96 protein-coding genes, 6 pseudogenes and 1 riboswitch (1 of these 103 only partly in view) are annotated in these 115,343 nt (G+C 60.5%); of the genes and pseudogenes, 54 read left to right on the top strand and 48 right to left on the bottom strand.

Annotated features, from left to right (window positions below):
• The 6 genes and pseudogenes from L0U84_RS38745 to L0U84_RS38720 all read left to right on the top strand — a co-directional run.
• Positions 1–154, top strand: the 3' portion of a protein-coding gene (locus tag L0U84_RS38745) for a hypothetical protein (protein WP_233858698.1). The gene continues 2 nt to the left of window position 1, outside the view; only the last 154 of its 156 coding nucleotides appear in the window; its start codon straddles the left edge of the window (only 1 of its three bases is visible, at position 1); it ends in the stop codon at positions 152–154.
• Positions 155–374: 220 nt separating this feature from the next.
• Entirely contained in the window at positions 375–1,118 is a 744-nt protein-coding gene (gene phbB / locus L0U84_RS38740) for an acetoacetyl-CoA reductase (RefSeq protein ID WP_233858696.1), read from the top strand.
• A gap of 94 nt (positions 1,119–1,212) precedes the next feature.
• Positions 1,213–1,371 (top strand): hypothetical protein, encoded by a 159-nt coding sequence (locus L0U84_RS38735; RefSeq protein ID WP_168991491.1) that lies wholly within the window; start codon positions 1,213–1,215, stop codon positions 1,369–1,371.
• Positions 1,372–1,421: 50 nt separating this feature from the next.
• The gene (locus L0U84_RS38730) at positions 1,422–1,688 is read left to right on the top strand and encodes a hypothetical protein (protein ID WP_233858694.1); all 267 of its coding nucleotides are present in this window, start codon (positions 1,422–1,424) and stop codon (positions 1,686–1,688) included.
• A gap of 186 nt (positions 1,689–1,874) precedes the next feature.
• The gene (locus tag L0U84_RS38725; protein WP_233858693.1) at positions 1,875–2,129 is read left to right on the top strand and encodes a hypothetical protein; all 255 of its coding nucleotides are present in this window, start codon (positions 1,875–1,877) and stop codon (positions 2,127–2,129) included.
• Between the two features lie 516 nt (positions 2,130–2,645).
• Positions 2,646–3,947, top strand: a pseudogene (locus L0U84_RS38720) (methyl-accepting chemotaxis protein); the annotation flags it as partial.
• A 96-nt stretch (positions 3,948–4,043) separates the two neighbouring features.
• Here the strand turns inward: L0U84_RS38720 and L0U84_RS38715 are convergent.
• A pseudogene (locus L0U84_RS38715) lies at positions 4,044–5,897 on the bottom strand (putative bifunctional diguanylate cyclase/phosphodiesterase); the annotation flags it as partial.
• Positions 5,898–7,184: 1,287 nt separating this feature from the next.
• On the opposite strand from L0U84_RS38715, the gene L0U84_RS38710 reads away from it, so the two are divergent.
• The 5 genes from L0U84_RS38710 to L0U84_RS38690 all read left to right on the top strand — a co-directional run bounded on the left by L0U84_RS38710 (position 7,185) and on the right by L0U84_RS38690 (position 11,788).
• A complete protein-coding gene (locus tag L0U84_RS38710; RefSeq protein WP_233858691.1) occupies positions 7,185–8,360 on the top strand; it encodes an ABC transporter substrate-binding protein in 1,176 nt (391 codons plus the stop codon).
• A gap of 96 nt (positions 8,361–8,456) precedes the next feature.
• Entirely contained in the window at positions 8,457–9,317 is an 861-nt protein-coding gene (locus L0U84_RS38705) for a branched-chain amino acid ABC transporter permease (RefSeq protein WP_233858689.1), read from the top strand.
• 20 nt (positions 9,318–9,337) lie between these two features.
• The gene (locus tag L0U84_RS38700; RefSeq protein WP_233859859.1) at positions 9,338–10,327 is read left to right on the top strand and encodes a branched-chain amino acid ABC transporter permease; all 990 of its coding nucleotides are present in this window, start codon (positions 9,338–9,340) and stop codon (positions 10,325–10,327) included.
• The gene (locus L0U84_RS38695) at positions 10,324–11,088 is read left to right on the top strand and encodes an ABC transporter ATP-binding protein (RefSeq protein ID WP_233858687.1); all 765 of its coding nucleotides are present in this window, start codon (positions 10,324–10,326) and stop codon (positions 11,086–11,088) included. Before L0U84_RS38700 ends, L0U84_RS38695 begins: the two co-directional genes overlap by 4 nt.
• Positions 11,081–11,788, top strand: coding sequence for an ABC transporter ATP-binding protein (locus L0U84_RS38690; RefSeq protein WP_233858684.1), 708 nt, complete (start codon positions 11,081–11,083; stop codon positions 11,786–11,788). Before L0U84_RS38695 ends, L0U84_RS38690 begins: the two co-directional genes overlap by 8 nt.
• Before the next feature lie 61 nt (positions 11,789–11,849).
• Here the strand turns inward: L0U84_RS38690 and L0U84_RS38685 are convergent, their stop codons facing one another.
• A complete protein-coding gene (locus tag L0U84_RS38685; protein ID WP_233858682.1) occupies positions 11,850–12,713 on the bottom strand; it encodes an alpha/beta fold hydrolase in 864 nt (287 codons plus the stop codon).
• Between the two features lie 108 nt (positions 12,714–12,821).
• Here L0U84_RS38685 and L0U84_RS38680 point away from each other — a divergent pair, with 108 nt between their 5' ends.
• Positions 12,822–13,673, top strand: a complete 852-nt coding sequence (locus L0U84_RS38680) for a LysR substrate-binding domain-containing protein (protein ID WP_211193431.1) — start codon at positions 12,822–12,824, stop codon at positions 13,671–13,673.
• A 44-nt stretch (positions 13,674–13,717) separates the two neighbouring features.
• On the opposite strand, the gene L0U84_RS38675 is transcribed toward L0U84_RS38680, so the two are convergent.
• Together L0U84_RS38675 and L0U84_RS38670 are read right to left on the bottom strand one after the other, a co-directional pair.
• Entirely contained in the window at positions 13,718–14,572 is an 855-nt protein-coding gene (locus L0U84_RS38675) for a class II glutamine amidotransferase (protein WP_233858681.1), read from the bottom strand.
• A gap of 297 nt (positions 14,573–14,869) precedes the next feature.
• Complete coding sequence (locus tag L0U84_RS38670) at positions 14,870–16,000, bottom strand: MBL fold metallo-hydrolase (protein ID WP_233858679.1); 1,131 nt, start codon at positions 15,998–16,000, stop codon at positions 14,870–14,872.
• Positions 16,001–16,084: 84 nt separating this feature from the next.
• Between L0U84_RS38670 and L0U84_RS38665 the strand changes: the two genes are divergently transcribed.
• Positions 16,085–16,705, top strand: coding sequence for a TetR/AcrR family transcriptional regulator (locus tag L0U84_RS38665; RefSeq protein ID WP_233858677.1), 621 nt, complete (start codon positions 16,085–16,087; stop codon positions 16,703–16,705).
• Between the two features lie 120 nt (positions 16,706–16,825).
• Here L0U84_RS38665 and L0U84_RS38660 read toward each other — a convergent pair whose 3' ends face one another.
• The 3 genes from L0U84_RS38660 to L0U84_RS38650 all read right to left on the bottom strand — a co-directional run bounded on the left by L0U84_RS38660 (position 16,826) and on the right by L0U84_RS38650 (position 19,373).
• Positions 16,826–17,809, bottom strand: a complete 984-nt coding sequence (locus L0U84_RS38660; RefSeq protein ID WP_233858675.1) for a hypothetical protein — start codon at positions 17,807–17,809, stop codon at positions 16,826–16,828.
• A gap of 240 nt (positions 17,810–18,049) precedes the next feature.
• Positions 18,050–18,406, bottom strand: a complete 357-nt coding sequence (locus L0U84_RS38655; protein WP_233859858.1) for an STAS/SEC14 domain-containing protein — start codon at positions 18,404–18,406, stop codon at positions 18,050–18,052.
• Positions 18,407–18,539: 133 nt separating this feature from the next.
• The gene (locus tag L0U84_RS38650) at positions 18,540–19,373 is read right to left on the bottom strand and encodes an oxidoreductase (protein ID WP_233858673.1); all 834 of its coding nucleotides are present in this window, start codon (positions 19,371–19,373) and stop codon (positions 18,540–18,542) included.
• Positions 19,374–19,467: 94 nt separating this feature from the next.
• On the opposite strand from L0U84_RS38650, the gene L0U84_RS38645 reads away from it, so the two are divergent.
• Positions 19,468–20,439, top strand: coding sequence for an AraC family transcriptional regulator (locus L0U84_RS38645; RefSeq protein ID WP_233858671.1), 972 nt, complete (start codon positions 19,468–19,470; stop codon positions 20,437–20,439).
• A gap of 53 nt (positions 20,440–20,492) precedes the next feature.
• On the opposite strand, the gene L0U84_RS38640 is transcribed toward L0U84_RS38645, so the two are convergent.
• A complete protein-coding gene (locus L0U84_RS38640) occupies positions 20,493–21,419 on the bottom strand; it encodes a LysR family transcriptional regulator (protein WP_233858669.1) in 927 nt (308 codons plus the stop codon).
• A 130-nt stretch (positions 21,420–21,549) separates the two neighbouring features.
• Between L0U84_RS38640 and L0U84_RS38635 the strand changes: the two genes are divergently transcribed.
• Both L0U84_RS38635 and L0U84_RS38630 read left to right on the top strand, forming a co-directional pair.
• Positions 21,550–22,482: a DMT family transporter gene (locus L0U84_RS38635; RefSeq protein ID WP_233858667.1), complete on the top strand. Its 933-nt coding sequence runs from the start codon at positions 21,550–21,552 to the stop codon at positions 22,480–22,482.
• A 97-nt stretch (positions 22,483–22,579) separates the two neighbouring features.
• Positions 22,580–22,663: riboswitch (ZMP/ZTP riboswitch) on the top strand.
• 20 nt (positions 22,664–22,683) lie between these two features.
• Positions 22,684–23,316, top strand: coding sequence for a LysE family translocator (locus L0U84_RS38630; RefSeq protein ID WP_233858665.1), 633 nt, complete (start codon positions 22,684–22,686; stop codon positions 23,314–23,316).
• A 38-nt stretch (positions 23,317–23,354) separates the two neighbouring features.
• On the opposite strand, the gene L0U84_RS38625 is transcribed toward L0U84_RS38630, so the two are convergent.
• The 3 genes from L0U84_RS38625 to L0U84_RS38615 form a co-directional block, all read right to left on the bottom strand.
• On the bottom strand, positions 23,355–24,623 hold the full coding sequence (locus tag L0U84_RS38625) for an RNA polymerase sigma factor (RefSeq protein ID WP_233858663.1): 1,269 nt from the start codon (positions 24,621–24,623) through the stop codon (positions 23,355–23,357).
• The gene (locus L0U84_RS38620; protein ID WP_062129075.1) at positions 24,620–24,988 is read right to left on the bottom strand and encodes a YciI family protein; all 369 of its coding nucleotides are present in this window, start codon (positions 24,986–24,988) and stop codon (positions 24,620–24,622) included. Before L0U84_RS38620 ends, L0U84_RS38625 begins: the two co-directional genes overlap by 4 nt.
• A gap of 284 nt (positions 24,989–25,272) precedes the next feature.
• Complete coding sequence (locus tag L0U84_RS38615) at positions 25,273–26,325, bottom strand: LysR family transcriptional regulator (RefSeq protein ID WP_233858661.1); 1,053 nt, start codon at positions 26,323–26,325, stop codon at positions 25,273–25,275.
• Between L0U84_RS38615 and L0U84_RS38610 the strand changes: the two genes are divergently transcribed.
• Positions 26,315–27,256, top strand: coding sequence for an alpha/beta hydrolase fold domain-containing protein (locus L0U84_RS38610; protein WP_233858659.1), 942 nt, complete (start codon positions 26,315–26,317; stop codon positions 27,254–27,256). The genes L0U84_RS38615 and L0U84_RS38610 overlap by 11 nt on opposite strands.
• Positions 27,257–27,357: 101 nt before the next feature.
• Here L0U84_RS38610 and acnB read toward each other — a convergent pair whose 3' ends face one another.
• Positions 27,358–29,943, bottom strand: coding sequence for a bifunctional aconitate hydratase 2/2-methylisocitrate dehydratase (acnB, locus tag L0U84_RS38605; RefSeq protein ID WP_233858657.1), 2,586 nt, complete (start codon positions 29,941–29,943; stop codon positions 27,358–27,360).
• A 314-nt stretch (positions 29,944–30,257) separates the two neighbouring features.
• On the opposite strand from acnB, the gene L0U84_RS38600 reads away from it, so the two are divergent.
• Both L0U84_RS38600 and L0U84_RS38595 read left to right on the top strand, forming a co-directional pair.
• Complete coding sequence (locus L0U84_RS38600; protein WP_233858647.1) at positions 30,258–30,860, top strand: DUF1326 domain-containing protein; 603 nt, start codon at positions 30,258–30,260, stop codon at positions 30,858–30,860.
• Positions 30,857–31,654, top strand: coding sequence for a DUF2182 domain-containing protein (locus L0U84_RS38595; RefSeq protein ID WP_442794109.1), 798 nt, complete (start codon positions 30,857–30,859; stop codon positions 31,652–31,654). The genes L0U84_RS38600 and L0U84_RS38595 overlap by 4 nt, the downstream gene beginning before the upstream one ends.
• Before the next feature lie 125 nt (positions 31,655–31,779).
• On the opposite strand, the gene L0U84_RS38590 is transcribed toward L0U84_RS38595, so the two are convergent.
• Both L0U84_RS38590 and L0U84_RS38585 read right to left on the bottom strand, forming a co-directional pair.
• Positions 31,780–32,337, bottom strand: coding sequence for a TetR/AcrR family transcriptional regulator (locus tag L0U84_RS38590; RefSeq protein ID WP_233858645.1), 558 nt, complete (start codon positions 32,335–32,337; stop codon positions 31,780–31,782).
• Positions 32,338–32,614: 277 nt separating this feature from the next.
• Positions 32,615–33,343, bottom strand: a complete 729-nt coding sequence (locus L0U84_RS38585) for an SDR family NAD(P)-dependent oxidoreductase (RefSeq protein ID WP_233858637.1) — start codon at positions 33,341–33,343, stop codon at positions 32,615–32,617.
• A gap of 195 nt (positions 33,344–33,538) precedes the next feature.
• Here L0U84_RS38585 and L0U84_RS38580 point away from each other — a divergent pair, with 195 nt between their 5' ends.
• The 3 genes from L0U84_RS38580 to L0U84_RS38570 all read left to right on the top strand — a co-directional run bounded on the left by L0U84_RS38580 (position 33,539) and on the right by L0U84_RS38570 (position 36,230).
• Positions 33,539–33,742, top strand: coding sequence for a winged helix-turn-helix transcriptional regulator (locus L0U84_RS38580; RefSeq protein ID WP_233858635.1), 204 nt, complete (start codon positions 33,539–33,541; stop codon positions 33,740–33,742).
• 432 nt (positions 33,743–34,174) lie between these two features.
• Positions 34,175–35,704, top strand: a complete 1,530-nt coding sequence (locus L0U84_RS38575) for a CYTH and CHAD domain-containing protein (protein ID WP_233858633.1) — start codon at positions 34,175–34,177, stop codon at positions 35,702–35,704.
• Between the two features lie 70 nt (positions 35,705–35,774).
• Complete coding sequence (locus L0U84_RS38570; protein WP_233858631.1) at positions 35,775–36,230, top strand: thioesterase family protein; 456 nt, start codon at positions 35,775–35,777, stop codon at positions 36,228–36,230.
• Between the two features lie 124 nt (positions 36,231–36,354).
• Here L0U84_RS38570 and L0U84_RS38565 read toward each other — a convergent pair whose 3' ends face one another.
• Both L0U84_RS38565 and L0U84_RS38560 read right to left on the bottom strand, forming a co-directional pair.
• The gene (locus L0U84_RS38565) at positions 36,355–37,371 is read right to left on the bottom strand and encodes an AraC family transcriptional regulator (RefSeq protein WP_233858629.1); all 1,017 of its coding nucleotides are present in this window, start codon (positions 37,369–37,371) and stop codon (positions 36,355–36,357) included.
• Positions 37,372–37,582: 211 nt separating this feature from the next.
• Positions 37,583–37,684: pseudogene (locus L0U84_RS38560) on the bottom strand (DUF1488 domain-containing protein); the annotation flags it as partial.
• A gap of 275 nt (positions 37,685–37,959) precedes the next feature.
• Here L0U84_RS38560 and L0U84_RS38555 point away from each other — a divergent pair.
• Entirely contained in the window at positions 37,960–38,688 is a 729-nt protein-coding gene (locus L0U84_RS38555; RefSeq protein ID WP_233858627.1) for a pentapeptide repeat-containing protein, read from the top strand.
• A 657-nt stretch (positions 38,689–39,345) separates the two neighbouring features.
• Here L0U84_RS38555 and L0U84_RS38550 read toward each other — a convergent pair.
• Both L0U84_RS38550 and L0U84_RS38545 read right to left on the bottom strand, forming a co-directional pair.
• Positions 39,346–40,761, bottom strand: a complete 1,416-nt coding sequence (locus tag L0U84_RS38550; protein WP_233858625.1) for a cation:dicarboxylate symporter family transporter — start codon at positions 40,759–40,761, stop codon at positions 39,346–39,348.
• Between the two features lie 55 nt (positions 40,762–40,816).
• Complete coding sequence (locus L0U84_RS38545; RefSeq protein ID WP_233858623.1) at positions 40,817–42,187, bottom strand: class-II fumarase/aspartase family protein; 1,371 nt, start codon at positions 42,185–42,187, stop codon at positions 40,817–40,819.
• A 166-nt stretch (positions 42,188–42,353) separates the two neighbouring features.
• On the opposite strand from L0U84_RS38545, the gene L0U84_RS38540 reads away from it, so the two are divergent.
• The 3 genes from L0U84_RS38540 (at position 42,354) to L0U84_RS38530 (ending at position 44,520) form a co-directional block, all read left to right on the top strand.
• On the top strand, positions 42,354–43,085 hold the full coding sequence (locus tag L0U84_RS38540; RefSeq protein WP_233858620.1) for a GntR family transcriptional regulator: 732 nt from the start codon (positions 42,354–42,356) through the stop codon (positions 43,083–43,085).
• Between the two features lie 305 nt (positions 43,086–43,390).
• Entirely contained in the window at positions 43,391–44,113 is a 723-nt protein-coding gene (locus L0U84_RS38535; RefSeq protein ID WP_233858618.1) for a helix-turn-helix transcriptional regulator, read from the top strand.
• Between the two features lie 32 nt (positions 44,114–44,145).
• Positions 44,146–44,520, top strand: coding sequence for a VOC family protein (locus tag L0U84_RS38530; RefSeq protein WP_233858616.1), 375 nt, complete (start codon positions 44,146–44,148; stop codon positions 44,518–44,520).
• 329 nt (positions 44,521–44,849) lie between these two features.
• Here L0U84_RS38530 and L0U84_RS38525 read toward each other — a convergent pair whose 3' ends face one another.
• Positions 44,850–45,074 (bottom strand): hypothetical protein, encoded by a 225-nt coding sequence (locus L0U84_RS38525; protein ID WP_233859854.1) that lies wholly within the window; start codon positions 45,072–45,074, stop codon positions 44,850–44,852.
• 275 nt (positions 45,075–45,349) lie between these two features.
• A complete protein-coding gene (locus tag L0U84_RS38520) occupies positions 45,350–45,553 on the bottom strand; it encodes a cold-shock protein (RefSeq protein WP_133186543.1) in 204 nt (67 codons plus the stop codon).
• Between the two features lie 457 nt (positions 45,554–46,010).
• Here L0U84_RS38520 and L0U84_RS38515 point away from each other — a divergent pair, with 457 nt between their 5' ends.
• From L0U84_RS38515 to L0U84_RS38500, 4 genes are all read left to right on the top strand, one after another.
• The gene (locus L0U84_RS38515) at positions 46,011–46,715 is read left to right on the top strand and encodes a hypothetical protein (RefSeq protein WP_233859852.1); all 705 of its coding nucleotides are present in this window, start codon (positions 46,011–46,013) and stop codon (positions 46,713–46,715) included.
• 230 nt (positions 46,716–46,945) lie between these two features.
• Entirely contained in the window at positions 46,946–47,362 is a 417-nt protein-coding gene (locus L0U84_RS38510; RefSeq protein WP_233858607.1) for a CopG family transcriptional regulator, read from the top strand.
• A 33-nt stretch (positions 47,363–47,395) separates the two neighbouring features.
• Positions 47,396–48,499, top strand: a complete 1,104-nt coding sequence (locus L0U84_RS38505) for an extracellular catalytic domain type 1 short-chain-length polyhydroxyalkanoate depolymerase (RefSeq protein WP_233858605.1) — start codon at positions 47,396–47,398, stop codon at positions 48,497–48,499.
• On the top strand, positions 48,496–48,774 hold the full coding sequence (locus L0U84_RS38500) for a hypothetical protein (protein ID WP_233858603.1): 279 nt from the start codon (positions 48,496–48,498) through the stop codon (positions 48,772–48,774). Before L0U84_RS38505 ends, L0U84_RS38500 begins: the two co-directional genes overlap by 4 nt.
• A 26-nt stretch (positions 48,775–48,800) precedes the next feature.
• Here L0U84_RS38500 and L0U84_RS38495 read toward each other — a convergent pair whose 3' ends face one another.
• Together L0U84_RS38495 and L0U84_RS38490 are read right to left on the bottom strand one after the other, a co-directional pair.
• Positions 48,801–50,411, bottom strand: a complete 1,611-nt coding sequence (locus L0U84_RS38495) for a GAF domain-containing sensor histidine kinase (protein WP_233858601.1) — start codon at positions 50,409–50,411, stop codon at positions 48,801–48,803.
• Positions 50,401–54,228, bottom strand: coding sequence for an ATP-binding protein (locus L0U84_RS38490; RefSeq protein WP_233858592.1), 3,828 nt, complete (start codon positions 54,226–54,228; stop codon positions 50,401–50,403). Before L0U84_RS38490 ends, L0U84_RS38495 begins: the two co-directional genes overlap by 11 nt.
• An 801-nt stretch (positions 54,229–55,029) precedes the next feature.
• Here L0U84_RS38490 and L0U84_RS38485 point away from each other — a divergent pair.
• Both L0U84_RS38485 and L0U84_RS44100 read left to right on the top strand, forming a co-directional pair.
• Positions 55,030–55,848 (top strand): ABC transporter substrate-binding protein, encoded by an 819-nt coding sequence (locus L0U84_RS38485; RefSeq protein ID WP_233858590.1) that lies wholly within the window; start codon positions 55,030–55,032, stop codon positions 55,846–55,848.
• A gap of 42 nt (positions 55,849–55,890) precedes the next feature.
• Positions 55,891–57,423, top strand: coding sequence for an amino acid ABC transporter permease/ATP-binding protein (locus tag L0U84_RS44100; RefSeq protein ID WP_326491238.1), 1,533 nt, complete (start codon positions 55,891–55,893; stop codon positions 57,421–57,423).
• 46 nt (positions 57,424–57,469) lie between these two features.
• Here L0U84_RS44100 and L0U84_RS38470 read toward each other — a convergent pair whose 3' ends face one another.
• Positions 57,470–58,360 carry a LysR family transcriptional regulator gene (locus L0U84_RS38470; RefSeq protein WP_233858588.1) on the bottom strand — a complete coding sequence of 297 codons (891 nt, stop codon included), beginning with the start codon at positions 58,358–58,360 and terminating at the stop codon, positions 57,470–57,472.
• Positions 58,361–58,613: 253 nt separating this feature from the next.
• On the opposite strand from L0U84_RS38470, the gene L0U84_RS38465 reads away from it, so the two are divergent.
• The 3 genes and pseudogenes from L0U84_RS38465 to L0U84_RS38455 all read left to right on the top strand — a co-directional run.
• Positions 58,614–59,399: a class II aldolase/adducin family protein gene (locus L0U84_RS38465; RefSeq protein WP_233859848.1), complete on the top strand. Its 786-nt coding sequence runs from the start codon at positions 58,614–58,616 to the stop codon at positions 59,397–59,399.
• A 114-nt stretch (positions 59,400–59,513) separates the two neighbouring features.
• Positions 59,514–59,695: pseudogene (locus L0U84_RS38460) on the top strand (porin); the annotation flags it as partial.
• An 87-nt stretch (positions 59,696–59,782) separates the two neighbouring features.
• A pseudogene (locus L0U84_RS38455) lies at positions 59,783–59,986 on the top strand (LysR family transcriptional regulator); the annotation flags it as partial.
• A 15-nt stretch (positions 59,987–60,001) separates the two neighbouring features.
• Here the strand turns inward: L0U84_RS38455 and L0U84_RS38450 are convergent.
• The 10 genes from L0U84_RS38450 to L0U84_RS38405 form a co-directional block, all read right to left on the bottom strand.
• Entirely contained in the window at positions 60,002–61,024 is a 1,023-nt protein-coding gene (locus tag L0U84_RS38450; protein WP_233858585.1) for an XdhC family protein, read from the bottom strand.
• Positions 61,025–61,095: 71 nt separating this feature from the next.
• Positions 61,096–62,454, bottom strand: a complete 1,359-nt coding sequence (locus tag L0U84_RS38445) for an MFS transporter (RefSeq protein WP_233858577.1) — start codon at positions 62,452–62,454, stop codon at positions 61,096–61,098.
• An 81-nt stretch (positions 62,455–62,535) separates the two neighbouring features.
• Complete coding sequence (locus L0U84_RS38440) at positions 62,536–64,110, bottom strand: AMP-binding protein (RefSeq protein WP_233858575.1); 1,575 nt, start codon at positions 64,108–64,110, stop codon at positions 62,536–62,538.
• A complete protein-coding gene (locus tag L0U84_RS38435; RefSeq protein ID WP_442794108.1) occupies positions 64,103–64,675 on the bottom strand; it encodes a (2Fe-2S)-binding protein in 573 nt (190 codons plus the stop codon). The genes L0U84_RS38440 and L0U84_RS38435 overlap by 8 nt, the downstream gene beginning before the upstream one ends.
• Positions 64,648–65,469 carry an FAD binding domain-containing protein gene (locus tag L0U84_RS38430; RefSeq protein WP_233858567.1) on the bottom strand — a complete coding sequence of 274 codons (822 nt, stop codon included), beginning with the start codon at positions 65,467–65,469 and terminating at the stop codon, positions 64,648–64,650. Before L0U84_RS38430 ends, L0U84_RS38435 begins: the two co-directional genes overlap by 28 nt.
• Positions 65,466–68,516, bottom strand: coding sequence for a xanthine dehydrogenase family protein molybdopterin-binding subunit (locus L0U84_RS38425; RefSeq protein ID WP_326491237.1), 3,051 nt, complete (start codon positions 68,514–68,516; stop codon positions 65,466–65,468). The genes L0U84_RS38430 and L0U84_RS38425 overlap by 4 nt, the downstream gene beginning before the upstream one ends.
• A gap of 425 nt (positions 68,517–68,941) precedes the next feature.
• Positions 68,942–69,811 carry a helix-turn-helix domain-containing protein gene (locus tag L0U84_RS38420; protein WP_233858565.1) on the bottom strand — a complete coding sequence of 290 codons (870 nt, stop codon included), beginning with the start codon at positions 69,809–69,811 and terminating at the stop codon, positions 68,942–68,944.
• Between the two features lie 202 nt (positions 69,812–70,013).
• Positions 70,014–70,820, bottom strand: coding sequence for an enoyl-CoA hydratase/isomerase family protein (locus tag L0U84_RS38415; RefSeq protein WP_233858563.1), 807 nt, complete (start codon positions 70,818–70,820; stop codon positions 70,014–70,016).
• Positions 70,821–71,018: 198 nt separating this feature from the next.
• Positions 71,019–71,207, bottom strand: a complete 189-nt coding sequence (locus L0U84_RS38410) for a hypothetical protein (RefSeq protein ID WP_233858561.1) — start codon at positions 71,205–71,207, stop codon at positions 71,019–71,021.
• 325 nt (positions 71,208–71,532) lie between these two features.
• The gene (locus L0U84_RS38405; RefSeq protein ID WP_233858558.1) at positions 71,533–72,450 is read right to left on the bottom strand and encodes a LysR family transcriptional regulator; all 918 of its coding nucleotides are present in this window, start codon (positions 72,448–72,450) and stop codon (positions 71,533–71,535) included.
• 165 nt (positions 72,451–72,615) lie between these two features.
• On the opposite strand from L0U84_RS38405, the gene L0U84_RS38400 reads away from it, so the two are divergent.
• From L0U84_RS38400 to L0U84_RS38380, 5 genes and pseudogenes are all read left to right on the top strand, one after another.
• Complete coding sequence (locus tag L0U84_RS38400) at positions 72,616–74,058, top strand: YfcC family protein (protein ID WP_233858556.1); 1,443 nt, start codon at positions 72,616–72,618, stop codon at positions 74,056–74,058.
• 21 nt (positions 74,059–74,079) lie between these two features.
• Positions 74,080–75,282, top strand: coding sequence for a M20 aminoacylase family protein (locus L0U84_RS38395; RefSeq protein WP_233858554.1), 1,203 nt, complete (start codon positions 74,080–74,082; stop codon positions 75,280–75,282).
• Between the two features lie 287 nt (positions 75,283–75,569).
• Positions 75,570–77,540 carry a lytic transglycosylase domain-containing protein gene (locus tag L0U84_RS38390; protein WP_233858536.1) on the top strand — a complete coding sequence of 657 codons (1,971 nt, stop codon included), beginning with the start codon at positions 75,570–75,572 and terminating at the stop codon, positions 77,538–77,540.
• Positions 77,541–78,010: 470 nt separating this feature from the next.
• Complete coding sequence (locus L0U84_RS38385; RefSeq protein ID WP_233859842.1) at positions 78,011–78,340, top strand: hypothetical protein; 330 nt, start codon at positions 78,011–78,013, stop codon at positions 78,338–78,340.
• 306 nt (positions 78,341–78,646) lie between these two features.
• Positions 78,647–78,950, top strand: a pseudogene (locus L0U84_RS38380) (SET domain-containing protein-lysine N-methyltransferase); the annotation flags it as partial.
• Between the two features lie 804 nt (positions 78,951–79,754).
• On the opposite strand, the gene L0U84_RS38375 reads toward L0U84_RS38380, so the two are convergent.
• The 3 genes from L0U84_RS38375 to L0U84_RS38365 form a co-directional block, all read right to left on the bottom strand.
• Positions 79,755–80,192, bottom strand: a complete 438-nt coding sequence (locus L0U84_RS38375; RefSeq protein ID WP_233858527.1) for a PPC domain-containing DNA-binding protein — start codon at positions 80,190–80,192, stop codon at positions 79,755–79,757.
• Positions 80,189–80,779, bottom strand: a complete 591-nt coding sequence (locus L0U84_RS38370) for a hypothetical protein (RefSeq protein WP_233858525.1) — start codon at positions 80,777–80,779, stop codon at positions 80,189–80,191. The genes L0U84_RS38375 and L0U84_RS38370 overlap by 4 nt, the downstream gene beginning before the upstream one ends.
• A 191-nt stretch (positions 80,780–80,970) precedes the next feature.
• Positions 80,971–81,870, bottom strand: coding sequence for a LysR substrate-binding domain-containing protein (locus tag L0U84_RS38365; RefSeq protein WP_233858523.1), 900 nt, complete (start codon positions 81,868–81,870; stop codon positions 80,971–80,973).
• A 173-nt stretch (positions 81,871–82,043) separates the two neighbouring features.
• On the opposite strand from L0U84_RS38365, the gene L0U84_RS38360 reads away from it, so the two are divergent.
• The 8 genes from L0U84_RS38360 (at position 82,044) to dld (ending at position 92,359) form a co-directional block, all read left to right on the top strand.
• Positions 82,044–83,114 carry a sigma-54-dependent Fis family transcriptional regulator gene (locus L0U84_RS38360; RefSeq protein ID WP_233858521.1) on the top strand — a complete coding sequence of 357 codons (1,071 nt, stop codon included), beginning with the start codon at positions 82,044–82,046 and terminating at the stop codon, positions 83,112–83,114.
• Positions 83,115–83,254: 140 nt separating this feature from the next.
• Complete coding sequence (locus tag L0U84_RS38355) at positions 83,255–84,274, top strand: TRAP transporter substrate-binding protein (RefSeq protein ID WP_233858512.1); 1,020 nt, start codon at positions 83,255–83,257, stop codon at positions 84,272–84,274.
• Positions 84,275–84,278: 4 nt separating this feature from the next.
• A complete protein-coding gene (locus L0U84_RS38350; RefSeq protein WP_233859840.1) occupies positions 84,279–86,174 on the top strand; it encodes a TRAP transporter large permease in 1,896 nt (631 codons plus the stop codon).
• A 22-nt stretch (positions 86,175–86,196) separates the two neighbouring features.
• Complete coding sequence (locus tag L0U84_RS38345; RefSeq protein WP_233858510.1) at positions 86,197–87,000, top strand: SDR family NAD(P)-dependent oxidoreductase; 804 nt, start codon at positions 86,197–86,199, stop codon at positions 86,998–87,000.
• A gap of 25 nt (positions 87,001–87,025) precedes the next feature.
• Positions 87,026–88,198 (top strand): acetyl-CoA acetyltransferase, encoded by a 1,173-nt coding sequence (locus tag L0U84_RS38340; protein WP_233859838.1) that lies wholly within the window; start codon positions 87,026–87,028, stop codon positions 88,196–88,198.
• Positions 88,199–88,244: 46 nt separating this feature from the next.
• On the top strand, positions 88,245–89,837 hold the full coding sequence (locus L0U84_RS38335) for an acyl-CoA synthetase (RefSeq protein ID WP_233858508.1): 1,593 nt from the start codon (positions 88,245–88,247) through the stop codon (positions 89,835–89,837).
• 1 nt (position 89,838) lies between these two features.
• Positions 89,839–90,363 (top strand): gamma carbonic anhydrase family protein, encoded by a 525-nt coding sequence (locus tag L0U84_RS38330; RefSeq protein WP_233858506.1) that lies wholly within the window; start codon positions 89,839–89,841, stop codon positions 90,361–90,363.
• 268 nt (positions 90,364–90,631) lie between these two features.
• Positions 90,632–92,359, top strand: coding sequence for a D-lactate dehydrogenase (gene dld, locus L0U84_RS38325; RefSeq protein WP_233858504.1), 1,728 nt, complete (start codon positions 90,632–90,634; stop codon positions 92,357–92,359).
• Between the two features lie 311 nt (positions 92,360–92,670).
• Here dld and L0U84_RS38320 read toward each other — a convergent pair whose 3' ends face one another.
• Positions 92,671–92,967: a hypothetical protein gene (locus tag L0U84_RS38320; protein ID WP_233858502.1), complete on the bottom strand. Its 297-nt coding sequence runs from the start codon at positions 92,965–92,967 to the stop codon at positions 92,671–92,673.
• A gap of 640 nt (positions 92,968–93,607) precedes the next feature.
• On the opposite strand from L0U84_RS38320, the gene L0U84_RS38315 reads away from it, so the two are divergent.
• Positions 93,608–95,074, top strand: a complete 1,467-nt coding sequence (locus L0U84_RS38315; RefSeq protein WP_233858500.1) for a metal-dependent hydrolase family protein — start codon at positions 93,608–93,610, stop codon at positions 95,072–95,074.
• Positions 95,075–95,657: 583 nt separating this feature from the next.
• On the opposite strand, the gene L0U84_RS38310 is transcribed toward L0U84_RS38315, so the two are convergent.
• The 9 genes from L0U84_RS38310 to L0U84_RS38270 form a co-directional block, all read right to left on the bottom strand.
• Entirely contained in the window at positions 95,658–95,861 is a 204-nt protein-coding gene (locus L0U84_RS38310) for a hypothetical protein (protein ID WP_233858498.1), read from the bottom strand.
• A gap of 643 nt (positions 95,862–96,504) precedes the next feature.
• Positions 96,505–97,467 carry a dihydrodipicolinate synthase family protein gene (locus L0U84_RS38305; RefSeq protein WP_233858490.1) on the bottom strand — a complete coding sequence of 321 codons (963 nt, stop codon included), beginning with the start codon at positions 97,465–97,467 and terminating at the stop codon, positions 96,505–96,507.
• 80 nt (positions 97,468–97,547) lie between these two features.
• Positions 97,548–98,318: a 3-ketoacyl-ACP reductase gene (locus L0U84_RS38300; protein ID WP_233858488.1), complete on the bottom strand. Its 771-nt coding sequence runs from the start codon at positions 98,316–98,318 to the stop codon at positions 97,548–97,550.
• A gap of 52 nt (positions 98,319–98,370) precedes the next feature.
• On the bottom strand, positions 98,371–99,321 hold the full coding sequence (locus tag L0U84_RS38295) for a sugar kinase (RefSeq protein WP_233858486.1): 951 nt from the start codon (positions 99,319–99,321) through the stop codon (positions 98,371–98,373).
• Between the two features lie 248 nt (positions 99,322–99,569).
• Positions 99,570–100,544, bottom strand: coding sequence for a substrate-binding domain-containing protein (locus L0U84_RS38290; RefSeq protein WP_233858484.1), 975 nt, complete (start codon positions 100,542–100,544; stop codon positions 99,570–99,572).
• A gap of 28 nt (positions 100,545–100,572) precedes the next feature.
• Complete coding sequence (locus tag L0U84_RS38285; protein ID WP_233858469.1) at positions 100,573–101,547, bottom strand: ABC transporter permease; 975 nt, start codon at positions 101,545–101,547, stop codon at positions 100,573–100,575.
• 20 nt (positions 101,548–101,567) lie between these two features.
• Positions 101,568–102,410 carry a Cof-type HAD-IIB family hydrolase gene (locus tag L0U84_RS38280; protein WP_233858460.1) on the bottom strand — a complete coding sequence of 281 codons (843 nt, stop codon included), beginning with the start codon at positions 102,408–102,410 and terminating at the stop codon, positions 101,568–101,570.
• Positions 102,407–103,876 carry an aldehyde dehydrogenase family protein gene (locus L0U84_RS38275; RefSeq protein ID WP_233858458.1) on the bottom strand — a complete coding sequence of 490 codons (1,470 nt, stop codon included), beginning with the start codon at positions 103,874–103,876 and terminating at the stop codon, positions 102,407–102,409. The genes L0U84_RS38280 and L0U84_RS38275 overlap by 4 nt, the downstream gene beginning before the upstream one ends.
• A gap of 34 nt (positions 103,877–103,910) precedes the next feature.
• Entirely contained in the window at positions 103,911–105,467 is a 1,557-nt protein-coding gene (locus L0U84_RS38270; RefSeq protein WP_233858456.1) for a sugar ABC transporter ATP-binding protein, read from the bottom strand.
• A gap of 395 nt (positions 105,468–105,862) precedes the next feature.
• Here L0U84_RS38270 and L0U84_RS38265 point away from each other — a divergent pair, with 395 nt between their 5' ends.
• Positions 105,863–107,089 carry a LacI family DNA-binding transcriptional regulator gene (locus L0U84_RS38265; protein ID WP_233858454.1) on the top strand — a complete coding sequence of 409 codons (1,227 nt, stop codon included), beginning with the start codon at positions 105,863–105,865 and terminating at the stop codon, positions 107,087–107,089.
• A 397-nt stretch (positions 107,090–107,486) separates the two neighbouring features.
• On the opposite strand, the gene L0U84_RS38260 is transcribed toward L0U84_RS38265, so the two are convergent.
• Positions 107,487–108,773, bottom strand: coding sequence for an MFS transporter (locus L0U84_RS38260; RefSeq protein ID WP_233858452.1), 1,287 nt, complete (start codon positions 108,771–108,773; stop codon positions 107,487–107,489).
• Positions 108,774–109,129: 356 nt separating this feature from the next.
• On the opposite strand from L0U84_RS38260, the gene L0U84_RS38255 reads away from it, so the two are divergent.
• Both L0U84_RS38255 and L0U84_RS38250 read left to right on the top strand, forming a co-directional pair.
• The gene (locus tag L0U84_RS38255; protein ID WP_233858450.1) at positions 109,130–110,245 is read left to right on the top strand and encodes a glycoside hydrolase family 88 protein; all 1,116 of its coding nucleotides are present in this window, start codon (positions 109,130–109,132) and stop codon (positions 110,243–110,245) included.
• Between the two features lie 56 nt (positions 110,246–110,301).
• Positions 110,302–111,066: an enoyl-CoA hydratase/isomerase family protein gene (locus L0U84_RS38250; RefSeq protein ID WP_233858441.1), complete on the top strand. Its 765-nt coding sequence runs from the start codon at positions 110,302–110,304 to the stop codon at positions 111,064–111,066.
• Positions 111,067–111,687: 621 nt separating this feature from the next.
• On the opposite strand, the gene L0U84_RS38245 is transcribed toward L0U84_RS38250, so the two are convergent.
• Positions 111,688–112,872 (bottom strand): CaiB/BaiF CoA transferase family protein, encoded by a 1,185-nt coding sequence (locus L0U84_RS38245; protein WP_233858439.1) that lies wholly within the window; start codon positions 112,870–112,872, stop codon positions 111,688–111,690.
• A gap of 484 nt (positions 112,873–113,356) precedes the next feature.
• Between L0U84_RS38245 and L0U84_RS38240 the strand changes: the two genes are divergently transcribed.
• Both L0U84_RS38240 and L0U84_RS38235 read left to right on the top strand, forming a co-directional pair.
• Positions 113,357–114,988 (top strand): GMC family oxidoreductase, encoded by a 1,632-nt coding sequence (locus L0U84_RS38240; protein WP_233858437.1) that lies wholly within the window; start codon positions 113,357–113,359, stop codon positions 114,986–114,988.
• Positions 114,989–115,137: 149 nt separating this feature from the next.
• Positions 115,138–115,332 carry a hypothetical protein gene (locus L0U84_RS38235; protein WP_233858435.1) on the top strand — a complete coding sequence of 65 codons (195 nt, stop codon included), beginning with the start codon at positions 115,138–115,140 and terminating at the stop codon, positions 115,330–115,332.
• Positions 115,333–115,343 lie beyond the last annotated feature (11 nt).

The following is a 115,343-nucleotide window of genomic DNA, read 5'->3' as shown; positions in this document are numbered from 1 at the left end:
GAAAGACCTTTCGTCCGAAGATTTACTGAGATTCTGCCGAACGAATGTGTCGACGTTGTTTTCGCTCGCCGCCGAAGCGTATGAAGGGGTGCAGCAGCTCGCCGGCCTGAACCGGCAGGCGGGAAGCACCATTCGGGGCATCAAGAGTCTTTGAGAAGTGCGCCGGCGCGGCACATCGCCGCTCGCTGACGCACCGACTCCATTCGCGCAATACCACAAGCGTACAAAAACCCGCGCAGTTCATTCAATGCCGAAGCCGGCCCTCCCGCAACGCTGGAGGCGGCAGCGCGTTGTGGCAAAGCAATGGCGGGTTGTGCGAGACAGCCATTGAGTATTTACGTTCCTCGCAGACATCACGAACACGGACGGAAAGGATGACGAAACGAATCGTAGTAGTAACGGGCGGCATGGGCGGCCTTGGAGAAGCGATCAGTACGAAACTGCATGACGCCGGGTACGCGGTGGTCGTCACGCACTCGCCGAACAACACCGGCGCGGACAAATGGTTGGCTGACATGGAAACGCAGGGCCGGAGCTTTCGCGCTTACCCGGTCGACGTGGCCGACTACGACTCATGCCAGCGTTGCGCGGAAACGATCCGCGCGGAAGTCGGCCCGGTGGACATCCTGGTCAACAACGCAGGCATCACCCAGGACATGACCCTCCGGAAGATGGACAAGGTCAACTGGGATGCGGTCATTCGCACCAACCTCGATTCGGTCTTCAACATGACCAAGCCGCTGTGCGAAGAGATGGTCGCACGAGGCTGGGGGCGCATCGTCAACATTTCCTCGGTCAACGGTTCAAAAGGCTCGGTCGGCCAGACCAACTACGCCGCGGCCAAGGCTGGCATGCACGGCTTTACCAAGTCACTGGCGCTGGAAGTGGCGCGCAAAGGCGTCACCGTCAACACGATTTCGCCGGGCTACCTGGCCACCAAGATGGTCACCGCAATCCCGCAGGACATCCTCGATACGAAGGTGCTGCCGCATATCCCGATGGGACGCCTCGGCAAACCCGAGGAAGTCGCGGCGCTGGTGGCCTATCTGTGCTCGGACGATGCGGGCTTCGTGACCGGCTCCAATATCGCGATCAACGGCGGCCAGCACATGCAGTAACGCGACGCACCGCGCCGGTATGCGTCGGAACATCGGACGAACCGGCGTGCGCCATTCACGCAACACCCCTGTGCTTCCATGAGAGGAACGTGTCATGAGTGAAACCTGGATGGGACTGATCATCGGGGGCTCGGCCCTCAGCATCGCAATGATCATGGTGATCGATCACTATCGCCGTGAGCGCAGACGGGCAAGACTGCTACGGCATCTGGATCATCACGAGTGGTGGCATCAACCGCGCGGGCGAATGTAAGCGCATCGTCCGTGCCAAATAAAAATCAGATATATCGAGAGGGCTGAGAAATGACACCGGAAAGCACCGGACAATCAAAGGCCACAGGCCAACAGATCACGGTCCGGACGAAGCGCGGCGGCATGCGGGTCGCCGCAGTGTGGCAGGTATTGATGCCCGTCGCCGATGCCATCGAGGACGTCCGGATTACGAGCAACCGCAAATGTGATGTCGAAGACATGACGATAGCGTTTGCCGACCGGTTCTCCGGATCGCTGCACACCGTTCTCAAGCAGTTCGAGACGATGTCGTGGGTGGCCGCCGCGGAGCTTTGCTGAACACCGGGGCCGTGGCGCCTGCGATGGATCGCGTCGCCACGTAGGCCGGCGCGCGTCATGCTACCTGGCCCGCCGGGTTGCTGGCGGGCGAACGCACCTCGCACGGTTTGTTTGGCAAAGACTGGCCAACTGAAGTCGGACGTACCCGACCGGACCCAGCCGGTCACCACCACCTGAGAGAAGTGGATGAAAACTACAACCAGGAAAGGGCCCCAGGACCTGGAGAGCCCCTATACACCGCTGACCGCCGGAGATGCGATTTCCCATCTTGAACGGATTCTGTCTTCCGATGGCGCGGATTCATTGTTCAGCCGGACGTACTGGCGCGCACGTGTCCAGCAGGTGAGCGCTACCCAAGGACTGACTCCGCAGCAGCAGGCGAGGCTCGTGAAGTTGCTCGAGTCGCTCCCTCCTCCGGTCGCGAGCGAAGAGTCATGCTAGTCACGTTTCGACCCAGCTACATCGAGGATAGTCGGGCGCAAACCGATCGGGAGACGGCAGCCGGCGCGGGCGGTTGATGGCGAATCCGCGAACGTACGCCGTCCGCAATGGATCAGAGCGGATCGTCGAGATCCAGCAGCCGATCCTCCACGTGCGGAAGCTTCGGCGCACTCTCCCTGCAAGAGCAGCACTTTGCCTTCCTGACGGAGACGATCACGGACCGTTTGATAGAGGCGTTCGCGCACGAGGATAAGTTGTGCCGTGTCCGTCTGCGCGTGGCGCTCAATCTGAGGCCGATTCGCGAACGCCAGCGTAAAAAGCGATCCCCCCGCGTCACGCAGCGACAAAACGACGCTGCCGCGCCCGTATCGCCAGCCAAAAAATTCTCTTCAGATCTTCAGTCAGCAGCCGACATAAGGAATAGGCCGAACAAGCACTTGTCTAGCTTGTGCAGCCCAGTCGTCGCGCAGACGACTTCCCTATTTCCAGCTGGACACAGAACTGAGCAATAACACCATGCAGTTTTCCAACATGAAGATCGGTAACAGAATCGGAGCAGGCTTCCTGGTGGTCCTGTTACTTTCCGCAATGACAGTGGGCATCGGGATCATGATGCTTCAACGTCTGAACGATCAGGCCACCGCTGTCGACAAAACCAACCTGCCGCGTTTGCTGAATGCCAACGCGACCGGACGTCAGCTGGATGCGATCGCGGTCGCGGTCCGGAACCTGCTTCTCAATGACGATCCGGAAGTTCAAAAGCGCTCGCTGGATAAAATCGCCGCCACCCGAACCAGCCTGCACGAAACCATAGCGACATTGTCGAAATCGCTGGCGCGTCCCGAAGTGGCCGAGCGGCTCGTGAAGCAAAGCGCGGACTACGATCATGGCGTCGAAAAGATCGTCGGGTTGCAAGCCGAGGGCTTGCGTAGTCAGGCTATCCAGACCTTGAACACGGAAGTGCTGCCGATCTACGTCGGCTACACGGCGACACTCGAGGACATCATCCAGTTTCAGGTCTCCGGGACGACGAGAGCCACCGCTGCCATCACGGACATCGCCCAGGAGAGCTGCCTGATATTGGCCTGCCTGGGCGCGGCGGTCCTTGCCATGGGCGTTGGTTTCGGCTGGGTGATCACACGCAGCATCACCCGTCCGCTCGCGCAAGCCGTCAATATCGCGTCGACCGTGGCGAAGGGAAATCTGACCCAGAAGATCGAGGTCACCAGCAAAGACGAAACGGGTCATCTACTCAACGCTCTCAAGGACATGAACGACAGCTTGAGTAAAGTGGTTCTCGACGTACGCACGGGATCCGAGGCGATCGCCACGGCAACCAGAGAGATCGCGGCGGGCAACCTCGACCTCAGTGCACGGACCGAGCAGCAGGCCGCATCGCTCCAGGAAACGGCTTCGAGCATGGAAGAGCTGACGGCGACGGTCCGCCGCAACGCCGAAAGCTCGGAACAGGGCAACGTTCTGGCTGCCAATGCATCGGAGGTTGCCGCGCGCAGCGGCGAGGTGATGGAGCGTGTCGTTCAGACCATGCACCAGATCTCGAACAGTTCAGGCAAGGTGGCCGACATCATCGGCACGATCGAAGGCATTGCGTTCCAGACCAACATTCTCGCTCTGAATGCCTCGGTTGAAGCCGCGCGGGCCGGCGAGCAAGGCAGGGGCTTTGCCGTCGTGGCCAATGAAGTGCGCATCCTGGCGCAACGCTCCGCCGCCGCGGCCAAGGAGATCAAGGAACTGATCGACGAGTCGGTCGCTCGCGTGAGGACCGGTCAAGCCCAGGTCGACGAATCGGGCCGCACCATCGACGAGGTCGTGTCCGCCGTGGGTCGCCTGACCGGCAATGACACTCAGATTCAGCACGTTGCCGATGTTGATCAGGGCGTGCGCCAGAGATTCGGACATCGCATCGGTCCCGATGCCCCGCACGAAGCTTTTGTCGATCTTCAGTTCCTTGACCGGGAACCGTTGCAGATAGCTGAGCGACGAGTAGCCCGTGCCGAAGTCGTCGATCGACAGCGCGATTCCCAGGGCATGGATTGCATCGAGCGACGCGCGGATGTCATCGGCCGACTCGTCGAACATGACTCCCTCGGTCATCTCCAGGATCAGATCCGCGGGCTGCAGACCATGAACCCGCAGGGTGTGCGCGATCAGGCCGGCAAAATCCGCACGCTTGAAATCGGCGACACAGACGTTCGCCGAGATGCTGGGTACGTCGATGCCCGCGGCGCGCCACTCGGCGAGCTGGCGGCAAGCCTCGTCCAGCACCCAGCCATCGAGTTCCGTAATCAGACCGCTTTCTTCCGCGATCGAGATGAAACGGTCCGGCGGCACGGTCCCGAGTTTCCCGTCGTGCCACCGGACGAGAGCTTCAACACCCCGCAGCGCGCCCGTCACATCGACCTTGGGCTGGTAGGCGACGCTCAGACCTCCCGCTCGCAACGCTCGTTGGAGCGCGATTTCCAGTTCGAGCTGTTCTTTGGCTTGACGCTCATAGACGGGCGCATAGAAATGCACCTGATTGCGTCCCGTGCTTTTCGCCTTGTACATCGCCATGTCGGCATTGCGCAGCAGGGTATCGGCGTCCTGCCCATCGTGCGGATACAGGGCGACGCCGACGCTCGCACTGAGCGTGATGCTCGTTTCGATCTTCGTGTTGACGCTGATAGGCTGGTATAGAGCCTGCAAGATGCGTCCCGCCACCTGGGCCGCCCGATGTACGTCACAGTTTTGCAGTACCGCGAGGAACTCGTCCCCGCCAAGACGACCGACCACGTCCTCACCGCGGACGCAATCGCGCAGACGCCGCGCGATTTCGCACAACACCTCGTCGCCAGCACCATGGCCCTGTGTGTCGTTCACGCGTTTGAAGCGGTCCAGATCGATGAACAGCACCGCCGACTGCGAAGCACTCCGTGCGGCATCGGTCAGGATACGCAGCAGTTCCCGGTTCAGTTGTGCCCGGTTCGGCAAGCCGGTCAACGCATCGAACCATGCCAGTTTGCGCAACTGATGCTCCATCGCGTATCGCCTGCGCAACTGTCCGCTGAACATCAGACACAGCATGATGGTCAGCGCATCGAGTATGGCGGTCACGATGCCAATCGCAAATGCCCGCTTGCGCCACTCGGCGTAGATATCTTCTGTCGCGAGGCCGACGACCATCACGAGCGGATAGTTTCCAATCCGCCTGAAGCTGTACATACGCTCGACCTGGTCGATCACCGCCACGTCGACATAGGTCCCGTGATCCGACTGCACGAGCTTCGCAAAGGAATGGCCGCCGGCGAGCGAGCGACCTATATCGTCGGGGTGATACGGTTGCCGCATCAGCACGGTTCCGTCCGTGCGCAACAGGGTAAGGGTTCCGTGAGCGCCGAGGATCGAGTCTTTGAATAGCTGGTGGAAGTAGCTTAGCCTGAGCGTCCCCGCAACGATGCCTGCGAAGCGGCCATTGTCATCTTCGAGGCGCAGGCTAAGCGCTATCGACGGTTGTCCAGCGCTGCCCAGGCTCGAAATAAAGGGCTTGCTGAGATACAGGCCGGCCCCTTTCTGTTGCTGTTGAACCTGAAAGTAGTCCCGCTCGCTCACATTGAGCTTCGGCGGCAGAATCCAGCGGGAATCGAGCAGGCTGTTACCAGACGCATCCGCCGCGAAAATCGCGCCCAGTTCCCTGACGTTTTTGGCCGCGCTGAACGCGACGAGGTGCCGCGCATCGGCGGTGAGCTGGAGGGTGCCGGGCGTCTTCATGCTGGTCACGACGTCCTGCATGGCCAGTTGGCAGATGTCGAGATTGTGCTCGGTCTCCTTTTGCAGCGAGAGCGCGAGGTTCTTTGCGGCATCGCGGGCCTGCGTCATCGCGTCCCGCCGCATCTGGTACAGCGAGACGGCCGTGATGCCGGTGGTGGCGAGCGTGATGCAAATGCCCGCGAAAATGAACAGAGCCGGTTTTGCCAGAAGCGAGCGCGCGATTCGGATCATGGTCTTACACATCACGCCGGCATCCGGCCTGCTTTCAGGTCAGCCATCAGTAGATATAAGCCGGAAGACAAGTGCCATCGCGGACGAACGAATTATTTGCCACACACGATGCGGCGGCGCTTCATGCTGTATATCGGCAAAAATTTCCAAATCTGAAACGCATCTTGAGCACGTTGGCGCTCTGAGTGCGCAACGTGGCGCGCCGCAGGCCGCTCCCCTCTTCATCGGTCTGTCGCCCGGCCATCGGCCGGGTTCTGCCGGATAGCCGCATTCAGGGGTTGCGATTTCCTTCATGGGGTATCGAATCTGTTTATCGCACTCGACGCGACACCGCGCCAAAAAGATCTCGATGGGCCACCCCGAACGTCCGTCGAGGCCGGCCGGGCCGAGGCTCCGCGCGACACGGATCGCCATCGCCCGCGCGCTGGCCCGGCAATGCGCGATGCATGCAGCAGAAAGCGTATGTGGTTAACCCGCTCTTTCAACCGGTGGCGCGCGTGCTTATCGTGCTGGGTGCGCACGGCAGGCACAAAACTTCGACCAGCCCGCCGTCCGCTGCCATCGCATTCACGCGCAAGACCGCGCGTAACGTCTTCTGCGGCGCCGGGGCGACCGTCATATCGGCGAGTCGAAAAGCGCACGCGGAAACGAACAGATACCTGCGCCGCCGGCATTGCCGGACGGGTTCGCAGCCGAGCGGGCCACAATCGGGAGGCCTCCGTAGAGGGGACACAAGATGTTCGGATGCAAGATGATCGACGTCAACGCAGTATCCGCCCGACCCGCTCGAGCGCCGCTCCAGTGGCACGCGCGCCGATCCGATGACGGCCGCCTCCATCCTGTGCGCACTCCCCTCGAACAGACACGGCACGGTCATTAGCCACTGGCAGCTGACTGCCGCACTCAATGACCGCCGCTACTCCCGACCGTCCTGTCAAATCCTCGGTTCCGGGTGCGCAAACCGTTACGCCGGATCCCGCTCACAGCGTTCTCCCAGCGATGAACAAGGGGTCCGATTTTCAACGTTGTTACGTGGTTCGTTAGCAAGGAAATCGAATGCAAAACAAAAAGCGCACTTTGCTCAAGGCCGCGGCCGCACTCATGCTCGCAGGGTCGAGCATGCTCGCCCATGCGGACGATGTGGTCAAGGTCGGGCTCATCGTTCCGATGAGCGGTCCGTTCGCGTCGACGGGTCGTCAGATCGACGCAGCGGTCAAGCTGTATATGGCCCAGCATGGCGACACGGTCGCCGGCAAGAAGATCGAGATCATTCTGAAGGACGACACCAACGTCCCGGATACCACCAAGCGCCTTGCGCAGGAGTTGATCGTCAAGGACCACGTGTCGGTGCTGGCCGGCTTCGGGCTGACCCCGCTGGCTCTTGCCGCCGCTCCGCTCGCAACCCAGGCGAAGGTGCCGATGGTCGTGATGGCCGCGGCCACCGCGATGATCACCGAGCAGTCGCCTTACATCGTGCGCTCGGGCTTCACGCTGCCGCAGAACACGTTGGGCATTGCCCGTTGGGCGCCGAAGAACGGCATCAAGAAGGTGGTCACGCTGGTGGCCGACTACGGTCCCGGCATCGACGCGCAGAACTCCTTCAAGAAGGTGTTCGAAGCGGAGGGCGGCAGCGTCGTCGAGCAACTGCGCGTGCCGGTCGCGAACCCCGACTTCTCGCCGTTCCTGCAGAAGGTCGCCGACCTCAAGCCCGACGCGCTGTTCATCTTCGTGCCGTCGGGCGCCGGCGCCGTGTTCATGAAGCAGTTCGCCGAGCGTGGCCTGAGCAAACAGGGCATCAAACTGATCGGCACCGGCGACGTGGTGGATGACGACATCCTGAACGCCATGGGTGACGTGGCGCTGGGCACGGTGACGTCGATGCACTATTCGGCCGCGCTCGACAATCCCGAGAACCGCGCCTACGTCGCCGCCTTCGAAAAGGCCAACCCCGGCATGCGTCCGAACTTCCACAGCGTCGGCGCCTATGACGGCATGCACCTGATCTACGCGGCGCTGCAAGCCACCAAGGGCGACACCAACGGCGACAAGCTGCTGGCAGCCATGAAGGGGCAGAAATGGAACAGCCCGCGCGGTCCGGTGGAGCTCGACGCGCAGACACGTGAAATGGTCCAGAACGTGTATATCACCCGGACGGAACGCGTGAATGGCCAGCTGTTCAACGTGTCGTTCGACAAGGTCGACGCCGTCAAGGATCCGGCCAAGATCAAATAAGCTCGTCAAACCAGGGCGGACAGCATCCCGATGCGCCGACTTGCCCGCCGCGCCCCTCGCACTGCCCGGGGCGCGGCGTTTCGGTGGTAAAAACTCATGCTAACCATTCTCTTCGACGGTATTGCCTACGGCATGCTTCTGTTCGTGCTGGCGAGCGGTCTGGCCATCACGCTGGGATTGATGAACTTCGTCAATCTCGCGCACGGTGCGTTCGCCATGGTGGGCGGCTACGCCACCGTGCTCGCCATGTCGCGTCTAGGTGTCCCCTTCTTCTGTGCGCTGCCCCTCGCGTTCGTCGTGTCCGCCGTGCTTGGCGGCATCCTCGAACGCACGCTCTACAAGCGGGTGTACGGTCAGTCCGAACTCAACCAGGTGCTGTTTACGATCGGCCTGACCTTCATGGCCATCGCGACGGTCGACTATTTCATGGGCTCGACCCAGCAGTTCCTGAACCTGCCGCAGTGGCTGCAGGGCCGCACGGTGTTCGCCGGCATTGGCATCGGCTACTACCGGTTGTTCGTGATCCTCGTCTGCGTGGTTCTCGTCGTTGCGCTCCAGCTGATCCTCACCAAGACCCGCTTCGGCAGCCGCCTGCGCGCATCGGTGGATGATCCGCGCGCGGCCAGCGGCCTCGGCATCAACATCAACTTCGTGTTTCTGACCACCTTCGCGTTCGGCTCGGGCCTCGCCGGCCTCGGCGGCGCGCTGGGCGCGAACATGCTTGGCCTCGATCCGATCTTCCCGCTCAAGTTCATGATCTATTTCCTGGTCGTGGTCGCGGTAGGCGGCACGACCTCGCTGACCGGTCCGCTGCTGGCTTCGCTGCTGCTCGGCATCGCCGACGTCGCAGGCAAGTACTACATCCCCGATCTGGGGGCATTCATCATCTACGGCGTCATGATCATCACCCTGATGTGGCGACCACAAGGTCTATTCGTCAGGGCGGGGGGCAAATGAAGTCGGTAACTTCCAGCGAAATGGGCACGGCGAAGATCGCGCCCGAAGTTCGCAGCATGGGCAGGCAGTGGTCGCGCTGGCGCCACGTGGAAATCATCTTCTGGATCGTGGCTCTGGGTGTCTGCGTAACGCCGCTGAATAACTTCCTGCTGCTCAACGAGATAGCGATCCTCGCGTTGTTCGCGGTATCGCTGGACCTGATCCTCGGTTACACCGGTATCGTCTCGCTGGGCCATGCGGCCTTTTTCGGTCTCGGTGCCTATTCGGCTGCGCTGCTGGCCAAGTACTTCAATCTCGACCCGCTGTTGGGCATGCTGCTCTCGTGCGGCATCGCGGCGCTGGCGGGTCTCGTCACCAGCGTGCTGGTGATGCGCGGCTCGGACCTCACGCGCCTGATGGTGACGCTCGGCGTGGCCTCGATCCTGCATGAACTGGCCAACAAGCTGGGCTGGCTCACCGGCGGGGCCGACGGCATGACGGGTGTGCCGATGGTGCCGCTGTTCGGTCACATCGAGTTCGACCTTTACGGCAAGACGGCCTACACCTACTCCATCGTCACGCTGTTCGTGCTGTTCGTGGTCGCGCGCGCGGTGGTGAAGTCGCCGTTCGGCATGTCGCTGCAGGTGATCCGCCAGAATCCGCTTCGCGCGGCGGCCATGGGCGTGCCGGTCAACCTGCGGCGCACCGCGGTATACACGTTGAGCGCTGCCTACGCGGGCGTGGCCGGCGCCCTGCTCGCGCAGACCACCGGCTTCGCATCGCTCGACGTGCTCGACTTCCACCGCTCGGCCGACGTGCTGCTGATGCTGATGATCGGCGGCGCGGGTTATCTGTATGGCGGCATCATCGGTGCGGTCGTATTCAGGTTCATGCAGGACCGGCTCGCGGACATCACGCCGCAATACTGGCAGTTCTGGATCGGGTTGCTGCTGGTGATCATCGTGATCGTCGGTCACGAGCGGCTCGTGCGTCCGTGGACGTGGTTCCGTCGCAGCGGAGGCAGCGCATGACGATCGCACTGCAGACCTTCAACCTGGTCAAGCGCTTCGGTGGTCTCGTCGCGACCAATGACGTGTCGATCGCGGTCGAGAAAGGCGCCCGCCAGGCGCTGATCGGCCCCAACGGCGCCGGCAAGACAACGCTGATCAATCAGCTGACGGGCGTGCTGTCGCCGACTTCGGGCCGCATCGAGCTCGAAGGCCACGACATCACGTCGCTGTCCGTGCACAAGCGGGCTCGCGCGGGGCTCGTCCGCACGTTCCAGATCAACCAGCTTTTCAAGCACATGACGCCGGCCGAATCGCTGGCCGTGGCGATCTCGGAGCGCGATGGTCTCGGCGCGCGCTTCTGGCGCGCGCTGGGTCGGCGCGGCGAAGTCATGGACGAAGTCGCTGCGCTGCTCGAACAGTGCAGGTTGCTCGACGTCATGCATCGCGAAACCCGCGTGCTGCCCTACGGCAAGCAGCGTCTGCTCGAAATCGCGCTGGCGCTGGCGGCCAGGCCGCGCGTGCTGCTATTGGACGAGCCGGTGGCCGGGGTTCCCGACGGCGAACGCCGCGAGATTCTGAATACGGTCGCCGCCTTGCCCGACGACGTAACCATTTTGCTGATCGAGCATGACATGGACCTGGTGTTCAGCTTCGCCAACCGCATCTCGGTGCTGGTGAGCGGCGGTCTGCTCACCGAGGGCGCATGCGCCGAGATCGCCAGCGACCCTCGCGTGAAGGCCGTGTATCTGGGCGAGGAGCTGGCTGGAGGTGAATATGTCTGAATTGCTGAAGCTGGAGGGCATCGTCGCGGGCTACGGCGAAGCCAGGATCCTGACGGGCATCGATCTGGCCTTGGATCAAGGCCAGGCACTCGCGCTGCTTGGCCGCAACGGCACGGGAAAAACCACGCTGATCAACAGCATCGTCGGTCACACGCGTCGGTTTAGCGGGCGGATCTGGCTCGATGGCAAGGACGTCACCGCGTTCAAGCCGCACCAGCGCGCGCTGGCCGGCATTGGCTGGGTGCCGCAGGAACGCAATATCTTCAAGTCGCTGACGGTCGAAGAGAACCTGACGGCCATCGCCGTGCCCGGTCCCTGGGATCTGGCTCGCATCTACAGGATGTTCCCGCGCCTCGAAGAGCGCCGCGCTAATATGGGCAACCAGCTCTCCGGCGGCGAGCAGCAGATGCTGGCCATCGGCCGCGCGCTGATGCTCAATCCCAAGGTGCTGCTGCTCGACGAACCGCTCGAAGGTCTCGCGCCGATCATCGTGCAGGACCTGATGCGCATTCTCTCGGACATCATCCGCGACGAGGGCCTATCGGTGATTCTGGTCGAGCAGAACGCGCGCAAGGCCCTGAGCATCACGCACAACGCCGTGGTGCTCGAGCGCGGCTCGGTCATTCATGCGAGCACGGCGGCTGAGTTGCTGGCCCAGGATCACAAGATCGATACCCTGCTGGCCGTGTCTCAACACTGAGCGGCGGGCGATGCGCGCGCGGGCAACGTGCGCGCCGCCGTGCAACCTGACGTCAGCCGGGCTACGCCACGAAGGTCGTAACCGCCCGGTTGAACGCATCCGGTCGCGCGACATTCATCCCATGCGACGCACCGTCGATCGTTTCGCGTTCGGCAAACTCGATCCACTGTTCGAGCTTGTCGACCGTATTGCGGAACATGCGGGGACTTTTCTGGCCATCGATCAACAGCGTACGGCACTTGATATCGCGCGCGGCTTCCGGCGTGTAGGCGGGAAGCGGGTCGAGCAACTGCTTTGGCAGCGTGAGCGCGTTGTCGAGCGCCATGCGACGAAAGCTCTCCGGGCTTTTGTTCCAGAACCCCGGCATGCTCACCGAGTCGACGAACATCGACAGGCCGGCGTCGAACTCCCCCCGCTGAATCAGTTCCGCGACACGGGCGCGCAACACGTTGGTCGCCGGCGGCATGTACGCGGGCTGCCCCCTCGGTTCGGTTTGCAGCGGGCCGCCGGGATCGGCCAGCGTCAGTGTTTTGACGAGGCGCGGATATTCGCGCGCGAGATGGAACGCCACGCAACCGCCCCGCGAGTGACCGACCAGATGAACGGGAGCCAGGTCGAGCGCCGTGATGAATCCGGCAATCTCCTCGACGTGCGTCTCCCAGCTGAAGTCGCTGTGTCCAAACGCATCGACCTCGGGCCAGTAGTGGCTCAAGCTCGGCGCCAGGCAGCGAAACCGGCCGGACAGGGAGGCCATCTGGGCGTCCCAATAGCGAAAGTCGCAAAGCGAGCCGTGCACGAACACCATCGGCTCGCCGCGTCCGGACTCGACGTACGGGATGGCAACACTCGATGCGGTGGTCACGAACGACGGCGCAAACGCGCCATAGGCGGAAGCCAGAATCGACGGGCTGGTACGTGCATTCATCACAGTGCTCCTTTGCCGACACTATCGATGCTGTGCTGGCAAAAGAAAATCGCATAATATTGATGGAATCGATCTACTTTTCTGATATCAACCATCATGGCAACGGAAATGAAAGCGCTCGATCTGGACGTGCTGTCGATGATCATCGCGGTTGCGGACGCCGGCACGATCAGTCGTGCGGCCCAGGTCGTGCATCGCTCGCAATCGGCGGTGAGCATGCAGATCAAGACGCTCGAGACGGCACTCGGCAAGGCGCTTTTCGTGCGCAAGCCTCGCAGCGTGGTGCCGACGCAGGACGGCGAAATGCTGTTGACCTACGCCCGACGGATGATCGCGCTGCGTGATGAAGCGTGGGCGGCGGTGGTACGGCCCGACGTGACCGGACGCGTGGTGATAGGCGTGCCGGACGACTATGCGACGTCTCTATTCCCACCGATCCTCAAGAAATTCTCGGCGACCTATCCGAAGGTGGAGATTCAGGTGGTGGGACTGCCGAGCGTCGCACTCGAACCCATGCTGAAGGACGGCACGGTCGATCTCGTCTGCGCGACGCGCGTGAAAGGATTGCACGGCGAGTTCCTGCGTCACGAACCGATGGTTTGGGCCGCCTCGCCAGGCGCGACCGAGATCTGGCGCGAAAGGCCCTTGCCCATCGCCGTGTTCCTGCCCGGCAGCGTCGCGCGAGAGAAAGCCATCCGGAGCCTGGAGCGCGCGCGCATCACGTATCGAACGTCGTATGAGAGTCCGAGTCTGCTGGGTCTGCTGACGATGGCCGAGGCCGGACTCGCGGTGACCCCTTTGGCCAAGTGCGCGGTACCGGCTCACTTCTCGCTGCTGGGAGCCGCGAACGGCCTGCCGGAGATCGGCACGCTTGAAGTGGTGCTGGCGCGAAGTGCCGCTTCGAAACGAGCGGTGTGCGATTTTCTCGCGGAGCGCATTCTCGCCGACCTGAAGAATTAAGTGACCTGAACGAAGCGGCTTCCAGACCCGCTCGTCGCGCAATATCACGCCACGGCGGCGGACAGTTCCGACGGAGCGTACTTCGAGGTCGCGAGCACTTCTGCGGGAACGGCAACGTGCGCGCGCCGCACCAGCGCGCCGCCGCGAAACATCAGCAGGTCGCCGGGCCGACAGATGGTCCAGACTTCGTCGGTCAAGGGTGTGGTGGCGATGACCGCCGTGCGGTCAGCCGGAGTGCCGCGTTCGGCAAAATCCACGCTGAGATCGCCATCCACCAGACGCGCGCTCGAAAACGGCCAATGGCGTATCACGTACGACAGACGCGTCGAACAGTACGCAAACTGCGCTTTGCCGTTCGACAGCACGAAGTTGAAAATGCCGCGGGCGGTCATCGTGCGAGTCGTCTGCTCGATGACGTCGAACACGGTATCGATGTCGTTCGGATCGGCGTTCGGGTGCGTCGCGAAATGCGCGTACAGACGGTTCATGATCAGGCAGAACGCCGCTTCGCTATCGGTCGATCCGACCGGCGCGAATAGACCCGGCTCCAGTTCGCCAAACGCTTCGAGGTCGCCGTTGTGCGCGAACACCCATTGCTGCCCGCGCAACTCGCGCATGAACGGATGACAGTTCTCGACACTCGCGCCGCCCTGCGTCGCCTTGCGGATATGCGCGACGACGTTGCGCGACTTGATCGGATAGCTCTTCAGAAACTCGGCGACGGGCGATCGATACGCCGGTCTTTCATCGACGAACACCCGGCACGCGCGGTCCTCGTAGAACGCCACGCCCCAGCCGTCGATGTGGTGATCGGTCAGGCCGCCCCGCGCGGCGAAACCCGTCAGCGAGAAACTGACGTCGGTGGGTCGGGCGCAACTCAGCGCGAGCAATTGGCACATGTCGGCTGCACCCTAGGCTGCTGGCGGTAAGACGCGCGCGGCCGCCGTCGCTGCCTTCGCGATCACTTCGCTGATGCTGTTGGTGTCGTTCGTGCCGGCGGCCATCGCGAGTCGTCCCCGTATCCAGAATGATTGGGAGACTAACGTGTTTCAACCGCCCCTGTTAGAGCGAATCGTGCTTTGCAAATCACCTGCGTGCGGCTGCCGGGGATCGACAGGTTTCGCGTTACGCGCCTGTGCCGACAGGTCCACTCCAACGCTCTCGCCAGCCGCAAAAACGAGGCTCTGCTAACGGCCTCAGGAAGACTCCCCTCCCTCGACCCCGCGCGACGCGCACATCCGCCACGCGGCCTTCGGCGCAACGACGGCTTGCGCAACGTCGCGCCACCAGCGTTCGCCGCGATGCACCGCAGCCAGATCGAGACGCTCGCCCATGCGCGGTGTCGACAGCGCGACGCCGCGCGCGAGCGCCAGCCCCGTCACTCTTTCGAACGGCTCCTGCCAGCGATGCATCGCGAGGTCGAAGGTGCCGTTATGGATCGGCACGAGCCAGCGGCCGCGCAGATCGATATGCGCCTGCACGGTTTCTTCGGGTTGCATGTGAACGTATGGCCACATCGCGTCGTACGCACCGGTTTCGATCAACGTGACGTCGAATGGTCCCAGGCGCTCGCCGATCGCGCTGAAACCATCGAAGTAGCCGGTGTCGCCGCTGAAGAACACGCGCACATCGCGGTCGACGATCACCCACGACGCCCACAACGTGCGATTGCCGTCGAACAGGCTGCGCCCGGAGAAGTGCTGCGCGGGCGTCGCGGTGAACTCGATGCCGTCGACCTCGGTGCCCTGCCACCAGTCGAACTGCCGGACCTTCGTCGCGTCGATACCCCATTCGATCAGCCGGTCACCGACCCCGAGCGGCGTCAGAAACACCTCGGTACGCTGCGCCAGAATCAGGACGGTTTCGCGGTCGAGATGATCATAGTGATCGTGCGACAGGATCACCCCGTGCAGCGGCGGCAAATCGTCGAGCGAGATCGGCGGCGCATGAAAGCGCTTCGGACCGAGATTGCGGAACGGCGACGCCCGTTCGGCGAACACGGGATCGGTCAGCCAGAACTTGCCGCGCAACTTCAGCAGCATCGTCGAATGACCAAGCCGGTACAGGCTGCGGTCGGGCGCAGCATCGAGTTGCGCGCGCGTCAGCGTATCCACCGGCAATGCGTCGGCCGGTGCGGTGCCGCGGGGCTTGTTGAACAGCACCGTCCATGCGAGCCCGAGCGTTTTGCGCAGGCTCTCCGCCGGACGCGGCTTGACGTTGCGAAAGCGCTCGCCGTCATGCTGCGGCGACTGGCTGAACCTCGCGCGGCTGCGGTGTGCGGCGTTCACGCCGAGCATTCGGCGGACAAAGGCGGGAAGCGACGTCATGAAGTTGACCTTCCGTAGAAAATGTACACTCGGCAGTGTAGTTTATTTTCAAGAAAAGTAAACTGGCCAGTGTAAAATCGTTCGATGGAATCCAATGCCCGCCCCCAACGTCTGACTGACCGAAAGCGCGTCGCGATCGTCGCCGCCGCGATCGAGGAATTCCTCGCGGCCGGCTATGACGCAACCAGCATGGACCGCATCGCCGCCCGCGCGGACGTCTCGAAGCGCACGGTCTACAACCATTTCCCGAGCAAGGAAGCGCTTTTCGCGGCGATTCTGCATCAACTGTGGGACGCGAGCCAGGACGGCGATGCGCCCTCCTATCGCGCCGACCAACCGTTGCGCGCGCAGTTGCTTGATCTGCTGGAGCGCAAGCTGCGGCTGCTTCACGACGAGTCCTTTTTGTCGCTTGCACGGGTGGCGATCGCAGCTGGCATCCATTCACCGGAGCGCGCGCGCGACATGGTCGCCCGGATGGGGGAACGCGAGGAAGATCTGACGGCATGGGTCCGGGCGGCCGCCGCGGACGGCCGCATCAGCACCGATGATCCCGTCTTCGCGGCCCTGCAGTTGCAGGGGCTCGTGAAGGCTTTTGCCTTCTGGCCGCAAGTGGCGATGGGGCAAGTGCCGCTCGATGCGAGTGAGCAGAAGCGGATCGCGGAAGCGGCGGCGGATATGTTTCTTGCTCGGTATACGCGAGTCTGATTGTTGGGTCGGCGCGTTATGTCGAGTTGACGAGGTACGAAAAACCGGCAACGTGGCCACCTTTTCGAGCGTTCGTATTCCACGCCTTCCGCGCATGATCAATGCCGCGCCGGTGCGGCCTCACTTGCCGCGAATGATCAGCCAGCGCGAGCGGATGCCCGCGGTGAGCGACTGCAGGTTGTCGCCCAGCTTGTATTTTCCCCGCAGCATTTCCTTGCCCGACGAGATGCCGCGGTGACAGGCCTCGATCAGCTTCTTGCGCATCGAAGCCGAGAACCCGACCCCATTGTCGAAGCAAAGGTCGATCAGCGAGTCGACCAGCGCGGTCGCGACCTGGTCGCGCTCGCGCTCCTCGCCCGGGGCCAGGATGCGGCCGGGCCAGACGCCGTACTCGGCGCCTAATGCCTTGTTGGCGTTCTCCAGGTCCTCGATCGTGCGGTTCAGGTCGGACCAGGGGCCGGCGCCGTCGTACGTATCCAGGCCAACGGTCGTGAATTTCCCGCCCTTGACCTGGAAGAAGATGTTCTGGTCGCCGAGGATCGAGCCGCGCGGAAACTTCTCAGAGGAGTGGACTTCGCGGAAGCGGTCTCCGTTGCCGATGAAGAAGTCGACCGCCAGTACCTCGCCCAGGCCGAAAGGCACGTCGGTATTGCCCAGCGTCAGCGCATCGGCCAGCGCCTTCTTCTGCTCCACATCCTTGCCGATGCCATGCAGGTTGGCCAGCTCCTCGACGTAGCTGACCTTGATGGCAGTCTTCATCTGGCGATCAGCGGTATGGAGCAGGTCGTCGAGCTTCTGCAGCCATTGCTCCTTCGTGAGCGGCGGGTTGGCTTTGACCTTGGTCGGGTCGCAGCGCTTGAGCTCGTCGATTTCCTTCAGTGAGAGCTTGGCGGTTTCGAACGGCAGGCCACGCAGCCTGGAGAAGGCGGTGGCGTGGAACTCCAGCATGGCGCCGACATTGTTGCGCCCGGCGCCGTCCTCGGACTTCACCACCAGCGGGCGCGACGCATTGCGCTGGCTGATGAGCAACACCACGTTCTTGTTGTTGGCCTCGACCGGCTGGATCGACGAGATCTCGCCGGCGGCGATATCCATGAACGGCATAACACTCTCCTTAGGGACCAGCAAATCGAAACGGCCTTTCGGCCGGACTCGGGACTCAGGAAAGAGAGGCAGGAGTTTCCGAATCCGGCCAACAGGAATTTCTCTGACTCACATGTCAGATCGCCAGGCATCAAATGGGGCGGATGACCGAAACGCGACGTGCTTCAGCCATAGGCCTGCGTCGAGCGAGCGTCGCTCGATGGCCGGCCAATGCCCGATGCGCTCGGCTGGAGCCGACGTTCACGCGTTGATCCAGGCTCGCGCCAGTTCCAGCTCGTCGACGTGAAACGCCTTGATTTCAGCCTTGGTAAAAAACCGCGCCAGATGCATCGAGGCGTGAATCCAGCGCGCGTCGGCCACCACGGCGGCGCGCGTGACCTTGCGGGCGAGCGGGACGCCGAGCGTCAGGTCGGTCCACACCGCCTTCGGCTCGATGCCGCTGAAATGCTCGATGCGTTCGAGTACGCGGGTCTTACCGTTCAGTTCAAGATCACCACGCATGCGCTCGATGGCTTCGCGCAGTTCGTGGTCGGTAATCTTGCCTTCGACGGATATTTCGATGACCGAAGAATCGGGTGCGGTGTGATAAAGGATCATGGCAGGACCCCTGGCTAGCGAGGCGCTACACGTTCGGGCACGGATGTGCCCGGCGTTCGATTGCTTTCTCATGGTACCCCTTTCCACGTGTCGGTCAGGTTACAGGCACCGGTGCGCTGCGCCTCCGCCGTCATCAGCCATCCGTCGACACGGTGGTCGCCTCCCACGCATCGATTTCCACGTTCAATGCCGACAACTTGTCTCGAACGAGCCCGAGTGCGTCGCTACCGAGCAAAAGATGCGTGGGCGGATGATCCGCTGCAATGGCGTTCAGCATTGCGCGCGCCGCTTTGATGGGATCTCCCAATTGCTTGCCGCTTTTTTCCTCGCGGGCCTGGCGCACGGGATTGAAAATCTCGTCGTAATCCGGAATCGAGCGGGGGGTCCGCGTCATCGAGCGACCTGCCCAATCAGTGCGGAATGAGCCCGGCGCCACGGCCGTCACGGCAATACCGAAGGGCTTGACCTCTTTGCCAAGCGCCTCGGAGATGCCCTCCAGCGCAAACTTGCTTCCGCAGTAATAAGCGATTCCCGGCATCGTGATGTAGCCGCCCATCGAGGTGATATTCAGAATGTGGCCACGGCGGCGCTCGCGCATGAACGGCAGGACGGCCTTCATCATGGCGACCGCACCAAATACGTTCACATCGAACTGTCGGCGCATTTCGGAGAGCGGCGATTCCTCCATGATGCCCTCGTGGCCGTAGCCGGCATTGTTGACCAGCACATCGATTGGTCCGACGTCAGCCTCGATTTCCGCCACGACGCCGTCGATCGCGTCGAAGTCGGTCACGTCGAGCACACGTCCCCACGCGCCATTCGCGAATGCCGACTCGAATTCCCGCTTTGCCTCGTCACTTCTCACCGTGCCGACGACCTTGTGACCCACCGCCAGCGCTTCCTGTGCGAGCGCGCGGCCAAAGCCGCTGCTGACGCCGGTGATGAGCAGAGTTTTGCTGGATGCCATTGAAGCTTCTCCCGAATGTCGATTGAAGAATGCATACTAATCTGACGAGCGACGCAAACTAAGCCGCGTTCCGCTGATTTTCTTGCATAAAACTATGAACACGACCCGCGCTTCGACCCAGCATCCAGCACTCTCCTCTCAAAGCCAGAAACGCATGGTTGCCCTGCTACGCGCGTTGGCACCCGACGAGGGCTACAACCTGACCGCCTTGCCGAGCGTGCGTATCTTGCGGTCGAACCGGGCGCTATCGCGCACGCCCGTTCTGTACGACCCCGGTATCGTGATCGTCTGCCAGGGCCGCAAGCGCGGATATTTCGGCGACCAGCTCTACCTGTACGACGAGCGGCACTACCTCGCCGTGTCCGTGCCTGTGCCGTTCAGCATGGAGACCGACGCAAGCGAGGAGCGCCCACTGCTTGCGCTGTATCTGCACCTCGATTTCGCATTGGCAGCCGAACTTGCGGAGCGGATCGACCGCGAAGGCGTGGCGGAGCCCATACCGGCACCGCAGAGCATGATGTCTACGCCGATGGATGACGCGATGCAAGCATCCGTGCTGCGCTTTCTCGAGGCGATGCATCGGCCACTCGAAGCCGCCGTGTTGGGCGCCGGGCTGTTGCGTGAACTGTATTTCCGGGTGCTCACAGGAGCCCAGGGAAGCTCGTTGCGCGAGGCTTTGGCGATGCGAGGACAGTTCGGCCAGATTGGCCGCTCACTACGCCTGATTCATGCAAGCTATGCGCAACCCCTCGACGTAAAGCAACTGGCCGACGCGGCGGGTATGAGCATTCCAAGTTTCCACAGCCACTTCAAGGCAATTACGCAGGTGTCGCCGATGCAATACGTGAAGTCGACGCGCCTCCATCAGGCTCGCCTGTTGCTGGTGCGCAAGGAACTGACCGCGGAGGCGGCGGGACACGCGGTGGGTTACGCGAGCCCGTCCCAGTTCAGCAGGGAATTCAGGCGTCTGTTTGGCTTGACGCCGGCCGCCGAGGCGAGGCGTATGCGCGAGAGCTTCGCGATCCCGCCTGGATTCGCTGATGCGGCTTATGTCTCGTCGCACTGAATCTGGCGCGGGTCGGTCAAGGGGTGAAACCTGGCCATTCGCCGCGCGATTGGTCACCCAGCGTCCGCATCATGCAGGTGGCTCACCAGGTAATCGATGAGCGCACGCGAGCGCGACGGTAAAAATCGATTCGGCGGATAAAGCAGCCAGACCGGTCCCATATAGGGACGCGCCTCGAACTCCCAGTCGCTCAGCACCCGGACGATGTCGCCCCCGGAAATCGCCTGCGCCGCGACAAAATCGGGCAAGTTCGCAATGCCCAGTCCATGCAGCGCGGCATCCAGTCGCGCGCTCGTATCATTGGCGATGTAGCGCCCCTTCACTTCGACCGACTGTGATTCAGAACCGCGGCGGAAATGCCATCGATTGTCGTCGACCGTCTCGCCTAGATACATGCATGCATGCCGCGCGAGGTCGCGCGGCTCGGCCGGCGTCCCTCGTTGCGCGAGATAGGCAGGCGACGCGCACAGCACCCATCTGACCGCTCCGAGTTGCCGGGCGGCAAGGCCTGGCGGAGGCGAACGCGTAAGTCGGATCACCAGATCGACATCGTCACGGAGTGGATCGACTTCGTGGTCGGCGAAGACCAGTTGGACATCCACGTCGGGCCACTTGCGCAGAAATTCGGGAACCAGCGGATGGATAACGGATCGCGCAAACGAAATCGGCGCACTGATGCTGACCTTGCCTCGCGGATCACCCACCCCTTGTCCGGCGACGTCGACGGCGCCAGACGCTGCGCCGATCATATCCCGGCAATACCGGTAAATCTGCGCGCCGGAATCCGTCAAACGGATGCTGCGGGTCGAGCGCTCGAGCAACCGCGTGCCAAGCGAATCCTCGAGACGCTTGATCTGCCGGCTCACGGTCGAGGGCGTGCTGCCAAGTTGCCGCGCCGCAATGGAAAAGTTGCCGGCGTCGACGACCCTCGCAAACATCGCCATATCGGGTAGCAACGCAAAGAGTTCATTGGGATTCATCGCAACCCTCGCACCCGCAGCACGCATTTGTGCATTTCAAACATAAAAGATGTTCCGCCGCGCTGGATTATAGTTTTCAATGCAATACCCGACAATGGGGGACCGTCCGATTGAAAACAGAAGGTCCGTCATGTCGAAGCATCAGAACGCGTTATGGATATCCGACCTCATGCTGCTTGCGGTCGCGATGGTGTGGGGCACGAGTTATGGGGTCGTGAAAGGCGTGCTCGCGATCTATCCCGTGCTCGGTCTGCTGGCGTTGCGCTTCGGGTTGACGTTCGTCGTGTTGTCGCCGGCGTTGCGCTCGCTCCGACACGTCAAAGCGTCCGCCCTGGTGGGTGTGCTCGGCTCCAGCGTGATCCTGCTCAGCATCTTTTTGGCCGAGACATTCGGCATAGCGCACACGCAGGCGTCGAATGCGGCGTTCCTGATCAGTCTGTGTGTCGCGCTGACGCCGCTGGTCGAATGGGCGTTGCTACGGCGCAAGCCGTCGAGCGGCGAATGGATCGCCGTGGGCCTGTCGCTGACCGGCGCCGCGTTCGTGAGCGGCGGCGTGATCATTCCGACCGCGGGCGATGCGCTGATTCTTCTGGCTGCGTTGCTGCGTGCACTGATGGTGTGTGTGACCAAGCGTGTGATGCGCGAATCGCAACTTACCCCGCTGTCGGTGACGGCTGTGCAGGCAGGCGTCGTCGCACTGGGCAGTGTCCTGGCGGCGTTCGTGATGCCGTCACGACATTGGGAGGCGCTGCCGTCGCTCAGTGAGCACGGGGAGTTCTGGGCGAGCATCGCTTACCTCGTGCTCGCCTGTACGTTGTTCGCTTTCTTCGCACAGAACTTTGCGGTCAAGCGCAGCAACCCAACGCGCGTCGCTTTGCTGATGGGAAGCGAGCCCGCGTTCGGTGCGTTATTCGCATACGTATGGCTCGGTGAGCATCTCTCCGGTTCGGCGTGGTTTGGCGGAGGTCTGATGGTACTTGCATCGGTGCTGGCGGTGGTTCCATTTAAAAGGGACGCCAAAGTGGCGGTCGACATGCAGCCTGCGATTTCAGTCGACGGTTAGCCTCTGTTCAGGTCGGATGCAGTCGTTCGAGATGTTTATATAAGCGCAAGCGGCTGTTCCTCCGACCGCAAAGCATTTTTCTTGTGTGCAATAATCTCCGCTCCCATGTGACTGGCGCATACAGATAGAGCACTATCGTGGAGCATGGGGTCGACAGCCGCCGCGCGCCTGGGCATTACCTACTATCCATGGAGATGGGTTATGCCTGATTCCGCACATTTGCTGATGTTCGCCCTTGTGGCCTTGGGAATGGTTTTAACACCGGGGCCGAACATGATTTATCTAATTTCACGATCAATCTGCCAAGGTAGACGCGCGGGACTCATTTCCCTTGGAGGCGTTGCGCTGGGTTTTGTGTTCTATATGCTCTGCGCGGCATTCGGTATTACCGCTTTCATATTTGCGGTCCCGTACGCATATGACACGCTGCGCTTCGGCGGCGCTTTGTACCTTCTCTATCTCGCCTGGCAGGCCGTCAAACCCGGCGGACGGTCCGCATTCGCAGTGCGCGACTTACCGGTCGATACTCCGCGAAGGCTCTTTAGCATGGGATTTATCACTAACCTGGCGAATCCCAAAATCGCCATCATGTATCTGTCTCTGCTTCCCCAGTTCATTACGCCTGGACATGGCAGCGTTCTTACCCAATCGTTGGCGCTCGGTGGCGTTCAGATTTCCATCAGTCTCGCGGTGAACGCGCTGATCGCGATGATGGCCGGATCGATATCGACCTTCCTGTCCGGACGCCCCCTGTGGCTATTGGTACAGCGCTGGCTGATGGGAAGCGTCCTGACAGGCCTGGCAGTGCGAATGGCATACGAATCCAGAAAATAACCAATAGACTCGCGGCCCCTTCGGGAGCGATGGCGCCGCTAGCTGCTCGCCGATGCAAGCTCCATTCGCTTGCGCTGCAGGAACCGGCGCACGGCCGGATCACGCTCGAGACCGATCGCCAGATCGTACGCGTCGAGTGCTTGCGCCGTCGCGCCGGCACGCGCGAGCAGATTCGCGCGGGCGGCCCAGTAGGGCTGGTAGTCGGCCAGCCGCGGGTCGTCCGCATACGGCGCCAGCGCATCGAGCGCCGCCTGCGGGCCATCGCGTTCGGCCACCGCGAGCGCGCGGTTCACGGCGACCACTGGTGACGCTGCAATGGCGAGCAGCCCATCGTAGAGCTGCACGATCTCGTCCCAGTTCGGGCGACGCGTGCGGCAGCGATCCACATGCGCCGACTGCAGCGCGGCCTCGAGCTGGAAGCGCCCGATCGCGTTGAACGCGTTCGCGCGCCTTAGCAGTGCGTTCGCTGCGTCGAGCATCGGCGCGTTCCATGTCGCAGGGTCCTGGGCCGACAGCGGCACGTAGTCGCCAGCCGCATCGCGTCGCGCATCGCGACGTGCCTGCGCAAACAGCATCAGCGCGAGCAGGCCCAATGTCTCCGGTTCGTCGGGCAGCAACTCGACGAGCAGTTGCGCGAGATACAGCGCCTCGTCGGCGAGGTCGCGTCGCTCGGTATCGCCGCCGACCGGATCCGTCCAACCTTCGGCATATGCCGCATAGACCGCTTCGAGCACCGCGTCGAGCCGACCGGGCAACTCCTCGCGCTCGGGCACGCTGAACGGAATGCCCGCTTCCCGGATCTTGGTCTTCGCGCGCACGAGGCGTTTGCTCATCGCGGCGGGCGACATCAGGAACGCCGACGCAATCGTCTTCGCTTCCAGTCCCAACACCACTTGCAGCATCAGCGGCGTGCGAATCGCGGCCTCGAGCGCAGGGTGCGTGCACGCGAACAGCAGCGCAAGCCGCCGGTCGGGCAACGCGCCTGCCTCACATTCATCGATCTCGTCGGCGAGGATCATCAGCTGGTTCGCTACGACGTCGCCGACCTGGCGATGACGCGCGCCGTCGATCGCCCGGCGGCGCGCGACCGTCATCAGCCACGCTTCGGGACTCGCGGGGCAGCCATGTTCCGGCCAGTCCGCAAGCGCCGCCGCGAATGCGTCGGCGAGCGCGTCCTCGGCCGCGGCGACGTCGCGCGTGCGCATTGCCAGCAACGCGACGAGCTTGCCGTAACTGCGGCGAGCGACCGCCTCGGCAATCGAACGCGCGGCGCCGTCGTCGCCCCGAGCGCCGCCAGACGAACTCATGCAGATGGCGCTTCGTACGGAGCGGTCCAGACCGGGCGCACCTCCATCACGCCGTGCGCCGCGCCGGGACAACGCGACGCCCACGCCATCGCCGCGTCGAGGTTGGGCACGTCGATCAGGTAGTAGCCGGCGAGTTGCTCCTTCGAATCGGAGTACGGTCCATCGAGCACCTGCGGCTTGCCGTCGACGAGACGCACCGTGGTGGCCGTGCTCGTGTGCTGCAGCCGGTTGGCGCCCACCAGGGCCCCCGCTTTCTTCAGCGATTCGGTGTACGCGTGATAGGCGGCAACGCCTTGCTGCCGCTCGCTGTCGGTCATCTTGTTCCAGCCGTTTTCTTCCGAGTAGATCATCAACAGATATTCCATTTGAGCCTCCGTCATGGGGTTGAGGCGGATGAATTGCATCGGCCGCCATCACAATGACGCGCAGGCCGCGTGCTGACGGACAGGTGGCGTAAAAAAAATCGCGGACGGCCGCCTGGACTCTCGCCGCATTGGAACAAGACGCCTGGATCGCAGCCCGTTCGAGCGTGTTTCGCCAAGCATTGTCGGACGGGTAACGAGCCTTGTCGACCTGGGATTGGCCGGCGGCGCAGCGATGCCGGACCGCTATTGCTCGTCTGCGTGATCCGGCATCGGCGCAATACTCGTTAGGTCGTGACCGCGACAAAAGCCGGGCCGGAATCAGGCGTCAGGATCTCCGCCACGAAATCGATAAATACGCGAGTCTTGGTCGGCAATCGTCGGCCTGAAGGATGAACCGCGTGAACGGGCATCGGCGCCGGCGCGAAATCCTGTAACACGCTGATGACCGCACCGCTCGCGATCTCCGGGGCAAACAGCCACGCCGGCGCTTGAACCAGTCCCATATGGGCGAGCACGGCAGCGCGAATCTGTTCCGCGTCGCCGGTGTGAAAATTGCCGGACGGAACATGCAAGCCAGCACCGTCGACGTTTTCGAAGCGCCACGCGCGCGGCTCGCGCAGCGGCGCGAAAACGACACAGGCATGTCGAGCGAGATCCTGCGGTCGCTCAGGGCGTCCGTGTTTTTCGAGGTAGTGCGGCGTCGCGACCACAACGACTGGGCTCGATGCGAGGCGCCTTGCAATCATCGAAGAGTCGGCAAGCCGCCCGCTTTTGATCGAAAGGTCGAAGCCCTCCTCGACCAGATTGACGTTTCGCTCCGTTGCCGACAGGTCCACCGACACGTTCGGATATCTGGCAAAAAATGCCGGTAGGTGTGGCACCACATATAGCCGGCCAAACACCGGCGCCACGGTGACCCGGACCATCCCAGCCGGCGACAGCTGGCCACGCCCAACGGACGATTCGAGCTCCGTGAAATCTCCAATGATGCGCAAACCCGCTTCATAGACCGATTGTCCCGTCTCGGTCAGCGTCATGCTGCGCGACGTGCGCCTCACGAGTTGAGCACCAAGATGGCGTTCGAGCGACGCGATCTGCTTGCTGACCGCGGGCTGGCCCACGCCGATTTCGCGCGCCGCCGCGGCGAAACTGCCGCTCTCGACGATCCGAACGAAAAGTTTGAGCGCATCCAGCCGATCCATCCGTTGCCCCTCAAAACTTCCAGAATGGAATTGATTGTATTCCGTTCGGCCTTCTTCTGAACGCTGCGTGGAATCGATATCGTCTGTCCATCGATCACCCGCCAAGCCCAACGAAGGAGCAACGATGAACGACATGCAGCAGACCAACCTGATCGAAATGCGGCACCGCCTGAATGATGACGACCGCGACGCGGCGATCTCGGTGCTCGAGCGCACCCAGCGACTTTTTGCGAACTTCGGCGGAGCCATGCGCGAGGCCTACGACGCGATGACGGCGCAAACGCCGATAGCGGATGGCGTCGATCTCGAAAGAGTCGACAGCGCGGACGTAAAGGGCTGGTGGGTTCGGCCCGAATCCGCCGTGGCCGGCCGCGCGATCCTCTTTCTGCATGGAGGCGCGTTCGTACTCGGGTCTGCCACGGGCTACCGCGGCCTGGCGAGTCAGATCGCGGTGCGCGCCGGCATCGACACCTTCGTGCTCGACTATCCGCTTGCGCCCGAGCATCCGTTTCCCGCGGCGTACGACGCCGCGATCGAAGCGCTGCGGTGGATGGCGAAGTCAGGCATTCGCGACATCGCGCTGGTTGGCGACTCGGCAGGCGGCGGGCTCGCGCTTGCGGCGCTGGGCGCTGATGGAGGCCTGTCGATGAACGTTACTTGTGTGGCCACTTTATCGCCGTGGCTCGATCTTGCGTTGACGGGCCCGTCGTCGCGCAGCGAAGAGACCCGCGACCTGGTCTTGACGCGGCCGATCCTCGCCGATGCCGCCGCCGCGTACCTTGGGTCAGCGGATCCCGAAGACCGACGCGCATCGCCGCTGTATCACGTTCCCGAGCATCTGCCGCCGATCGCCATTCAGGTCGGCACGGACGAACTGCTGCTCGACGACGCGCGGCGCTACGCGGCTGCCGCTGCGCAGCGGGGAAACACCGTGCAGCTGGAAATCTACGAGGGACTCCATCACGTATTCCAGCGCTCGACCGACGAGCTTGCAAGCGCCCGCTACGCGTTGGAGCAGGTCGCGGGATTTATCTTGCGGAGCGGGTCGGCTAACGCCCGACCCTGAGATTCCAACGCCGCAAAAAAAATGGCGCCGCAGGCATTCAGCCCACGGCGCCATTTCGTGGCGCTACGACGGGAACAACGCGCCGTAGCCCGACAGCACACTTACATCGTCACGGAGTCGGCGACTTCCTTGAAGTCTTCGATCTGGTCGAAGTTCATGTATTGATAGATCTTGTCGCCATCGGCGTTCAGCACGCCCATGTCGGCCATGTACTCTTCCTTGCTCGGGATCTTGCCCAGACGCGAACAGATCGCCGCGAGTTCCGCCGAGCCGAGGTACACGTTCGTGTTCTTGCCCAGACGGTTCGGGAAGTTGCGGGTCGAGGTCGACATCACCGTCGCGCCTTCACGCACCTGTGCCTGGTTGCCCATGCACAGCGAGCAGCCCGGCATTTCGGTACGTGCACCGGCCGTGCCGAAGACGCCGTAGTGGCCTTCCTCGGTCAGCTGCTTCTGATCCATCTTGGTCGGCGGGGCCACCCACAGCTTGACCGGGATGTCGCGCTTGCCTTCCAGCAGCTTCGACGCCGCACGGAAGTGACCGATGTTGGTCATGCACGAGCCGATGAACACTTCGTCGATCTTCGCACCGGCCACGTCCGACAGCGTCTTCACGTCGTCCGGATCGTTCGGGCAGGCCACGATCGGCTCGTGGATGTCGGCGAGATCGATCTCGATGACGGCTGCGTACTCGGCGTCGGCATCCGGCGACAGCAGTTGAGGGTCGGCCAGCCACTGCTCCATCGCCTTGATGCGGCGCTGCAGGCTGCGCGGGTCCTGGTAGCCTTGGGCGATCATCCACTTCAGCAGCGTGACGTTGCTGTTCAGGTATTCGATGATCGGTTCCTTGTTCAGGTGCACCGTGCAACCGGCGGCCGAGCGCTCGGCGGAAGCATCCGACAGTTCGAACGCTTGCTCGACCTTCAGTTCGGGCAGGCCTTCGATTTCGAGAATGCGGCCGGAGAAGATGTTCTTCTTGCCTTGCTTGGCCACCGTCAGCGTGCCTTGCTTGATCGCGTACAGCGGAATCGCGTTGACCAGGTCGCGCAGGGTCACGCCCGGCTGCATCTTGCCCTTGAAGCGGACCAGCACCGATTCCGGCATGTCCAGCGGCATCGTGCCGGTGGCGGCCGCGAAGGCAACGAGGCCCGAACCGGCCGGGAAGCTGATGCCGATCGGGAAACGCGTGTGCGAGTCGCCGCCGGTGCCCACGGTGTCGGGCAGCAGCATGCGGTTCAGCCACGAGTGGATCACGCCGTCGCCCGGGCGCAGCGCGATGCCGCCACGGTTGCTGATGAAGTTCGGCAGCGTCTGGTGAGTCTTCACGTCCACCGGCTTCGGATAAGCGGCGGTGTGGCAGAACGACTGCATGACGAGATCGGCCGAGAAGCCGAGGCACGCCAGGTCCTTCAGTTCGTCGCGGGTCATCGGGCCCGTGGTGTCCTGCGAGCCGACCGAGGTCATCTTCGGTTCGCAGTACGTGCCCGGACGCACGCCCTCGCCTTCCGGCAGACCGCAGGCGCGGCCGACCATCTTCTGCGCCAGCGAGAAGCCCTTGCCGCTATTGGCCGGCTGCTGCGGCAGGCGGAACAGCGTCGACGGGGCGAGGCCCAGCGCTTCACGCGCCTTGGCGGTCAGGCCGCGGCCGATGATCAGCGGAATGCGGCCGCCGGCGCGCACTTCATCGAACAGCACGTCGGACTTGACCTGGAACTCGGCGATCACTTCGCCGTTCTTCAGGGCACGGCCTTCGTACGGGCGCAGTTCGACCACGTCGCCCATTTCCATCTTCGACACGTCGAGTTCGATCGGCAGCGCGCCGGCGTCTTCCATCGTGTTGTAGAAGATCGGGGCGATCTTGCCGCCGAGGCACACGCCGCCGAAGCGCTTGTTCGGAATGAAGGGGATGTCTTCGCCCGTGAACCACAGCACCGAGTTGGTGGCCGACTTGCGCGAGGAGCCGGTGCCGACCACGTCGCCCACGTAGGCGACCAGGTGGCCCTTTTCCTTCAGCGATTCGATGAACTTGATCGGGCCGCGCTTGCCGTCTTCTTCCGGGGTGATGCCGGGGCGCGCGTTCTTCAGCATCGCCAGCGCGTGCATCGGGATGTCAGGACGGGTGGTCGCATCCGGGGCCGGCGACAGGTCGTCGGTGTTGGTTTCGCCGGTCACCTTGAAGACGGTGATGGTCAGGCTTTGCGGCACTTCCGGACGGCTCGTGAACCATTCCGCGTCGGCCCAGCTTTGCATCACGGCCTTCGCATTGGCGTTGCCCTTGTCGGCCAGTTCCTTGACGTCGTGGAACTGGTCGAACATCAGCAGGGTTTTCTTCAGCGCCTCGGCGGCCACCGTGCCCACTTCGGCGTCGGACAGCAATTCGATCAGCGGCTGGATGTTGTAGCCGCCAAGCATCGTGCCGAGCAGTTCGGTGGCGCGGGCGCGCGAGATCAGCGCGCAGGCGGTCTGGCCTTTGGCCACGGCGGCGAGGAAGCCTGCCTTCACGCGAGCGGCTTCGTCAACGCCGGCGGGCACGCGGTTGGTGATCAGGTCGAGCAGCGTCTGCTCTTCGCCGGCGGGCGGGTTCGTCAGGAGTTCAACCAGCTCGGCGGTCTGCTGAGCCGTCAGCGGCAGGGGAGGAATGCCGAGCGCGGCGCGTGCGGCCACGTGAGCACGAAAGTTTTCAAGCATGGGGGACCTGCTGGTATTTGCGTTTCAGGGAAAGGCTTTTAAGGCACTCCAAGCTGTGCCGTGCACTGCTTCGATCGCGATTTTAATTGCAATACCCACCCAAGGTCAAATGTCTTATGTCTTATATAAGACTTACGATGGAAACCGTCGATGCGCCAACGCCTCCCCCGGCGCGGCAACAGCACCGACTGTGTAAGCCGCTTCAATCATTCGCGATGCCCCGAACGCTTTGATTCCTGTCTTCCTAACGCCTACAACAAAGAATGTCCGGCGAGTTTCTTCCCGGCCGGATCCAACCGGCAGCGGAGGCGCGAATGAGCTACCAACTGATGGGCAGCATCCTCGAGGTGTGTGAATGCAAGGTCCTGTGTCCGTGCTGGATCGGCGAAGACCCCGATAACGGCATTTGCCGCAGCGCGCTCGCTTACCACTACGAGCAAGGCACGATCGACGGCGTCGATGTGTCGGGCCTGACGGTCGCGTTAGCGGCGTTCATTCCCGGCAACGTGCTGAAAGGCGGCTGGCGAGTCGCAATGTTCGTCGACGAGCGCGCGAGCGACGCGCAATTCGATGCAGTGGTGAGCGCGCACAGTGGCCAGCGCGGTGGCCCCCTTGCGGATCTCGTGAAGTTGATCGGCGAAGTCGTGTCCGTCGAACGCGCGTCGATCGAATACACGGTCGTCGACGGCAAGGGCAGGATGAAAGTCGGCGAAGCCATCGAGGCCGAGTTGGAGCCCTATCGCGGCCCGACCGGCGAGCCGACCAAACTGGTCGAAAGCATCTTTTCGACGATACCGGGATCCCCTGCCTTCGTCGGCAAGGCGACCTCTTTCCGCCTGCGGCACGAAAAGCTCGCTCTCGACCTGGCTTTGAGCGGACATAACGCCATTCAGGGATCGTTCAGCTTCGCGTCGTGAAGGTGCTCGCACGCTCTCGGCTGTTCGCGCCGCTGTTCGTCGCATTGACGACCAGCGCGTGGATCGCGTTATGGATGTGGGACGCGGGGCCCTACGCGCGCTATCTGCGTCACGCGAGCTGGTCCGAACTGCCGCTCGTCGGCGCGATATGCCGCGAGGTGCCCGGCGCGAGCCTTACGATTGCGGCGTTGCTGCACAGCGCCGCCTGGCTGCTGATGATCGCCGCGATGATGCTGCCGACCGCCTTCCCGCTCTTCGACACCTTCCGGCGAATGACCGTCGCGCGCGAAAACAGGCGTGCGCTGATGGCGCTTCTGATCGTCGGTTATGCAACGGCGTGGGCACTGTTCGGCATCGTCGCGCATGGCGTCGACGCGGCGCTCCACCGGGTCGCGGACCAATCTCCGAACGTGCTGGCCAACAGCTGGCTGATCGGCGCCGCGCTGGTCGCGCTCGCGGGCCTCTATCAGTTCAGCAGCCTCAAGCACCGATGTCTCGACAAATGCCGCTCGCCGCTGATGTTCATCACCGAGCATTGGCGAGGCAGGAGCGCGCGCCGCGAGAGCTTTCTGCTCGGAATCAATCACGGCGCTTTCTGCATCGGCTGCTGTTGGGCGCTGATGCTGCTGATGTTCGCGGTCGGCACAGGCAGCGTCGGCTGGATGCTGGCGCTAGGCGCAATCATGTCGGCCGAGAAGAATTTCAGCTGGGGCAGGTCCATCGGCAAGCCGCTCGGCGTTGCGTTGCTTGCGTGGTCCGCGTGGATCGTCGTGCAGCGCGCGGGCATCGCCTGAGCTATCCCCGGCATGCTGCGCGCTCGCACGGAGGTCCGGCACGAGACACCCAGTATCAGGAAACAGATGTTTCCTAACCTGGCGAGCAGCACGCGCAGTTGATGCGATGTTATGTCTTGCTGCTGTTAGTCCAGTAGGCGCATGGCCTGATCCGCCGCTGCCGTCATGTGTGCCCGGGATCGCCCTACTTTGCCGACGACCCTGAGCCCTTGCGTCAGACTCAGCAGAGCGCGGCCGGTAGCGTCCGGATCGACGGCGGACGCGATCGAGCCGTCGGTCTGGCCCAGTCGGATCAGACGGCGCAACAGACGCTCCGTTCGCTGCAAAGCGGCGACGACATGACCCGCGACCTCGTCATCGAAGGACAGCAGGTCGACTGCGCTTCCTACGACGAGACAGCCTCGCTTGCCCTCATCGCCGATTGCCGACTCGGCATAAAACTGCAGAAAGGCCCTTACCTTGTCGCGGCCGGTCTGCTCCGCGTCGATCAGGCTCTTTAGCTGGCCGTTTCGCAGGTGGATGTAGCGCTCGAGCGCGGCAAGGAATACGGCTCGCTTATCGGCGAACGCCTTGTAGATACTGCCGGCCGTGAGCCCCATCGCGACACCGAGGTCGCCAAGAGACGTCCCTTGATAGCCGCGCTCGCGAAAAATACGGATTGCGCCGTCCAGCGCGACGTCCATCTCGAATTCGCGTGGTCGACCCGGCGCCCGCGCCTGTCTGGCAGCATGCTTACGTGTAGTCATGCCGCGATTATAGGAAACGATCATTTCCCAATCAAGACGCCCTATGTGCCGAAGAGCGCGATGCTTTTGGGTCGAACTGAGTCGAACCTGGCAGCCCAGGTTCGGCCCAATAGCCGTCCCTCGCGAATATCTGGGGCACGGTGGTGAGCATCACGAAGTCGACGCGCGCCGAGCCTTACAAATACCAATCCAATGCGTTCCGTCGAGGCGAGTGTCAGGCGGTCATGCCCCCGTCGACACGTAGTTCCGCACCCGTGACGAACGTGCTGTCGGACGAAGCAAGAAACAGCGCGGTATTCGCCACTTCCTCTGGCGTGCCCAAACGATTCATAGGAATCAGATTGGTCAGTGTGCGCCGCACTTCATCGCTTACGTTGTCGAACATGGGCGTGTCGATGGGGCCGGGACTCACCACGTTGATCCGAATTCCGCGTCCGGCCAATTCTTTGCTCCAACTGCGAGCGTAAGATTGAACCGCCGCTTTCGTCGCGGAGTACGTCCCGAATCCCGGGTTGCCTACCGATGCGGCGATCGAACCGATCAGCACAATGCTGCTGCCGTTCGTCATTTGCTCAACGGCACGCTGCACGGTGAACACCAGCCCACGAACGTTTACGCTGAAGAGCCTGTCGAAATGCTCGTCCGTCGTCGTGTCTAGCGTCGCGAACTCGCTGATACCGGATGCGGCGACGAGGATGTCGAGACCGCGCGATTTTCCCTTCACCGTATCGAACAGCCGATCAAGATCGGACGCCTTCGTCACGTCACATTGGACCGCCTCGACGCGACCGCCAATCGCACGAACGGCCTCATCGAGTTGGGTCTGCCGACGGCCCGCGATAAAAACATAAGCGCCTTCGTCAGCAAGGCGCCGAGCTACGGCAAGTTCAATACCGCTATTGCCGCCGGTCACCACGGCAACTTTTCCTTCGAGCTTCAACATGAATCACCCCTTGTATGGATAGCTAGACAAAGATACATCGCGTATATTTGGTGTCAATTACGCACCGACCATAAATCAAATATACGCAAGGAAACCGCCATGCTTCAAAATTCGGAATCTCCATTGGCTGAATTCGGTGCAGTGCGTGTTGCTCTTGAACAGATCACGAATAAATGATCCGTCCTGATCCTGACCGTGCTGTGCGCAGAACCATCGCGGTTCAACGCAATCAAAAGGCGTCTTGATCCGATCACTCATAAGGCGCTTACCGAAGCATTGCGGCGATTGGAAAGAAATGGCTTGATCGATCGCCGTGTCATCGCGTCTTCGCCGGTCGCCGTTGAATGTTCGATCACCCCGCTTGGGCGCTCACTACAAAACCATTTGCAAGCCTCGTAACATGGGCGGCTTCGCATGGACGCAAGGTTGAGGAAGCGCAGATCGCCTATGATCAGAAATCAGACTGAGGTTCAAAGCTCGGGGCATTCAAGGTTCTTTACAAAATCGATACGTTGGCCGAGTAATGAGCGTCCAGGTTTTGGTATTCAAATCGAATCAACGAATATCCGCGCCGACGCACGAAAGCCAACTCGCTTTCATTGGAATCCGCAAAATGGCATCTCCGGCCTTGTCATTGTCATTTCGCGGCACATCGCAGCAAATCCGCGCGCAATCAAATCCTCACGCGCATTCGCCCAAGGCTTATCCACCGTCTTATCCACGTTTTCTGTGCATAACTTTTATCGGAGCAGCCACTGCGGACAATCGGTCGCGACGGGGTCCGACGAATCCGGTGTAGTCTGACAGTCTGGCGTTCATTTCGGAGGCGGCATGGAACGGGAGCTAAAGCTGCGCGTGGCGAACGAAGATCTCGACAAATTGCGTCACGCGCCGATACTTGCACAATCAGAAAGTACCGCGGGAACGCCTCACCTGCTGACGAGCACGTATTTCGATACACCCGATTTTTCGTTTCACCGATGCGGGGCCACGCTGCGCGTGCGCACGGTCGGCAACGAGAAAATCCAGACGCTAAAGCTCGAAGGATCGGCCAAGGCGGGCCTCTTCGAGAGGGACGAGTTCGAGATGGCGGTAAATAGCGACGCGCCCGATCTGAACTTGCTGTGTGACCCGATCTCCGAAGACAGCGACTGTGGGAAGCTGATTCGCGACGAGACCGTTGCGGCCCGACTGAAGCAGGCCTTCGTCACGCGGATCAACCGATCGGCGTTTGCGCTGCGCCAGCCGTCCGGGGACGAACTCGAGCTTGCGCTCGACGAAGGAACGATCGAGGCCGAGTCGGGTTCGGTGCAGATCGCCGCGGTGGAACTGGAATTGAAACAGGGCAATCCCGATGTGCTGTACCGCGTCGCGCTGGAAATGCTCGAAACCGTGCCACTGCGCATCGACCATCGCAGCAAGGCAGATATCGGATATGCACTGCTCGTAGGCGAGCACAGCGAAGCGGTGAAAGCGCAACCAGTGCGACTGGACAAACGCGATTCGATCGAGGATGCATTCTGCGCGATTGCCCGCAACTGTCTGGACCAGGTCCACGCGAATGAACGGGGCGTCGTGTCGGGCCACGATCCATCGAGCGTCCATCAGATGCGCGTGGGGCTTCGCCGCTTGCGTTCGGCTCTCGACCTGTTTGCAACAGTCATTCCCGCCTCCGCCGGATTCGACGAGGAGTTGCGCTGGATTGCCTCGGAACTCGGCGCCGCGCGCGACTGGGAAGTGCTTGCGGGATCGACGCTCGAACAAGCTTGCAGTAACGGCAATGCGGACGAGATCCGGCCCGTCATGCAGGCATGCGAGCAGATTGCCAGCGACAACCGCAAGCGTGCGGCTGCCGCGGTCGAGTCGGTCCGCTACACGCGGTTCGCGCTCCAGTTCGCGCTGTGGCTGAACCGGAAGGGTTGGCAAGATGAGATGTCCGACCAACAGCGCAACGCGATCAGCAGCCCGGTGAAGCCATTCGCCGCCGATGTCCTGCGTCGCCGGCACAAGATACTGATCAAACGTGGCAAGGGTTTGGCCGATCTCGACGATCACCGTCGTCACCGCGCCCGCATCGCGGCGAAGAAAGTTCGATACGCCACCGAGTTCTTCGCATCGCTGTGCCCGCAGCAGGCCGTCCGTCACTATGTCGGCGCGCTCACCGCGCTTCAGGATGATCTCGGCTGGCGCAACGATGCCGTCGTCGCCGATCAGCTTCTGAAGTCGCTGTTGCAAACGTCGCCGGAGGCGGCCTCGGGCGCGGCCTTCGCACGCGGCTTCCTCGCGTCACGCGTTGCTGCCAATCATCGGACATTGAAGAAGCTGTGGAAGCGTTTCAAACTGCTTTCGTCGCCGCACTGACCAGACCCGTTCAGCCCGACGTCTGCAGGCATGAACGTGTCACGCGCAACACTTATCGTGAGGTCTCACCATGTTCGAGGTTGAACTCTTCGCGGGCTGGGGCGATATCGATTTCAACTCGCATATGCGTAACACCGCCTATCTCGACAAGTCCGTGGATGCGCGGATGCTGTATTTCGCGAAACAGGGTTACTCGGTGTCGGAGTTCGCGAAGCTGCGCATCGGACCCGTGGTGATGAAGGATCAGATCGAATATTTTCGCGAGATCCACCTGCTTGATCGCGTAGTGGTCAGCTTTGCGCTCGCTGGCCTGTCTGTCGATGGAAGCCGCATGCTGTTGCGCAATGAATTTCTTCTCAACGGCAAGCTGATGGCCCGCGTGACGTCGGCGGGCGGTTGGCTTGATCTGGAAAAGCGCAAACTGATCTGTCCGCCTCCTGCGCTGCTCGATGCGATGAAGGCATTGGACAGGACCGAGGATTTTGTCGAATTGCCGAGCAGCGTGAACCGGACGGTTTCGAATTGATGTTTTGACGGTTGTGCGGGGACGTCTGAGGTCCGACTCATGGGCGCCGGTACGTATCCGCGGGCTTGTGGTGCCGGGGCGGTTCACAGCGGACCGCCTCCAGCAGATCTACGCTGGCCACTGATCAGCGTTGTCCCTCAGATGCCTCAGGACGTGCGCGCCATGCTCGCGGCGTCATCCCAAACCGCTCGACGAACCAGCGGGTGAATGACGCCTGCCTCGAGAACCCCAGCAGTTCCGCCACGCGCCCGATCGAATGGCGGGTGTGCGCCAGGTGCTGCACCACATGGTCATACCTCACCTCATCGAGCAGGCTTACGTAGTCGAGCCCCTCCGCCTGGAGCTGCCGCTGCAAGGTACGGCGGCTCTTGTGCAGCGCCTCGGCGACATCCGATATGGATGCCTGCCCGAGCGGCAGGAGGAACGTGAGGATCTTGCGGACTTCCAGCGCGACTGACTCAGGCACCGCGTCGTCGAGCGGTATCACCAGGTCCTCGGCGTAACGCGCCAGTTCTACGTCGGCCGTGGGATTCGGTAGATCCAGCAATGCCGCCTTACAGAAGATCCCGTTGATCTCGCTGTCGAATTTGACCGGGCAGCCAAAGAAGCTGACGTGCGGGCCCGTATCTGCGGGGGCCGCGTGCGTAAAGTTCACACTGTGGGGTTCCCACTGTGGACCGAGCAGCGCCGCGCCAATGCGCGCCAGCACCGCGAGGCCTAACTCAGTGGCCTGCCGGGTTTGTCGTGGCGCATCTGAAATCACCTCCGCACGGATGGCAACCATGTCGCCCTCGAATTCGAGGTAGATACCGAGCGCGTCGTTGAGCACATGGCGGTAGTGCACCGCGGTAAGCAAGGCATCGCGAAGCGTGCGGCGATTTGCAAGCAAAAGACCGACCGCGCCGACATCCTGCGCCTGCCGGCCCGCCGCCATCTCCAGGGCGAACGTCGGGCAGCCAGCACGCTCTGCCGAGATTTCGAGCAGCCTGCACCCCGCCGCGGCCGACATCCGATGCTCGGGATGGACGAGCACGTCCGCGTCGAGGCCCACTTCGCGCAAAAGCGCAAGCGGGCTCAGCCCATGCCTGCGGGCGACCTGAAAGTAGCCATGCAGCATGGTTGCGCGAATCATTGGTTCCATCGCTGGTCCGTTTTCTCTAGCTGTGGATGCATCGTATAACGACGCGACCCGGTTTCTACGTGTTTTCCCCGGGTATCAGTGGCGCAAACAGTGAGAACGCCGGCGCGCACCGGTAGAACGAAGGAAAACTGTCTCCGCTGCACCGGGAATTGTGTCAACCATGGGTGCTCAGCCTGTTGCCCGGCAAAATTCGTTGATTTTTCAGACGCTTTCAAGGGCGCGCGAAATCCGCCGGCGCCAGCTCGAGTCGTGTCGCGGGATGGGCGAGCAGCCTCCGTTCGGCGATCGCCCTGATGTGGCCAGAGCCGTCGCGAAGGCAGACCGGGCTCGCACGCGAAACCTGGCCACTGCTCTTCCTGAAGACGGGGTTCGGGCAGAGCCCGTGGAACAGGGTGTGGCGATCGACCGGTAGTTGCGTTCCATGCGACTGCACGCATTGAATGGGGGGCCGCAGCGTTATGCTTTGCCCTTTCAGGAAATCCTGAAGGGGTCTTCAAAAGGCACGGCAGTTCTCGTCGATACCATGAGTTGGCATGCAGAGACCGAGGTAAACTGGCCACCCCCATCCATGCAGCACACATCAAGCATATGAACGTCGACGTCAACACGAATCCGGCTGTTCGGGAAATTTCGGACCGCTCTCTCGATCGCAGTGATCTTCAGCAGTTGATCGCGGAAGGCGGCACGCCACTGCGCTTTGTGGCGTGTGACCTGACGGGTCTAGATCTGTCGCGGCTCGACCTACACGGAGCAACCTTCGAGCGATGCCAACTTGCAGGCGCTTCATTTATCGGGGCCAATCTCGGCAGCACTCAATGGACCCGGTGTCGCGCCGGCGAAGCCGACTTCGGTGCGTCAGACCTCGTCGACGCAGTGTTTCAGTCAAGCGACCTCAACAACACCAGATGGCGTCGGACGAAGCTCTCATCTGTGACCTTCAGGGGCAGCAAGCTCACAGGCGCCTCGTTCGAAGACTGTACTACGCTGGGATTGACCTTCGAGGAGTGCCTGCTGGTCGGCGCTCACCTGCGCCGTGTGTCCTTTCGGAAACAGACGCTCAGGGCACTCGACTTTTCTGATGCGGATCTCGCAGGCGCGGACTTCCGCGAGGCTATGTTCGACGGCGGGAGCTTGCGCAACGCTACGCTGAAGGACGCCAAATTCGATGGAGCGGACCTGCGAGGCGCAGACCTGAGCGGATTGGGGCTCGCTGACGCCAACACTCTGCGCGGGGCCAGCATCTCCGTCGATCAGGCGACTGCCTTCCTCTCGGGAGTCGGCTTGCGCGTCCTTGCCGGCAGAGGACTCTTCACCTGAGCAGAAGTCCCTGCCCTTGAGACAGGGCGGCGCCTCGTGATCCGGGCGCCGCATGGGCGACGCGGCAATTGTTGCGGACCCGCGCCGTCACCGCCTCACGAAATCACATCGAGGTCTGGCACGTGCTCAACGTCAAGCGCGATATTCCGGCGTGGCTGCTGGGCGATGACAGCGAGTTCCATTGACACCATCGGTAAGGCACGAAGCGCGCGAGCAGTTACCGGGTATCGCGGGCTTCTTCACTATCGCACCGCCTTGAACCTCCCCAACCGAACAACGAACATCGGGAACGGACCCGCGCCGTCGATCTTCGCGGCTTCTTTCTGCTGCTAGTCGAGCGACTGGATCGCCGTGAACAGGATCAGGAATGCGAACGCCTCGCGCTGTTTGCGAGGGCATGCGCTACGCGTGGAAGTAAGCTGAAATCCCGGTGGTTCCGTTCGACAGCGCCACCGGGCAAACGCGACAAGCGCTCCAGAGACTCAACAGAGCAGGCCGTCGACCATCCGTTGAGCGGCTATCATCTACCGTGGAGCGCATCGATCTCGCCGGCGGATGCTCTGCCACAAGCTTCGACAAGCCCGATGGCGGACAATCCCGACAAGGATGTCGCCGGGTCGCAGATGCGCACGACTGCCAGCTAAATGGATTACTGTCTCACTGTGAAGAACCTGCCCTGTTCATCGGAATTCCCCGCGGATGCGGATTGGCGTCGCTCGTGTCTTCGGGTAACAGATTGCCATCGCCGAGACTTTCATCGGCGCGGGCAGTCTCCGGGAATCGCTCGGGGTAAAGATGCCGCTGCGCGACGCTCGCGTCGAAAGTTCGAGACCACTTCGCGATAACCACCGTCGCAAGACTATTGCCGATGGTGTTGCATGTCGCGATTGCCATCGACATGAAACGATAGACCCCGAAAATTATCGCCACGCCTTCAACCGGCAAGATGCCCGTCGATGCAACGGTCGCCGCGAATACCACGAACGACCCGCCCGAAACAGTGGCCGCGCCTTTCGAGGTCAGCAGCATCAGCAACAACAGTCCGATCTGGTGCTCGAGCGTAATGGGAACGCCATAAGCATGCGCGATGAACATCACCCCCATCGACATGAGCAGTGATGTGCCGTCGAGGTTGAATGCGTAACCCGTGGGCAGTACCAGACCGACGGTCTGCTTCGCGCAGCCGAGTCGCTCAAGCTTGATCAGCAAGCGTGGTAAGGCACTTTCCGACGATGCCGTGCCTAGCACGATAAAGACTTCGTCCTTGATGTAACGCAGGAATCGCCACAAACTGATTCCGGCCAGTTTCGCAATGATGCCCATCACGACCACGATGAACAGGACCACGATGGCATAAAAACTGAACACGAGTTCCGCCAGTGCTATCAGCACCCCGGTTCCGTTACTCCCCACAGAGTAAGCCACCGCCCCGAGCGTGCCGAGCGGCGCAAGCTTCATCACGAGATTGATGAACGAGAACAGCACCTCGGAGATCAGATCGAGGCCTTCGGTGATTCGCACGCGGCGTCGCTCTGGAATCGCAAGGATGCCGATACCAACCATCACCGCGAGCACAACCACCTGCAGCAATTCTCCCTTGACGAAGGCGCCGATGAAATTGTCGGGCACCAGATGCATGACAAATTCGGTGAAGCCCTGAGGCGCAGCTTTCGCAGTCATTGTGGGCACCGCGCCCACCGTCACCGCGGTCATGCCTTTGCCGATTTGCAGCACGTTGCCGGCGAACAGACCCACCATCAGTGCAATGGTAGAGACGACTTCGAAGTACACGATGGAACGCCAGCCGACGCGCCCCGCGCTCCGGACGTCGCCGGCAGACGCGATGCCGTGAACGATCGTCAGAAAAACCAGCGGCGCGACCCCCGCCTTGATCAGCGCCAGGAAGATATCTCCCAGCACTTTCAATTGGGATCCGAGTTTCGGAAACACCAGTCCGACGGCAATACCGAGTACCAGTGCGAGCAACACCTGCACGCCAAGCTTGCGGTACCACGGCAGTTTCTTCGGAGACGCGACGAGCGCGTCGTCGCGGGATGCGTTTGCGTCATTCATCGTCTGTTCCTTCACGTCCGTCCGGCGAACGTCTTTAGCTTCTAACCCTGAGTCTTCAGATCTGGCCCGACAGCGCGACCGCGCGATCTACCATGCGTGGTGCAAGTCCGAGATAGTTCGCCGGGTCCGTCATCCGGTCGATCGCGGTGCGATCGAAATGCGCCGTGACTTGCGGCAGCGCAGCGAGCGCCTCGGCCAGCGTGCCGCCGTGCTCGTTCACCGTGCGGCACGCGTCGTAGACGATGTCGTGCGCCTGCTGCCGGCCGATGAACGGCGCCATGCCCATCATCACGGCTTCGGCGACGATCAGGCCTTTACTGATACCGAGGTTGTGCTTCATCCGGTCGGTGTCGACGATCAGGCCGCCGAGCGCGAACTTCGCCTGATGCAACGCGCCGGCGCTCAGAATGAAGCTCTCGGGAATGGCGATCCATTCGGCGTGCCAGGGGCCGGTCGCACGCTCGAAGTCCTGGATCATCGCGTCGGTCATCAGGCCGGCGTGCTGGCGCACTGCCTTGGCCGCGGCGAGCATCAGTTCGCTCGAGATCGGATTGCGTTTTTGCGGCATCGTGCTGCTAGCGCCGCGGCCTTTGACGAAGGGCTCGTAGACTTCGGCAAATTCGGTCGACGCCATGATCATGATGTCGAGCGCAATCTTGCCGAGCGAGCCCGTGACTAGCGCCAGCAGATTGACAGCTTCTGCGAATCCGTCGCGCGCGACATGCCAGGTGGTTGCGGGCACGCCTAGTCCGAGTTCGTCGGCAAGCGCTTCCTGCACGTCGAAACCCTTTTCCCCCAGCGATGCCAAGGTGCCCGCGGCGCCCGCAAATTCGACCACGGCCACACGCGGCCGCAGTTGCGCGAGCCGTTCCTGATGGCGGTCGAACATCGCCAGCCAGATCGCGACCTTGTAGCCGAACGTCACCGGCAGCGCCTGTTGCAAATGGGTGCGTCCCGCCATGGGTGTATCGCGATGTTTCCGGGCCAGGTCAGTCAGAATCGCGCGCAACTCGCGGATGTCGGTGTCGATCATGTCGAGCGCGTCGCGCACCTGAAGCGATACCGCGGTGTCCATGATGTCCTGGGTCGTCGCGCCCCAATGGACGTAACGTCCGGCCTCGCCGCACATGCTTACCAGTTGATGAACCAGCGGCAGGATCGGATAGCCGACGATGTCGGTCTCTTCGCGCATATGGTCAAAGTCGATGCACTCGAGGCGGGATTCGCGGGCAATGATTTCGGCCGCTTCCGCCGGAACCACGCCAACCCGTGCCTCGGCCTTCGCCAATGCCACTTCGACATCGATATAGCGCTGCACCAGCGCCTGATCCGAAAACAGCGCGCGCATCTTCGCGGTGCCGAAAGCATCGCGAAACAGGATGGAATCGACCACGGTGCTGGCCATGGGGATGGTGCGGTTCGTCATTGCGACCTCTTCAAAAAAACAAGGAAAACAGGCGGACTTGCAGCTACTGCCACGGGGGCTGACCACCCAATATGTCCGGACATATTAAATTTATTATGTTCGAACATATTGGGCAAGCTATGATTTACCCTGGCGTCCACGAAAACCCGGTTTCCCCACAGAAAAAATGAACCGACCGCACTTTGCCGATATCGCCCGTGATCTGACCGAAGCCATTGCGTCCGGTCACTACCCTGTCGGGTCGATACTGCCGACCGAGCTGGAATTGCGCGATCAGTACCAGACGAGCCGTCATACGGTTCGCGCAGCGTTGCATGAACTGCAGCAACTGGGCCTTGTATCGCGACGCAAGAATGCGGGCACTCGCGTCGAATCCGCACAGCCGAGAAACGACTTCAGGCCGTCGCTGGCGTCAGTGGACGACGTTGTGCAGTTCGGTTCGGAACATTTGCGGCTGGTGCAATCGACGGGGGAAATCGTCGCCAGCGGCAAGCTGGCTAGAACTTTGAAGTGCGCGGATGGGGCTCGCTGGTTGCGCGTGTCGAGTTTGCGGATTGACGGCGACAGACAGAGTCCACCGATCGGCTGGACCGATGTGTATCTCGATCCGGCTTACACCGACATCCCGGACGCGGCCCGCTCGCAACCGGACACGCTGATCAGTTCGCTGATCGAAGCACGGTACGGGCGCTGCATCGCGGAGATCCAGCAGGACGTTTACGGGGCATTGATCTCAGACGAGATGGCAAAGAGGCTGAAAGTGGAGGCCGGCACGGCGGCGCTTGAAATTGTGCGCCGATATCTCGACTCATCAGGCGAGACGTTCGAGGTATCGATCAGTGTTCACCCGGCGGCGCGGTTCTCGGTGTCAATGCGACTAAAGCGCTCTGAGGCCTGATGCTCGATCGCCCTGGTGAGGGAATGGACAGATGCACCAGTGACGCCGTGAACGACAGCGTACACCGCGGCTTCAAAGACGCACGGCCGAGGGACCGATCCGAATGACCCATTTGGGTTCTGACTTTGGCGGCGCGGTAGGTATCGACCACGGGCGATCGGCAACAGTCGGCCAGCTTGAGACGTTCGACAAAGCCGCATAGTTCGTCAACAATGCGATGCCTGCTCGAACGCACCTATTTCATTCGGCCTGAAGCAACGGATCGCGTCGTTGCTTTGCTTCAGCGCCGATATCAGGATTCACGTATGTCTCGCGCCGAACGTCTCCTTCAGCTCCTGCAAGTGTTACGTCGTTATCGACGTCCCGTGAGCGGCCAGGCCCTCGCTGACGAGCTCGGTGTGAGCATTCGCACGCTATACCGGGACATTGCCAGTTTGCAGGCGCAAGGAGCAATGATCGAGGGGGAGCCAGGCATTGGCTACGTGATGAAACCGGGTTTCATGCTGCCACCCATCATGTTCCGCTCAGAGGAACTCGATGCCTTGGTGCTTGGAATGCGCTGGGTAGCCGATCGCTGCGACAAGACGCTATCGTCCGGTGCGCCAAGCACGCTTGCGAAGATTGCCGCCGTACTGCCCACGGAATTGCGTCGCGAACTGGAGGAATCTTCTCTGCTGGTCGGCGCGCCGTTGACGAGACCGACCCACACAATCTCACTGGACCTTCTGCGTGCCGCGGTCCGTGCAGAGCGAAAGCTCGCTATGACTTACGTGGATGGCAGTGGTATTCACTCGCGTCGTGTCGTTTGGCCCTTTGCTTTGGTTTATTTCGACCAGGCGCGAGTGCTGATGTGTTGGTGCGAGCTTCGTGCCGATTTTCGGAATTTCCGTTCGGACCGGATTTTGAACGTCGAGCAGATGGAGGAGCGCTACCCCAAAAGGCGTTCGACGCTGCTTCGTGAGTGGCGCAAGCTCAATCAGGTCGCCAGTCGATCGATACTGCCAGAATCTGACAGTATCGATCGCTAGACTGAAGCTCTTTTCTTGGCGAGGAGCGCAAAATGAAGTTCGCATCGGTTCGCGTTGTTACCCCGGATCTCGAACGGCTGGTCGAGTTTTATCAGAGGCTTTCCGGCATCGAGGCTATACGCCTGGCCGATGGATTTGCCGAAATGCGATTCGGGGGCTCGACGCTCGCAATTTCATCGGAGCACCTGATCAAGCTTTTCAATGCCGGTGCTGCCACTGCCGCTGCCAATCAATCGGCAATCCTGGAGTTCGAGGTGGAAGACGTTGACGCGGTGTTCGAACGGATGAATGCGTCCGGAACAAACATTGTAATGCCGACGACATTGATGCCATGGGGCAACCGCTCGCTCCTGCTGCGTGACCCGGATGGGAATCTCGTCAACATGTTTTCTCGACCTGGGTGTTGAAGCCGCCGTCACGGTTGCCCGCTGCTTGCCTGTTCGTTCAGTCTCGAATGGCCGTTTCGGAAAGGCGCCACCGTCTCTTGAGGGTCGGGAGTACGCACTGCCGACTGGTCGCTTCCGGGGAGCGGAATTCCACTGGCCGCTTTCCGGCGATGAATTTGAAGAGCGGGCTGACGCAGCCCGACCCAGCCTGTGTGAAAACACATTGATCGCCTAAACTGAATCAACGCACTGAGGCCGGGTGACTCATGAAGCGATTCGTTGAAGGCGATGACCGCATGCAGGTCGCACTACTTCCCGAATGTGTCGATGACTCTACCGTGGCGTCGCCCTTAACCGCGGGTGTCGACCCAATTGCGTGCCCATTGGCTCGAGTACTGCAACGCCTGCTCTTCACTCTTGAAGTAGTCGAGTGAATAGAACCAGTAGCGGCCTTCGGCTCGCGCGTTATCGAGGCGTTCGAGCAACAGGTTGGATGAGAAGTTACCGTCGGGCAAACGATGCGCCGAGGATTGGACGGCATAGCCGTTGTATTGTTGAACTTGTTTGTTTTGCATTTTAATTTTAATGATATTCGAGTGCGCACGTACCGTACGAAAGGGCACGGGTGCGTTGTCCCAAAGCCATTCGAGCCGATTCATCAAGCAGTCGAAAGGCGAAAGATGGCGTTGAAGCCTGAGGAGAGAATGAGGAGCAACAAGGCGTATGGCGCTCGCTAAGCTGCCGAATCAGCAGGTGCGGCTAACGGCGATCGCGCCAACTTTGGGAGACAAAAACTCCGCGAGGGTGTCGCTGCAACCCGGCGTTCGTCGAACGCCGGGTCCTTCAAACTTTACAGCGGCTTGATGTTAGCCGCTTGCAGACCCTTGGGGCCTTGCTTCGTTTCGAAGCTCACCTTCTGATTTTCAGCCAGCGTCTTGAAGCCGTCAGCCCGGATCTCGGAGAAGTGAGCGAACAGGTCGTCGCCGCCCTTGTCCGGGGTAATGAAGCCAAAGCCTTTGCTGTCGTTAAACCATTTAACGGTACCGGTTTCCATGAAGAATCCTTGAGAAAAAAAATTTAGACTTGCTCTGTCAAAGAGCGCGTGAAGCTTCAAGGAGGGAGAGGACAACGAATACCGCTGAGGAGCGAGCAATTGATGAACAGCAATCGAACTTCTTGAACTTCGGACGGCACAGTACCCGCCAGGCGGATCAGAGTCAACAATTATCTTGTAACCATTTCAGCAGGCGGCCCGCGCTGCTGACGAAGCGATGCGACACCGCTTGGCTGTGCCCCTTGCCTGGCATGGCGTGCAGGTTATACACCGCGCCCCGCCTTGGTATCAGATCAGTGGATTGACGTCTGGCTGTTTCCAAAGGGGCAGCCGGCGCCGGAATGACTTGGCTACGTGCCAGGTGATGAACGCTTCATCGCCGATTTTTACCGGGACGACCAGGCTGAATCATTACAATGCCTCGACGAACTCCCTTCGACAGCATGAAATGAGAAATATGCTGACTTCCTTTTTCTGGAGCGGCGACGCCATCCGCAGTCGACGCGTAAGTGACATCGTTTTATGGACCACGCTCGATGTACCTTCACCCCCTGCGCCCGTGGCGGCCGATTGGCAAAGAGAGATATCGACGCGACTCGCTCTGGAACCTGGGGATGTCGAGGCAATGCCTTTGGCGCGCACGCAAGTGCGCTGGCCGGCCTACAAGCGCTGCGTGCAAGCCATGTCCGATTGGACGTGCGCCCTGGGACTGCCCGCGGTGCTCGCCGATAGTGACATGGCGCTGATGGCCTGTCGTGGCGCGAGATATCACCATGATGGTGAGCAATATGGCAGTGCCGCGTTTTGCAATCTGTTCCTGAGTGAAGACAAGGGCCTGGACTTGCGGTTTCCCTCTACGGGTCAACGCATTCCCCTCAAGCGCGGAACAGCCGTCATTTTCGATACGTGCCAGCCCCATGGCGTGATTCAGCGTGGCGGCGAGAGTTTCTCTGCGGCCGACTTCGCGCCGGACCAGGATTTCACCCAGATTTTCTTGACGTGGGAGCTTCCGATCGAAGACGCCAATGTCGGGCAAGCACTCAAGGTGATCTTCGACATCGACCGCCCGTCGTCGCAGCGATTAGAGGAGGAGCAAGTCTGGATGAACGGCGCACCAGCCGCCGTGTGCCCGGAATCCGGTTACTGGCACCGCGCTGGCTGATTATCGGCGTAAGGCCCTGGAACCGTGGCACTGGAACACGAAGTACACGACTCGCAATCCATCTCGTCCTCGCGTCGCCTCGACGCACACCGACATCGCCTGTTACGTCCCTGCCCCACGTCTTTCTGCCGATAGACCGCACACGGGCCAATCGCAGCGATCAGCGTTGACGCCCTCTTGAAATCATCCTATAACCATCCATATGGATGGTATCTGGAGGATTTTTACATATGGCGAAAGAAGTGCCGGATCGCTCACGAGGTAGCGAGACCGAAAAAATTACGATCAATCTTGGTCCAGTCGATCTGGGGCAAATCGATTTGCTCGTCGAAGAGGGCTTTTACTCGAACCGCACTGATCTGATCCGTACGGCCATCCGCAATCAGCTGTCGATTCATGCTCCTGCCGTCAAAGAAACCGTAACGCGCCGTGAGCTTGTACTGGGTCTCCAGCATTTCTCGAAACAAGACCTCGAGGCAGCATGCGCGGCCAGTCAGCGACTCAGAATTCAGGTGCTGGGACTGGCGAGCATTGCCACGGACGTCTCACCCGAGCTTGCGCTGGCAGCGATCGAATCGATTCTGGTTCGAGGCGCGCTCCATGCCTCACCGGCGGTCAAGGCCGCGCTAGCGGATCGGATCCGCTGACATCCCTGACTCTTCCCCGCTATCGGAACAAACATGAAACTTAACGAAGGCTTTCTGGCCTCGATGAAAGAGGCGTTCGCACTCTTTCGCAGCAACGACCCTGCTGCGGCCGCGGAGGTTGTCAAGCGCGCCATGCGTGGCGAGCCGACGGACGTGGCAACCGTGCATGCAGACCCGCATGACAACACGACGACAACGCGCTTCGCCGACCGCCTGCAACCCCGGCATCGCGCCCAGACGACGCAAACCGAACCGGACGTGCAGGATTGCGGGCACTTCAGCATGCGGCTCTACGTCAACGCCGCGGGCCAGCGTAATTACAAGGTCTACGTCCCCAGTCAATACCGCAGTGATCCGCTGCCCCTCATCGTCATGCTGCACGGTTGCACGCAGGACGCTGACGACTTCGCAGCCGGCACGCGGATGAACGCCCTTGCCGAAACGCACGGTTTTATCGTCGCTTATCCGACCCAGCCGCAACGCGCAAATACCTCGAAATGCTGGAACTGGTTCAGGCCTGCCGATCAGCTGCGCGACCAGGGCGAGCCGTCGCTGATCGCGGGCATCACGCGCGAAGTCATGGCGAATTACGACGTCGATCCGAAACGCGTCTTCGTTGCTGGTCTTTCGGCCGGCGGCGCGATGGCGGCGATCGTCGCGCAAGCCTATCCCGATCTGTACGCAGCTGCGGGCGTTCATTCGGGCCTACCCGTCGGATGCGCGCACGACTTGCAGTCCGCGCTCGCGGCGATGCGCGGCGGCAAAGCCGGGTCCAAAGCGCGGCAACCTGGCGGAGCGGACATTCACGACACGCAGGCGTCTCAATGCCCGCTCATCGTTTTTCACGGCGACGCGGATGCGACCGTGCATCCTGCCAACGCCAACGGATTGGTGCACGGATTCTCCGTGAGCGATCCGATAGCCGCTCGCCCGTCGGGCGCCAATGGGCACGCGCGCAAGCATACGGTCCGGCACATGACGTCACGAGCCGGGGTACATGCCGAACTATGGATCATCCACGGCGCGCCTCATGCGTGGGCCGGAGGCTCTTCGAGGGGGAGCTATACCGATCCATCCGGCCCCGACGCCAGTGCGGAGATGGTGCGATTCTTTCTCGAGCATCCGCGTCGTCAGTGAGCGTCCAGCGCGCCGCGCTGCTGTATCCGGTGCAAGGAGGGCGCGCAACGGAGGCGCGGGTTGCCATGCTCCTTTCCCGAACGGGCCTGCCAACCAATCTTGCGATCATTGCCGTCGAACCGGCGATCGGTCTAGCGCTCCTTGTCGGTGGAGCGAAAGGGCTTATTCGCCGTGTGGAAGGCGTGTTGCAGGTGCTCGGTGTGTCTGCCCTCCTGTTGTCACCCATCATCATTCCGATTGCACAGTTGGAAGCGAACGCGCGAGTGCGCACGTGAGCGCAGTCTGACCGCTTGACAGTTAATTAATTACGGTCGCCGACCGCTACAGGTAGGGTGAAGTGAAAGACCGCGCCCCGCCCAAGCGCGCCGGTGACCCATAAACGCCCGCCATGCGATTCGACGATCGAACGGCTGATGCGAAGCCCCATGCCGGTGCCGTGGGACTTGGTTGTAAAGAACGGATCGAAAATCCGTTCCGCGAGCTGCGGCGGGACGCCCATGCCGGTATCACTGACAGACACAAGAATCTGCCCGTTTTCGGCCCGCTGCGACCTGATGACCATCTCCCGGATTCCTTCAACATCCTTCATCGCTTCGATGCTGTTGACGATCAGGTTCATCGCGACCTGCTGCAATTGCACTCGGTCTCCAACAATCTGGGGGAGACCGGCTGCCAGTTCTGTGCGGACCGATATGTCGTGTCGCGCTGCCTCGCCGCGCAGGAGGTCCACGGTTTCCCGCACAATCTCGCTTACCTCGACGACCTCCTGATTCAGGGCACCCTTTTCGAATTGTGTGCGGAGCCTGGCGATGATCTGCGCCGCGCGTTGTCCGTCGTTCGCAATATGAGTGAGCGCCGCGCGCGCCTCATCGAGATTCGGCTCGTCGCGGTCAAGCCATCGCAGGCCGGCATTTGCGTAGGCGATAGCAGCCGTAATCGGTTGATTGATTTCATGAGCCAAGGAAGCGGCCAACTCTCCCAAGGTGGTCGCCCGGTTAATGCGTGCGAGATCGGCCTGCGCTTGACGTAGCGCGTGTTCGGCACGCTTCTGCTCGTCGATGTCGGTGGTGGTACCAATGAATTTCAGAACCTGTCCTTCAGCATCACGCAAGACCACAGCTTGTTGGAGATGCCAGCGATAGCTTCCGTCCTGAGCGCGCAGGGAGCGGGTTTCTATTTCGAATCCTTGTCCCGAGCGCACCCCGCCCCAAAAGACCCTCGATGCCGCTTCGCGATCCTCGCGGTGGACTGCGGTCATCCAGGCCTCCGGGTGCGACCGGACGAAGTCGAGAGTCTGCCCGGAGTAATCAAGCCAGACCTGATTCACGAAGTCCGGTGTCCCATCAGGCTTGAGTGTCCAGGCGGATACAGGAAGTCGCTGCAGCAGTCCGGCCTGGAGTTGCAGATCCGAATAGAGATGCGAATTCTCAAGTGAAATGGCGGCTTGCGAAGCCAGCAACTGCAGAAGAGCAACCCGGTTTGACGTGAAGGCACATGGCGCGAGGTTATTCTCCAGATAAAGCGCGCCGACAAGATTTGCCTGCCTTACGATGGGCACGCAAAGTACGGAGCGTGAACCCTTACGCCGGACATACTCGTCTTTTGAATACACGCCGTCGGCCGAGGCGTCATCGAGGAGCACGCACTCCTGTGACCGGGTGACATATTGCAGCACGGATTGCGGGAGGTCAGACGGCGTGATCGTGTCTTGGCGAACTGCAATCTCGATATGGCTCGGTCCACTGATCGCTTCCGCTTCGATCCGGGGCTCGCCGCCCCAAAAGAGGATGAGCAGAGCCCGACTAGCCCCTGCGTTCTCGACCGCGAGTCGTACCAGCTTCTCGATCAGACTGGGAAGGATCATCTCACTGGAAAGTGTCTGCGAAGCTTTGACAACAGTCTCAACATCCAATTTCCCGGTCGGGTTGTTTTACTTTGCCGTGAGCACCCCAACCGTCATAGCACTGACGCGCGTTGCGGAGATAGAAGTAGCCCGCGCTTTCGATACCACCCGCCAGGAAAAAACGTCCTGCCAGCTCGTTGGCGACGGCCTCGTTGTGCATAAAACCGTTCGCTTGTGCGGAGCGGATAGCCTGCTCGTAGAGGCGCATGGCGTCGAGGTCGCGCCCTCCGATCCGGGCGAGTTCCGCGCCCACCAGTGCGGCCCGGTTTTCAAAGTTTTCCGGGCAATTCTCCGCCCATATTGCAAGCTGCCTGTGGTGATCGGCCAGAGCCTCGAAGTGCTCCTTTCGCGAGCCTGCGATTGCAGAGTCACAAGCGCCGGCCCGGGCGAGTCCGCCGTAAAAGTAAAACTCCGCCACTTCGAAGTAGGAGTGCACTGACCAAAGCAAACGTTTCGCATTCAGCGACGCCAGCACCGCGGCACAATGATCGCCGGCAAAGAAGTGAGCCTGTAACTTTCTGATCCAATAAAAACACTCTCGCGTCGCCAAGGATGCATTGCTCGAAAATTGCGCCTCGAATTGAAGCTCGTCGAATTGACCGCCATTAAAAGAACCGAACTGCGTTGTCAAGCCGCGTAACGTCCGCACAAACGCGAGTTGCGTGGCGATCTGGTCAATGAGGCGGCCGAACCGTACTTTCTTCGCAAACTCGAGACCGGCCTCGGCTTCACGCTGCACCTCGGTCAACGGCTCTCCCGTTGCGAGCAGATTGGTGTTCAGATGGTGGCAGCTAAATGCGCCAAAACTAAGGTCGCCGATCCTGTTTGCCGCGTCGAACGCGCGCCGTATGAGTTGTTGTCCGGTCCTGGCATGTCGCTTCCATGGGATGACACAGCTTCCGAAGCGCATATAGACGCGCGCCTGATAGCGATGCCATCCGTGCTTCTCCACGAGATCGTAGCCTAGTTTTCCGAACTGAAAGCCGGCCTCGTAGTTTCCGAAATGAGGCCCGGCGATCATGCCGAACGATACATACGCGAAGCAAGATGCGTCGCTGTTGCCATGCTCGAGGCTAAGGGAAAGTATCCGGCAAAGCACGAGCGCGAGAAGGTTCTCGTCGGTGAATTGCGCCGTAAGCACAGCCTCCGTGAAAACATCCAGAATGTCGAGTACATCCGGATTGGTGATCAACGGCAGGTCAACGAGCTCGCCGATTTGCCTCGTCCCCAGCCACGACCAGATTTGTTCGTATTCCTGCAATACCTGTTCATCCGTGGGATGGGGCGACCAATCTTTTCCGAACCCTCGCTGGTATTCGACGAATACCTCCATGCCACGGTCGCCGCGACCTAGCAGGTTATAGAGAGTCAGGCGTAAATGGGCGACCAGCGCGGTATCGTGAGCAGTTTTCGCCCGTCCGGCCAGCATGGAAAGGCGGCTTTCCGAGCCGGTCATGTCAGCAGTCAGCAATTCGCATGCGGCAAGCAGATGCTCGATCGCAAACACAAGACCATAGTTGCGATCCCAAGCCTCCTCCGTCAGCAATCTGCGCCCGGCGTGGAGATACTTGAGGGCCGATGCGTACGCCGTCGAGATCTTGGCGCGTCTACCCGCGATGAGATTCAGCTGCGCAATCCGTTCACGTTCCGCAATTGACGTGATCAGATGAGCGCCACGGTTGAGTTGATTGACAATCTCGAAGATCCCTTCCTCAAGTTTGTCTGGCGAAGTGTGCGAAGCCATCGACATGCCGATTCGCAGATGCGCCTCGGCGCGCAACTCCTGAGGAATGAGCGAGTAAGCGGCCTCCTGCACACGGTCGTGGAGAAACCGGTAAGCCTCGTCTGAACACATAACGAGTCCCGTTCGGACCGCTTCCCAAAGCCGTCCGTGCATTTCCTCGCTCGAGTCCTGATACACCGTGCGCAGCATGACGAAGTCGGCGCTGTTGCCGAGACACGCGAGTTGCTGCAGCGCTTGCTGCGTCTCGGTGGACAGGCGGTTCAATTTTCCTACCATGAGGTCCACGACGTTGTCGGTATAACCCTTGGCGTGAATGCGATTCAGATCCCAGCACCACCGCCCCTCGGCGTGATCGAAGACGAGCAACCCCTCTTCGAACAACGCCGAGAAAAACTGGATGGCAAAAAACGGGTTGCCGGTGGTCTTCTCTTCGACCAGTTCCGCTAATGGGCCAGCACGGCCCCGTTCACAATGAAGGGAATCGCCAAGCAACTCTTCCAGGTCGTTGCGCGTTAAGGGCGCAAGTACGATGTCATGCACGGTCGCGCCAGCCTGACGAATGCTTCCCAGCTTACGCGTCAGCGGATGCGTGGCGTTCACTTCGTTGTCGCGATAAGCACCGATCAGCAGCAGGCCTTTAACGTCTGGATGCGTGAGTAAATCTTCCATCAAATCCAGAGTGGCCGCGTCGAGCCATTGCAGATCGTCGAGGAAGAGCGCGAGCGGATGCTCCCGCGTGAACGCACTGATGAAGCGACGCAATACCAGTTGGAAACGACTCTGCGCATCCCGCGGCGATAGTTCTGCGACCGGCGGCTGCTCGCCGATAATGAGCTTCAACTCCGGGACCAGATCCACCATGAGTTGACCGTTCGGACCGAGCGCCACACGGATTGCATCGCGCCAGCGGTCCACCTCTTCCTGGTTCTTCGCGAGAATTGGACGGATAAGGCTCTGGAACGCCTGCGCGAGCGTCGCATACGGGATGTCGCGCTTGTACTGGTCGAACTTGCCTGATGCAAAGAGGCCTCGGGGCGGGACAAGTGGCTTATGCAGTTCATTGACGACAGCGGACTTGCCGATACCCGAATAGCCGGAAACCAGAACGAGTTCCGGCCTGCCTCCACTTACGACACGGTCGAAGGACGCGAGCAGCGTATTGATTTCGGCTGAGCGCCCGTACAGTTTCTCGGGGATCAGTAGCCGATCCGACGTGTCGTGGCCGCCAGGCGTGAACGCATCAATGCATCCACGAGATTCCCATTCCTTGAGGCATCGCCTGAGATCGCGCTCCAGCCCCACCGCCGTCTGATATCGCGCTTCAGCGGTTTTAGCGAGTAACTTCACAATGATGGCTGACACTGGCCCGGGTATATCTGGCGCCCGTTCACGAGGAGATTCTGGCTGCCTTGCGATCTGGCAGTGCACCCACTCCATGGGATCAGAAGCGGTGAACGGGAGGCCGCCGGTCGACATCTCGTAAAGCGTGACACCCAGAGAATAGAGATCGCTGCGGGAATCGATTGAGCGATTCATGCGCCCGGTCTGTTCGGGCGCCATATACGGGAGTGATCCGGCGATAAATTCGGGGGCATCGGGCAACTGGCGCTCGCGAGGGAGTCGGGACGCGATGCCGAACCCGGTGAGCCATACGTGTCCGGCGTCGTCGACAAGTACGTTCGCGGGCTTGATGTCCTTATGGATGAAGCCTTGCCGGTGGGCCTGGCTAAGTGCTGCCGCCAAACCGACCGCTATGCGAAGGAAGCGAGTCAGATCAATTGGCTGTTGCTTGTGTTTTTCAAGTAACTGATCCAGTGGTTCACCGCCCGGGTCCTTGAGAATGAGGATCGCTCGACCCTGGTGACGGGTCAGCGCCAGCGGTTGAGCGGCCCACGCCGCATCGAGTTCGGTCGCGAGCGACCATTCGTGTTCGAGCCGCCGGAGGCGCTGGGGCGACGACTGATCCGCGGCGACCGCAAGCGCCAGGATCGGCGTCGTGCTGCCGAGCGATCTGCCGCGATAGAGCGTGAAGTCCGCCTCCTCGCGAAGCGCCTCTAACACGTACCCGGAATCCTCTGCCATAGAGAACACTCGTGCTGTCAGGTAGAAATGTCAGTTCTTTCACAGTGAAAGGACCGAGCCTTCGATTTCTGCAATCGCGAGTAATGCTATTTTCAGTTGCGGGAAGGCGCTCGCGCTAGGCTGGCGGTTTTCCCCATCACGAGACCTGATGATTGTCGCACACCGATTTTCGATCAGCGGATCAGGGGTCGCCCGGTGGTTTCGGCTCGCCTAGAGAGTCGACGAACGGTCGTTTCCAGTTGTGAAGCGGCCGCCCAGACACGCTCTTCACTCTTGACGGGAATGTCCCTTCATGGCCGAGAGCACCAGTTCGATGAAGGTTCCGTAGAGCCGCCGTTGAAATTTTCAACGGCAGCTTTCCTGGAGCTTCTGTGGATGAGTAAAGTCGGCCAGAACGGTCGTTACCCACACAGTACGCACAGCCTTCTCGGCGTCTGCTGCTCTACCCATGGGAAGCCAGCCGCCCGATCGGAGGAACTCATTCCCATCGCAACGCGTGACTCCGGGCACGCGCATCTGCGTTCAGCCTTAGTTCAGAAAATCTAGAACTATCAATTTATTGTCCGTCATTCTTCCAGCTCTACCGCACATGCATTATCGGGCTGCGTGAACCGGACCCTCGGACCTTGTTCCTTCCGGTATGCACACGACGTGACTCGTAGTGCGCTTGCTCGCCGTCCTGCAGTGCAGCCGGCTCGCCTGACGACCGTCGAATCATGCTTTGCGCACCGGGCAGGGCACTTCCCGCGACTGCGCCAGCATCCAAATCCCCGCAATTGCCCAATCCTCTGGAGAAAGACGATGACTGTAAAACGATTCAGTGTAGTGCGCTTGCTGCTCGCCTTTGGCATCGCTGCCTCAGCTTATGTGACGGCGAATGCTGAGGCTGCCTCGACTACACTGGCGACCGGCGGGCTTGCGATCGGGATGGAGATCAGCTATCCGCCCTTCGAATCTTATGCCGGAAGCGATGTCGTAGGAGCCGATCCGGAACTGGCACGTGCGCTTGCAAAACAACTCGGAGCGAAAGCAACATTCGTCGATACGCGCTTTTCCGGGCTCATTCTCGGCCTGGACGCACGGCGCTACGACGCAGTCATCTCCGGCATGTATGTGACTCCCGAACGTACCGCTCAAGCACGCGCAATTCCCTACGCCCAGACTGGCGCCGCGATTTTGGCCAGAACGTCTTCTGACGTAAAGCCTAAGGCAATGACCGATCTTTGCGGCCTGCGCGTGGCAGTCGAACAAGGCGCTTCCTGGGCACCGACGCTCCGCAAAGTCTCGGATAGCTATTGCAAGGCAAACGGCAAGGCACCGATTGGAATCCAGGAGTTTCCATCCGCCCCTGAAGCACTCCAGGCGCTTTTGTCGAATAACGTTCAGGCCCAGATGGAGATTGCCGTCGCCGCACACATGCTGGCTGACAAGTCGTCAGGGCGCGTTGTCGTCACGTCAACCGAGCTGATCGAGCCACAAACCCTCGGCATATACGTCCGAAAGGACGATCAGGCACTCTATGACGCGCTGGGAAAGGCACTGGATCAGCTCAGGCAGAGCGGCGAATACGGGCGGATTCTCAAGAAGTACAACCTGCTGCCACCTGCCAAAGCGTCCTGAATGCAATCAGGCGATCCCGTTTAGATGTGGAGCGAGACTCTCATGCACTTCGATTTTTCATACTTCTTATCACTGTTTTCGCTACCTGCGTTCTGGCGGGCCAGCTTGACCGTGGTCGAACTCAGCGCATTGTCATGGGCGCTTGGCATGGTGCTCGGATTCCCGCTGGCACTGGCCAAACTGTCAGGCAAGAGGTGGCTGACCGTCCCGGCCAATCTATACATCTGGTTTTTCCGCAGCGTTCCTCTGCTGGTCGTTATCGTCTTCGTCTTCAACCTGCCGCAGCTGTTCCCGGCTTCGGGGTCAGTCCTTTCGGATCCCTTTGTATCCAGTTTCATTTCGCTCGTGGTAACCGAGGCGGCATACATGGCGGAGATTCACCGAGGCGGTCTCCTGTCCGTTGCGCGCGGGCAATATGAAGCCGGTACCGCGCTAGGGATTCGGGCGCTTGGCCTGCAGCGGCTCGTGATCATCCCACAGGCCTTCCGCATCGCGCTGCCCACGCTGGTCAACGAGTTCATCACCTGCGTCAAGCTGACATCGCTTGCGTCAGTCATTTCGCTGACGGAGCTTCTGATGGTCGGACAGCGACTGTACGCACAGAACTTTCTGGTTCTGGAGACGCTGCTCGCCATCGCGATCTACTATGTGATGATCGTGACGGTCTTCGGCTGGTTACTTCATTACATGGAGCGTTGGCTGGATACGACCCGACGGCGTGCGGGGACAATTCCTGATGCAGAGCTGGCGCCGCTCAGGCACCAACTCGTAACGGCCGCACCAGGTTCGGTGAAGATCGCTCGCGCGCGCTCCGGGAATGCGTTGTCCCTGAAGAATATCCATAAGCGCTACGGCCATCACGAAGTGCTGAAAGGCATCGATCTCGAAGTGGGGGTTGGAGAAGTCATCTCGATCATCGGTCCGTCCGGATCAGGAAAGACGTCGCTGATACGCACGATCAACGCGCTCGAGTTGATCGACAACGGCAAGATCGATCTGTTTGGTGAACCGTACATCGCAGCCGCAGATCGCTCTGGCGGCACGCGCTTGAGAGCCGGCAGAAGTCGCATAGGCATGGTATTCCAGAGTTTCAATCTGTTTCCTCACCGCACGATCCTTGATAACGTCATCATGGCGCCACGCTATCATCAACGCGGCACGAAAGAGGATCTGGCACATCAGGCGATGGCTCTCCTGGAGAAGGTGGGAATGCTTGCCCACGCGCACAAGTATTCATACCAGCTTTCTGGCGGCCAGCAACAGCGTGTCGCGATCGCACGAGCGCTTGCGATGGAGCCGGATATCATGCTGTTCGACGAGCCGACGTCCGCGCTGGATCCGGAACTGGTCGGCGACGTGCTTGCCGTTATTTCCGATCTGGCGAAAGAAGGCATGACCATGGTGATCGTCACGCATGAAATGAACTTCGCCATGTCGATCTCTGACCGCGTGGTCTTCATGGAAGGCGGTACTGTCCAGCTCGTAGCGTCACCCGAGACAATCCGCATCAGCCCCAGCGCCGAACGTGTGCGTCGCTTCATCGGCATCGACTCGCGCATTGCCGTGAACCAGTGAGGGATGTCGTCGCGCCGCGCGCGACATCCAGCCTCGCTACTGCATCTCAGGCGGTCAGCTGGCGCTTGAGGATGTCCCGAAACTTTTGAATCAATGGCTCCTTCAAGCGGCCACGCCGTACGACCGAGGTGAACGGCGCCTGGAATCCAAAGGCTGCGGGTGACAGTGCCCGCAACCTGCCTTCTTCCACCCAGCGTTGCGCAAAATGCTCGGGCAAAAAGCCGATGTAGGCGCCCGACAGAATGAGGACCAATTGGCCCTCCATGCTGTCTACGGTCGCCCCGGTATCCCTGAGGCCGTGCCGGACGTGTTCGGCCTGGTTCCAGTAGGCTCGTCCAACCATGCGATACCCAGCGAGATCCTGTTCCGTCACGCGTCGAACGTTAAAGAGCGGATGGCTGTCTCCACAATAAAGCCAGTGCTGCTCCCGATATAGCGGCTGATAGATCAGTCCATTCATTCTTATCTGAAACGCCCCGACTGCGATGTCGATCCGGTTACTTAGCACACTGAGTTGCAGCTCATAGGGCGTTTGAAGCCGTATATGCAGTTCGACGGACGAATGCTCACGCGCGAAGGTACTAACAACTGCGTCAATCGCGTGCACACGGTCTGTGACCAGCCCATCGAGCACACCAATTTTCAGGCTTCCTCGCAGTTCGCCCCTTAATCCAGCGGCATATCGCTCGAAGCCATCCACCTCCCCTAGCAGTCTCTGGGCCTCAAGATGAAATTCCGTTCCCTTCGGCGTGAGGCTGAAGCCGCCCCGCCCCCGATGGCACAGCACGACACCTACCAGGTCCTCCAACTGGCTCATGTAGGTACTGATTGCGGACGTCGACATGTTCAGTTCCTGCTGCGCGCTGGCGAATCCCTGGTGGCGAACCACGCTGGCGAATACGCGCAGCAGCCGCATGTCTGGTGTTACCGAAGCCAACCTTGCCTCCATCGAGTTCAGTGTGCCCGTGCATCCCGACGTTGTGTGGGGAGAACGGGCTGGGTTGAATGTTCAGAATTACCTGAACCAATAATCTGACGCCAGCAATTTTTCGGGGCGATAATGAACGGCATGATGCCACGTCAAGCACGACCCGAACATTGATATCAACACATTCCGAAGCGCCACTGGAGAGAGAAAATCTGGAGTGAGCGCGAAGATTTCGTCACGGAAAAACGAGGCTAAACAGCAAATGAACATAATTCAATACGACGTATCGGAAACCAGCTGGCAAATTGAGGAACAGCAGATTCGAAACGACCTGGCGGCGCTCTACCGGCTCCTCGCCGTTTTCAGGATGACCGACCTGATCGACACACACATCTCAGCGCGTTTGCCTGGCAGAACGCCGACGTTTCTAATCAATCGTTACGGCGTCCTGTTTCATGAGGTGTGCGCATCCGATCTTGTCAAGATAGATTACGCCGGCAATGTCATCGACGAGCGCGCCGCGCACAATCCCGACGCATTTCCGGTAAACGCGGCAGGATTCACGATCCATTCGGCAATTCACATGGCACGCCCGGATCTCCATTTTGTCATTCATACGCATACGGCCGCCGGCATCGCCGTATCTGCGCAGCGCGATGGACTTTTGCCGATCAGTCAGCACGCACTCAAATTCTACGGTCGCCTCGCGTATCACAAGTACGAGGGCATTGCGACCGATCTCGACGAACGCGAGCGTCTTGTCGATGATCTCGGCGAAAAAAAGGCCATGGTTCTGCGCAATCACGGCCTCATCGCAGCTGGCGCGTCTGCCGCTGAAGCATTCCATGAGATCTACATGCTCGAACGGGCCTGCCAGGCACAAGTTCAAGCGATGGCAGGCGGTGCAAGCCTGGTCACCCCCAGCGCGGAAGTGTGCGAGCGCACGGCTCGACAGTTCGAGATGGATCTGTCTGGTGGAATCATCGACAAGGCGTGGACCGCTGCATTGCGCTTGATCGAAGATCAAGGTTCGGATTACCGGACGTGATTGAACCTCTCTTTGCAAGACGGACCGCCACGAACCCAGTTTTGTGGTGATGGTAGTTTCGGGCGGCTCGTCGATGCGTCCCGGAAGCACGTCAACACGTTTCAAAATCAAACAATGTCCGCCATGTTCTGTGCGCCAGCCTTCGCTCAAAGTAGCGTGGCGCTCTGTACGGGTTAATCGACGAAGGAATCGATTACACATACAACGTCGGCGGCGGCCACGTCTACGAACTTCAGAGCGGCTATGCGCAAGGCAGCCGGTCGGGTCTGCGAGGAAGCGAAGATCTTGGCCGGGGCCAGTGCTCAACCCGGCAATACGCCCGGATGATACGTCGATGGGTCGATGCAGCGGGGCTTGATCCGACAGCGTACGGCACGCATTCGATGCGCCGTACGAAGGCGATCGTCATGGTGGCCGATTGCGGCACGTTCACCGCGGCATCCGCGCGGCTTCATTCGACCCAGTCCACGGTGAGTCAGAAGGTGGGTCGTCTGGAAGAGATGGCGGGGCACAGGCTGCTCGAGCGCAACAGCCGCGACGTTCGTCCGACCGATGCGGGCGAAACCCTGCTCGCCTATGCGCACCGGGCGCGACACCGTGAGTCACGCGAAGCACAGCGAACCGGCCGACGCCGCGATTTCGCGCGCGGCCTTCGCCCCTTCGACCTGCAGGATCGTCGGCAAGGACACGCCGTTCCTCGCTGCCGTCAGCTCGGCGAGAATCGAGATCGCGATCTCGGGCGGCGTGCGGCTGCCGATATAGATGCCGGCCGGACCATGCAGGCGCGCAAGCTCCGCATCGGAGAGATCGAACTCCCTGAGACGCTCGCGGCGCGCCGCGTTGTTGCGCCGCGAGCCGAGCGCGCCCACGTAGAACGCAGGCGTCCTGAGCGCTTCCATCAGCGCGAGATCGTCGAGCTTCGGGTCGTGCGTGAGCGCAACCACGGCGCTGCGCTCGTCGAGACGCATCTCGATCACCGTGTCGTCGGGCATCGTGCGAACGAGCGCCGCGCCGGGCACATCCCACACGTCCGTATATTCCGTGCGCGGATCGCAGACGGTCACGTGATAATCGAGGCCCGTCGCGATCTGGCAGAGATAGCGCGAAAGTTGGCCCGCGCCGATCACGAGCAGCCGGTAGCGCGGCCCGTGAATCGTGACGAACCGGTTGCCGTCGAAGAACACGCCCTCGGTCGAGCGCGCGGGCGCAAGCGTGGCCGTGCCGCTCGCCATGTCGAGCGTGCGCGCGACCAGCTCGCCCGCCTCCACGCTTCGGCACAGCGCCGCGATGCCGCCCGCATCGCCGAGCGGTTCGAGCACCAGTTCGATCGTGCCGCCGCACGGCAGGCCGAACCGGTGCGCCTCATCCGCGCTGATGCCGTAGCGCACCGCCTGCGGCCGTTCCGCCGTCACGCCGCCCTGACGCACGCGTTCGATCAGATCGTCCTCGATACAGCCGCCCGACACCGAGCCCGCCACCGCGCCGTCGTCGCGCACGACGAGCATCGAGCCCTCCGGACGCGGCGACGAGCCCCACGTTTTCACCACGGTCACGAGGAGCACACGATGCCCCGCTTCGATCCAGCGCTGGCTGGATTTGAGCACTTCGAGATTCACGCTGTCCATGATCGCCTCCTGTCGTTCGCACGGGTGCAAGGCTGCCTGCATCGGATGAACGATGAATTCGCCGATGCCGGTCAGTCAGCGTCCGCGAGGCTGCCGCGAGTCTCGGGTATGACGAGCGCACCGATCAGATAGAGCACGCTCACGGAGGCCAGACACACGGCCAGCACGACCGGCAGATCGGCGGGCGTGCGGGCGACGACGGATACCAGCGTCGGCATCATGCCGCCGATCGCGAAGCCTATGTTCCACGAAAGGCCGGTGCCCGATGCCCGGATCGCGGTCGGGAACCGCTCGTTGAGGAAGATGAGAATCGGCGCGTAGCTGGCGCTTCCCAGAGCGCTCAGCAGCACCGCCCAAGCGCCGATCATGACGACGCTGTCAGCCCGCGCCAACGCGATGAAGAGCAGCGGGAAGCAGACGAGCCGCGCCACGCCGAGCCAGATGAAACTACGCTTGCGCCCGATGAGCGTGCTCAGATGACCGGCTGCCGTCGATGCGACGATCACGGCCACGCTCGATATCATGAGAATGAGGCCCGCGACACTGTTGGGCGTGTGATTCACGACCTTGAGGAAGGTGGGCAGGAAGCCCGAGGTCAGGTAATAGCCGCTCCCGCCGCCGATCGTGAGCAACAGGTTCACGAGCAGGATGGCGCGATACTGCTTCGAAAACAGCAGCCGAACCGGCGAGCTGACCGGCTTTTGCGTATCGCGCGCGGCGACCGGAGCCGCTTTGCGCTTTTCGGCGGCAAGCGCAGCCCACACGGGAGACTCCTCGAGACTGTTGAACACGAACACACCCAGAAACGAGCTGACGATGCCGGCAAAGAACATGAATCGCCATCCCCACACTTCGAATTGCGAACCGGGAAACGCCGCCGAAGTCACCAGGTAGACCAGAGAGGCCAGCAGCGCGCCAAGCCCCGCGCCGCCCCCGCCGACGAATCCGGACACGGCCCCTCGGTACTTAGGGCTCACCGTTTCCGTACCGATGGTATGCGTCGATGCGACCACACCGCCGACGAATACGCCCTGTACCAGACGCAGCAGGAGAAACAGGACCGGCGCGATGACGCCAACCTGCTGAACGGTCGGCAGCAATCCGAATGCCGCCGTCGAGAGGCCCACGCCTACGACGGAAATGATCATCGACCTCTTGCGCCCGTGCTGGTCGGCCAGCGAGCCGAAAATGGCGGAGCCGAGCGGCCGCATCAACAGGGTGACAGCGAAGGACGCATAGACCGCCGCGAGTGAGAGCATCGGGTTGGTCGAAGGAAAGAAGAGCTTCCCGACTACGGGCGCGACGAACAGCACGACGAACAGGTCGAACAGGTCCAGTGCCCAGCCCAAACACGAGGCGGCAACGGCCGCGAGAACCTGTCTGCTGCCCACACTTCTGACCATGCGGTCATTTCGCAACGCTTCTTCCATGAGGATCTCCATCCAAGTTCAATATATCTAGGACTACCATGCTTATTTGCATGGTTTTTTATTGCAGGTCTCGAATGCGCTTCAGATCTGCTTATCCGCGCCCTCCACCTTCGCCGTGCCCTTCTCTTGCGCGTATTCGCCGCTGGAGAGCTTGCGTCTCAGGATCTTGCCCACCGGAGACTTCGGTATCGCATCCACGAAGATGTATTCGCGCGGCCGTTTGAAGTTGACCAGATCCGATGTGCGGCAAAACTCGTCGAGCACCGTCGCGTCCACCATGCATGAGCGCTTGATGAAAGCCACCACCTTCTGGCCCCACCGCTCGTCTTTCAGGCCGACGACCGCCACCTCATCCACGGCGGGATGCAGCGAGAGAATCGATTCGATATCGACGGGAGAGATGTTCTCGCCACCGCTGATGATCATGTCGTCGACGCGACCCGTCACATACAGATCGCCGTCCGCGTCCAGATAGCCCGTGTCGCCGGTGAAATACCAGCCTTCCCTGATGGCCTTTGCATTGGCATCTGGACGGTTCCAGTAGCCTTCGAAGGCTTCATCGCCTGCCAGTTCGGCGATGATCTGCCCTTCCTCGCCTGCGCGTGCGAGCGCATCGGGACTCGATGCATCGAGACTGACGACCCGCAGGCGCGTATTGATGCCTGCGCGTCCCGCACTCCCCGGCTTTTTCGTGGCGTCCTGATCGACACTGAATGTGTATACCTCGGACGAGCCATAGTGATTCACGAACAGCTCGGGCCTGAATGCAGCCGCGCAACGCTTGAGCAGCCCATCGTTCATGGGCGCGCCGGCAAAGCCGAGCTTCGTGATCGAACCGATGTCCGTTCGTGCAAACTCGCGAGCAGCGAGCAGGTCGTGATACAGCGTCGGAACCAGATACAGACACGTAATCCCGTACTCCGCGATGGAATGCAGCGCGGATGAAGCGTTCCAGCGGGGCACGCATACGAAAACACCGTCGACCAGGACCATCGCGAGCAATGAGCGGACGCCCATCGTGTGGTAGAGCGGCATCACGCCGAGCGTGCGTTCGCCGCGCCGGTACAGGTTCTGCGCGACATGCGCGAGCGCCGCCGCGCGCTCGTGACGATGCCGGCGCGGAACGCCCTTCGCCAAACCTGTCGTGCCCGACGTATAGAGCATCACGGAGTAGTCGTCGGCCGATGCGGCAGGCTGCGGCGAGAGCGCGGCGGTCCCCTCCTCCGGCTTCGCCATCAGTCCCTCGAAGCTGCAAGTCGCGCCTTCGACCTGACCGAGACCGACGCGCGCGGTCGTCCGGGCTGCTTCGCTCGCGATGACGGCATCGGCCGATGCGGGTTCGTAGATCAAGACCCTCGCGCCCGCATCGGCGATGGTGTGGTCGAGCTCTTCCGGTTTGGCGCGCCAGTTCACAGGCACGATCACGATGCCGGCGAACTGACAGGCCCAATGCAGCGTCGCCGTTTCCCAGCGGTTCTGAAGCACGACGATCAACCTGTCGCCGTGTTCGAGTCCGAGGCTCCGCAGGCCGGCGGCGACGCGGCCGATCCGCGCATACCACTGTGAATACGTCAGTTCCACATCGCCGTCGACTATCGCCAGCGCATTCGGATTGCGTTCGACCGACTGCATAAACGTCCGGCCCAGATCAAGCATGACTCGCCTCCATTGCGTTCTCGTTATTGCGTCTGCGTGCGGCCACGTCGAGTACCGCCTTCACAATGGGCGTATAGCCGGTGCAGCGGCAGATATGCCCCGACAGCATTTCCCGCACTTCTTCCTCGCTGGGATTCGGTACGCGTTGCAGGTAATCGGCGCACGACATCAGGATGCCCGCGGTGCAGAAGCCGCACTGAAGCGCGTGGTGCCGCTGGAAGGCCGCTTGCAGATCGCTCAGCGAATTGCCGATGGACAGTCCCTCGACCGTATCGATACGCCGCCCGTCCGCTTGCACGGCGAGCATCAGGCACGAACGACATGCCACGCCGTCGACATGAACCGTGCACGCGCCACATACGCCGTGCTCGCAGCCGACGTGAGTGCCAGTCGCCCCCAGTTCGTGTCGGATGAAATCGGAAAGCAGCTCGCGCGGTTCACATGCGCCGCTGCGCGACACGCCGTTCAGATTCACCGTGATGCTGCGCAACGCTCCTGATTGATGAGCGTCGTGCAGCGGATTGCTGTCCTTTCTTTTCACATTGCCTCCTGTATCACTTTCCATCCAAGCTGCCGGACGAGATGCCTGCGATGACTCGCGCTCACATGCGCGTCGTCCTGAGCGCCCAGCTTCCATGCAAAATCGTTGAGTGCCGCGCGCAGATCGTCACCGGTCAGTCTGGGAAGATGTTCGACGACGGGCCGGTCGGCCACGCCGCCGACACCGATGCGAATCGAGTCGTCGGTGACGACCGCCGCGCACGCCACCAGCGCGAAGTCGCCGTGCCTCGCGGAGAACTCCGTGAACGCGAAGCGCTCGCCGGGTTTCCTGAGTGGGAAACGCACGGCTTCGACAAACTCGTCCGGTTCGCGGGCGGTCATCAGCATTCCCTGGAAGAACGCGTCGGCGGGCAGGAGCCGCTTCTTCTTTTTCGAGCGCAGCATCACGTCTCCGCCGAGCGTCGCAAGAACCAGCGGCAGTTCGGCGCTCGGGTCGGCATGCGCGACCGACCCGCATACCGTGCCCCGGTTTCTGATCTGGAAGTGCGAGATGTAGGGGAACGTGTGGCGCAGCAGCGGCACTTCCTGTTCGAGCGTCTTGCGCCATTCCACGCTGCCTTGCGTCGCTGCCGCCTTGACGACGAGGTAACCGCCTGCCGTATCGACTTCGACGACATTCAGATCATCGGTGCGCGATACATCGACGATCCAGCGCGGCTGTGAAAGCCGCATGTTCAGGACGGCCATCAACGACTGTCCGCCGGCCATGATGCGGGCATCCGCGCCGCCGTGATACAGCGCCTCGAGCGCGTGCTGCATGCTTTGCGCACGCAGATAACTGAATTGCGATGGTTTCATGCCTTCCTCCCGAACCGGGCCAGCAGCTTGTGCAACCACGAACCGCCACCACCGCGGACGGGCTTGCCCGCGGCCTGCCGGCCAAGCGCTTCGAACAGTTGAGTCAGCACCACCTTCGCGGCGCCTTCCAGCATCCGGCCACCGACGGCCGCGACTTTGCCTGAGACCTGCGCTTCGTAGTCGTACGTCAGCAACGCGCCTTTCGCGGTGGGCGTGAGTTCGACAAGTCCCTCTCCCTCGGCTGTGCCGAGCGGCGAGACTCCTGCGCCCGCGAGCCGAAGCCTGCGCGGCGCTTCGATATCGGAGAGGCCGATCTTGGCCTCGAACCGTGCCTTGATCATGCCGACGCCGACCGTCACATCCGCGCGATACTGGTTCGGCCCTGTCGTTTCGAGCGCATTGCAGCCGGGCACCACCTTGCCGAGCGCGACCGGATCCATCAGAACCGCGAAGACCGCCTCCGGCGTTGCGTCGAGTTCGACCGTGCCTTGCGCGGTGAGCGCCTTACCTGCGCCAGCCGTTTTTTTCTTTGGAGCAGCCTCGCGATACTCGGGCCGCGACGGCTCCGGATCGTCGATCCCGATGAACGCAAGCACCTTCGCTGGCGTGATAGGCAAGCGCACATCCTCGATGCCCAATGCATCTGCGACTGCATTACCGATGCACGGCGGGGTGCTCATGTTGTTGCCCTCACCGAGGCCCTTCGCCCCGAGCGGCGTGAATGGCGATGGCGTTTCGAGATGCAGGATCAACGGATCCGGAACATCGCAGGTCGTGGGCAGCAGGTAGTCCGCGAGCGTGCCCGACTGGAAGCTGCCGTCTGCGCCATACCTGAACTCCTCGAGCAGCGATGCGCCGAGCCCCTGGGCAAACGCACCGCGAATCTGTCCGTCGGCGAGCGCCGGATTCAGCAACGTGCCGGCATCGTGGGCGGTCACGTAGCGGTCGATCCGGACACGGCCGGTCGTGCGGTCGATTTCCACTCCACACATGTCGAATGCAAACCCGTAGCACGCCGATGTGTTGATCCGGTCCTGCTCGTCGGGCGGCTCCATGTTCGGAGGGGTCCAGAAGACCGTTTCGCGCAGGCCGGGCTCCTCCCCTTCGGGCAGAAGCGCGGGCGCCCAGTGCGGTGCGTTGCTCGCGGCGCGATTGAACGGCAATGCCTTCTCTTTGTCGCCCATAGGGACGATGCGGCCGCCTTCAAAGCTGATTTGCTCCGGCGCGCAACCGAACTGCTTCGCGACGATGCGCGCGAGCTTGTCTCTCACGCGCATGGCTGCCAGATGAACGGTGCCCGCCACGGCCCCCGCGAAGCGGCTCGAGTAGTTTCCTGACGCCACCGACCACGCGTCCTTATGCGTGTCGAATTCGACGTTGACGACGATGTCGGCCGGGTCGAGCCCGAGCACGTCGGCGACGACCTGCGCGCACACGGTCATGTGCCCCTGTCCGGCGGGCGTGGAAGCTACGGTGACGACCACGCCGCCCAACAGGTCGACGCTCACGGTCGCACTGGCGATCGCACCGCTCTTCGGCCCGGCCTTGCGCCGCGCCTCCACCGGCAGCACAGTCGAGATGTAGCCCATGTTCGAGACCGACGGCTCGATGATCGCCGCGAATCCGATGCCGTAGAGGCGGCCTTCTTTGCGCGCGGCTTCGCGTCGTGCGGCCAGCTCGTCATAGCCGCCGTCCGACAGCATGCGTCGCAGCGCTTCCTGATAGTTACCGGAATCGTAGAGCGCGCCCGATGGCGTGCGATACGGAAACGCGTCGGCGGGGATGAAGTTGCGTCGGTAGACGTCGAGGATATCGAGCTTCAACTCGATCGAAATACGCTGCACGAGTCGCTCGAGCGCGAAGTAGACCTGCGGGCCGCCGAAGCCGCGCACGAGGCCGGTCGGCGTTCTGGACGTCAGCGCGACGCGATTGCGCACGAGCAGATTGGGGATCGCATACGCGCCAGTCAGACAACCGTGCATCCGGTAGAAAGTCGCCGGCTCCGGCGCACGGAGATAGCCGCCGCAGTCCTCGATCTGGTCGTAGGAGAGCGCGGTGATGCGGCCATCGCTCTCGACAGCAGCCTCGATCTTCGTCAGACGTGCGGTCGCCGATGTCGCGGCGCTAAGATGTTCGAGCCGGTCCTCGACCCACTTGACCGGCGCACCCGCCTTGCGGGAGGCAAGACACATCAGCACCACATAGGGGAAGACCGCCTGCTTGACCCCGAAGCTGCCGCCGGAGTCGCGCGGTGCCTTGTGCCGCAACCGGTTAGCCGGAAGCTTGAGCGCCATCGCCATGACCGCGTGCAACGAGAATGGCCCCATGAAATTCGAAGTGACCTCGTAACCTTCGTTGCCGGCCAGAAACTCCGCGACTACGACCGCGCATTCGATCGGCGTGCAGGTGTTGCGCGGGTAATGTGCTTCGAGCGTCACTCGATGAGGGGCCTTCGCGAAGGCCGCTTCGGGGTCTCCATAGCGAAAGTGCCTATCGCTCACCACGTTCGAACCGACCTTCGGATGCAGGATCGGCGCATCGTCGGCGATCGCTGCCGCGATCGAAGTGACGGGCGGCAATGGTGCGTATTCGACCTTGATCTGCTCGAGCCCGTCCTCGGCCAGTGCCCGCGATTCCGCGACGACCACCGCCACGGGTTCGCCGCTGTAACGCACGCGGTCGATCGCGAGTGCCCAATGCTCCATCGGTGACTTGACGCCCACGACGAAGGGCAGGGACCACGCGCGGACATCATCGCCGGTCAGTACCGCATGCACGCCTTTCTGGGCGAGCGCGTCCGCGGCATCGATCCTGACGATTTCGGCGTGTGGATGAGGGGATCTGAGAACGGCCGCATGCAGGGTGCCAGGCTTCACGGCGATATCGTCACCGTAGCGGCCACGTCCGGTCAGGATGGCTGCATCTTCGAGGCGCTCCATCGGCCGGCCGACATGACGGCGTGATCGCAGCTCAGCGTTCGACGGATCGACTGTTGATGCTGGATGAGCTTCCTGTTCGACCAGGAGCTCAGTTCCGGTTTCGTTCACGTGTGTCTCCTGCATGAATGAGTGACGCTATGGACCCTTCGGTTTCGGCCCATGAAGCCAGAGGCATATGACCTCTGTTCGCAGATGGACGCTGGTGCCTTGTTTGCCGTCCGGTTCGCGGCGGTCAGCATGCTTCGTTGACTGCAATGTAGAACCGGTAAGGGGGAATCGCTTTACCCGGGGATCGGACGATTTACCCTGGAGTCTGATGGTTTTCGGTGATCGATCTGCCGGCTCGAGCGGCAGCAGCAGACATCGATACGAGTCGCGTGTCGCGCGCATCGAATTGAGGCCAACGGGTGCGTGAGGTCGCGCTATGTGCTGACGGAAGGAATGGCTCCAGCGAGCTGACGTCGGCTCGTTTGAAGTTGGTTGCGGTTTGAGCCGGGAAACAGTGGAATCAATGGAATCGGTGGACTCGGCGCCTATATCTGCACCTCGCCATGATCGTCGTAGAGTTCGACTACACGACGATATTCGCTCGGGGTGATGCCGAGATGCTGGCGAAAGAATCGGGTGAAATGCGCTGGGGCTGAAAAGCCGAGATCGTATGAAATGTCGGTCAACGAACTCTTCGTGGATGACAAATCCCCGATCGCGCGTTCCATCCGTAACACGTTCAGGTACACATTTGGCGTGACCCCGGTGCAGCGATGGAACAGTGCGAAGAAGTGAGCCCGTGACAAGCCACAGTGTTCCGCAAGCCGGTTCATATCCGGCTCGGCCCCCGTGTTCTCGCGAAGCCAGGCAATCGCCTTGCGTATGCGTGGATCGCTCGGGCGCCGGTTGGCGATCTCCATTTGCCGTGATAAATCGCGCCAGCTTCGGTCTGGGTCGATAACGGAGATCATCAGCTCGCAGAGAAGTCCCTCGAGCCGGTCGGACGCAACACTGTCGGACCACCACATTTCCAGTGCCATTTCCTCTGCAAGCTTGCGCGCGTGCTCCGACAGTTGTACGCAAGGATGAGGAAAGAACTGCGGGTGCCCGCTTCCACCCACCGGGTGTTGAAGATGCGCCAACCAGTCCGGCTCGATGTACATCGCGAGAATGACGGTGTGCTGCTCCTCATTGCCATTGTGTCTGTACGCGTGCGATTCCCAGGGATTGACGAGTACCGCTGTTTCGGCGGACAGCGGCTGCAATTTGTCTTGCACCGCGAAGAATGTATCCGGGCCCGCCGCCTTGAGGAGCAAATGGCAGTGGTGATGCGCATGCTGAACGAGCGGCGCATCCATGTCGAGCAATGCGACCCGCCCAAACCTGCCCTGATAGATTTTTATCGCGTTCGACACTCGTCCGGCCTCTTACGAAACACTTCTCACTCGATGGGCGCCCCTATGCTCCGGTACTTACACCAAGTTTTTGCGTGGCTGGAGCGCGGTTGTCAATCGAGCCACGAGCAGGGAGCCTCGCGTAAGCGCATGCAACTGCTCGGGCGCCCCGGAACCGGGCCATTTCCGACCGCGAGGTTTCCAGGTGTCCCATCGCGGCGCCTCAATGGCCCACGAAAACGGGCTTGCGCTTTTCATGAAACGCTTCAACCCCCTCGCGGAAGTCGTCCGAACTGCGAAGCCGGCTGTAGCAGTGTCCTTCCAGTTCGATCGCAATCGAAAGCGGAGCGTCTTCCGTATCGTTCAACAACTTTTTCGCGGTGCGCTGAGCAAGCGGAGAAAACGCGACCAGTTCGCGAACGAGTGCGTCAGTCGCAGTCTCGAGGTCGCCATCGGCGACGCACTCCGTAGCGATACCCCAATCGTACGCCTGCGGGCCAGGAATTCGGCGTGACCGCATGACGATATCCTTGGTTCGCCCGATGCCGACCATTTTCTGCAGACGCGCAGAGCCGCCCGAGCCAGGGATTTGGCCGAGCTTCTGTTCGGGGAGCGCGTAAAGCGACGTTTGCGTCGCGATGCGGAAGTCGCACGCAAGCGACAACTCGAAGCCTACGCCGAAGCAGTAGCCGCGATTGGCGGCGATCACGGGCTTACTGCAGCGAGCCGGCGCAGCGATGTTCCAGGCGAGCTTCGACACATGCTCCGGCGACGACTCGATGAACCCCTTGATGTCGCCGCCGCTCGAAAAGTGCTCCCCTACGGCACGTACGACGATTACGCGCACCTTGGGGTCGTCATCCAGAGCCTCGAAGACCATGCTGAGTTGATCGCGCTGCAGCATCGACACGATATTGAACGGCGGCCGGTCGAGAATGATGTCGGCGCGCGAGTCTGCCTCGCTAATTTCGACCCGAAAGCCATTCAGTTCCGCAAGCAGCTTTTGCGCTTTGTGGACGAGCTGATTCATGAATGTTCCTCTTTTCCGGCTAGATTGATCAGGGTTAACGCGGGCCCAAAAACCGATGGTTCAGACTGTGGTTTTGAAGGTGACTCAAGTATCGAGTAATGTCCGCCCTCCGGCTTACCCGCAATTCCAGCCACTTACCCTGGAGTCTGATTTTGCGTATCGCACGACCGGGGTAGCCATTGCATTGACCACACCTGCCTAGTTGTATCCAAGGATTGCAACGTGCGCGACATCGGGGTGCGCTTCGACATTTGATACAAGCTCGGCGAGCGGGAAATACAGCATGGTGCGATAGGGGTTAGGTGATCGCGAAAATTCATTTAAATCGCGATTTCCTGAAACCGCCTCGCGATCATTCATTTCATTTGTTTCCAGAAAATCAAACATGGTTCGCCTCATGTTGGTCGGAAAAGCTGCACGCCTGCTATTGCCAAGCGCGAGTATCGGCCTATGCGGACTGCAAAGGCTTACCAACGATTCTTCTAAGTTACCGTGGAGTCTGATCTTCTTCAGGTTTGTCCAACGCCTGCCCGCGTGCACTGCCGCGTGCTTGCGAGCCTGTGGACATGGGCAGGCGTCGAACAACCAAAAGAATCGCTCGCGTAGCTATTCCGTCAGGTTACGAACTGATGCAGCCAACAGCATTGCGAGAAACTTGGGGCCGGAAAGCCGACATTGAAGACTCCAACGAATTGGTAAGGATCTTTGGCAATCACCGCTGCGTCGACATAAGCCTAACGATCTCGCGAAGAAGATAGTTTGCGGCCGGGCCAAGTCTCCTGCCGACTCGTGTCGTGACGTAACGATCGAAGGTGCGAGCTATCGGGTGGTCGATGGGTACAGCCTTGACTTGACCCGCTGCAATCCGCTCATGCGCCGCACGTCGGGTCATGAACGCCACTGCCAGGTTTTGTGCCGCTAGCGCCGCCGCAGTCGAGAACAGATCGCAGCGGAATGCAGGCACATAGGTGCGTCCAATATCCGCAAGGATCGCGTCAATGTACGTTTGCAGTCCGAAGTCCGATGGCATGAACACCAGCCGCTCACCGCTCAATTCTTCCATTGACACAGTCTTGCGGGCCGACATCGGATGATCAATAGAGAAGATCGCGCACAGCGGCTCACTCTGAAATAACCGGGAGTTCAACGTGGGATCTGTCGCGGCGCCGATGGATACACCGATATCGACCTCGTCCTCGCGCACCATGGACAGCAGTTCGGGTAGCCGGCCTGTACGCAGTTCCACCACGATGTTGGGGTATTTGTCGTGGAATTGCTTCAGGACGACAGAGACCAGGTTCGTCACGATTCCTTCCCCGACAGCAAGGGTGACCTGACCTCTTCGCAGACTCCGGTACTCGTCGAGTTGGGCACGAAATCGCCGGGCTTGTCGATCCCGTTCTCGAGAATACTCGACCGCCATGTGACCGGCTTCGGTCAACTCCATCTTTCGCCCCCGCCGTGACACGAGCGACAAGCGCAATTTCCGCTCGGTAAGGGACACCTGGCGGCTGATCGTAGAGACGTTGACGCCGAGCCCGACCGCCGCCTGACGCATACCTCCAAACGTCGAGATCGCCACGAGGTACTGGAGCACGCGCTCCGAGAGATCGTCTTCGACCGATTCCATACGACTCTTCCACTGTTGTCTTCAAGGCAACATATTCGTCGCTTCGGATGCAACTTTCCATCGGGAAATTCGCCGATACTGCGACTCTACTGGATACGGCCGGTAAGCAAGGCCCAAGCCAGACAGATTGGACGACAACCCGTAAGCACGGAGCGAGGAGAACGCATGAGCGAACCGAAGCTGGTAGCGGCGAAAGCCGAGGCAAGCTCGATTGGAGACAACCGACTGCCAGGGACGAGACCCGCAAGGGACCCGATCAACCCGTACGTTCTGCTCTTTTTCATGCTGGTTGCTGCCGCCGTGGCGACGTGGGTGGCACCGGCAGGCGAGTTCAGCCGTACAGTCAGCAACGGTGTCAGCTTTGTCGTCCCCAACAGCCTGACATGGATGCCGCAGCACGGCGTGCTGCCGGGCGCAGTGTTCGTTGCTTTGGCTCAGGGGATGACCAAATCCGCCCCGATCATCTTTCTTATTCTGTTCACGGGCGGCGCGCTCGCTGTCCTCGAAGCGACCGGCGCAGTCCGTAGCACGCTGAACGCGATCGTCAGGCGCGAAGCCTCGAGCGAGCTGACCACTTTAGTCATCGTCAGCGTAGTGTTCTCGCTTTTTGGCACCTTGGGGGTAGTGAATAACTCCGTCGTCGCCTTCGTGCCTATTGGCCTGCTGCTCGCTGAGTCGCTGGAGCTGCCGCGGGAGATCGGGGCGGGCATGATCTACCTTGGTACGTATTCCGGCTTCAACACGGCAATCCTGAATCCGGTGACGACCGGGTTGTCACAGCGTCTGGCTGGTCTGCCGATGTTTTCCGGGATGTCGTTTCGCTTCGTGGTGTATCTCGTCTTCGTGCTTGCGACAGTGGTCTTTCTCATTGCTCGAACCCGGGCGTACCGCCGGACTCGCGAAGCAAACGCCGCGGGGTCTCCAAGGGTGGTGGCCCGCCAGTCGTCGCCGGAACGCCTCAGATCCCGGCACCTGTTGATCGTCGGTATCCTGATCGTCTGCCTTGCGGTCTTCGTGTACGGCGCGTCATCGAGGCATTGGGCCGAAACGGAAATGACCGCTACTTTTCTCGTCGTTGCAATCGCTTCCGGGATAGTGGGCGGCATCGGGCCCAGCAAGCTTGCGGATACGTTTTTGTCCGGCTGCGCACGGCTGATTCACGGCGCGCTAATTGTGGGTGCGGCGCAGTCCGTTTCGATTGTCCTCAGCAGTGGCAAGATCCTCGACCCCATCATCAACATGCTTGCGGGAATGCTTGCACCGCTGAGCCCGACGTTGGCAGCGATTGGCATGTTCCTGAGCGCCGCCTTGATGCACGTCGGAATATCGTCGGGATCTGGCGAGTCTGCCGTATTGGTCCCGATTTTTGCCCCGCTCGGAGACGCCCTGCATCTGACACGACAGGTTTCAGTTCAAGCGGTGCTGCTCGGCGAAGGGTTCGTGAATTGCTTTAACCCGACCTCTGGCGTCCTGATGGCCGTTCTCGCGACGTCCGGCATCTCCTACTCACGCTGGGTCCGCTTTGTTGCTCCTCTTCTGCTCGTGTGGTTTGTGATCTGCGTCGTCGCCCTTGCGATCGGGGTTGCCATCCACTGGGGACCCTTTTAACCGCCCTTCTCTCTGCTTCCCATGTTACTGCCCGACTTGAGCACCATCTCTGACTTTGAGCCGCTGGAAAGCGACCTGCGTCAGCTACGTTACGCCCTGCACTGCTGCCCCGAACTGGCGTTCGAAGAGACCCAGACTGCGGCGATGGTCGCCAGCCGGCTAAGAGAGTACGGATACACCGTCTCGACCGGCATTGCCGGGACGGGAGTGGTCGGAACGCTAAGGCTTGGAACCGGTGCGCGTAGTATCGGTATCCGCGCCGACATGGACGGACTCCCAATCGAAGAACTCAACACGTTCGATCACAAGAGTCGATTCCCCGGAAGAATGCACGCGTGCGGTCACGATGGACATACCGCGATGCTTCTTGGCGCGGGCCGCCAACTTGCGAAGCGACGGCGCTTCGATGGCACGCTGCATCTGATCTTTCAGCCCGCCGAGGAAAGAGGATTCGACAGCGGTGCCAAACGAATGGTGGAGCAAGGTCTTTTCACGCGCTTCCCATGTGACGCAGTCTTCGCCATGCATAACCATCCCGGCCTCCCGGCGGGTACCTTCATGTTTCGCCAGGGCGCGTTCATGGCCGCTGGCGACCGCGTCTTCATCAAGCTCGTCGGAAAAGGCGGGCATGCCGCTCGCCCTCACCTGGCCCAAGACCCAATCGTTGCAGCCGGCAGCATTGTGATGGGGCTACAGACAGTCGTCTCACGCAACGTCGACCCGTCGAAGCCAGCCGTGGTCACGATCGGGAAAATCGCGGGCGGATCCGCGCCGAATGTCATCCCGGGGGAGGTCGAACTGAGCATCAGCGTTCGTTCCTTCGACGAGGACGTCCGAGCTCTTTTGAGAGAACGGATCACGAAGCTGGTCTACGCACAGGCCGACAGTTTTGGAGTCGCCGCTGAAATTGAATACCGTGCGGGTTATCCGGTCGTGACGAACGCCCCAGCTGAAACGGATCTGGCGATACAGGTCGCCAAGGAACTGGTCGGTGAGACGCGCGTCACGGAAAACATGGAACAGTTGATGGGTAGCGAGGATTTCGCATACATGTTGCAGGAGTGCCCCGGGACGTTCTTGCGAATTGGAAACGGTACGCATGAAGGTGGAAAAACGCTCCATAGCGCAACTTACGACTTCAATGATGAGAACCTGATCGTCGGTTCTGCGTTTTGGGCCAGGTTGGTCGAACGATATTTACAGATCCAGGATCTCGCCGCCTGAATCACAATAAGTTTTCTCGAAGCCGCCCGCTCTGGGACCACCCGGACGCGAGCATCCCGGCCACAACGGCTTCCACCGCACTCAAGACCTTCCTGATCTCAGTGGCGGATCCAGGTCCAGGCCTACGCAACGAAAAAGCGAACACGCTAGTGCCGGGGCAGTCCAGGCATCCGGCCCGCAAAGGGCCGAATTGCGGCCTGAGTCCAGTGTTTTTCGAAGCTTCGCTTCGCCGAATTGCGGCCTAAGCTTTGGCTCAATTTTCTTCACCGACCAACGCAAAAACAGCGATGTCCACACGACTTCACCGGGTCTCTCGCGCGGTCTGTTTTGCCCTCGCCGCTGCGACGTTCGTCATATCTGAAACGGCGCTCGCCAGACACCCCACCCGGCTCTCCTCGTTTTCCGCCGACGATCAGATTTTCATCAAGTTGCGTGACGCCTCGCGCGACAACGATCCCGCGCGTGCCGCACAACTGGCGAGCCTGATCCGGGATTATCCGGCGCCAGCCTATCTCAGCTATTTTCAGATCAAGCCGCGCCTGTTCAACGGCGCGGGGCATGCGAATCTCGATGCGCCGGACGCACCGGTGCTGTCGTTTCTGCAACGCTACGACGGACAGGCGATCGCCGACCGTCTGCGCAACGACTACCTGCGCGTGCTGGGCGCGCGCCACGACTGGCACGATTTCGATTCCCAATATTCACGGTTCGTTCTGAACGACGACACGCAGGTGAAGTGCTATGCGCTCGAGTCGCGCGCCGCGCGGGGTGAAAACGTTGTCGACGCGGCTCGCGCGCTGCTCGTCGAGCCGAAGTGGTACGGCGACGGCTGCGTCGATCTGATCACCGCGCTCGTCGGTAACCAGCAGTTCACTTCGGAGGATGTCTGGCAGCAGATTCGCCTGGCCTACGAACAGGGCGCGACGACAACCGGCGGCAGACTGGTCGATGCGCTGGGCGCGGCGCGCCCGGATCCGCTGCTCCTCGATCAGGCGACGAACCAGCCGCGCCTGCTGCTCGCGAAGGGCATCCAGATGGACGCCGCGTCCCATCAACTCGCGCTGCTCGCCATCACGCAGGTGGCGGCCAGCGATCCGGCGGCGGCCGCGGCCACCTTCACCGCGGTCGCACCGGCGCTTACACTGGCGGAACGCGCTATCGGCTGGGGCACGATTGCCTATCAGGCGGCGACCCGGCAACTGCGAGGTGCGGTGGACTGGTACCGGCTGTCGGCGAACGCGCCCCTGTCGAGCCAAGCCTATGAGTGGCGCACCCGCAGCGCGTTGCTCGCCGGAGACTGGACGATGGTTCGCTGGTCGATCGAGCAGATGCCGGCCGCGCTGCGCGCGCAACCAGCGTGGGTCTACTGGTACGCACGCGCGTTGAAGCAAGGCGGCGAGGTGACGGTGGCCGACCAGGAATTCGGGAAGATCGCGGGAACCTACACCTTCTATGGCCAGTTGGCCTCCGAAGCGCTCGGCCAGCAGATCGTGATTCCGCCGCAGACCAAAGTGACTGACGAGGAAGTCGAGAAGGCCGGCCAGACACCGGGCTTCGAACTGGCAAAACGTTTTTATGCGCTGAACCTGCGCACGGAAGGCAACCGGGAGTGGAACTGGCAGTTGCGCGGCATGACCGACCGGCAACTGCTCGCAGTCGCCGAGTACGCGCGCCGCATCGAGCTCTACGACCGGGCTGTGAGCACCGCCGACAGGACGCAGACCGAGCATGATTTTTCGCTGCGCTATCTGGCACCGTTCCGCACGATTGTCGAGCACCATGCGCAGACCACCGGGTTCGATGTCGAATGGGCCTATGGTCTCATTCGCCAGGAGTCGCGCTTCATCATCAGTGCGCGCTCGGACGTTGGTGCGGGCGGCCTGATGCAGGTGATGCCGAACACCGCGGAGATGGTCGCGAGGAAGATCGGGCTCGGTACGATCTCGCGGGCGAGGATGAATGACATCGACACGAACATCCTGCTCGGCACGTATTATCTGTCGATGATTTACAACCAGCTTGACCGATCTGCCGTGCTCGCGACCGCCGGCTACAATGCCGGCCCTGGACGCCCACGTAAGTGGCAGGCCAACCTGCAGCGTCCGGTGGAGGGCGCGATTTTTGCGGAGACGATTCCGTTCAACGAAACCCGCGACTACGTCAAGAATGTGTTGTCGAACACGGTCTACTACTCGGCGCTGTTTGAAGGCCGCCCGCAATCGCTGACGGAGCGGCTTGGCCATATCGAGCCCCGATGACATCGTGCGCAACGCTTCCGCGCTGACCGCACGGATAAAACAAAGGGCCTTCGGGCTGACTCCATTACCGGCAGTCTCACTTAGTCACATCAGCTTGTGAGTGAGCTTTGCGCCGCAGGTCACTACTTCCTTGATATGAGCGACAAGCTTCGCATCCTGGGCGGCACGCCGGGGCAGGTACCGGCCTGCCGCTCCGCTCGGGCATCTGACATTCGACTGGCCCCTCTGCGGGCAATCGTTGCAACAGCACGCCGCCGTAGCCTTGTGAAAGTGAGGCGCGCTGCGACTTTGGCATCAGGACCATGTCGACGACCATGATGGGTCATTGCTCTGTGCAATCTGCTCCAACCCTCTCGCGCGATGTCGAAATATTCCGTTTCGTAACTCACAACTACCGCGTCAACATGCCAGTCATCGCCGGCGTTGAGGAGGTGAGCGGCAAGAAGCCGTTCGTCGACAGGGAGATAACCATGAACACCTTCATCTACAGACTGACCGCAATCGCTGCACTGTCCGTCGCGTTCGTTGGCACGGCGTCGGCCTCCACGAACTGGGATGGATCGCACCCGCGCCGGGCCGAAGTCAATCATCGTCTGGTCAATCAAGACTACCGAATCCACCAGGAAGTCCGCGAAGGCGAGATGTCCCACGCAGAAGCAATGCGTTTGCATCGCGACGACCACCAAATCCGTCGTGAAGAACGTCTGATGGCAAGCCAGGACGGTGGGCATATAACTCGCCAGGAAAACCACGTATTGAACCAGCAGGAAAATCACGTGAGCCGGCAAATCGGACAATGAAGGTGACGTTCGCAGCGCCGCGTAGCGCAGCCTTTGCGGCGCTGCTCGCAGTTTTGCATGCAAACGAACAACGGAGCGGACTATGAATCCACGGGAACCCGCTCGCTGCGGGACCAGGTGCGAAAGTGGCTCGCAGCGGTGTTCCGAGTCCTTCTTCTGAGGACGGAAAGACTGCTGAGCAGCAATGTCTGCTGGCTGGATAGTCCTCGTCAGGTCTCACCACACCATTCTATTGGCGATTCGCCACGGGGTGAGCGCAATTCGGCTGGCCCTCCAGTGAAAACTGGTGAGCCCACAGTGTTTTCCTCGAACCTTGGGCATACCCTAGTCTTCGGTCTCTCTGACGGGCGCGTGATTGATGGCAGCCGCGGAGGCAACAGCGCCCATTTCTTTAGTCATGCATGCACCCCCATCTGCGAGGCAGTCGAGGCCAGTGATCGGTTTTTTTCATGCAGTCACCGCCATCAAACCCGGTGACGAACTCTTCATTGACTACGGCCTCATCGTCGATGGACATCTCACCGAGGACGTTCGGAACATGTCCGCGTGTCATTACGGTGGCTGCGCCTGCCGTCACTCGATGCTCGGGGAGGCAGCGACTTCGCCGTGAATGGGCACACGAACGTCTCAGCGAACCCGCGAATGTTCGCCCTGCTCTTTCCTCGAAGCGTTACATGGGATCCGATTGCCAGTGAACGCGCTATGTCGACGCTGAACCGCGCTTCCAGCATGCACAATTAATGAGGCTAACTTCCGGCGTGCATCGGTCGCGCGCCTCGCCACCCGGAAAGGCAAGTCGTCGGCCATTCCGGACGTTCAGATGTTGGATTTGGTCGGTCAGCTTCAGGACACTCTCCGGCCGTTCGCACCTCAGCGGTCGTGAGCGGCGCGTCTTGCCGTCGCCAACGCGTACTTGCGACCCGTTCCTGCCTTTCGGTTGGTTTTCCCGAACGTCAGAACTTCGCTCTAAAGCGGCCGCCCGCTCCACGGTGCCGTTCCCTGTGTTGTCTTCATTTTTGAGTCCGCGAACAGGTATTTGTAGCAAGACCCTTAAAGCGAGATTTTCTGCGCCGCCAGATAAGGCGCAGCGGGCCCAAGGAAGCATGCCCCGAGATTTTGGGAAGCATCGGATGAGACTTTCCGCTCCGTGGACTCAGTTCTCTGGTTGCGAGATGCTCGCCCAGCGAAGCTCACCCATCACCGTCGCCCATCAGATGGCAACGCACAAATATTGCCTGTGAATCAGACTGATGTTACAGATTTGCCGTGACCAAGAAAGCGCGCCGATTTCCTCGCGCAAAAGAGTGCAGAAGCTCTAGGTGCGGCAAATCTGCATCAGGCTGGGAATACAGCAGGCGACCACCGCGGTCGCACTCGCCCATTGTTGCCTGCCGCCCTGCAACACAAGCGAAGCTCAGGCACCGGTCGCCACGGTAGTTTCTGTGTCCTCAATCCATTCCTGGACGGAAACCTCAATGGTAATGAAAGAAAGGTTCGAGCCCGACAAAATTCGCCCGGCGTAAACCTGACCGGCAGTGTCGGCGAGAACTCCGTTGAGCTTCACTTCTGCGACTTCGGTTGTGCCATTTCGCACTTCGCCGTAGACACTCAGAATCTCGACGCCAGGTCCTTCGATATGCACGACCTTTTCAGTCTCGCCTTGGCCGCGGACCAGGTTGCCATCAATCAAGCTTCCAACTACTCCCCGTACGACCGCGCTATGGAATCCGTTTGCCCGACACAGCACGGCGAGCGATTCCACCAAATCCTGGTTCGGCTTGATGCGAGCGACAAGTAGACGACCATAATGGCCGCGCTGGACGGAGATGGCTTCTGTGATGTTTTCGTTCATAATTTCGTGACCGGCTTCAGTAAGTCAAAGGTTGTTTCAGTATCGGGCGTAACGACGAAATCGACACCATCGAAAAGGCAAAGCCTGACGACGAGGCCATCGCCGCCTGCCACCGTTTCGTCCAGGATGATGTGACCGCCGTGTGCCTTTCCATTCTCGTCAGTGAAGCCACCATGGCAGTGAAGGATTCGGGCACCGTCATCTTTGTGCCCGACGGTGATTGCTGCGCTAATCAGCATACTTTGCCCGTCGACGACGATCGGGGAGCCATACACGTAAGGCTTAACCCCTGCGGCCGCACGAATCATCACGTGGTACTGAATTCGCTGGCAAATACCGCCAACAATTCGACCGCACCCCGCTCGCGGGCCTAAGTCATCCAGGACGCGATGGAGCGCGCGTCCAACGTTGGCGCCGGGCGGCACGGCTACACGAAGCTCCTCGGTAATTTGACCGCTGGTCACATCGACGAGACGGGGCGATGTCACCTGTCCTGGGTGAACAAAAGGCTGCGTGCTGAAATCCCCTTCGTCGAGCCGTCGCGCTCGTGACGCTAGGGCATCGGGGACAGACAATGTTTGGTGCATGAACGGGTTCTCCTTTGAGTGCCGTGATAAAGGCCAGCCCGTTAATGCACGAAGTGTGCCGACAGACGCTCGCCAGGTGCAGAAGCAAACGGCGCAAGCGCTTCGGGAATTGAAGCGCAACGGCTATCAGGCGCGTCGACGGTTGCGGATGCAACACTTGTCGCACCCGACGCTACAGGTGTCGCGCTACATCACGCGCCCGGAGTCGCCACAGCACCGACCTCCTGCGCGACCGTGACGAATGTCCCAATGCATGGATTCCGATTCAGCCGGTCCCATGTGACGTTCAGTTCGACATATGGGGGGTTCTGCAAGGGCCGAAATTTAACGTTCCGAGGCCGGGCAGTTTTCATTGACCGATGCACGAGCGCAACGCCTAGCCCCTGTCCGACCAAAGTTACGATGGTCTGTTGATAGTTGGTCTCAAGACGAATCTTTGGCGTGAAGCCGCGTTGCTTGCAGTGCCCAATGATGATGTCGTAGATGTATGGCGCTGCTGCGCGCGGCGAAATCAGGAAGGACTCGCCTTTCAGTTCTACGACATCGATTGGGCCGCTTCCACGCGCGAGCCGGTGGTCAGCCGGAAGCGCAGCCACTATAGGTTCCCGGAACACGGTCCTCGTTTCCAGCTCCGGGTGGTCCTCCGGCGGGTACATCAATGCCACATCGGTACTGCTCTGCCTCATGTCCTGCATGAGCAGCCTCGGTATCGACTCCGTCAAATGGAGGTCGACCGCTGGAAATCTGGATGCATAAGCGAGGGTAATCGGCGGCACCACGCTATACGCTGCCGCAAACATGAAGCCGACCGACAGTGAGCCACTTGCCCCCTGGCTGGCCGTCAGCGCGTTCTGCTTCGCCCGCTCCACAGACCCAAGAATGTCCTTTGCGTCGAGCAAAAAGCGCTCTCCGGCAGCTGACAATTTCACACTTCGACGATTCCGCTCGAACAGAACGACGCCAACCTCCTCCTCAAGCAGCGCAATCTGTCGCGACAGCGGGGGTTGCGATATGTGGAGCCGCTCAGCCGCACGGCCAAAGTGGAGGGTTTCGGCAACAGTGACGAAGTAGTGGAGATGGCGCAGTTCCATCTTATTCCCCATAGGTATCACAGCGTGACTTTTATTGTATTGGAAAATATGAGAGCGGAGGTCTAGTCTTGCATCACATCAGGGCGCTACCAACATTGGCCACAAGCCATCAACGTCCTGACGACAAGCGAAGGCACGCTACCAGGCGAGCCAGATAATCAACGGAGACAGTCGTGAGCCGCCAAAAAGTAGCCCACAACGCCCTCTCACAGGGTTCAACGCGACGTGGAACGCCAGAGTTCCACGACAGCACGATGCGAGACGTCATGGAGCGCGGCAGGTGCTTCGTTGACAGTGGTTTGCCCGTACTGATTCTGGGCGAGACGGGAACCGGCAAAGAGGTCGTCGCCAGAGCGCTCCACCAGTACAGCGCACGTCGAACCCAATCTCTCATTACCCTCAACTGCGCTTCGATTCCCGAGACACTCGTCGAAAGTGAACTGTTCGGATATTCGCGTGGAGCGTTCTCCGGCGCGCTGCCTGGCGGCATGAAGGGAAAGATTGAGGCCGCGCATGGCGGTACGTTGTTCCTCGACGAAATCGGCGACATGCCGCTAAATCAGCAGGCGCGACTCCTCCGGGCACTCTCCGAACGTGAAATCACGCCGCTTGGCGCAACGAGACCCGTTGCGGTCGAGTTTCAACTAATTTGCGCAACGCACCAAAATCTGCCGGAACTCGTCCAAGATGGGACCTTCCGGGCGGACCTCTTTTACCGAATCGCGGTCGGCATTCTGCGCTTGCCGGCATTGCGTGAACGGACTGACCTTGCGAACCTCGTTCAGCAAATTGCCAACGAAGAGGCCGGACATCCTGTCTCTATCGAGCAAGGAGCATGGGAAGCGTTGTTGTCATGTAGATGGCCCGGCAATGTTCGTCAGTTGCGCGCGGTTCTGCGTTGCGCGTGCGCATTGAGCAAGGATGGCGTCCTCCGCTCTGGCGATTTCCCACAAGACCTGATGCGTCATTCGAACGTCCCGTCAGTCGCCGCTTCGGGTGCAGGTGCCATCGGTAACGAGGCTGAAAGCCGACCTCGTTCAGACAGCCGCTCTGCCCAGAAGCGGGAGCGTGTTCTCCGGGTGCTCGCCGGAAGCCGCTGGAACATGTCGGCAGCCGCAAAAGACCTCGGCGTTTGCCGGTCAACCCTCTATCGACAACTCAAGTCACTCGGAATCCCTCACATAAAAGATGGCGGATTTCCGCTCGGTGAAACCTACGCCGAGTTCGCAATCACGCAGTCATAGTGACGCGCTGAACTGCTAAAAACAGCACGGGAAACATGCACTAGCTCGCTTCCTTTCTGCGACCATAAGATTCACTAAGTTATACGAAGTTTTTTAACCTCAACAAAAAAGGCCGGCAACCGGCTGCAATGGAGACATTTATGAATACCACGAGTAGGCGTTCGTTTCTGAAGTTGATGGCTGTTGCAGCGTCGGCGCCGTCTTTGACTGTCATTTCTCGCCCGGCGCGTGCTGCGGAATTCACGCTTCGATACGCAAACAACCTTCCCGGAACGCACCCGATGAATGTGCGCGCAAAAGAGATGGCTGCCCGAGTCTCCGCGGAATCGAAGGGGCGTGTGGAAATCCAAATCTTCCCGAACAACCAGCTGGGCGGGGATACGGACACCCTGTCACAACTGCGCTCCGGCGCCGTCGACCTGTTCACCTTGTCCCCTCTGATTCTTGGCACATTCATCCCGACAGCGCAAGTCAGCGGAATCGGATTTGCTTTCAACGACTATGACAACGTCTGGGCCGCCATGGACGGAGACCTGGGTGCGTATGTCCGAAAGCAGATTGGCGCGACTTCGATTTTCGCGTTCGAGAAAATCTGGAACGGTGGATTCCGCCAGATAACGACGTCCACCAGGGCCATCGCGCAACCCAAAGACCTTCAGGGTATGAAGCTGCGAGTCCCTCCCAGCCCGCTCTGGACATCCATGTTCAAAGACTTCGGGGCTGCTCCTGCGAGTGTGAATTTCTCAGAGGTTTATTCTGCACTGCAAACGCACGTCGTCGAGGGCCAGGAGAACCCTCTGTCGATTATCTACACGGCAAAGCTCTTTGAGGTTCAGAAGTTCTGCTCTCTTACCAACCATATGTGGGACGGCTTCTGGTTTCTGGGCAACAAGGACTCGTTCGGACGTCTGCCTCCCGACCTTCAGACCATCGTGCGTAACGCGATCAACGAAACGGCAGCAAAGCAGCGCGAAGACGTGACGCAGCTCGACCGAACTCTCCGTTCAAAACTTGAAAGCGCCGGGTTGAAATTCAACGAGGTCGACAAAGGTGAGTTCCGCAAGCAGCTCCAGGCCTCAGGCTTCTACTCCGACTGGCAGAAGAAGCTAGGACCGCAAGCCTGGTCGCTCCTTGAAAAATACTCTGGAAAACTGGGGTAATGTCATGCATACCACGCACTCCCTTGCACACGATTGCGCAACTGCGCGGCCAGCGCGCTTATCGGCGACCGCAGCCAAAGTACTCATCCGGCTGGTTGAATTCGCCGCCGCTGCCATTCTTGTCGCCGAAGTCGCGGTCCTCTTCTGTGGTGTCATTTGGCGTTATGCGCTAAACAACCCGCTTGTCTGGTCCGACGAAGTCGCATCCGCACTCTTTAGCTGGCTGGCCATGTTGGGCGCCGTGCTTGCATTGAGTCGTGGCGAGCACATGAAGATGACTGCAGTCGTCAAGAAATGGCCGCCGGCGGTGCAGGCATGGGCACAAAGTGTGGCCTCGCTCATCGTCTGCGTCTTTGTCGCGATGATTCTGCTTCCGGCCGCACACCATGCAACCGAGCAGATGGACATCACTACACCGGCGCTCGGAATCCCCGACGGGCTGCGTGCCATGGCTCTTCCAGTCGGTGCCGCACTGATGTTTCTTGTGGCTCTGGCAAAGATGTTCACGCTGAACGGTGTTATGACCCGCGTGGCAGCCATCGCAACTGTCGCAGTTGTCGCTGGTACCCTGTGGCTAAGCGCGCCTGCTCTGCTAGCGGTTGGAAATCTGAACCTTCTGGTGTTTTTCGTCGCGCTGGTTGCCGGGGCTATCGTTGTTGGAACGCCCATCGCCTTTGCCTTCGGCATTGCGACGGTCAGTTACCTGGCTCTGGTTACACACGCGCCACTCGCCATCGTCGTCAGTCGCATGGACGAGGGTATGGCGAACCTCGTGCTTCTGGCCGTCCCTGTCTTTGTACTGCTTGGGACCCTTTTGGAGGTCAGCGGACTCGCACGCTCACTTGTCGAATTCATGTGTTCGCTGCTCGGCCACGTGCGCGGGGGTCTTCAGTATGTACTGCTTGGCGCAATCTTCCTCGTCTCCGGTATTTCTGGCTCGAAAGCCGCTGACATGGCGGCCGTCGCGCCCGCGCTGTTCCCCGAGATGCAAAAGCACGGCTCAGACCCCGAGGAGCTAGCCGCTCTCCTGAGTGCATCTGGGGCAATGACGGAGACCATACCGCCTAGTCTCGTGCTCATTACCATCGGTGCGGTGTGCGGCGTGTCCATCAGTGCGCTTTTCGTTGGGGGGCTGCTTCCGGCCGTCGTCGCAACGGCAGCAATCGGCGTGGTTTGCTGGTTACGTGCTCGCTCCGGACCGGCGCCGACGCAAAAGCGGGCATCGCTGAAGCGGATTGGTACCACCTTCGTGACCGCCTTTCCCGCACTTCTTCTCCCGGTGCTTATCCGAATCGCCGTAGTTGAAGGGGTCGCTACTGCCACGGAAGTTTCGACGCTCGCCGTCGTCTACACGCTCGTCTTCGCCATGGGCGCACGACTCCTGGGTCGCCCCGTCAAGCTGAAGCGGCTTTACTCCATGCTCGTAGACGCCGCAGCGCTGTCTGGTGCAATCCTGCTGATTATCGGCCTTGCTACGTCCATGGCATGGGCACTAACGCGCTCGGGATTCTCGGGTCAACTCGTTGCGATGATGAAAAGCGCCCCCGGTGGGTCTGTGGGCTTCCTTATCGTCACGATAATCAGCTTTGCGATTCTTGGCAGCGTACTTGAAGGCATTCCCGCAATTGTTCTCTTCGGACCGCTGCTTTTCCCGGTTGCTCGTGCTCTCCAGATTAACGATGTGCATTACGCGATGGTCGTCATTCTGTCCATGGGACTGGGACTGTTTGCGCCTCCGTTCGGCGTCGGTTTCTATTCCGCGTGTGCCATCGGAAAGGTGTCGCCTGACGGTGTTGGACCGAAAGTATGGCGCTACATGGTCGCCTTGCTTGCGGCACTCATCATCGTCACTTTTGTCCCCTGGATTTCTACGGGCTTCCTGCCCGCCTCCCCCATCTGAATTGCCTGCGGAGTAAGTAATCATGCTGGATACCACAATTGAACAAGCTGCCGCGCGCCGCGTCGCCGGTTCGAACGGACGCGTCGCTCTGGTGACAGGAGCGGCGATGGGAATCGGCGCTGCAATTGCCGAGCGTCTGGCCGCCGACGGGTTCAGCGTCGTCCTCGGCGACCTCAACCTCGAAGCTGCCGATGCGGTCGCGCAAAAGGTCTGCGCACAAGGCCAGAGCGCCATCGCCGTCACGCTTGACGTGGGCAGTGACGTCTCCATTCAGTCCGCCTTCGAGCAGATTGAGGCGCAGTTCGGCCGTTGCGACGTCCTCGTCAACAATGCAGGTATCGCGAAGACCTACCCATTCGAGACCTACCCAGTTGCTCACTGGCGCGCCGTTATGGAGGTCAATGTGACCGGACCGATGTTGCTTGCCCAGCAGGCCGTGAAGCAAATGAGGAAGCATCGTTGGGGTCGAGTGGTAAACATTGCGTCCGTTGCGGGCATCCGCGCCAGCGCCGGACGGACAGCTTACGGCACCTCGAAATCGGCCGTTATTGGCTTGACCCGCCAGATGGCAATCGAACTTGCCGACTATGGCGTCACGGCGAATGCCATCGCCCCCGGGCCGATTGAGACGCCTATGGTCGCGTCCCTCCACTCGGACGTGGCCCGCGACAACTTCCTGAAACTCGTCCCAATGAAGCGATACGGAACTCCCGACGAAATCGCCGGCGTCGTGTCATTCCTGGCTTCGGACGACGCGTCGTATGTGACCGGCCAGACACTCGCGGTCGACGGCGGCTTCATCGCCGCCGGCGTGCTCGAAATCTAACTTGAACCTTCTTGAGGAATCTATTATGTCCGCTCAACCGCTCATCATCGGATGGAGTCACCTCCCGTTTGGCAAACTCGACGCTCTCGGACCGGAGGAGATGATTTCGAAGTCTGCTATCGATGCCATCGCACATGCTGGCATTGACCCGAGTGTCATCGATTCGGTTCACGTCGGCACGTTTAACGCCGGCTTTGTCTATCAGGACTTTCCTTCCACGCTCGTATTCAACTCGATTCCCAGCCTGCGATACTCCGCAACAGTCCGTTGCGAGAACGCCTGCGCAACCGGCTCTGCGGCGATTTACTCTGCACTCGATGCGATACGGTCCGGACGCTCGAAGTACGCCCTCGTTATCGGCATGGAAAAGATGTCATCGCTTCCCACAAAGGAAGTCGGCGACATCCTGCAAAAATGCTCCTACGCCAAGGAAGAGGCTGGCGTGCCCGGCGGCTTCGCCGGCATTTTTGGCACTATTGCTCAAGCTTATTTCGACCGCTATGGCGACCAGTCGGATGCACTCGCCGCGATTGCGGCGAAGAACCATCGCAATGGCACGGCGAACCCGTACGCACACATGCGACGCGATTTCGGCTTCGACTTCTGTCGGAACCCATCCGAAAAGAATCCGTTCGTAGCGGGACCGCTCAAGCGCACCGACTGCTCCCTGATTTCCGATGGTGCCGCCGCGATGATTATCGCAGCGGATGATGTCGCTTCCGATGTGCGCCGCGCAATCGGCTTCCGGGCAAGCGTTCAAATCAGCGACTATCTTCCGCTCTCACGCCGCGACAAGACGCAGTTCGAGGGCGCGCAGCGCACCTGGAAGCGAGGACTCGAAGAATCCCGGTTATCGCTCGACGACCTTTCGTTCGTCGAAACGCACGACTGCTTTACCATCGCAGAACTGCTGGAGTATGAGGCGATGGGTCTCGCGAAGCCCGGTGAAGGCGCAAGAGTGATTCTGGATGGCGTCACCACCAAAGACGGCAAGCTGCCAGTCAACCCGTCTGGCGGCCTTAAGTCGAAAGGTCATCCCATTGGCGCCACAGGCGTTTCGATGCACGTCATGGCAGCCATGCAACTGGCTAACGAAGCCGGTGATATGCAGATTCCCAACGCCACGCTTGCCGGTGTCTTCAATATGGGTGGAGCGGCGGTCACGAACTACCTTAGCGTTCTGGAACGGCGACTCTAAATACAGCGGGCTCGTTTGATAGAAGCGATTTGAATTGAGGATTGAAATGCTCACAACTGTCATGAATTTAGGAGACCTGCTTACCCAGGTTTCCCAACGTTTCCCCAAAGAACCCGGGTTCATCACTTCCGACAAGACGTGGACGTGGGAAGAAATCAACAGGCGTGTGAACTCCGTTTGCGCGGCCCTGCGCGAACAAGGTGTGAGAGCGGGAGACCGCATTCTTGTTCACTCTCGAAATAACATCGCTCTTTTCGAGAGCGCTTGGATTGCTTTCAAACTCGGCGCCGTTTGGGTTCCGACGAACTATAAAATTGCTCCGCCAGAAGCCGCCTACCTCGGCAAGTCCAGCCGGGCCAGCGTAATGGTGTACGACGACGGCTTCGAAAATTACGTAGACGCTGTGCGCGACGCTTCCCCCACACTTCAGACCGTTGTCGCTTTGGGCAAGCCGCGCGATGGTGAACTGAACTACGACGACCTCGCCAGCATGGCGGCTCCGGGCTTCGAATCGGCAACCGTGGACCGCGATAGTCCGCTCTGGTTTTTCTACACATCCGGCACGACGGGCCGCCCCAAGGCGGGTACCTTGACCCATGGACAAATGGCCTTCGTGGTGACGAACCACCTGGCGGACCTGATGCCAGGTATCAACTACCGTTCCCGCTCACTGGTCGTCGCTCCGCTCTCCCATGGTGCGGGCATCCATGCGCTGGTCAACACGGCACGTGGAGCCGCGAGCGTTCTTCCGAGCGGCGACCGCCTCGATGCGGAAGAGGTCTGGAGACTCGTCGAGGAGCATCGTGTGGACAACATGTTTACTGTACCCACCATCGTGAAGGTCATTAGCGAGCACGAGAGCGTCGACCGCTACGACCATAGCTCGCTGAAGTTCGTCATCTACGCGGGCGCGCCGATGTATCGCGCCGACCAGAAACATGCGCTGAGTAAGCTGGGACCAGTGCTCGTTCAGTATTACGGCTTGGGCGAAGTGACGGGCAACATCACCGTGTTGCCTCCATGGATGCACAGGGAGGACGACGACGCAACTGACGCACGGGTCGGGACGTGCGGGTATCCGCGAACGGGCATCGACGTGGCAATCCTCGACGACGTGGGTAACCGTCTGGCTCCGCTGGCGACCGGCGAAATCTGCGTTCGGGGGCCTGCGGTCATGATTGGCTATGACGACAATCCCGAGGCCAATGAGAAAGCATTTAAACACGGATGGTTTCACACGGGCGACCTCGGCCACGTCGACCAGGACGGATACCTCTACGTCACGGGTCGCTCGTCGGACATGTACATCTCGGGCGGCTCTAACGTCTATCCCCGTGAGGTCGAGGAAGCATTGCTTACCCATCCGGCCGTGCACGAAGTTGCGGTACTGGGCATGCCCGACCCGAAATGGGGCGAACTGGGCGTCGCGGTGATTGTTCTAAAGGAAGGTGAAGCGGCAACCTCCGACGAAGTTGTCGAGCATCTCGACGGCCGCCTGGCAAAGTACAAATGGCCGCGTCGTGTCGTCTTTTGGAATGAGTTACCGAAGTCGGCTTACGGGAAAATCACCAAGAAGGACGTTCGAGCGAGGCTCGTACAAGAGTCTCAAGAACAGTCACCCCAACCTGCGAGCGTCTGACATGGCCATTTACCAGATAGGAGACAGGCGGCCGAACATACACGAGTCCGTCTTTGTGCACGAGACGGCCGTGGTCATCGGCGACGTGGAAATCAAAGAAGGTGCGTCGATTTGGCCTGGGGTGGTGATTCGGGGCGACAACGAGAAAATCGTTATTGGCGCGAACACCAACGTTCAGGACGGTGCTGTCATTCATGCGGACCCTGGCTTCCCGGTGAATATCGCTGAGAACGTGTCTATTGGACATCTGGCGATGCTGCACGGCTGCACTGTCGAAGAGGGCTGCCTCGTCGGTATCAAGGCCGTCGTTCTCAACGGCGCAACCATAGGCGCGCGCAGTTTGGTCGGTGCGTGTGCACTTGTTGGCGAAGGTAAGGTCTTTCCGTCGGCGAGCCTGATTATCGGCATGCCCGCAAAAGTGGCGAAGACGCTGTCCGGGGACGTTATAGACAAGCTTCTAGGGAACGCTCATGACTATCGCTCGCGGGCAGCGTTCTACACGTCAAATCTTGTGAGGATTGGCTAGTGTGAGTTGCGTACAACTTTCGGGGCGTACGCGAGAAGGCTTTCTGTATCCAGGTCCCCTTGATTTCTTAGGAGAGTGAAAATGATGTGGTTTAACGGCGCAGAGCTCGTCTGGAACAATACGCCAGTGCGGGAACTCGATATCTGCGCGCTAACCAACTCTGAGCGCTTCGAGTTTCTTTGTGCAATTTCAGCACATGACCCGATGCCTCTTGGGTTGGTGCCTCCGCACGCCTTGTCGGGCCCGTGTTTCCAGACCAGGCGGTAGGATGGCCGACGTACTTACGGTATCAATGGGGCGGGCAGCTCAAGACCTCCTTCACTCCTTGCGTTCAATTGTTGGTAAGCGGAATGTTCTCACTGGTGACCGTGAGACCCGGCCGTTCACGAACGGCTTTCGCTTTGGTGGAGGGGCTGTACTTGGGGTCGTGAGACCCGGTTCTCTCATCGAAATGTGGCGAGCATTTACAGCATGCATCCAGCAAAACGTCGTCGTAATTACGCAGGCCTCCAACACGGGTTTGACAGGGGGGTCAACACCCAATGGCAACGACTACGACCGGGAGGTCGTTGTTATCAACACGACGCGAATCCGAAAGTTGCACCTGATCCTGGGTGGGGAACAGGTAATTTGCCTCGCTGGCACTACTCTGGACCAACTTGAGCGCGACCTCAAACCTTTAGGTCGCGAACCGCATTCCGTCATCGGTTCATCTTGCATCGGCGCATCCGTAATCGGCGGAATTTGCAACAATTCGGGCGGCTCGCTCGTCCGCCGCGGACCTGCATACACGGAATTGGCGCTTTATGCGCGGGTCGATGCAAACAGACGCGTAGATCTCATCAACCATCTCGGCATCGAACTCGGAACCTCGCCCGAAGAAATATTGACGCGCCTGGAAGCCGGGCAGTTCAACGATGCCGACATTGCACGATCGACCGGCGCAGGCTCGGACCGAAGCTATGTGAACCATGTCCGCGATATCGATGCCGAGACGCCTGCCCGCTATAACGCAGACCCACTTCGACTTTATGAAGCATCGGGCTCCGCCGGCAAGTTGATGGTTTTCGCCGTCCGACTCGACACCTTCCCGGCTGACAACGCAACGAGCGTCTTCTATCTCGGAACAAACGATACGTCGCACTTTTCGGAGGTCCGCAGGCACATCCTATCCAGATGCGAAAGTGCACCGGTTGCCGGAGAGTATCTGCATCGCGACGCCTACGATATGGCGGCGAACTATGGTAAGGATATGTTTTTCGCCATCGAGCGACTTGGAACGCATCGATTGCCAGCGCTGTTTGCCGCCAAGAACCGGTTCGACTCGGCTCTTGGTAAATTCGGGTTCGTCGGTGAGCATGCATCAGAGCGACTTCTACAGTGGCTGAGCCGATTGATGCCGAACCATCTTCCGCATCGCATGCAGGATTTCAGACGACGTTATGAGCATCATCTGATGGTGAAGGTGTCCGCCAACTCGGCTGACGAGGTTCGCAAGTATTTGAACTCGCTTCGGGGGAAGGCGGACGCCGATTTTTTTGAATGCACCGCGACAGAAGGACGTAAAGCGTTCTTGCATCGATTTGTCACTGCCAGCGCTGCCGTCCGTTATCGCGCGGTTCACCGAAAGGAGGTCGAAGACATTGTTGCACTTGACATCGCACTGAGGCGCAACGACAAAGACTGGCTAGAGGCCCTTCCCGAAGACATTGATAGCAAATTCGTGAAGAAACTGTACTACGGTCACTTCTTCTGTCATGTCTTTCACCAGGACTATATAGTCAAGAAGGGACTGAACTGTCTCGACCTCGAACATAGGTTGCTAGATTTATGCGAAAGCCGCGGCGCGAAATATCCAGCCGAGCATAACGTCGGCCATCTGTACAAGGCAGAAGACACGCTCGCCCAATTTTATCGGAGCCTCGACCCGTGTAACTGCATGAACGCGGGAGTCGGTCAGACGTCAAAATTCGACAATTATCGAGAGCCACATTAGGCGGTGGTGACCGGACACCTTCACGGGCGAGTCTAGATCGAGCTTTTGCCGGAATCCGACACCCCGTTGAGGTAGTGGAGCGACGGAGGGTTGCCGACAAGCCACGTATAGACCTTTTCATGGGCGTTGTCGGCGGGGCGAAAGTCTGGGTCCGCTCCTGGCCGACCACTGCCGTATGCGATTCGCATCCTCGCCACGCGCTCGACCGGCAGCCATCGGCAGAACGCGACCCACTCCGGTCAGACACCTTTCCCCAAACCGGTCAGTCAGCCAAATTCAGGTTTCGCGATCTGGACTGCCACCAAGATGCTTTATTCGCCCTTGCGTGCACCGAAGAGTGGCATCATCCAGAACGGTTTGAACCATTGCGCCCAAAAGGGCGTTGCCTGAATGACTGGCTTGGCGCTCGGCGGCTTGCGAGCAACCAGTTGGGCAAGTGTCGCTTCCGCTATCCGACGTGCCTCCGCAAAACTCATAAAAGCCGGCACCATTGCGTTCAGTGCAATCGGATCCGCGAGCAGATCGCGCAACGTCTGCTCGTCCTTCGCTTCAAGCTGCAGTTCGTACTCGATTTGCAGCGTGCTCTGCAATTCGGCCAAGGTCAGCATGTCCGCCTCCAGGGTGATCGACGAAAATGGTTCAACGCTTCTTCGCGCACACCGCCTGCACTGCTCGCCGTTGACGAGCGGCGAGCCGCAGCGGTCTCCGCCATGCTGCCATCCGTGCGCATTGCGTGATGCGCAACGGGTCCGTTGGCGTGTAGTATGGCGCATTTGTGCGCAGCAGCAAAGAGTCATTTCATAGCGCGGCACTCTCTGGCGAATTCCACCTATCGTTCAATGACTTGTGCAGCGTACCGCTAGCCAAACGGGAATTGCTGCGACGCACGAGAGGGTCTGGTTTTTCGTCGGTATCTTGACCGTCGTCGGAAGGGCCAGTTCGAGCCGAAAGCCTACGAGCGCAGTTCGGCCGGAGCCGACATTGGGCCGGGCTGAGTTCTACGTCAGCGATAAGGCGGCGGATTGCTGGCGGTCGTGGCACCGACCAGCCGAACGACAGCTTCCTCGATCGGCGAACTCACACTCCCGACCCATCTCAGCCGGTCAGCCGATTGCAGCTCGGGCGCCGAGTTCCGAGGTACAGCGGTCACTCGGGACAATCGGCTGAGGTTCTGGATCGCCCCTATTCGTCGATTGCTATAGACTGGTCTCCCAACGCAGAGCAGTCGAAACTGTCTGGAGAAAAGTCATGTTCTCGCGCAAACCGGGCGATAGAGATAGCAGTGGCCGTTCGTACACCTGCTTTTGTCCTCAATCGGACGTCATGTTTGCGAACAACCGGATCGGCACAGGACTTTCGCGGCGCGGCTTCGTCGTCGGCATAGCCGCCTCCCTGCTGATGCAGATTCTGCCCAGGCTCTCCAGCGCGCAGACAGCGCCTGTGCCATCGAGTCCCACGCAGCCCATTCTCTTCACGAATTTCCGCCTTTTCGACGGCACATCCGGCAGGTTGCGCGGTGGCCTTTATCTGCTCGTCGAAGGCAATCGCGTTCATACGCTCTCGCAAAACCGGCCCACCATGCCCGACGGTTCGCAGGTGATCGACTGCGGCGCGCGGGTGCTGATGCCGGGCCTCATCGACATGCACTGGCATACGTTGATCGCCGCGGTGCCGCTGCCGACCTTGCTGACCGCCGACATCGGCCTCATCCATATCGCCGCGAGCGCCGAGGCCGAGCGCACCTTGATGCGCGGCTTCACCACGGTGCGCGATGCGGGCGGCCCGGCGTTCGCGCTGAAGCAGGCTATCGACGGCGGCATCATCTCGGGGCCGCGCATTTACCCTTCAGGCGCGATGATCACTACCACCGGCGGTCACGGCGATTTCCGCCAACTCACCGACGTCCCCCGCACCACCGGCCGGGTAAGCGCCTCCGAGCAATCGGGCGGCAGCATCATCGCCGATAGCGCCGACGAAGTGCGCAAGCGCGTGCGCGAGCAGTTCATGCAGGGCGCCTCGCAGATCAAGCTCATGAGCAGCGGCGGCGTTTCCACGCCGCGCAGTCCGCTCGACATGCTCACTTTCACCGAAGCCCAGGTGCGTGCTGCCGTGGAAGTCGCGCAAGACTGGGGCAGCTACGTGATGGTGCACGCATTCCCGCCGGCGGCGATCCAGCGTGCCATGGCGGCAGGCGTTCAATGCATCGAACATGGTCACTTGATGGACGACGCAACGGCGAGCCTGATGGCGAAGAACGGTACGTGGCTCAGCATTCAGCCGTTCCTCAGTGCAGACGACTCGGTACCATTGACGGGTCCGAGCCTCGATAAAATGCAGATGGTTTTCGCGGGCACGAACAACGCGTATACGCTTGCGAAAAAGCACGGCATCAAGACGGGATTCGGCTCAGACCTGCTGTTTTCTCCCGTGCTCGCCGCGCGTCAGGGCACGATGCTGACGCACTTGCTGCGCTGGCACACCGCAACGCAAGCCTTGCAGATGGCGACTGCACAAAATGGCCAACTGCTCGCGCTTTCGGGTCCACGCAACCCGTATCCGGCGAAGCTTGGCGTGGTTCAGGAGGGGGCGTATGCCGATTTGCTGCTCGTCGATGGCGATCCCACCCAGGATCTCACGCTCATCGCCGATCCGGCGAAGAACCTGCGCGTCATCATGAAGGACGGGAAGATCTACAAGAATACGCTCGGCGCGTAAGCGGCTTGACACGCGACTCAACCCGGCTCGATGTCGATGCGATCCGCTTTCCTTATGGCGGGAAGCCGCTGTAGAACGACCACTTGAATGTCGGCTTCTGCGTGCAGCCGAATGGCCGACTGTACGCATTCACGAAAGCCCCGGAAAGCTGACGTTGAAGAATTCAACGTCAGCTCTACAACACCTTCATCGAACTGGTGCTCTCGGCCAGTTTTTGCCGTTCGCCTGACTAATGGAGCGGCCACTCGAAAGGCTGGGCCATTCCGAAATCAGCCCGACGCTCAACACACGGATATCGGCCAAAGCCGACGCTCGCCGAACCGGCAGTGTGCGGCGGGTCTAGGCCGCTTTGCTGACCTTCGCAACCCGTTACCGACAGATGCCAGCTATGCCATCAATAAATGAGTCTTCGCGAGCCGAAGCAGCCTCTTACGCCGACGAGATGCCACTGACCGGTACCAATGGACTCCGTACATTCATCGGGCCGCGAGCACGGGGAGACTGATGCGGAAGGAGCAATGCAACAGGGCTGCTTGGCGCGCGACAGCCGGCTCGGGCGGTCTCCGCCTTGGCTAGTTCGATCCTAGATTACGCGGCTCAGCCTGAGGATATCGGGCAAACCGAAATCACAGACGTCCCGTTGCCCGAGACCTCGGGAAACAGCGACCTTAACTGCAAGTTCGTATGCAATTGATCGTTCCCGCAGCAGAGCGCTCAAGCCCTGTGAGAGGATTTCCCGATCTGCTGCGCTCAAAGATTCAGCTTGGAATGAAATTGTTTCGGACATGTGCAACTCCTCCGCTACAGGGCAATCGCTCTCACTGTCGATAACTTTCAAGTTGTCAACTTCCGCGGAATCTCGACTCGTAGCAAACGATTGAGGTTCGCTGAGCTATGGAGATACTGTCGCCGCGACACGCTCTCCAACTGAGCGTCGAAAGTCCGGATAACTTGCTGTGTTAAACGGACGGCGCCCTCCCTGAGTACCCACTCGCCAGTGGCGTATGCGTGCTCCGCGGCCACTTCGAGCGCTCTCTCGGTCTCACAATATGTCTCGTAGGCGGCTGTTCCGTACCCGTCTCGCCACAGCAGGTATGAGTGATACGTCGTGCGGATCAGTTGATACAGCTGGTGTCTATTACCTTTTCCTGCACGACACGCAGCCAAAGCAAGGTGCGCGACCAGAGAAGTGTGTCTCACATACTCGATCGGCAAAGGAAGCAACATATCCTTTGCGGATACTTTACTATGCATCATTGGGTCCTTTCCCAGGCTTCCGAGACGAGTAATCGTTTGAGAGGGGGCCTCGCGAACGGAAGGCGTCCGATATTCCTGTCGCCTGACGGCGACTGGAATATCGGCGAGCGCCCGTGGCGCGGAAACCGGCGCATCAGACACGTTGTGGCTTATAAGCAGCAGGAAGACACGAACTAGACTACCGGCGCGTAAGCCGTTTCGCGGTCAAGCCCAGCTTTGTCCATGCAAAGGCGGATCTTTTCAAGCTCCGATTGACCCGGCTTGATGAGAGGCGGGCGGACATATGCTTCGGGTAACTTGCCCAGGTACACCAAAGCCTCTTTCATGCGGTTGTGCATGTCCAGCAAAGGGGCATCATAAAATGCTCGAACGGTCGGATAGATTCGATCATTGATTGCCTGCGCCTTCTTCAGGTCACCAGCCTTGATGGCCCGGAAAAGTGCGACCTGCAGATTGGCGATCACGCTGCCAGCACCTGATAGAAGACCATCGCATCCCAAAGCGAGTGACCCAAGCAACCACGCGCTGTGCGTGGTGAGAACTTTCACCGGATTCGCAAGCGCGTGAAGTTCGCGGATATGCCGCTCATGTTGGTTGCCATCGCCGATCTGGTCTTTAATTGCGCGGATCTGCGGATAGCGGTCGAGCAGCTTCAGCAGTGTGTCGAGCGGATAGCTCAGGTTGGAAGCGAGCGGGAACTGGAACAGAATGATGGGCAGATCGGATGCATCGGTAATCCGACGCAGATGCTCGGTGATCATTTCCGGCCGCAGATGACCGCCCATGACCATAACGTCGGGCGGAAACACGAGCAGCGCGTCCGCACCCTCCTCTTGAGCCATCCGGGACATCCGTCCTGCCTCAAGGCTGCTGTTCGTAAAGATGCCTGTAATGATGGGAACGCGGTCACCCAGGATCTCTTTGGTCAGAGCGGCGACGCGATGCTGCTCTTCATACGTGAGCGCATGGACTTCAGCAGCGTGGCCGTTAATGGTGATCCCTGTGATGCCATCGACAGAAACAAGATCGTTCAGGTGGGAACGATATGAACGTTCGTCGATGTTCAGATCCTGATCGAAAGGTAAAAGGCACGCGGGGATAACCCCTTCAGGGACAAAACGGGACGCTTTTGACATCGTCGACTCCTAAAAGTGAGGGCTGGTTCAAAGGCAGTTGGGGCGTCGCCGCGCGAGGATCGGCGCAACGCCGTAATCTGTCAGAGGCGAGGCAGCAAAAGGCCGCCGTCGATTTCAATGGCATGTCCGGTCGCATAGGGAAGTGCGCCGGACGCAAGGCTTTTGATGGCTTGAGCGATGTCTTCCGGCCGTCCCCAGCGCGGTATCGGGACCAGCCCGCTGTCCATCCGATCGCTGTAATAGTCGCGCACTTGTGCAGTCATATCCGTTGCGATCAGTCCTGGGCGGACCTCGAAGAGCGCGATACCGGCTTTCGCAAGGCGAACCGCGAAAAGCTGGACAGCCATGGACAAACCTGACTTCGACACGCAGTAGACGGACTTCTCAGGCGAGACCATCGTGGCGTTTGCCGAGGTGATGGTCACGATGCTGCGTCCTTCTCGCGAAGGAGATTCGGCCAGCATGCATCGAGCAGCCTCTTGCGTCAGGAAGAATGTTCCTTTCAGGTTGATGTTTATCAGCCTGTCGAATTCTTCCGGCGGAACATCGAGTATGTCGCCGCGCACGGCGATTTGTACGCCAGCATTGTTGACGAGACAGTCCAGGCGCCCAAAGGACTCATAGACCTGCTTGATGAGTGGTGCGTGCACACCCAAATCCGATATGTCGGCCTCGAAGAACACTCCGCGCGCGCCCCGTTGTGCAATTCCCAACAGGGTTTCGTCGGCATCCGGTCCGCCAACAACGTCATTGATCAACACATCAAAGCCCGCTTCAGCCAACGCGTAAGCAGTTGCGCGTCCGATCCCTCGCCGCGCACCGGTCACCAGAGCTACTTTTTTCGGTTCCACAATGACTCCTTCGAGAATCGTTTTAAGCCTGTCGGACACTGTCCGCAGAAATTCAAACTGCCGCCGTGTGGCCGGGCAGAGATGCACGAGTGGGCAGCCCTTCTGAATCGCCGATCACCTGTACCGCAAGTGATCCAATCCAATTGCCTCGTGCGACGGCCTCTTCCACGCCAAGCCCTTCGAGCAACCCGCTGATCACGCCGACAGCGAACCCATCTCCTGCTCCGACCGTATCGATGACTTTCGCGACGGGGCATGCCGGTATGGTTTTGGCCTCGTCTCGGGTTCTGAAATAGGCGCCGTGCTGGCCGAGCTTGACGACGACCAGGTTCGCGCCTCTGTCGAGGTAAAAGCCGGCGATCTCCTCGGGCGTGTCATATCCGGTCAGGATGGATCCTTCGCCAAGACCGGGCATCACGATGTCCGCATGCGACGCCAGATCATTGAGTGTGTGGATCATCTCCGCACTGGAGCGCCACAAGGACAGTCGCAGGTTCGGATCGAATGAAATCGGCTTGCGCGCGGCATGCATCGTTCTTGCAGCATGGAACGACAATTCGCGTGCCGTCTCAGACAGTGCAGGAGTAATTCCCGTCAGATGAAGGTGGCGCGCGCTTAGCACATAATCAGCTGCGAAGTCGGTGATAGAGAGCGTGCTTGCTGCGGAGCCCTTGCGAAAATACTCAATCTTCGGGTCGGAACCGTCGCTGGTTTTCGACTTAAGCATCATTGCCGTCGGATGTCTCGGATCTACCGTGACACAGACGTCATCGACGCATTCCGCAGCGAGCGTGTCGAGAACCAGCTTTCCAAACGAGTCCTCGCCTACCCGGCTCACCCAGCCGACCTTGAGGCCAAGGCGCGACAGGCCGATGGCGACGTTCAACTCCGCGCCAGCGACACGCTTTGTAAAACTACGTACGCGGGATAGCGGACCGAAATCATCGGCCACGAACAACGCCATTGCTTCGCCAATGGTTACGACGTCAAGCCCATGGCTCATTTTTACTCTCCGAGACTTTGATATTCCGCGTGTTGCGGTCATGCGTCCCTGCAATCCCGTCATGCCGGGCTAACCGATGGCGGAGCCACGAACGCGCGAGCGTCTCATGGAGTGAGGACGGTATTGATCCATACAGGCCCAGCGCGCCTTATTCCACGACACGTGCCGCGGAATGAGGCACAACCGGGCCACACCGAACGATGAAACCGCAGTACAGGTCTATGCCGCGCAGCTCCCTGGCGTTACGCCTAGAAGCCCTTGCCGAGATACTTGTCGACGTTCGTGGCGTCTACCTGTTGGCCAGGCAGCACGACCTTCGCGGGAACCGTCTCGCCGAGCGCGACCTTGTGTGCGTACTCGATCGCCTCGGGTGCTGCGAACGGATAGATGAAGGTCGCAGCCATCGTTCCGTCCTTTACGGCCTGAAACGCCGTGTTCTGTCCGTCGATGCCAATCACCTTCACTTCCTTCAGACGCCCCGCTGCCTGCAGTGCCTGAACGGCCGCCAGTGCCATCTCGTCGTTGTGTGCATAGACAGCCTGGATCGTGCCCGGACCAAATCGCTGCAACTGGTCCTCCATGAATTTCAGCGCAGGTTCGCGGAGATAATCGCAGTACTGGGTCGCCACGACCTTGATCTGGGTTCCCTTGATGCCGTCAGCGAATCCGTTATGCCGATCCAGCGTCGGCGAAGCACCCGCCGTTCCCTGGATTTCGATAACGTTGCCCGTCCCATGCAGCGCCTGCGCGAGGAACCTCCCGGCCGCCACACCAATCGGTCGATTTTCCGCGCCGATGTGCACCGTCACTGGGGTGTTCACTTCACGGTCAATCGTGACAACCTTGATGCCGTCGGACATCGCTTCGCGGACGACCGGAGTCAGTGCCTGAGCCTGCAGCGGACTGATCATCAGGACCTTCACATGTCGTGCGATCAGGCCTTCGACGTCCGAAACCTGCTTGTTCGCCGAGTTCTGGCCATCGGTGACGAGCACTTCGACATCGGGGTAATGCTGTGCCGCGTATTCCTTGTTGACATTGACCATCGCAATGCGCCACGGGTGGTTCATGGTGGCTTGTGAGAAGCCGATGAGGGTCTTGTCGGCAGCCTGTGCACCGACACTCGACGCGACCAGGCAACACACAGCGATCGCGCGGCTAACTCGTTTCAAACTGAACATGATGAAGTCTCCTCTCTGGTTATCCAGCGCCTGCCCGAACATCGGTTCTGAGGCAGGCTCCCTGGGATTCCTACTTGCGCAACTTGCGCATCTCCAACAGAACGGCAATGATGATGATCAGGCCCTTCACGATCTGCTGCGTGAACGGAGATACGCCGATCAGATTCATGATGTTCGCGAGCACCGCGAGGACTGCCGCACCGATGACAGTTCCCACCACGCCGCCTTCGCCGCCGAAGAGACTCGCACCACCGATCACCGCAATGGTGATCGCCTCAAGTTCCTGGCCGGTACCGAGCGTCGGCTCCCCGACGGTGAGGCGCGAGACGAGAATCAGTGCGGTAACGCCGGCGAGCAGGCCACTGATGACGTACACAGCCAGAGTCGTGAAACGAACGTTGATGCCGGACAGACGTGCCGCTTCATGATTACTGCCGACAGCGTAGATAGCCCGGCCGAACGCGGTGTATTTGAGAACTATGTAGGAGACCGCGCATACAAGAGCGAACACAACCACGGGCACGGGTACACCCATTAGATTGCCCCACCCCAACCACGCGAAGTCAGCAGCGGCGGATGCGTCGACGGGTTGCCCGCCCGACAGTGTCATCGCAAAACCCCGTGCGGCCACCATCATCCCGAGCGTCATGATGAACGGAGGGACCCGGCCAAGCGTAATGCCCAGGCCATTGAGCACACCCAGCACAGCACCAACAAGCAGGCCGCAAACAACGACGAGCGGCACGGAAACGCCATGACCGAGCATCATCGCGCTGATGACGCCGACCACGCCGATGATAGAACCGATCGAGATGTCGATACCGGCTGTGATGATCACGAACGTCATGCCCACACCCACGATGCCCGCCAACGCCATCTGGCGCAGGACGTTGACCAGGTTCGCGTGACCGAGAAAGTCCGGTGAGATGAAGCTTGCGATCACGCAGAGGAGCGCGAGAGCCCAGAATAGTCCCGATGATTTAAGTAGGTATGCGAATGAACGATAGTGGTTGCCCGCGTCCACTTTCACGGTTTGCGTTGTCATGATGTCTCCTGCTTACTTTGCTATGCCCTGGGGAGACGACACGTCTCGACCAGATGTTGAATGGCGTCTGCGACGCCGCCTTCGTCGTTGGTTGTCGTGACCCAGTTCGCAATGCCTTTCACCGCGTCGACACCATTACCCATTGCTATCGCATATCCTGCCGCTTCAAACATCGGTACGTCGTTGTAGGAGTCTCCGATTGCAACAGTCTCTTCCGGGCTCACGCCCAATTGCGCCTGCAGCGCACGTAGAGCAGTTCCCTTGGAAACGCCCAGTGCATTGATTTCGAGTAACCGATGGTGCGAAAAGAGCGCGTTCGTCGTCGGCGCCAGTTGCGCACGAATCGTTTCCAGTGTCGGTTCCTGCGTGGGCGGTGCGATGAACATCAGCTTGTGCGGCAGTTCCGTCAGGTCCAGGTAGCTCTCCACCATTTCGGGAACCTCGCGTGTGACCTCGTGATCGTGCCGGAACGCATCGTTCCATCCAGGAATGCGCCACGCCTCGGTGCTGTGCCAGCTGAGATCCACACCCCACTGCACGGCCAGGCGGCACGCGGCCTCCACGTCCTCGCGTCGCAAGCGCTGGTCAGAGATACCTTCGGCGGACAGTGGGTCCGTTGCATGCACCTGGCCGATCCAGCTTCCGCCAAAGCAAATAGCCGGACCGGTAAGCGACAGTGCGTTCATGACATGCGACACGCCCCGCGGCGAGCGCGCCGTCGCCAGTACAACGCGCGTGCCAACGTCACGTGCCGCGCGCAATGCCTCGGAAACCCGAGGCAGCACAACACGTTCAGTGGTGAGCAACGTTCGGTCGACGTCAATGACGATCAGCCGCACATTGCGATTGGCTACGGCGTTCATTTGCTCATCACCTTTTCGCGTGCACCGAGATGGATCGACAGCGTCTTGACCGCCGTGTATTCCTCGAGGCCGTATTTGCCCATCTCCCGGCCGTAGCCGCTCTGCTTGTAGCCACCGAACGGATACTGCGGCTGTCCGTCGATCGTCGTGTTCACGAACACGACGCCGCTCTTCAGCTTGCGGCCAACTGACATGCACCGGTCGATGTCTTTCGACCAGACACTGTTGCCCAAGCCATACTGGGTCGAGTTGGCGAGTTCGACAGCCTCGTCGAGCGACCTGAAACGGGTGACGGTCAGGACCGGCCCGAAGATTTCCTCGCGGAACAGCGTGGCGTTCCTGCCGACGCCTTCCAGCACGGTCGGGGGGAAGTAGGAGCCATTGCCCTCGGCGGGTACGCCGCCGGTCATGACCGTAGCGCCTTCTTCGATGCCCTGTCGGACGAGGGATTCGACCTTCTGATAGTGTCCGGGATGGATGAGCGGGCCCACGTCGGTCGCATCGTCGAGCGGGTCACCGAAGACGAGACGTCTGGTCGCCTCTGTCACGCGACGCACGAACTCGTCGGCGATGGTGTCCTGCACCAGCAAGCGCGGATGCGAGACACAGCACTCACCGTTGTTGAAAAAGATGCCGAATACAACGCCATCGACGGCCGCATCAAGATCGGCATCGTCGAACACGATATTTGCGGCCTTGCCGCCCAGCTCGACCGCGACCCGCTTGATCGTATCCGCGGAATTGCGAATGACCTTGCGTCCAGTCTCCGTCGAGCCCGTGAAACTGACGATATCGACGTCCGGACTGGTCACGATCGTTTCGGCAACCGGATTGCCGTACCCTGTCACCACGTTGATCACGCCCGCCGGAATACCCGCCTTCTCCGCGAGTCGGACGAGTTCGAGTGCTGAGCCCGACGTAAATTCCGAGGGTTTAACGACAACCGTGCAGCCTGCCGCGAGTGCGAAGGGCACTTTCTGCGAAAAGATCAGCGCGGGGAAATTCCACGGCACGATCAGGCCTGCAACGCCGACCGGCTCGCGCAACACGAGACCCATTTTCGAGGGACCGGCATCGGTAAAAGTTTCTCCGTGAATCTGCAACGCAAGCGATGCGGCGTAGCGGGTCAACGTCACGACGCCTTCGAGATCGCCGCGAGCGAAGCGAATCGGCTTACCCACTTCCTCAGCATCGATTCTTGCAAGCCGCTCCTTGTCAGCTTCGATCAGATCAGCCCAGCAATTGAGCAGCCGCGCGCGATCGATACCGCCGCGCTGAGGCCAACCGCCTGTGTCGAAAGCGCGCCGTGCCGCTTCGATCGCGCGTTGCGCGTCCAGTTGCGTTCCCTCAGCGAACGTGGCAACGCCTTGTCCCGAGCCGGGCGCAACACGCTGGATCACGCTGTCCGACGAAACGATCTCACCAGCAATGTGATGGCCGTAAGTTCTTGCCGCTTGAGGATTCATGTCTTCTCCAGTTCAAAATTGGGCTTGCCGAACGTCAGGTGGCGTGCGACATGATGGATTCTTCCGTTGCGCCAGCGCCAGGCAGCTCGGCGGCAATGCGCCCTTGCTTCATGACGTAGATGCGATCACTCAGGCCGAGAATTTCCGGCAACTCGGACGACACCATCAGCACCGCGGCTTTCTGGCGATCGGCGAGTTCGGCGATCAGTTGATACATCTCGCGCTTGGCGCCGACATCGACACCGCGCGTCGGTTCGTCGACGAGCAGCACGGTGCAATTAGCATTCAGATAGCGCGCAAGCGCACACTTTTGCTGATTGCCGCCGCTCAGATTGCGAATGCGCGCGTGAGGGGATGGCGTACGCACGTTCAGGCGCTCGATATAGCTCGAAACCGTGCGCTCTTCCTTTTTCAGGCGCAGCAGTCCGGACTGCGTGAAGGGGGAAAGCTTGGAGATCGTCACGTTGAATGCGACGGACTGGTCGAGAAACAGTCCATCCGTCTTGCGGTCCTCAGTAATCAGACCCATGCCGCGTGTAATCGCGCGCCTTGGCGAACGCCGGCGAAAGGGTTTGCCGTGCAGGTGAACCTCGCCCGCGTCGACCGGGTCCGCGCCTAGCAGCGCACGCAACAGTTCCGTGCGTCCGGCACCTGCAAGACCGCAGATGCCGACAATTTCCCCTTGTCGCACGTGCAAACTGACATCGCGCAAAGCTGAACCGCGCGTCAGCGCTTTCGCTTCGAGCGCGATCTCGCCGAACGCGCGATTGCGTGTCGGATAGATGTCTGTAATTTCCCGTCCGACCATCATGCGTACGAGGTCCGCCTGCGTGACCTCAGACGTGGCGCGCGACCCGACGAGCCCACCGTCGCGCAGCACGGTGATGTCCTGTGAAATCCGGAACACCTCGTTCAGGCGGTGCGAGATGTAGACGAACGACACGCCCTCTCCGCGCAGCCTGTCGACGACGTTGAAAAGCTTTTCAAGTTCGGCGTCTCCCAGCACGGCCGACGGTTCGTCCAGGACGAGGATCGACGCCTTCCGGGCGAGCGCGCGCGCAATCTCCACCATCTGACGTTGCGCTACGGAGAGCGAGTTCACTCGTGCCTGAGGCTCAAGTTCAAACCCAAGCATGCGAGTGATCTGTTCCGTATCACGGGCCGCCTTGCGCCAGTCAATCGTGCCGGAGCGGGCTCGTGGAAGGCATCCGAGAAAAACGTTCTCAGCCACGCTCAGATGCGGCGCGAGACTCAGTTCCTGATAGATGACCGCGACGCCGCGGTCGATCATTGACTGAGGCGTGGGATTGGCTACTGTTTCGCCGCCGACAACCACCTCCCCTTCATCGGCGACGTATGCGCCCGAGAGGATCTTCATCAGCGTGGATTTCCCTGCCCCGTTCTCGCCCACCAAAGCGAGCACGTGGCCACGCCGAACCTTGAGCGACACCCCTTTCAGGGCATGCACACCCGGAAAGCGCTTCTGAATGTTGCGCATTTCGAGCGCCAGATCGGAAGCGTCCGTGGCCGACGTGCTTTGATCGACGCCGTCAGGGCTAACTCGCTCTTCGTCGCCGGGAAAATCATCCATGTTTGTCTCCTGCTGAGAGCTCCGCGGGCCGGAAACGCCTTTCTGACGCCGGGGGCTGCCATCTCACGAATTATGAAATCGTTGTCATAGACGCTTACGAAATACCCGTGCATATGCGCACCGTCTATGCTCGCGCTACTCTGACAACGATTGCATAGTAGTCGCGGATAATGGGTCAGTCAAGGTGGAAGCACCCTGCGTTATGGCAGTGTTAACCCGGGGACCGTACATCAGCTGCAAGCCGCAGACCGACAAATTTTCACCCCAGTCGAAAGATAATTTTCACTTTGAAAAATCGACTCAAACCATGGTGGGCGGGGTTTCCAGCGGGATCGCGATGGTTACAAGCTACTGAACAGACTCTCGCTGCCGGGTTGCCCTCAGGTGGAGTCTCTATGCCCGTCCGAGCGGCTGCTATCGTTGTCATCTACGTGAGTTTCGAGCAAATCTTTGTGCTATCCTGCCAAGGCATGGTCTTGCTCGCGCGCGAGTCGGTACCGCCCTCCGATCACATTTTTCTGCAAGACGACATGGCCACGACTGCTCGCCGGACCCCGAAAACGATTGCATCGCCAAGCGGCTCGGTCAGTTTGCATGACGTCGCGAAAGCGGTGGGATGCTCACCCTCGACTGTCTCGCGTGCGTTACGCACGCCTGAAATCGTGCGCGACGAAGTCGCACAGCGGATATTCGCGGAGGTGCGGCGGCTAGGCTATACGCCCAACAACGCGGCTCGCGCGCTACGTTCGCGGCGAACGCGCATGATCGGCGCCGTGCTGCCCACGCTGGAACACGCCATCTACGCGCGCCTTGCAAACTCCCTTGAAAACGAACTCGCACGAGACGGCTATTCACTCATCGTGACGACGTCAGCCTTCGACGCGCGCAAGGAATCCAAGCAAACGCAGATGATGATCGAGCGCGGCGCTGAGGGCGTGGTGCTTGTGGGTGATGCGCACAAGAAGGAGCTATACGAGTTTCTGCAACTCCGAAACGTGCCGTACATCAACACTTACGTGTATTCCGCCGGATCGGGGCACCCCTGCGTGGGCTTTGACAATCGGAGAACGGCGACCCAGATCGCCGACTATCTGCTGAGCCTGGGTCACACAGAAATTGCGATGATCACCGGCATCAGCACGGACAATGACCGGGTTCGCCAGCGAATCGAAGGCGTCACCCAGGCGCTAACCGCGCACGGCTTGTCATTGTCTGCCGGGCGCATCGTCGAAGCGCCATATACGATTGCCGCAGGTCGCAACGGCATGCGGCGCCTGCTGGGGCAATCCGTGCATCCGACGGCTGTTATCTGCACGAGCGATATTCTCGCGTTCGGCTGCATGTCGGAGTGCGCAGCGGCTGGCATCTCTGTACCACGCGATATCTCAATCATCGGCTTCGACGATCTCGAGTTCGCGCCGCATCTTCAACCACCGCTCACCACCATGCAGGTACCCGCGTTGGAGATGGGCGCGCAAGCAGGTCGCTATCTGATCGACGTACTCGAAGGCAAGTCTCCCCTCGACAGCGTTGAGCTCGAGGCACGACTCATCATCCGCGGCACAACGGCGCAGCCGCCCAAGTCGTCGGCTCGGACTGCAGCACGGGACGTGACCGCTTAAGCGATTCAGCGGCTGGGAATTAGCATCGGGGTGCCTCGACTCCGATCGCCGCCCCATGTCATCGCGTAATTTGCCGCAAAGCTCAGCCGCCTCCGCCCGCACTGAAGAATACGACGCCTGATTAAGGGATTGGAGCTTCGGCTGGATGCGGCAAGCTGCCCTTCGCGGTCGTCTTGATGCCTGAAAGGCCTCGTCGCGACCAGGATCTCTCGCCTCTCACCCGTCCAAGGCATCGCTGATAGTCCGTCAGCCGTGCGCAGCAAGAGCAGCGCACGGCGTGGATTTTCGTCAGACTCGCACTGAGCAATTGAAACCCACCACTCATCGGGGAGCCGTCCGGAGGAAGACGGAAAGCTCGAGCGGCGGCCAACTGGCTCTTTTTTTATCGACCTCACAGTCAGTTGGTCAGCGTTGTGGCGGCCAGCGTTCGCGCGGCATCCTGCCTGCTGCGCGGAACACTCAGCGCCAGAGCCGCCGCAATCACAAGCGCCGCGGCCATGAACAGATACGATGTCGCCGGATCTCCGGTCAAACCGCTCAGGTACCCGACCGCAAAGGAACCGAGAAACGAACCGAGTGCGCCGATACTATTGATCAGTGCAAGCGCACCACCCACCACCGTGCGCGGCAGGACTTCGGGGGCGATAGAGAAAAACGGCGGGAACGTCACATACATCGCGACCCCTGCTACGGTAAGCAAGCCGAAGGACATCCAGAAATGGGAAGCTCCAAACGCGTAGAGCAGGAGGAACGCAATGCCCGCGATCGCCAGCGGCACCGCGACAAACATTCTGCGGTTCTGCAAGCGGTCCGACATCCACGAGCACGGCAACATGCAAAGCACCGCACCCAGGTACGGTACTGCCGACAACCAGCCGATATTGACCATGCTTAGGGTGGTGCCATGCCGGAGGATCGACGGCAGCCACAGCAGGAAACCGTAGAACCCAAGGCTTTGAAAGAACAGCGTGCCCGCAAGCTTCCAGACCGTTGCCGTGCGAAATGCTTCGCGATAGTTGCGCACCGGCGCGAGCCCCTTCTGCTCCTGCGAAAGCGTACTCTCGATAAGTGCTTTCTCATCGGTTGTGAGCCATTTGACGTGAGATGGTTTGTCACGCGCCACGGCAACCCATACGAGCGCCCACAGCACGGCAGGCAACCCTTGAGCGATGAACATCACGCGCCAGCCCCACGCCTGCGTCATATAGCCAGATACCACCGACATCCAAAGCACGGTCGCGGGATTGCCAAGCAGGAAGACGGTGTTGGCACGCGAACGCTCGCGTCGGGAAAACCAGTTTGTGACGAAAACCAGCATGCAAGGCATAACCGCCGCCTCGGCAATTCCCAGCGCAAATCGAACCAGCATCAGCGCCGGTATGCTCGTTACGACGCCTGAGAGCGCAGCGAGCGCACCCCATGCAAGCAGGCAAACGAAAACGAGCTTGCGCACGCTGCGGCGCTCTGCGTAGATGCCGCCCGGCACCTGGAAGAAGAAGTACCCCAGAAAGAACAGCGAGCCGATGAGCGACGACGTCGACCGACTGATACCCAGGTCATGCTCAATGCCTGACGCAGCAGCAAAGCCGTAGTTCGCACGGTCGAGGTACGCAAGGCTGTAGGTGATGAATGCCACTGGCAGGATGAACCACCACCTTTTCGCGGGCAGGGTTGCGTCGGTCATCTGCTGTCTCCTTCGGATTCTGATTGAGTGCAACGGTACACACGCCGGCGTGCTCGGTACAGCCGGGCATGTGCGGACAAAAACGACGGTCGTCGGGATAAAACATGACAACGATTGCAGAGAAAGATACATGCGTGACAAATCGACTGTCAACGAAATCCGCTGATCGTTTACCCCGAAAACACCCGTAAAAACGCCTTCTATGCTGGACTTGCCGCCAGTCTCAGGTCTGTGAGGCGCTCGGAAAGGTACTTGTCATCCGTCAATTTATGATGCAGAGTGACAACGTTGGCACTTCAATGCCTACCGAAATTGGGGGCGTCCATGCCCCGAACGACACTCGATCAGGAGAGACAATGGGTGACTGGCTCAAAGACGCAATCAGTGCGACCGTGGACAAGGTTTCAGCACAGGCGCGACGCGGCGGGGATTTCCCTCACATCACCGAACATGGCAAATGGGTCTTCACGTCCGATGGCGTGTGGACGGGCGGATTCTGGGTCGGCCTGCTTTGGCTCGGCTATGAACTACGCAAAACCGACGAGCTGCGCGAAGCGGCGACGCGCCTGACCGAGCGCCTGTTGCCGCGCGCGGCTGACAAGGTCAACCACGATCTCGGGTTCATGTTTTATCCCAGCGCGGTAAAGGGCTGGCGCATCACGGGCAACAAGCGCTATTTGCATGCCGCTGTCGAAGCGGCGCACAGCCTCGCCTCGCAATTCAATCCTGCCGGCGGCTTCATTCCGGGTTGGGGCTTTTTCGGCAGCGAAGATTGGTCAGGTTCTGTGCTGATCGACACGCTGATGAATCTGCCCCTCCTGGTCTGGGCGACGAACAACGGTGCAGACGCGCAGTTGCTCGACGTGGTGCATCGCCATGCACGCACAGCGCTCGCAAATCATCAGCGCCCAGACGGGTCGGTTTATCACGTCTTTCGGTTTGACCCTGCGAACGGCAACCCCATTTCCGGCGACACCTATCAGGGTCTGGCTGCGGCGAGCGCATGGTCACGCGGACAAGGCTGGGCGCTCGCAGGCTTCTCGATGCTTGCGGACATGACCGGCTCGCCCGACTACCTCGCCGCAGCGCAGCGCGTCGCCGGGTATGTACGCAATCATCTGCCCGAAGACGGCGTGCCGCCGTGGGACTATGCCGCCGAGCGCGGGGCCGTGAAAGATTCGTCGGCCGGAGCGATCACGGCTTACGGTTTGATCCGCCTGTGGGAACTGACTGGCGACGCAGAGCATCTCGTACTTGCGACACGCATGCTGGAGGCTCTCTATCGCACCTGCATGGGTGACTCCGATATTGCGCCGGTTCTCGTGCACGCCACGGCCGACCTGCCGCATGGTCTGGGCATCGACGAATCGACGATCTACGGCGATTACTATTTTCTCAAGGCCCTCGTCGCCTTGCAGGAAGTTGAGTCGAGACAATACGGAACCACACTTTCTCGCGTCGAGCAGGCCTAAGCTGACACGACAAAAAGGGTGACGCGCGTCGCCCTCTAACCGAAGGAGCAACACAAATGGAAACCGTCCGGCTGGAACGCCACGGGTGGGTCGCACTGCTGACGCTGAACCGCCCGGAGCGCATGAACGCGTTAAGCAAGCCGTTACTCGAAAGCCTCGACTCCACGTTTCTCGAACTTGCAAGCGACTCAGAAATACGCGTGGTTGTCCTCACGGGTGCCGGCGATCGCGCATTTTCCGCGGGTGCCGATATCACCGAACAACGCGGGTTCTCCGCTGACGATGCGTATGCCCACATGCGGTGGGGCCAGGCGATCTTCGATCGCATCGAGACATTCCCGAAGCCGACAATCGCCGCAATCAACGGCGTAGCGTTCGGTGGTGGGCTTGAACTCGCCCTCGCCTGTGACCTGCGCCTGATCGCATCGAGCGCGCGCGTCGGGCTTCCTGAGATCACGCTCGCGAGCTTTCCCGGATGGGGTGGCACGCAACGGCTGCCCGCGCTGATCGGTGCGTCCCGTGCCATGCGGATCATGTTGACGGGCGAGCCGGTTTCGGCAGTCGATGCGCTGGCGGTGGGTCTCGTCAATGAGGTCGTCGAATCGGAAGAACTTCTGGACCGCACGACGCAACTTGCAGAGTCGATCGCGCATCACGCACCCGAAGCGCTCGCATGCCTGAAATCCGTCGTTCACGTCGGACTGCATCAAGGCAGGGAGGCGGGACTGGAGGCTGAAGCACGCGGCGTTGGGAAACTATGGGGGTCCCCCGCTCAGAAAGCCGCCCAGGAAGCCTTCTTCGCACGAAAGAATAAGCGCTGAGCAGGCGAGACAGGGAACGGCGGGCTGCCCCCACGGGCGGCCGCGCCTGTTCACGCATATGAGGCTGTGCAGTTGCCACCGTCATTAGTCGCGCCGATATGTGGTCGGCACCGAGCCTTTATCTCGCACCGAGATCCTTCAACGCCGCGCTGGCAAAGTCAGATGCGGCGCCGCCACACTTCCCTCGCGATGGCATTTTGTTTATATCCGCGAAGCGGCAGGAGTGCGCGCGACGACCTGGTTCTGGATCGTCGATCACAAAAATGGCCCGGACAGAAACCGGGCCAAAATTCCCACCTCTCAACCTTCGCATCAAAAAAAGACAGCGCTCTGGTTTCGAGCACCCCCCGATAACATCGAAAAAATTTGCCCGGCAAAGCCGGGCAAATGCCCGCAACATGGATGGGAGCTCTGTGGAGACTTTCGAGAGATTGGTTATGCGCAGCCTCAGCGAAGAGCGAGCCCTGCCTGTCACACGAAACCTGCTGCAATATGCCCTCGACCTTCAGAACCAGTGCTGGATTCCTGCATAGACGCCCTTCTGACTTTGCCCCGGAAGAGGTTGTCCGCCGTGCTCGTGTTGGTCGACTCAGGCCAAACCTCGGGTCGTCGGTTGCTCCGTCACCGCACCTGAAGACCACCGACAGCCCCCGCCTTGGCAAGTGCGTCAATGCGGGCTTCGTCGTACCCGAGTTCTCGCAGGATATCGACAGTGTCGTGGCCGATATCGAGGGCGACATGACGCACCGCAGGAACTTCGCCGTCATACCGGAGCGGATGGTTCACGATCGTCGCCTTTTCCCCGCGAATGTCGAGCGTCTCGAAAACACGGTTGTGGATCGCCTGCGGCTCGTTTGCAAGATCCGTGTAGTTATGTACCGGTGCCCACCAAAGCTCGGCTTTATCCAAGCGCGTAGCGATATCGTCGAGCGAATATCTGTGGGTAGCATTGGCCGTCGCACGCGCATAGGCATTGCGCTCCTTGAACAGGTCGACGCCAGCCATTTCACGCAGGCCGGAATCGTCGAGTGCTTCGGCGAGTTTCGCCGGATCGTTCAACGACACGGCGACCTGGTGGCCATCCTTGGTGGGGTAGATACCGTACGGCGCCTGATGAAACCACGTCGACAGATGCGGATCCCGTTCAAACAGATCGGTATTGTTGGGGCCGCTCAGATAGTTCGTGATCGCCTCGCCCTGCAGGTCGATCGCCGCGTTGAACAGATTACCCTCAACGCGCGTGCCTTTGCCTGTTTTCAGGCGTCGCACGTAGGCAGCAAGCACACCCATCGCGAGCAATGCGCCCCCGTGTTGGTCACAGATCGCCGCGCCCACGGCAGTGCCGCCATTGCCCGACGCCGCAACAAGGCCGCTTCTTGCTTGCACAAGAAGGTCCTGCCCCGGCCTGTCTTTCATCGGGCCTGATGCCCCCCAGCCACTCGCCGATGCGTAGATGATTTCCGGCTTGCGGGCCTTGATCGATTCGTAACCCAGGCCAAGGCGATCCAGCACACCCGGCCTGAAGTTCTCGACGACCGCGTCAGCCTCGTCAATCAGCTGAAGCGCGATTTCGACGCCTTCTGGCTTCTTGAGGTCGAGCGCGATAACCCGCTTGTTGCGGTTCGCACACAGAAAAAAGCCGCTAACGCCCCCGACAAAGACCTCCGCGCCGGACCAGTGACGCTCATAGGCACCGCTCGGAGATTCGATTTTCACGACGTCCGCGCCCATGTCCGCAAGATATTGCGTGGATGCCGGCCCCTGCAGGTAGTGGCAGAAACTGACGATGCGCATCCCTTCCAGCATGATTCCTCCATTTCGCTCATTGGCGAGCTCAGTTGCCTTGCCCATGCAGCCCAGAAGGCGGGAAGGTCAAGACGTTAATGACAACGATTGCATAAATGGTAGAAGTCACAGGCCAACGATGTCAAGGACACGCCCCATCCATTCCTCCTCAGGATTACCCTGGTCAATCCCGGGAATAACGCCCAGCAGGCCGCCGCTTCAAGCCCAACAGGCGACAGGAGGACGAGAGATGGCTGGCTGTCGCCCTTCGCGCGCTGGCAGCTTCGACTTGACAGCCAATGATTCACAAACTATCGTTTCTGCAATCGTTGTCATAGCTGCTACGCAACCGGCGCGGCGTCATGCCGACGAACACCAGACCTTCAATGGAGACAGCATGCGCGACCGCGCACTTCACGTCACGGCGACAGCAGAACGACAACGTCGCGCGTCACCCCACACCCACGACCTGCGCCATCCCTGATCACCCGTACAGAGAAGCATCATGGAATTCGACTACATCATTTCAGGCGCAGGCTCGGCAGGCTGCGTGCTGGCGAATCGCCTTTCCGAGGACCCCGATGTCAACGTGCTGTTGCTCGAAGCTGGCAGCCGTGACCTCAATCCGATGATTCATATCCCGGGCGGTCTGGGGAAACTGTTCGGACCAAAAGTGAACTGGCGATTTCATACGATTCCCCAGAAACATCTGGACAATCGCCGGATCTGGTATCCCCAGGGAAAAACGCTCGGGGGGTCGAGTTCAATCAACGCCATGATCTACATCCGCGGGCAGCGGGAGGATTACGATAACTGGGCCTCGCTCGGCAACGATGGCTGGGCCTACGACGATGTGCTCCCCTACTTTCGCAAGTCTGAAGACAACGAGCGGCTCGTCAATGACTATCATGGGTCCGGCGGACCGCTCTGGGTATCTGATCAGGTCTCGCCTCACCGCTTGAGCAAAGCATATGTGCGCGCCGCTCAAAGCTGGGGGCTGCCGTACAACCCCGATTTCAACGGCGAGACCATGTTCGGCACAGGCATGTATCAGGTGACATGCCGCGACGGCCGACGACGTTCGTCAGCGGTTTCTTATCTGAGGCCAGTCGCCGGTCGTCGCAACTTGCAGTGCATGACGGCCTCGCGGGTACTGCGTGTCGTGATTGAACACGGACGAGCCATTGGCGTCGAAGTCGCGGAAGGCAACGAGCGCAAGGTGATCCGTGCCCGCCGCGAAGTGATTGTGTCTAGCGGGGCGATCAATACGCCAAGACTGCTCATGCTCTCCGGCATTGGCGCAGCGGACGAACTGTCTGCGCTCGGCATCCAGCCTGTCCATGATCTGCCTGGCGTTGGGAAGAATCTGCAGGACCATCTCTGCACCAACGTCCATTTCCGTCTCAAGGACCCGATCAGTTACGACCGGCAGGACCGCTATCCAAAGGCGATTCTTCACGGACTGCAATGGTTGCTGTACCGTAACGGACCGGCGGCGTCGGTGATCGTCGAGGGTGCGGGCTTCTTCAAGAGTCCAGGGGCAACGCGCCCTGACCTGCAGGTTCATATTGCTCCCGCGCTGGTTGTCCGTGGGGGTCAAACGCGGCTGGACGGATATGGATTCACGATCAATTCGACGTTCCTTAGGCCGCGGAGCGTAGGCTCAGTAACACTCGCCTCATCCGATCCCCGCGCAGAGCCGTTGATCGATCCGAACTACCATTCCGACCCGAAAGACCGCGAAATGTCGCTGGTGTCGGTTAGAACCATCCGCGAAGTGGCCTCACAACCAGCCATAGCGCGCTACGTACAGGAGGAGCGACTCCCCGGCGCGACCGCGCAAACGGATGAAGCCATCATGGCGTATGTTCGACAATATGCGTGCTGCGACTATCATCCCGTAGGTACATGCAAGATGGGGAACGACTCACAATCGGTCGTCGATTCGCAGCTACGTGTACGCGGGCTGGACGGACTCCGTGTGGTCGACGCCTCGATCATGCCTGTGCTGATCAGCGGCAATACCAATGCACCAACGATGATGATCGCCGAAAAAGCTGCCGACATGATCAAGGGTAAGGAGGCCGGGTCGAGCATGCGCAAAGCGGCAGATCATGGAAGCCATGCGACTGCTTGAGTTCCGGTCTCGCGATCGAGACACCGTCGGCTGATGTATCGAACACGCGACTGCGCAGATCACAAATGGCGCCTCGTGATTTCCCGTGCGCGAGCTTCGGGCTTCACGCGAAATAATCGGTGTGAACGTGGGGCGCGCCGACGGCCCTCATGCCCTTACGCACGCTGCGCACGCTGCGCACGCTGCGCACGCTGCGCACGCTGCGCACGCTGCGCACGCTGCGCACGGAGCGATTGTCGCTCCGCGTCCGTCATCTGCCTCGCTCCGACATCGAATACATCGAGTGTCGATGGCTTGGTCATTCGTGGAATGCCCTGCTCAAGTTGACGACGATCTATGACTGAGCTCTCCATGT

It is taken from the genome of Paraburkholderia sp. HD33-4 (genome assembly GCF_021390635.1).
In the GTDB taxonomy this organism is placed as follows: domain Bacteria; phylum Pseudomonadota; class Gammaproteobacteria; order Burkholderiales; family Burkholderiaceae; genus Paraburkholderia.
The sequence above is the reverse complement of the archived record's forward strand: the minus strand, read 5'-3'. Positions and strand labels throughout refer to the sequence as shown.

Excerpts from the sequence above, each read along its gene's own strand:
- phbB (WP_233858696.1), top strand. The coding sequence starts at position 375 with ATGACGAAACGAATCGTAGTAGTAACGGGCGGCATGGGCGGCCTTGGA.
- L0U84_RS38735 (WP_168991491.1), top strand. The coding sequence starts at position 1,213 with ATGAGTGAAACCTGGATGGGACTGATCATCGGGGGCTCGGCCCTCAGC.
- L0U84_RS38730 (WP_233858694.1), top strand. The coding sequence starts at position 1,422 with ATGACACCGGAAAGCACCGGACAATCAAAGGCCACAGGCCAACAGATC.
- L0U84_RS38725 (WP_233858693.1), top strand. The coding sequence starts at position 1,875 with ATGAAAACTACAACCAGGAAAGGGCCCCAGGACCTGGAGAGCCCCTAT.
- L0U84_RS38710 (WP_233858691.1), top strand. The coding sequence starts at position 7,185 with ATGCAAAACAAAAAGCGCACTTTGCTCAAGGCCGCGGCCGCACTCATG.
- L0U84_RS38705 (WP_233858689.1), top strand. The coding sequence starts at position 8,457 with ATGCTAACCATTCTCTTCGACGGTATTGCCTACGGCATGCTTCTGTTC.
- L0U84_RS38700 (WP_233859859.1), top strand. The coding sequence starts at position 9,338 with ATGGGCACGGCGAAGATCGCGCCCGAAGTTCGCAGCATGGGCAGGCAG.
- L0U84_RS38695 (WP_233858687.1), top strand. The coding sequence starts at position 10,324 with ATGACGATCGCACTGCAGACCTTCAACCTGGTCAAGCGCTTCGGTGGT.
- L0U84_RS38690 (WP_233858684.1), top strand. The coding sequence starts at position 11,081 with ATGTCTGAATTGCTGAAGCTGGAGGGCATCGTCGCGGGCTACGGCGAA.
- L0U84_RS38685 (WP_233858682.1), bottom strand. The coding sequence starts at position 12,713 with ATGAATGCACGTACCAGCCCGTCGATTCTGGCTTCCGCCTATGGCGCG.
- L0U84_RS38680 (WP_211193431.1), top strand. The coding sequence starts at position 12,822 with ATGAAAGCGCTCGATCTGGACGTGCTGTCGATGATCATCGCGGTTGCG.
- L0U84_RS38675 (WP_233858681.1), bottom strand. The coding sequence starts at position 14,572 with ATGTGCCAATTGCTCGCGCTGAGTTGCGCCCGACCCACCGACGTCAGT.
- L0U84_RS38670 (WP_233858679.1), bottom strand. The coding sequence starts at position 16,000 with ATGACGTCGCTTCCCGCCTTTGTCCGCCGAATGCTCGGCGTGAACGCC.
- L0U84_RS38665 (WP_233858677.1), top strand. The coding sequence starts at position 16,085 with ATGGAATCCAATGCCCGCCCCCAACGTCTGACTGACCGAAAGCGCGTC.
- L0U84_RS38660 (WP_233858675.1), bottom strand. The coding sequence starts at position 17,809 with ATGCCGTTCATGGATATCGCCGCCGGCGAGATCTCGTCGATCCAGCCG.
- L0U84_RS38655 (WP_233859858.1), bottom strand. The coding sequence starts at position 18,406 with ATGATCCTTTATCACACCGCACCCGATTCTTCGGTCATCGAAATATCC.
- L0U84_RS38650 (WP_233858673.1), bottom strand. The coding sequence starts at position 19,373 with ATGGCATCCAGCAAAACTCTGCTCATCACCGGCGTCAGCAGCGGCTTT.
- L0U84_RS38645 (WP_233858671.1), top strand. The coding sequence starts at position 19,468 with ATGAACACGACCCGCGCTTCGACCCAGCATCCAGCACTCTCCTCTCAA.
- L0U84_RS38640 (WP_233858669.1), bottom strand. The coding sequence starts at position 21,419 with ATGAATCCCAATGAACTCTTTGCGTTGCTACCCGATATGGCGATGTTT.
- L0U84_RS38635 (WP_233858667.1), top strand. The coding sequence starts at position 21,550 with ATGTCGAAGCATCAGAACGCGTTATGGATATCCGACCTCATGCTGCTT.
- L0U84_RS38630 (WP_233858665.1), top strand. The coding sequence starts at position 22,684 with ATGCCTGATTCCGCACATTTGCTGATGTTCGCCCTTGTGGCCTTGGGA.
- L0U84_RS38625 (WP_233858663.1), bottom strand. The coding sequence starts at position 24,623 with ATGAGTTCGTCTGGCGGCGCTCGGGGCGACGACGGCGCCGCGCGTTCG.
- L0U84_RS38620 (WP_062129075.1), bottom strand. The coding sequence starts at position 24,988 with ATGGAATATCTGTTGATGATCTACTCGGAAGAAAACGGCTGGAACAAG.
- L0U84_RS38610 (WP_233858659.1), top strand. The coding sequence starts at position 26,315 with ATGAACGACATGCAGCAGACCAACCTGATCGAAATGCGGCACCGCCTG.
- L0U84_RS38615 (WP_233858661.1), bottom strand. The coding sequence starts at position 26,325 with ATGTCGTTCATCGTTGCTCCTTCGTTGGGCTTGGCGGGTGATCGATGG.
- acnB (WP_233858657.1), bottom strand. The coding sequence starts at position 29,943 with ATGCTTGAAAACTTTCGTGCTCACGTGGCCGCACGCGCCGCGCTCGGC.
- L0U84_RS38600 (WP_233858647.1), top strand. The coding sequence starts at position 30,258 with ATGAGCTACCAACTGATGGGCAGCATCCTCGAGGTGTGTGAATGCAAG.
- L0U84_RS38590 (WP_233858645.1), bottom strand. The coding sequence starts at position 32,337 with ATGGACGTCGCGCTGGACGGCGCAATCCGTATTTTTCGCGAGCGCGGC.
- L0U84_RS38585 (WP_233858637.1), bottom strand. The coding sequence starts at position 33,343 with ATGTTGAAGCTCGAAGGAAAAGTTGCCGTGGTGACCGGCGGCAATAGC.
- L0U84_RS38575 (WP_233858633.1), top strand. The coding sequence starts at position 34,175 with ATGGAACGGGAGCTAAAGCTGCGCGTGGCGAACGAAGATCTCGACAAA.
- L0U84_RS38570 (WP_233858631.1), top strand. The coding sequence starts at position 35,775 with ATGTTCGAGGTTGAACTCTTCGCGGGCTGGGGCGATATCGATTTCAAC.
- L0U84_RS38565 (WP_233858629.1), bottom strand. The coding sequence starts at position 37,371 with ATGGAACCAATGATTCGCGCAACCATGCTGCATGGCTACTTTCAGGTC.
- L0U84_RS38555 (WP_233858627.1), top strand. The coding sequence starts at position 37,960 with ATGAACGTCGACGTCAACACGAATCCGGCTGTTCGGGAAATTTCGGAC.
- L0U84_RS38550 (WP_233858625.1), bottom strand. The coding sequence starts at position 40,761 with ATGAATGACGCAAACGCATCCCGCGACGACGCGCTCGTCGCGTCTCCG.
- L0U84_RS38545 (WP_233858623.1), bottom strand. The coding sequence starts at position 42,187 with ATGACGAACCGCACCATCCCCATGGCCAGCACCGTGGTCGATTCCATC.
- L0U84_RS38540 (WP_233858620.1), top strand. The coding sequence starts at position 42,354 with ATGAACCGACCGCACTTTGCCGATATCGCCCGTGATCTGACCGAAGCC.
- L0U84_RS38535 (WP_233858618.1), top strand. The coding sequence starts at position 43,391 with ATGTCTCGCGCCGAACGTCTCCTTCAGCTCCTGCAAGTGTTACGTCGT.
- L0U84_RS38530 (WP_233858616.1), top strand. The coding sequence starts at position 44,146 with ATGAAGTTCGCATCGGTTCGCGTTGTTACCCCGGATCTCGAACGGCTG.
- L0U84_RS38525 (WP_233859854.1), bottom strand. The coding sequence starts at position 45,074 with ATGCAAAACAAACAAGTTCAACAATACAACGGCTATGCCGTCCAATCC.
- L0U84_RS38520 (WP_133186543.1), bottom strand. The coding sequence starts at position 45,553 with ATGGAAACCGGTACCGTTAAATGGTTTAACGACAGCAAAGGCTTTGGC.
- L0U84_RS38515 (WP_233859852.1), top strand. The coding sequence starts at position 46,011 with ATGCTGACTTCCTTTTTCTGGAGCGGCGACGCCATCCGCAGTCGACGC.
- L0U84_RS38510 (WP_233858607.1), top strand. The coding sequence starts at position 46,946 with ATGGCGAAAGAAGTGCCGGATCGCTCACGAGGTAGCGAGACCGAAAAA.
- L0U84_RS38505 (WP_233858605.1), top strand. The coding sequence starts at position 47,396 with ATGAAACTTAACGAAGGCTTTCTGGCCTCGATGAAAGAGGCGTTCGCA.
- L0U84_RS38490 (WP_233858592.1), bottom strand. The coding sequence starts at position 54,228 with ATGGCAGAGGATTCCGGGTACGTGTTAGAGGCGCTTCGCGAGGAGGCG.
- L0U84_RS38485 (WP_233858590.1), top strand. The coding sequence starts at position 55,030 with ATGACTGTAAAACGATTCAGTGTAGTGCGCTTGCTGCTCGCCTTTGGC.
- L0U84_RS44100 (WP_326491238.1), top strand. The coding sequence starts at position 55,891 with ATGCACTTCGATTTTTCATACTTCTTATCACTGTTTTCGCTACCTGCG.
- L0U84_RS38465 (WP_233859848.1), top strand. The coding sequence starts at position 58,614 with ATGAACATAATTCAATACGACGTATCGGAAACCAGCTGGCAAATTGAG.
- L0U84_RS38450 (WP_233858585.1), bottom strand. The coding sequence starts at position 61,024 with ATGGACAGCGTGAATCTCGAAGTGCTCAAATCCAGCCAGCGCTGGATC.
- L0U84_RS38445 (WP_233858577.1), bottom strand. The coding sequence starts at position 62,454 with ATGGAAGAAGCGTTGCGAAATGACCGCATGGTCAGAAGTGTGGGCAGC.
- L0U84_RS38440 (WP_233858575.1), bottom strand. The coding sequence starts at position 64,110 with ATGCTTGATCTGGGCCGGACGTTTATGCAGTCGGTCGAACGCAATCCG.
- L0U84_RS38435 (WP_442794108.1), bottom strand. The coding sequence starts at position 64,675 with ATGGAAAGTGATACAGGAGGCAATGTGAAAAGAAAGGACAGCAATCCG.
- L0U84_RS38430 (WP_233858567.1), bottom strand. The coding sequence starts at position 65,469 with ATGAAACCATCGCAATTCAGTTATCTGCGTGCGCAAAGCATGCAGCAC.
- L0U84_RS38415 (WP_233858563.1), bottom strand. The coding sequence starts at position 70,820 with ATGAATCAGCTCGTCCACAAAGCGCAAAAGCTGCTTGCGGAACTGAAT.
- L0U84_RS38410 (WP_233858561.1), bottom strand. The coding sequence starts at position 71,207 with ATGTTTGATTTTCTGGAAACAAATGAAATGAATGATCGCGAGGCGGTT.
- L0U84_RS38405 (WP_233858558.1), bottom strand. The coding sequence starts at position 72,450 with ATGGAATCGGTCGAAGACGATCTCTCGGAGCGCGTGCTCCAGTACCTC.
- L0U84_RS38400 (WP_233858556.1), top strand. The coding sequence starts at position 72,616 with ATGAGCGAACCGAAGCTGGTAGCGGCGAAAGCCGAGGCAAGCTCGATT.
- L0U84_RS38395 (WP_233858554.1), top strand. The coding sequence starts at position 74,080 with ATGTTACTGCCCGACTTGAGCACCATCTCTGACTTTGAGCCGCTGGAA.
- L0U84_RS38390 (WP_233858536.1), top strand. The coding sequence starts at position 75,570 with ATGTCCACACGACTTCACCGGGTCTCTCGCGCGGTCTGTTTTGCCCTC.
- L0U84_RS38385 (WP_233859842.1), top strand. The coding sequence starts at position 78,011 with ATGAACACCTTCATCTACAGACTGACCGCAATCGCTGCACTGTCCGTC.
- L0U84_RS38375 (WP_233858527.1), bottom strand. The coding sequence starts at position 80,192 with ATGAACGAAAACATCACAGAAGCCATCTCCGTCCAGCGCGGCCATTAT.
- L0U84_RS38370 (WP_233858525.1), bottom strand. The coding sequence starts at position 80,779 with ATGCACCAAACATTGTCTGTCCCCGATGCCCTAGCGTCACGAGCGCGA.
- L0U84_RS38365 (WP_233858523.1), bottom strand. The coding sequence starts at position 81,870 with ATGGAACTGCGCCATCTCCACTACTTCGTCACTGTTGCCGAAACCCTC.
- L0U84_RS38355 (WP_233858512.1), top strand. The coding sequence starts at position 83,255 with ATGAATACCACGAGTAGGCGTTCGTTTCTGAAGTTGATGGCTGTTGCA.
- L0U84_RS38350 (WP_233859840.1), top strand. The coding sequence starts at position 84,279 with ATGCATACCACGCACTCCCTTGCACACGATTGCGCAACTGCGCGGCCA.
- L0U84_RS38345 (WP_233858510.1), top strand. The coding sequence starts at position 86,197 with ATGCTGGATACCACAATTGAACAAGCTGCCGCGCGCCGCGTCGCCGGT.
- L0U84_RS38340 (WP_233859838.1), top strand. The coding sequence starts at position 87,026 with ATGTCCGCTCAACCGCTCATCATCGGATGGAGTCACCTCCCGTTTGGC.
- L0U84_RS38335 (WP_233858508.1), top strand. The coding sequence starts at position 88,245 with ATGCTCACAACTGTCATGAATTTAGGAGACCTGCTTACCCAGGTTTCC.
- L0U84_RS38330 (WP_233858506.1), top strand. The coding sequence starts at position 89,839 with ATGGCCATTTACCAGATAGGAGACAGGCGGCCGAACATACACGAGTCC.
- dld (WP_233858504.1), top strand. The coding sequence starts at position 90,632 with ATGGCCGACGTACTTACGGTATCAATGGGGCGGGCAGCTCAAGACCTC.
- L0U84_RS38320 (WP_233858502.1), bottom strand. The coding sequence starts at position 92,967 with ATGCTGACCTTGGCCGAATTGCAGAGCACGCTGCAAATCGAGTACGAA.
- L0U84_RS38315 (WP_233858500.1), top strand. The coding sequence starts at position 93,608 with ATGTTCTCGCGCAAACCGGGCGATAGAGATAGCAGTGGCCGTTCGTAC.
- L0U84_RS38310 (WP_233858498.1), bottom strand. The coding sequence starts at position 95,861 with ATGTCCGAAACAATTTCATTCCAAGCTGAATCTTTGAGCGCAGCAGAT.
- L0U84_RS38305 (WP_233858490.1), bottom strand. The coding sequence starts at position 97,467 with ATGTCAAAAGCGTCCCGTTTTGTCCCTGAAGGGGTTATCCCCGCGTGC.
- L0U84_RS38295 (WP_233858486.1), bottom strand. The coding sequence starts at position 99,321 with ATGAGCCATGGGCTTGACGTCGTAACCATTGGCGAAGCAATGGCGTTG.
- L0U84_RS38290 (WP_233858484.1), bottom strand. The coding sequence starts at position 100,544 with ATGTTCGGGCAGGCGCTGGATAACCAGAGAGGAGACTTCATCATGTTC.
- L0U84_RS38285 (WP_233858469.1), bottom strand. The coding sequence starts at position 101,547 with ATGACAACGCAAACCGTGAAAGTGGACGCGGGCAACCACTATCGTTCA.
- L0U84_RS38280 (WP_233858460.1), bottom strand. The coding sequence starts at position 102,410 with ATGAACGCCGTAGCCAATCGCAATGTGCGGCTGATCGTCATTGACGTC.
- L0U84_RS38275 (WP_233858458.1), bottom strand. The coding sequence starts at position 103,876 with ATGAATCCTCAAGCGGCAAGAACTTACGGCCATCACATTGCTGGTGAG.
- L0U84_RS38270 (WP_233858456.1), bottom strand. The coding sequence starts at position 105,467 with ATGGATGATTTTCCCGGCGACGAAGAGCGAGTTAGCCCTGACGGCGTC.
- L0U84_RS38265 (WP_233858454.1), top strand. The coding sequence starts at position 105,863 with ATGCCCGTCCGAGCGGCTGCTATCGTTGTCATCTACGTGAGTTTCGAG.
- L0U84_RS38260 (WP_233858452.1), bottom strand. The coding sequence starts at position 108,773 with ATGACCGACGCAACCCTGCCCGCGAAAAGGTGGTGGTTCATCCTGCCA.
- L0U84_RS38255 (WP_233858450.1), top strand. The coding sequence starts at position 109,130 with ATGGGTGACTGGCTCAAAGACGCAATCAGTGCGACCGTGGACAAGGTT.
- L0U84_RS38250 (WP_233858441.1), top strand. The coding sequence starts at position 110,302 with ATGGAAACCGTCCGGCTGGAACGCCACGGGTGGGTCGCACTGCTGACG.
- L0U84_RS38245 (WP_233858439.1), bottom strand. The coding sequence starts at position 112,872 with ATGCTGGAAGGGATGCGCATCGTCAGTTTCTGCCACTACCTGCAGGGG.
- L0U84_RS38240 (WP_233858437.1), top strand. The coding sequence starts at position 113,357 with ATGGAATTCGACTACATCATTTCAGGCGCAGGCTCGGCAGGCTGCGTG.
- L0U84_RS38235 (WP_233858435.1), top strand. The coding sequence starts at position 115,138 with ATGCCCTTACGCACGCTGCGCACGCTGCGCACGCTGCGCACGCTGCGC.